This window comes from Promicromonospora sp. AC04, assembly GCF_003058225.1.
In the GTDB taxonomy this organism is placed as follows: domain Bacteria; phylum Actinomycetota; class Actinomycetes; order Actinomycetales; family Cellulomonadaceae; genus Promicromonospora.
Genome location: NZ_QBUG01000007.1, coordinates 57,672 through 162,954, shown reverse-complemented (window position 1 = coordinate 162,954; position 105,283 = coordinate 57,672). Strand labels below are relative to the sequence as shown.

83 protein-coding genes, 1 tRNA gene and 2 pseudogenes (1 of these 86 running past the window's edge) are annotated in these 105,283 nt (G+C 71.7%); 62 read left to right on the top strand and 24 right to left on the bottom strand.

Annotated elements, in window-relative coordinates; genetic code table 11:
- From C8K30_RS19010 to C8K30_RS19000, 3 genes are all read right to left on the bottom strand, one after another.
- Positions 1 to 967: cache domain-containing protein (locus C8K30_RS19010; protein WP_158281055.1), on the bottom strand; the 967-nt coding region annotated here is incomplete at its 3' end.
- Between the two features lie 280 nt (positions 968 to 1,247).
- On the bottom strand, positions 1,248 to 2,027 hold the full coding sequence (locus C8K30_RS19005) for an EAL domain-containing protein (protein ID WP_146197527.1): 780 nt from the start codon (positions 2,025 to 2,027) through the stop codon (positions 1,248 to 1,250).
- Positions 2,028 to 2,041: 14 nt separating this feature from the next.
- On the bottom strand, positions 2,042 to 4,114 hold the full coding sequence (locus C8K30_RS19000; protein ID WP_233257304.1) for a glycosyltransferase: 2,073 nt from the start codon (positions 4,112 to 4,114) through the stop codon (positions 2,042 to 2,044).
- A 356-nt stretch (positions 4,115 to 4,470) separates the two neighbouring features.
- Between C8K30_RS19000 and C8K30_RS18995 the strand changes: the two genes are divergently transcribed.
- Both C8K30_RS18995 and C8K30_RS18990 read left to right on the top strand, forming a co-directional pair.
- Positions 4,471 to 6,579: a M3 family metallopeptidase gene (locus C8K30_RS18995; RefSeq protein WP_108494482.1), complete on the top strand. Its 2,109-nt coding sequence runs from the start codon at positions 4,471 to 4,473 to the stop codon at positions 6,577 to 6,579.
- Positions 6,580 to 6,871: 292 nt separating this feature from the next.
- On the top strand, positions 6,872 to 8,209 hold the full coding sequence (locus tag C8K30_RS18990; protein WP_233257283.1) for a M20/M25/M40 family metallo-hydrolase: 1,338 nt from the start codon (positions 6,872 to 6,874) through the stop codon (positions 8,207 to 8,209).
- Between the two features lie 69 nt (positions 8,210 to 8,278).
- Here C8K30_RS18990 and C8K30_RS18985 read toward each other — a convergent pair whose 3' ends face one another.
- On the bottom strand, positions 8,279 to 8,506 hold the full coding sequence (locus tag C8K30_RS18985; RefSeq protein WP_108494480.1) for a DUF5703 family protein: 228 nt from the start codon (positions 8,504 to 8,506) through the stop codon (positions 8,279 to 8,281).
- Between the two features lie 117 nt (positions 8,507 to 8,623).
- Between C8K30_RS18985 and C8K30_RS30740 the strand changes: the two genes are divergently transcribed.
- A complete protein-coding gene (locus C8K30_RS30740) occupies positions 8,624 to 8,947 on the top strand; it encodes a primosomal protein (RefSeq protein WP_132234139.1) in 324 nt (107 codons plus the stop codon).
- A 37-nt stretch (positions 8,948 to 8,984) separates the two neighbouring features.
- Here C8K30_RS30740 and C8K30_RS18975 read toward each other — a convergent pair whose 3' ends face one another.
- Entirely contained in the window at positions 8,985 to 9,959 is a 975-nt protein-coding gene (locus tag C8K30_RS18975; protein ID WP_108494478.1) for an aldo/keto reductase, read from the bottom strand.
- A 68-nt stretch (positions 9,960 to 10,027) separates the two neighbouring features.
- On the opposite strand from C8K30_RS18975, the gene C8K30_RS18970 reads away from it, so the two are divergent.
- The 5 genes from C8K30_RS18970 to C8K30_RS18950 all read left to right on the top strand — a co-directional run bounded on the left by C8K30_RS18970 (position 10,028) and on the right by C8K30_RS18950 (position 15,994).
- A complete protein-coding gene (locus tag C8K30_RS18970; protein ID WP_108494477.1) occupies positions 10,028 to 10,948 on the top strand; it encodes an undecaprenyl-diphosphate phosphatase in 921 nt (306 codons plus the stop codon).
- Positions 10,949 to 11,011: 63 nt separating this feature from the next.
- Entirely contained in the window at positions 11,012 to 12,319 is a 1,308-nt protein-coding gene (gene mshC / locus C8K30_RS18965) for a cysteine--1-D-myo-inosityl 2-amino-2-deoxy-alpha-D-glucopyranoside ligase (RefSeq protein ID WP_108494476.1), read from the top strand.
- A 111-nt stretch (positions 12,320 to 12,430) separates the two neighbouring features.
- A complete protein-coding gene (locus C8K30_RS18960) occupies positions 12,431 to 12,646 on the top strand; it encodes a hypothetical protein (protein ID WP_108494475.1) in 216 nt (71 codons plus the stop codon).
- A gap of 138 nt (positions 12,647 to 12,784) precedes the next feature.
- The gene (locus tag C8K30_RS18955) at positions 12,785 to 14,362 is read left to right on the top strand and encodes a serine/threonine-protein kinase (RefSeq protein WP_199230571.1); all 1,578 of its coding nucleotides are present in this window, start codon (positions 12,785 to 12,787) and stop codon (positions 14,360 to 14,362) included.
- Positions 14,363 to 14,446: 84 nt separating this feature from the next.
- Positions 14,447 to 15,994 (top strand): serine/threonine-protein kinase, encoded by a 1,548-nt coding sequence (locus C8K30_RS18950; RefSeq protein ID WP_108494474.1) that lies wholly within the window; start codon positions 14,447 to 14,449, stop codon positions 15,992 to 15,994.
- A 25-nt stretch (positions 15,995 to 16,019) separates the two neighbouring features.
- Here C8K30_RS18950 and C8K30_RS18945 read toward each other — a convergent pair whose 3' ends face one another.
- The gene (locus C8K30_RS18945; protein ID WP_108494473.1) at positions 16,020 to 16,898 is read right to left on the bottom strand and encodes a PAC2 family protein; all 879 of its coding nucleotides are present in this window, start codon (positions 16,896 to 16,898) and stop codon (positions 16,020 to 16,022) included.
- Between the two features lie 105 nt (positions 16,899 to 17,003).
- Positions 17,004 to 17,291, bottom strand: a complete 288-nt coding sequence (locus tag C8K30_RS18940) for a hypothetical protein (RefSeq protein WP_108494472.1) — start codon at positions 17,289 to 17,291, stop codon at positions 17,004 to 17,006.
- 131 nt (positions 17,292 to 17,422) lie between these two features.
- On the opposite strand from C8K30_RS18940, the gene C8K30_RS18935 reads away from it, so the two are divergent.
- A complete protein-coding gene (locus C8K30_RS18935) occupies positions 17,423 to 18,184 on the top strand; it encodes a helix-turn-helix domain-containing protein (protein ID WP_146197526.1) in 762 nt (253 codons plus the stop codon).
- The gene (locus tag C8K30_RS18930; RefSeq protein WP_108494682.1) at positions 18,184 to 18,657 is read left to right on the top strand and encodes an NUDIX hydrolase; all 474 of its coding nucleotides are present in this window, start codon (positions 18,184 to 18,186) and stop codon (positions 18,655 to 18,657) included. Before C8K30_RS18935 ends, C8K30_RS18930 begins: the two co-directional genes overlap by 1 nt.
- A gap of 15 nt (positions 18,658 to 18,672) precedes the next feature.
- Here the strand turns inward: C8K30_RS18930 and C8K30_RS18925 are convergent, their stop codons facing one another.
- A complete protein-coding gene (locus tag C8K30_RS18925; RefSeq protein ID WP_108494470.1) occupies positions 18,673 to 19,230 on the bottom strand; it encodes an HD domain-containing protein in 558 nt (185 codons plus the stop codon).
- Positions 19,231 to 19,330: 100 nt separating this feature from the next.
- Positions 19,331 to 19,732 carry a hypothetical protein gene (locus C8K30_RS18920; protein WP_108494469.1) on the bottom strand — a complete coding sequence of 134 codons (402 nt, stop codon included), beginning with the start codon at positions 19,730 to 19,732 and terminating at the stop codon, positions 19,331 to 19,333.
- Between the two features lie 190 nt (positions 19,733 to 19,922).
- Between C8K30_RS18920 and C8K30_RS18915 the strand changes: the two genes are divergently transcribed.
- Together C8K30_RS18915 and C8K30_RS18910 are read left to right on the top strand one after the other, a co-directional pair.
- A complete protein-coding gene (locus tag C8K30_RS18915; protein ID WP_108494468.1) occupies positions 19,923 to 22,187 on the top strand; it encodes a hypothetical protein in 2,265 nt (754 codons plus the stop codon).
- Positions 22,188 to 22,337: 150 nt separating this feature from the next.
- On the top strand, positions 22,338 to 22,880 hold the full coding sequence (locus C8K30_RS18910; protein WP_108494467.1) for a hypothetical protein: 543 nt from the start codon (positions 22,338 to 22,340) through the stop codon (positions 22,878 to 22,880).
- Between the two features lie 71 nt (positions 22,881 to 22,951).
- Here C8K30_RS18910 and C8K30_RS18905 read toward each other — a convergent pair whose 3' ends face one another.
- The 4 genes from C8K30_RS18905 to C8K30_RS18890 are packed head-to-tail and all read right to left on the bottom strand — an operon-like array spanning position 22,952 to position 26,446.
- Entirely contained in the window at positions 22,952 to 23,146 is a 195-nt protein-coding gene (locus C8K30_RS18905) for a ferredoxin (protein ID WP_108494466.1), read from the bottom strand.
- A gap of 29 nt (positions 23,147 to 23,175) precedes the next feature.
- Entirely contained in the window at positions 23,176 to 24,420 is a 1,245-nt protein-coding gene (locus C8K30_RS18900) for a cytochrome P450 (RefSeq protein ID WP_108494465.1), read from the bottom strand.
- Positions 24,417 to 25,610, bottom strand: a complete 1,194-nt coding sequence (locus C8K30_RS18895; protein ID WP_233257282.1) for an NAD(P)/FAD-dependent oxidoreductase — start codon at positions 25,608 to 25,610, stop codon at positions 24,417 to 24,419. Before C8K30_RS18895 ends, C8K30_RS18900 begins: the two co-directional genes overlap by 4 nt.
- On the bottom strand, positions 25,607 to 26,446 hold the full coding sequence (locus C8K30_RS18890; protein WP_108494463.1) for an SDR family oxidoreductase: 840 nt from the start codon (positions 26,444 to 26,446) through the stop codon (positions 25,607 to 25,609). Before C8K30_RS18890 ends, C8K30_RS18895 begins: the two co-directional genes overlap by 4 nt.
- 92 nt (positions 26,447 to 26,538) lie before the next feature.
- Here C8K30_RS18890 and C8K30_RS18885 point away from each other — a divergent pair, with 92 nt between their 5' ends.
- Positions 26,539 to 27,165 (top strand): TetR/AcrR family transcriptional regulator, encoded by a 627-nt coding sequence (locus C8K30_RS18885; protein ID WP_108494462.1) that lies wholly within the window; start codon positions 26,539 to 26,541, stop codon positions 27,163 to 27,165.
- A gap of 133 nt (positions 27,166 to 27,298) precedes the next feature.
- Complete coding sequence (locus tag C8K30_RS18880) at positions 27,299 to 28,075, top strand: HAD family hydrolase (protein ID WP_369940460.1); 777 nt, start codon at positions 27,299 to 27,301, stop codon at positions 28,073 to 28,075.
- 59 nt (positions 28,076 to 28,134) lie between these two features.
- Here C8K30_RS18880 and C8K30_RS18875 read toward each other — a convergent pair whose 3' ends face one another.
- Together C8K30_RS18875 and C8K30_RS18870 are read right to left on the bottom strand one after the other, a co-directional pair.
- Positions 28,135 to 28,935, bottom strand: coding sequence for a hypothetical protein (locus tag C8K30_RS18875; RefSeq protein ID WP_108494461.1), 801 nt, complete (start codon positions 28,933 to 28,935; stop codon positions 28,135 to 28,137).
- A gap of 223 nt (positions 28,936 to 29,158) precedes the next feature.
- The gene (locus C8K30_RS18870; protein ID WP_108494460.1) at positions 29,159 to 30,088 is read right to left on the bottom strand and encodes a PD-(D/E)XK nuclease family protein; all 930 of its coding nucleotides are present in this window, start codon (positions 30,086 to 30,088) and stop codon (positions 29,159 to 29,161) included.
- 93 nt (positions 30,089 to 30,181) lie between these two features.
- Here C8K30_RS18870 and C8K30_RS18865 point away from each other — a divergent pair, with 93 nt between their 5' ends.
- The 27 genes and pseudogenes from C8K30_RS18865 to C8K30_RS18730 all read left to right on the top strand — a co-directional run bounded on the left by C8K30_RS18865 (position 30,182) and on the right by C8K30_RS18730 (position 63,640).
- Positions 30,182 to 31,366, top strand: coding sequence for a site-2 protease family protein (locus tag C8K30_RS18865; RefSeq protein ID WP_108494459.1), 1,185 nt, complete (start codon positions 30,182 to 30,184; stop codon positions 31,364 to 31,366).
- A gap of 58 nt (positions 31,367 to 31,424) precedes the next feature.
- Entirely contained in the window at positions 31,425 to 32,438 is a 1,014-nt protein-coding gene (locus C8K30_RS18860) for a tRNA (adenine-N1)-methyltransferase (RefSeq protein ID WP_108494458.1), read from the top strand.
- Between the two features lie 141 nt (positions 32,439 to 32,579).
- Positions 32,580 to 34,241: a proteasome ATPase gene (gene arc, locus C8K30_RS18855; RefSeq protein WP_108494457.1), complete on the top strand. Its 1,662-nt coding sequence runs from the start codon at positions 32,580 to 32,582 to the stop codon at positions 34,239 to 34,241.
- A gap of 97 nt (positions 34,242 to 34,338) precedes the next feature.
- Positions 34,339 to 35,997, top strand: coding sequence for a depupylase/deamidase Dop (gene dop, locus C8K30_RS18850; RefSeq protein WP_108494456.1), 1,659 nt, complete (start codon positions 34,339 to 34,341; stop codon positions 35,995 to 35,997).
- A gap of 97 nt (positions 35,998 to 36,094) precedes the next feature.
- Entirely contained in the window at positions 36,095 to 36,292 is a 198-nt protein-coding gene (locus C8K30_RS18845) for a ubiquitin-like protein Pup (RefSeq protein WP_108494455.1), read from the top strand.
- Positions 36,282 to 37,127, top strand: coding sequence for a proteasome subunit beta (gene prcB, locus C8K30_RS18840; protein ID WP_369940455.1), 846 nt, complete (start codon positions 36,282 to 36,284; stop codon positions 37,125 to 37,127). The genes C8K30_RS18845 and prcB overlap by 11 nt, the downstream gene beginning before the upstream one ends.
- Positions 37,124 to 37,816, top strand: a pseudogene (gene prcA / locus C8K30_RS18835) (proteasome subunit alpha); the annotation flags it as partial. The gene prcB and the pseudogene prcA, both read left to right, overlap by 4 nt.
- A gap of 284 nt (positions 37,817 to 38,100) precedes the next feature.
- The gene (gene pafA / locus C8K30_RS18830) at positions 38,101 to 39,462 is read left to right on the top strand and encodes a Pup--protein ligase (protein ID WP_108494453.1); all 1,362 of its coding nucleotides are present in this window, start codon (positions 38,101 to 38,103) and stop codon (positions 39,460 to 39,462) included.
- 90 nt (positions 39,463 to 39,552) lie between these two features.
- Positions 39,553 to 40,491 (top strand): FKBP-type peptidyl-prolyl cis-trans isomerase, encoded by a 939-nt coding sequence (locus C8K30_RS18825; protein ID WP_233257281.1) that lies wholly within the window; start codon positions 39,553 to 39,555, stop codon positions 40,489 to 40,491.
- Positions 40,491 to 41,261 carry an imidazole glycerol phosphate synthase subunit HisF gene (gene hisF, locus C8K30_RS18820; protein ID WP_108494452.1) on the top strand — a complete coding sequence of 257 codons (771 nt, stop codon included), beginning with the start codon at positions 40,491 to 40,493 and terminating at the stop codon, positions 41,259 to 41,261. Before C8K30_RS18825 ends, hisF begins: the two co-directional genes overlap by 1 nt.
- A gap of 211 nt (positions 41,262 to 41,472) precedes the next feature.
- A complete protein-coding gene (locus C8K30_RS18815) occupies positions 41,473 to 43,398 on the top strand; it encodes an ABC transporter ATP-binding protein (RefSeq protein ID WP_369940569.1) in 1,926 nt (641 codons plus the stop codon).
- On the top strand, positions 43,395 to 45,380 hold the full coding sequence (locus tag C8K30_RS18810) for an ABC transporter ATP-binding protein (RefSeq protein WP_108494451.1): 1,986 nt from the start codon (positions 43,395 to 43,397) through the stop codon (positions 45,378 to 45,380). Before C8K30_RS18815 ends, C8K30_RS18810 begins: the two co-directional genes overlap by 4 nt.
- A 117-nt stretch (positions 45,381 to 45,497) precedes the next feature.
- Positions 45,498 to 45,854: pseudogene (gene hisI, locus C8K30_RS18805) on the top strand (phosphoribosyl-AMP cyclohydrolase); the annotation flags it as partial.
- Between the two features lie 143 nt (positions 45,855 to 45,997).
- Positions 45,998 to 47,617 carry an anthranilate synthase component I gene (locus C8K30_RS18795; protein ID WP_199230570.1) on the top strand — a complete coding sequence of 540 codons (1,620 nt, stop codon included), beginning with the start codon at positions 45,998 to 46,000 and terminating at the stop codon, positions 47,615 to 47,617.
- Positions 47,614 to 48,288, top strand: coding sequence for a Trp biosynthesis-associated membrane protein (locus C8K30_RS18790; RefSeq protein WP_108494450.1), 675 nt, complete (start codon positions 47,614 to 47,616; stop codon positions 48,286 to 48,288). Before C8K30_RS18795 ends, C8K30_RS18790 begins: the two co-directional genes overlap by 4 nt.
- Before the next feature lie 60 nt (positions 48,289 to 48,348).
- Complete coding sequence (locus C8K30_RS18785; RefSeq protein ID WP_108494449.1) at positions 48,349 to 48,609, top strand: HGxxPAAW family protein; 261 nt, start codon at positions 48,349 to 48,351, stop codon at positions 48,607 to 48,609.
- A gap of 7 nt (positions 48,610 to 48,616) precedes the next feature.
- Positions 48,617 to 48,907, top strand: coding sequence for a DUF4190 domain-containing protein (locus tag C8K30_RS18780; protein ID WP_108494448.1), 291 nt, complete (start codon positions 48,617 to 48,619; stop codon positions 48,905 to 48,907).
- A 1-nt stretch (position 48,908) separates the two neighbouring features.
- Complete coding sequence (locus C8K30_RS18775; protein ID WP_233257280.1) at positions 48,909 to 49,325, top strand: DUF2752 domain-containing protein; 417 nt, start codon at positions 48,909 to 48,911, stop codon at positions 49,323 to 49,325.
- Between the two features lie 212 nt (positions 49,326 to 49,537).
- Positions 49,538 to 50,353 carry an indole-3-glycerol phosphate synthase TrpC gene (gene trpC, locus C8K30_RS18770; RefSeq protein WP_108494446.1) on the top strand — a complete coding sequence of 272 codons (816 nt, stop codon included), beginning with the start codon at positions 49,538 to 49,540 and terminating at the stop codon, positions 50,351 to 50,353.
- Positions 50,354 to 50,364: 11 nt separating this feature from the next.
- Positions 50,365 to 51,639, top strand: a complete 1,275-nt coding sequence (gene trpB / locus C8K30_RS18765; protein ID WP_108494445.1) for a tryptophan synthase subunit beta — start codon at positions 50,365 to 50,367, stop codon at positions 51,637 to 51,639.
- Positions 51,636 to 52,544: a tryptophan synthase subunit alpha gene (gene trpA / locus C8K30_RS18760; RefSeq protein WP_108494444.1), complete on the top strand. Its 909-nt coding sequence runs from the start codon at positions 51,636 to 51,638 to the stop codon at positions 52,542 to 52,544. Before trpB ends, trpA begins: the two co-directional genes overlap by 4 nt.
- The gene (lgt, locus tag C8K30_RS18755) at positions 52,541 to 53,590 is read left to right on the top strand and encodes a prolipoprotein diacylglyceryl transferase (protein ID WP_108494443.1); all 1,050 of its coding nucleotides are present in this window, start codon (positions 52,541 to 52,543) and stop codon (positions 53,588 to 53,590) included. The genes trpA and lgt overlap by 4 nt, the downstream gene beginning before the upstream one ends.
- A 115-nt stretch (positions 53,591 to 53,705) precedes the next feature.
- On the top strand, positions 53,706 to 58,277 hold the full coding sequence (gene gltB, locus C8K30_RS18750; RefSeq protein ID WP_108494442.1) for a glutamate synthase large subunit: 4,572 nt from the start codon (positions 53,706 to 53,708) through the stop codon (positions 58,275 to 58,277).
- Positions 58,270 to 59,748, top strand: coding sequence for a glutamate synthase subunit beta (locus C8K30_RS18745; RefSeq protein ID WP_108494441.1), 1,479 nt, complete (start codon positions 58,270 to 58,272; stop codon positions 59,746 to 59,748). The genes gltB and C8K30_RS18745 overlap by 8 nt, the downstream gene beginning before the upstream one ends.
- Positions 59,749 to 59,819: 71 nt before the next feature.
- The gene (gene pyk, locus C8K30_RS18740) at positions 59,820 to 61,250 is read left to right on the top strand and encodes a pyruvate kinase (RefSeq protein ID WP_108494440.1); all 1,431 of its coding nucleotides are present in this window, start codon (positions 59,820 to 59,822) and stop codon (positions 61,248 to 61,250) included.
- Between the two features lie 139 nt (positions 61,251 to 61,389).
- Complete coding sequence (locus C8K30_RS18735; protein ID WP_146197525.1) at positions 61,390 to 63,075, top strand: RyR domain-containing protein; 1,686 nt, start codon at positions 61,390 to 61,392, stop codon at positions 63,073 to 63,075.
- A 97-nt stretch (positions 63,076 to 63,172) separates the two neighbouring features.
- The gene (locus C8K30_RS18730; RefSeq protein ID WP_199230569.1) at positions 63,173 to 63,640 is read left to right on the top strand and encodes an SDR family NAD(P)-dependent oxidoreductase; all 468 of its coding nucleotides are present in this window, start codon (positions 63,173 to 63,175) and stop codon (positions 63,638 to 63,640) included.
- 6 nt (positions 63,641 to 63,646) lie between these two features.
- Here C8K30_RS18730 and C8K30_RS18725 read toward each other — a convergent pair.
- A tRNA-Leu gene (locus tag C8K30_RS18725) sits at positions 63,647 to 63,730 on the bottom strand.
- Positions 63,731 to 63,811: 81 nt separating this feature from the next.
- On the opposite strand from C8K30_RS18725, the gene C8K30_RS18720 reads away from it, so the two are divergent.
- On the top strand, positions 63,812 to 64,474 hold the full coding sequence (locus C8K30_RS18720) for a response regulator (protein WP_108494437.1): 663 nt from the start codon (positions 63,812 to 63,814) through the stop codon (positions 64,472 to 64,474).
- A 145-nt stretch (positions 64,475 to 64,619) separates the two neighbouring features.
- Positions 64,620 to 65,267 carry a GNAT family N-acetyltransferase gene (locus C8K30_RS18715; RefSeq protein ID WP_108494436.1) on the top strand — a complete coding sequence of 216 codons (648 nt, stop codon included), beginning with the start codon at positions 64,620 to 64,622 and terminating at the stop codon, positions 65,265 to 65,267.
- Positions 65,268 to 65,276: 9 nt separating this feature from the next.
- Here C8K30_RS18715 and C8K30_RS18710 read toward each other — a convergent pair whose 3' ends face one another.
- Positions 65,277 to 65,660, bottom strand: coding sequence for a PaaI family thioesterase (locus C8K30_RS18710; RefSeq protein ID WP_199230591.1), 384 nt, complete (start codon positions 65,658 to 65,660; stop codon positions 65,277 to 65,279).
- 100 nt (positions 65,661 to 65,760) lie between these two features.
- Here C8K30_RS18710 and polA point away from each other — a divergent pair, with 100 nt between their 5' ends.
- Positions 65,761 to 68,490, top strand: coding sequence for a DNA polymerase I (gene polA / locus C8K30_RS18705; RefSeq protein ID WP_108494434.1), 2,730 nt, complete (start codon positions 65,761 to 65,763; stop codon positions 68,488 to 68,490).
- Between the two features lie 87 nt (positions 68,491 to 68,577).
- Here polA and C8K30_RS18700 read toward each other — a convergent pair whose 3' ends face one another.
- Both C8K30_RS18700 and C8K30_RS18695 read right to left on the bottom strand, forming a co-directional pair.
- The gene (locus C8K30_RS18700; RefSeq protein ID WP_108494433.1) at positions 68,578 to 69,507 is read right to left on the bottom strand and encodes a hypothetical protein; all 930 of its coding nucleotides are present in this window, start codon (positions 69,505 to 69,507) and stop codon (positions 68,578 to 68,580) included.
- Between the two features lie 184 nt (positions 69,508 to 69,691).
- On the bottom strand, positions 69,692 to 70,495 hold the full coding sequence (locus C8K30_RS18695) for a class I SAM-dependent methyltransferase (protein WP_108494432.1): 804 nt from the start codon (positions 70,493 to 70,495) through the stop codon (positions 69,692 to 69,694).
- Between the two features lie 215 nt (positions 70,496 to 70,710).
- Here C8K30_RS18695 and C8K30_RS18690 point away from each other — a divergent pair, with 215 nt between their 5' ends.
- From C8K30_RS18690 to C8K30_RS18665, 6 genes are all read left to right on the top strand, one after another.
- The gene (locus C8K30_RS18690; RefSeq protein WP_108494431.1) at positions 70,711 to 72,354 is read left to right on the top strand and encodes an ABC transporter substrate-binding protein; all 1,644 of its coding nucleotides are present in this window, start codon (positions 70,711 to 70,713) and stop codon (positions 72,352 to 72,354) included.
- A gap of 121 nt (positions 72,355 to 72,475) precedes the next feature.
- A complete protein-coding gene (locus C8K30_RS18685) occupies positions 72,476 to 73,483 on the top strand; it encodes an ABC transporter permease (protein ID WP_108494430.1) in 1,008 nt (335 codons plus the stop codon).
- The gene (locus tag C8K30_RS18680) at positions 73,480 to 74,442 is read left to right on the top strand and encodes an ABC transporter permease (protein WP_233257279.1); all 963 of its coding nucleotides are present in this window, start codon (positions 73,480 to 73,482) and stop codon (positions 74,440 to 74,442) included. Before C8K30_RS18685 ends, C8K30_RS18680 begins: the two co-directional genes overlap by 4 nt.
- Positions 74,439 to 76,280 (top strand): ABC transporter ATP-binding protein, encoded by a 1,842-nt coding sequence (locus C8K30_RS18675; protein ID WP_233257278.1) that lies wholly within the window; start codon positions 74,439 to 74,441, stop codon positions 76,278 to 76,280. The genes C8K30_RS18680 and C8K30_RS18675 overlap by 4 nt, the downstream gene beginning before the upstream one ends.
- 156 nt (positions 76,281 to 76,436) lie before the next feature.
- On the top strand, positions 76,437 to 77,921 hold the full coding sequence (rpsA, locus tag C8K30_RS18670) for a 30S ribosomal protein S1 (RefSeq protein WP_108494429.1): 1,485 nt from the start codon (positions 76,437 to 76,439) through the stop codon (positions 77,919 to 77,921).
- Between the two features lie 206 nt (positions 77,922 to 78,127).
- Positions 78,128 to 80,926: a tetratricopeptide repeat protein gene (locus C8K30_RS18665; RefSeq protein ID WP_108494428.1), complete on the top strand. Its 2,799-nt coding sequence runs from the start codon at positions 78,128 to 78,130 to the stop codon at positions 80,924 to 80,926.
- A 91-nt stretch (positions 80,927 to 81,017) separates the two neighbouring features.
- On the opposite strand, the gene C8K30_RS18660 is transcribed toward C8K30_RS18665, so the two are convergent.
- Together C8K30_RS18660 and C8K30_RS18655 are read right to left on the bottom strand one after the other, a co-directional pair.
- Positions 81,018 to 81,929: a cation diffusion facilitator family transporter gene (locus tag C8K30_RS18660; RefSeq protein ID WP_108494427.1), complete on the bottom strand. Its 912-nt coding sequence runs from the start codon at positions 81,927 to 81,929 to the stop codon at positions 81,018 to 81,020.
- Positions 81,930 to 82,106: 177 nt separating this feature from the next.
- Positions 82,107 to 83,996 (bottom strand): ABC transporter ATP-binding protein, encoded by a 1,890-nt coding sequence (locus C8K30_RS18655; RefSeq protein ID WP_233257299.1) that lies wholly within the window; start codon positions 83,994 to 83,996, stop codon positions 82,107 to 82,109.
- 220 nt (positions 83,997 to 84,216) lie between these two features.
- Between C8K30_RS18655 and C8K30_RS18650 the strand changes: the two genes are divergently transcribed.
- The 6 genes from C8K30_RS18650 to C8K30_RS18625 all read left to right on the top strand — a co-directional run bounded on the left by C8K30_RS18650 (position 84,217) and on the right by C8K30_RS18625 (position 93,118).
- Positions 84,217 to 85,449 carry a cytochrome P450 gene (locus C8K30_RS18650; RefSeq protein WP_108494425.1) on the top strand — a complete coding sequence of 411 codons (1,233 nt, stop codon included), beginning with the start codon at positions 84,217 to 84,219 and terminating at the stop codon, positions 85,447 to 85,449.
- 82 nt (positions 85,450 to 85,531) lie between these two features.
- Positions 85,532 to 86,161 carry a dephospho-CoA kinase gene (gene coaE, locus C8K30_RS18645; protein WP_108494424.1) on the top strand — a complete coding sequence of 210 codons (630 nt, stop codon included), beginning with the start codon at positions 85,532 to 85,534 and terminating at the stop codon, positions 86,159 to 86,161.
- 158 nt (positions 86,162 to 86,319) lie between these two features.
- Positions 86,320 to 88,434 carry an excinuclease ABC subunit UvrB gene (uvrB, locus tag C8K30_RS18640; RefSeq protein WP_108494423.1) on the top strand — a complete coding sequence of 705 codons (2,115 nt, stop codon included), beginning with the start codon at positions 86,320 to 86,322 and terminating at the stop codon, positions 88,432 to 88,434.
- 133 nt (positions 88,435 to 88,567) lie between these two features.
- Positions 88,568 to 89,539, top strand: coding sequence for an NAD(P)-dependent alcohol dehydrogenase (locus C8K30_RS18635; RefSeq protein WP_108494422.1), 972 nt, complete (start codon positions 88,568 to 88,570; stop codon positions 89,537 to 89,539).
- Between the two features lie 271 nt (positions 89,540 to 89,810).
- Positions 89,811 to 90,857, top strand: a complete 1,047-nt coding sequence (locus C8K30_RS18630; RefSeq protein ID WP_108494421.1) for a TerC family protein — start codon at positions 89,811 to 89,813, stop codon at positions 90,855 to 90,857.
- Positions 90,858 to 91,102: 245 nt separating this feature from the next.
- Complete coding sequence (locus C8K30_RS18625; RefSeq protein WP_108494420.1) at positions 91,103 to 93,118, top strand: NPCBM/NEW2 domain-containing protein; 2,016 nt, start codon at positions 91,103 to 91,105, stop codon at positions 93,116 to 93,118.
- Between the two features lie 75 nt (positions 93,119 to 93,193).
- On the opposite strand, the gene C8K30_RS18620 is transcribed toward C8K30_RS18625, so the two are convergent.
- Positions 93,194 to 93,475, bottom strand: a complete 282-nt coding sequence (locus tag C8K30_RS18620; RefSeq protein WP_108494419.1) for a YciI family protein — start codon at positions 93,473 to 93,475, stop codon at positions 93,194 to 93,196.
- Positions 93,476 to 93,565: 90 nt separating this feature from the next.
- Between C8K30_RS18620 and sthA the strand changes: the two genes are divergently transcribed.
- Positions 93,566 to 94,984, top strand: a complete 1,419-nt coding sequence (gene sthA / locus C8K30_RS18615; protein ID WP_108494418.1) for a Si-specific NAD(P)(+) transhydrogenase — start codon at positions 93,566 to 93,568, stop codon at positions 94,982 to 94,984.
- Positions 94,985 to 95,155: 171 nt separating this feature from the next.
- Here the strand turns inward: sthA and C8K30_RS18610 are convergent, their stop codons facing one another.
- The gene (locus C8K30_RS18610; RefSeq protein ID WP_108494417.1) at positions 95,156 to 95,392 is read right to left on the bottom strand and encodes a hypothetical protein; all 237 of its coding nucleotides are present in this window, start codon (positions 95,390 to 95,392) and stop codon (positions 95,156 to 95,158) included.
- A 176-nt stretch (positions 95,393 to 95,568) separates the two neighbouring features.
- Here C8K30_RS18610 and C8K30_RS31690 point away from each other — a divergent pair, with 176 nt between their 5' ends.
- Both C8K30_RS31690 and uvrA read left to right on the top strand, forming a co-directional pair.
- Complete coding sequence (locus C8K30_RS31690) at positions 95,569 to 98,394, top strand: tetratricopeptide repeat protein (RefSeq protein WP_146197524.1); 2,826 nt, start codon at positions 95,569 to 95,571, stop codon at positions 98,392 to 98,394.
- 81 nt (positions 98,395 to 98,475) lie between these two features.
- On the top strand, positions 98,476 to 101,421 hold the full coding sequence (gene uvrA, locus C8K30_RS18600) for an excinuclease ABC subunit UvrA (RefSeq protein ID WP_108494415.1): 2,946 nt from the start codon (positions 98,476 to 98,478) through the stop codon (positions 101,419 to 101,421).
- Positions 101,422 to 101,487: 66 nt separating this feature from the next.
- On the opposite strand, the gene C8K30_RS18595 is transcribed toward uvrA, so the two are convergent.
- A complete protein-coding gene (locus C8K30_RS18595) occupies positions 101,488 to 102,174 on the bottom strand; it encodes a hypothetical protein (protein ID WP_146197523.1) in 687 nt (228 codons plus the stop codon).
- 114 nt (positions 102,175 to 102,288) lie between these two features.
- Between C8K30_RS18595 and C8K30_RS18590 the strand changes: the two genes are divergently transcribed.
- From C8K30_RS18590 to rapZ, 3 genes are all read left to right on the top strand, one after another.
- A complete protein-coding gene (locus C8K30_RS18590; RefSeq protein ID WP_108494413.1) occupies positions 102,289 to 102,774 on the top strand; it encodes an OsmC family protein in 486 nt (161 codons plus the stop codon).
- 140 nt (positions 102,775 to 102,914) lie between these two features.
- Entirely contained in the window at positions 102,915 to 104,906 is a 1,992-nt protein-coding gene (gene uvrC / locus C8K30_RS18585) for an excinuclease ABC subunit UvrC (RefSeq protein ID WP_108494412.1), read from the top strand.
- 19 nt (positions 104,907 to 104,925) lie between these two features.
- Positions 104,926 to 105,283, top strand: the 5' end (the start) of a protein-coding gene (rapZ, locus tag C8K30_RS18580; protein WP_108494411.1) for an RNase adapter RapZ. Its footprint extends 581 nt past the window's final position; only the first 358 of its 939 coding nucleotides appear in the window; its start codon is at positions 104,926 to 104,928; its stop codon lies beyond the right edge, outside the window.

Genomic DNA, 105,283 nt, shown 5'->3' with positions numbered 1-105,283 from the left:
CTCCGGCGCTCTGCTCGGTGGTGGTCGCCGCCAGCTCGTCCGAGGATGCCGACAGCTCCGTGGCCGCCGAGTTCACCTCCACCCCCGCAGCCGTGGTCCTGGCGGCCAGTCCCCTGAGGTTCCGCGCCTCGCGGACGCCGAAGAGGAGTGCGGCTCCGACCGCGAGGAGAGTTCCGACGGCCAGCAGGGCGATGGCGTACTGGCGCTGGGTGGTGACGGGGGCGAGCAGGGCGTCGGCGTGGACCTCGGCGACGATGGTCCAGCTAAGGTCCTCGACCAGGTCGTATCCGGCGATGACGTCGTGGCCCTCGAGATCGGTGAAACGCGCGACGCCGGGCCGGCCGGTGCTGGCCGCTTCCTGGGTGGCGGCGTTCTCGACGGTGGTGCTCAGGGCGCCGGCGGCCAGCATCGCGGCCTCGTCGGTATCCTGACCCATGTCCTCGCTGCTGTAGACCAGACGATTCTGGGAGTCCACAGCGATGACCTCTGCCAGCTCCAGCTCGAGCAGGTCGGCCAGGCGCGCCGGATCGAGGGTGCCGATCACGATGGCCTGCGGGTTGCCGTCCGGGCCGAGCACGGGTTGCGCCATGACCCACTCGATGTGATCGCCCCGCCGGACCGGCGAGGTCAGGACCGGCTGACCCTCGGCGGCGCGGGCGAACCACTCCTGCTCGGCAGGATCGGTGACACCGCCGGTTCCGCTGGTCGACAGCACCTGGCCGTCCAGGTCGGTGACCTGGATCAGGGTGAAGTTGCCGCCGGTCTCGGCGACCTGCGCCATCACGGACCGGGCCTCTTCGCCGGTCGGGTCGTCGGCGTTGGCGTCGGCGGCGGTCGCGGCGAGCACGGTCAGGCTCTGGCGCCGTTCGGACAGCCAGTCCTGCACCTTCAGCGAGACCTCACGTGCGACGCTCTGCCCAGTCTGCTCGGCCGCGACGGTCAGGCTGTGCGTTGCCGAGGTGGTCAACAACACCGCCATCCCGAACATCACCGGCAACGAGACCAACAACATCGCCACCATCAAGCGGTAGCGATACGGCAGTCGTCGACGCCGTGAAAGTCGGGTAGTCATTATGTTGCCCGCCCCCCTGCTGCAGCGATTGACTCGGGCAATTACGACTGTCCGGACCTTTCGTTGGTCATCACAGAATGGCTGCCCCTCAACAGCATGGCACAGCGTCGAAGAAAGCGTCAGATATGGGGGCGGCGCCGCTCATTCGGCAGATAGTCGGCATTTCTCTGGACGCTCACGGTGGTGGCAGCCTTGGGGCGGGCCATTGGCCTTCGAGCTCGGCCGAGGTCATCGGCCGGCCCAGGGCAAAGCCCTGAGCGAACTCGACCCCGAGCACTCGGAGCAGCTCGAGCTGCTCCAGGTGCTCGACTCCTTCCGCCACCACGGAGAAGCCGCAGGCATGGATGGTCTCCACCATCGACCGAAAGAGCTCGCGCGTCGTGACGGTGCTGACGTCGAGGTAGCTCTGGTCGATCTTCACGATGTCTATCGGGAGCCGGGTCAGCTGCTCGACCGTGCTGTACTTCGTACCGAAGTCGTCCAGGGCGAGCGCGATCCCCAGGCGCCGCAGCTCGCGGAGGTGCGCCACGGCGGGCCCGTCGCCGACCGGCACGCTCTCGGTGATCTCGAGGACGAGCCGGCCCGGATCGACACCGCTGCGGCGCAGGGCGGTCGCCACGTCGTCCAGGACGCGTGAGGAGTTGATGTGCCTGCCGGAGAGGTTGACCGCGAAAGTCAGGTCGTGATCACCGACCGCGTGGCCCCAGGCGGCAATCTGTTCCGTCGCCCTGTTCAGCACCCACGCGTCGAGGTCGCAGATCAGGTCGGACGTCTCGGCTGCGGGGACGAACTCTCCCGGAGGGACCAGCCCCGTTCCCGGTCGTTCCCACCGCACGAGCGCTTCGAACCCTTCGAGGGTCCCCGTCCGCACCCGGATGACCGGCTGGTAGTGCAGCACGAGCTCGTTGTGGTCGACAGCGTGTGCGATCGCAGCCTCAAGGTCCGAGATGTCCATGAACACCCCGTGGGTCAGCGACCGTCGCCGACAGGGTCGGCGGGACTGTGCTCGGCGATGAGGATGCCGAGCGCACGCGAGACCCGGCGCCGCTCCGTGACAGCGACGGCGGGCACCCCCGGAGGAACGCTGTCGAGCGCCCCCGGTGGCGTGTGGAAGAGCCACATCGACATGATGCGGAACGCGGCCCAGTCGCCGTCCGCCACCCGCATCGAGATGATCTCGTCGCCGTCGTCCGTTCGGGTGCTGCGGACCGCGGTGAGCTGCACGGGCGCGGCTCCAGGAAGGTGCAGCGTGACCGCGGGGCCGGACGGCGCCGACCCCCGGGGAAACCGTACGGCGGCCCCGCCGACGGAGATGTCCACGAGATCACCGTAGCCGCCGTCGGTCAGCACTCTTGCGCGCACCGCTATCCGGTGCGCGTCGCGGCGTGAGGTCGCGTAGGCGGGCGCCATGACCCGGACGGTGCCGTAGACCAGGCCGATCCCGGCCAGCAGGAGCCAGATCCCCGATGCCAGCGTCGCGCCGGCGGTCGCACGCCAGGGAACCCAGCCCAGTACGCCGGCCAGCGCGTAGAACAGCACCGTGAAGACGACCACGATCAGCACGATCACGACGCGCGGTGGGCGACCTCGTCGTCGCTGGTCGGCTCCCGCCTTGGGGGTCACCGCGAACTGGAGGTTCCGTCGCGTCGTCAGCCACCACAGGCACGAGAAGCCCACGGGGATGCGGAAGATCCGCAGTGCGAATGCCGTCGGAAGGTGCATGTGGTGCCGGAACAGCTGTCGCACCCCCCAGATCCGCAGCACGAACATCGTCAGGAAGACGGCGGCGAAGACTCCTGGACCAGCGGTCGACGTCTGGGCACCGCTGAGCAGGATCACGGCGGGGAGCAGGAACACCGCGACCGTGATGACCCCTTCCAGCCACCACACGGTCCCGCTGAGGTACTCGAAGTAGTTGCGCCACGACAGCCATCTCTTGGCGGCCCACAGCCGCTCCTTGGCGAGCACCTGCATGGAGCCCAGGCCCCACCGGGTCCGCTGCAGGAGGTACTGCTCCGGGGTCGCGGGCGCCAGTCCCACGGCCAGGGTCTGACCGTGGTAGACGGTCTTCCATCCGGCGCGGATGAGGCCGAGGGTCGTGTGCATGTCCTCGACGATCGTGTCGGTGGCGATCCCGCCGACCTCACGAAGTGCGCGCACGCGGAGCAGGGACGTGGAACCGCACCAGAACGGGCCGGCGTTGTCGTGGTTCCGGGCCGCCATCAGGACGTGGAAGAAGACGCCCTGTTCACCGGTGACCCCGTCGTCGTCGAACGCCCCGGAGTTGTAGAACGTCTGGGGTCCCTGGACGAGCGCGATGGCGGGATCGTCGAACCACCCAAGCGTGGCGGTCAGGAACGTCGGCAGCGGCACGTGGTCGCAGTCCAGTACGGCGATGATGTCGACGTCGGGGCTTCCGGCCGCGGCTTCCCGCGCCATGAGGTCGAGCGTGTGGTTGAGGTTGCCGGCCTTGGCGTGGTCATGGACCGGCCGGCGGACGTACCGGGCACCGAGCTCCCAGCACATCTCCTCGACCCAGTCGCGGTCACCGTCGTCGAGCACCCAGGTCTCGTGCGCGGGTTCGAGTGCGCAGGCCGCCGCGATCGTGGGCGCGATGACTTCCACGGGCTCGTCGTAGGTGGGTATCAGGACCGCCACCCTCATCCCGGGAGGAAGCTCGCTCACGGGCTCCGGGGCGTGGCAGTCGATGTTCCACAGCGTCACGATACGGATCGTCAGCCACAGGACGGGAACTGCCTCGAAGCAGACCAGTATCCACGCCGCCGCCTCGTCCCATCCTCCGGTGGGCATCGTGAAGGTGACCCGCCACCACAGGTACGCCAGGAGGGCCCCTACCGAGACGAGGCCCCCGACCCTGGCAAGCCTGCGGCGAAGCGGCGACTCGGGCCGAGGGGCTCCGAGCAGGAATGCCCAGCCGGCCAGATTGCTCCCAGGAGCAGTCGAGACCGCGGGTCTCTGCGCCCCGTTGACACGCGCTTCCGGGAAGGAGCGGGCGCCGGGTGATTCACCGGATGAGTTCATCACGCGCGTCTCCTCAAGAAAGGCAATTGCTTCCACGGTAGACGAGAAGTGACCGGAAGGTCGGCGCGACCATGTTCCGCAGAATTCAGCACTTGAACCAGCGTGAGCCATTTCCGCACGTTTTAAGGTGTTGCGTTCGGCTGGCCGTCTCGCGGCATCGGACCGGCGCAATACAGGAAACAACCGGGGCTCGATCGCGACGGGCGGCTCGGCCCACCAGTCATCTCGTCAGCCCTCTCGGCGGCGGCGGGCTCCGGGGCGACCGGCACGTCCAGCATCAACCGGACGTGCTGCTCGACGCACCTTGGTGCGTCGATACCCCAGAAGCTCACCGATCTATGAGTGAAGATATCCGGATGACCTCCGTGAGCGACACCACCACCGAGGGCGGGCGCGCCGTCCTCGACCCGGCCAACCCCTTCGCCGCCCCGTCCGGCCTCCCGTACGGGCTGCCCGACTTCTCCGCGATCCGTGAGGAGCACTACGAGCCCGCGATCGTCGCGGGCATGGCGGCGCACCGCGCCGAGGTCGAGGCGATCGCCACCGACCCGCGGCCCGCGACTGTCGAGAACACCCTGGAGGCGCTGGAACGCGCCGGCCAGCTCCTGGACCGGGCGGCGACGGCGTTCTACAACCAGCTGCCCTCGGACTCCACGCCCGGCCTCGAGGACATCCAGGAGCGCCTCGCCCCGCTGTTCGCCGCCCACCAGGACGCGATCCTGATGGACGCGCGCCTCCACGCGCGCGTGAAGTCCCTGGCCGACGCCGCCGCGGCACGCACCCTCGACCTCGAGCCCGACACCGCGTACCTGCTCGAGCGGCTCATGACGCAGTTCAAGCGGTCCGGAATCGCGCTGCCCGAGGCGGACCAGGCCACGCTGCGCGACCTCAACGCGCGGATCACCTCGCTGGAGGCGAGCTTCGGGCGCAAGCTCCTGGCCGGGGCCAACGAGGCGAGCGTGCTCGTGACCGAAGAGGCCGAGCTCGCCGGGCTCTCCCGGGACGCAAAGGCCGGCGCCCGGGCCGCCGCCGAGGCGCGCGGCCAGGAGGGCTGGCTCCTGGAGATGCAGCTCTTCACCCACCAGAACGTGCTGGCCTCCCTGGAGAACCCCGCCACCCGCGAACGCGTGCAGCAGGCATCGATGGCCCGCGGTGCCACCGGCGGTGAGACGGACACCCGCGAGGTGCTCCTCGAGCTGGCCCGGGTGCGGGCGGAGCAGGCGCAGCTGCTCGGCTACGAGCACCACGCCGCGTACATCGCGGCGGACGCGACGGCAGGCACCACGGCCGCCGTCAACCAGATGCTCGGGCGCCTGGCGCCCGCCGCCGTCGCCAACGCGAAGCGGGAGGCGAGCGAGCTCGCGAAGGTGAGCGGGACGCCGTCGGGCAGCGTGGCCGCCGCCGACTGGTCCTACCTCAACGAGGCGGTGCGCAAGGAGCGGTTCAACCTGGACGACGCCGCCCTGCGCCCCTACCTCGAGCTCGAGCGCGTGGTGCGCGACGGGGTGTTCCGGGCGGCCGGCCTGCTGTTCGGGCTCTCCTTCGTGGAGCGCCGCGACCTGCCGGGATACCACCCGGACGTGCGGGTCTTCGAGGTGTTCGACGCGCCCGAGCCGGGGGAGCCGGACACCGGGCTCGGCCTGTTCCTCGCCGACTGGTACACCCGCGAGTCGAAGCGCGGCGGGGCCTGGATGGACAGCCTCGTGACCCAGAGCAGCCTGCTGGGCCAGCGGCCCGTGGTGGTCAACAACCTGAACATCGTCAAGCCGCCGGCGGGCGAGCCGACACTGCTCGTGTGGGACGAGGTAACCACCCTCTTCCACGAGTTCGGGCACGCGCTGCACGGGCTGCTCAGCGACGTGCGCTACCCCTCGCAGGCGGGCACGTCCGTGCCGCGCGACTTCGTGGAGTACCCGTCGCAGGTCAACGAGATGTGGTCGTGGGAGCCGGAGATCCTGAGGTCGTTCGCGGTGCACCACGCCACCGGTGAGCCGATGCCGTCCGAGTGGGTCGACACCATGGTCGCCTCCCGCATCTGGGGCGAAGGCTTCGCGACGACGGAGTACCTCGCCGCCGCGCTGCTCGACCAGGCGTGGCACCAGCTCGCGCCGTCGGATGTGCCGACGTCGGTCGAGGACGTGCTGCCCTTCGAGGCGGCGGCGCTCGCCGCAGCCGGGGTCGACTTCGAGTCCGTGCCGCCGCGCTACCGCACCACCTACTTCAACCACGCCTTCGGCGGCGGGTACTCGGCCGGGTACTACTCGTACATCTGGTCCGAGGTGCTCGACGCCGAGACCGTCGAGTGGTACGCCGAGAACGGCGGGCTGACCCGGGAGAACGGCGAGGCGTTCCGCCGCAAGCTGCTCGCCCGCGGCGGGTCGCAGGACCCGCTGGCGTCGTTCGAGGACCTGCGGGGCCGGCCCGCGGAGATCACGCCGCTCCTGACCCGCCGCGGCCTGGCCTAGCCACCACCCCGGGCGGCTTTGCCGAACCGCACGTTACGCGCGTGTCGTGAGGTGCGAGGCGGCGCCGAACCGCCCCTTACGTGTCATCGACGGCCCCGAACCGAAGGCCGCGGGTCCTCCGACGCCGGTGTGGACTCGCAGCCTTCGGTTCGGGGCCGTCGATGGTATGAAAGTTGCGGTTGGGTGCCGGAGGGCCGGCGCCTGGACACGTCAGTTGCGGTTCGGTGTTCGACCAGCGAGATAGTGTCCGGCGGGGGCCGGGCGCGTTACGCGGGCCGGATACCGTGGGGCCGTGACTGAGACTGTTCCGACCCCCACGCCCGTGCCCACTGCCGCTGACGAGGTCATCCGGATCTGTCAGGAGCTGATCCGGATCGACACGTCGAACTACGGCGACAACGAGGGCCCGGGGGAGCGCGCCGCCGCCGAGTACGTGATGGAGCTGCTGCACGAGGTCGGGCTGGAGCCCGAGCTGTTCGAGTCCAGCCCGGGGCGCGCGTCCGTAGTCGTGCGGCTGGAGGGGCAGGACTCGAGCCGGCCCGCGCTCGTGCTGCACGGGCACCTCGACGTGGTGCCGGCGGCGAAGGACGACTGGAGCGTGGACCCGTTCGGCGCCGAGCTGACGGACGGGCTGCTGTGGGGCCGCGGCGCCGTCGACATGAAGGACATGGACGCCATGATCCTGGCCGTCGTGCGGCAGATGGTGCGGGAGGGGCGCAAGCCCGCGCGCGACGTCGTGGTCGCGTTCTTCGCCGACGAGGAGGCGGGCGGCGTGTACGGCGCCCAGTGGGCCGTGAACAACCGGCCCGAGCTGTTCGAGGGCGCCACCGAGGCGATCTCCGAGGTGGGCGGCTACTCGGTCGAGATCGGCGGCAAGCGTGCCTACCTCCTGCAGACGGCGGAGAAGGGAATCGCCTGGCTGCGCCTGATCGCCGACGGACGCGCCGGCCACGGCTCGCAGGTCAACGAGGACAACGCGGTGACCGAGATCGCCGCGGCCGTCGCCCGGATCGGGCAGCACGCCTGGCCGTACACGATCACGCCCACCGTGGACGCGCTGCTCCGCGGCGTCGGCGACCTCACGGGGCTGCCCGTGGACCACGACGACCCCGCCACCATCGACGAGCTGGTGGCAGCGCTCGGCCCGGCGGCGAAGTTCGTGGGCGCCACCGTCCGCAACACGTCCAACCCGACCCAGCTCGAGGCCGGCTACAAGGCGAACGTGATCCCCGGCCGCGCCGAGGCGACGCTGGACGTGCGGCTCCTGCCCGGCCAGGAGGAGGCGGGCATGGCGACGCTGCGCGAGCTGGCCGGCCCCCGCGTGCGGATCGAGCCGATCCACCTGGACACGGCGCTCGAGGTGCCGTTCAGCGGCTCCCTGGTCGACGCAATGGTCGCCGCGCTCGACGCGGAGGACCCGGGGGCGACCGTGCTGCCCTACACACTGTCGGGCGGCACGGACAACAAGTCGCTGCACCGGCTCGGGATCACGGGGTACGGCTTCGCGCCGCTGCAGCTGACAAACGACCTCGACTTCGCCGGGATGTTCCACGGCGTGGACGAGCGGGTGCCGACCGAGGCCCTGAAGTTCGGCACCCGGGTGCTGGACCGCCTGCTGGCAACCTGCTGACCGGTTAGCCGTTGAGCGTGGGATCCTCGCCCGGGGCGCAGACGGGGCGAGGATCCCGCCCTCAACGGCTCAGAGCGGCTCAGAGAGCGTCGAGGAGACCTTGATGATCTTTCGGCGGAGCCAGACCTTGCGTCTGCCGCCGATATAGAGGAGGGTCCTTGCCAGTTCCCAACGGCCGTACTCGGCCTCGTCGGTGAGCACCTTGCGGGCATCCGGCACGGTGGTGTCCGGGTCGAACGTCAGTACGCGGTACTCGTACTGACTGTGCTTGCGGAACAAGGAGCCGTCTCTCGCCATCTGATGCACCGTCCTCGGGTCGCGGGTGAGGTCAGTTTATGCCGGTTTCATTGCAGACCGGTGACAGCAACAAATTTCGTCTGCCCATTGTGGCTCATGGGGCGCTACCTTCAACCTATGACCGTTGAACCGCGTGCCGCGCTCGATCGCCTCGTAGCCGCACTCGAGGCCCACCATCACGCGGTCGCCACTCGCCGGAGTGACGACGACCCCGCAGTCGACGACGCCTACGACGTGCTCGCCGACGCTTACGAGGTGTACGAGGACTCCTTGGCAACGGTGTTCGGCGAGGTGACGCCGTTCTACCTCGCCGACGAGATCGATGAGGACGACGACGAGGACGACGAGGACGAGGACCTCGAAGACATCGACTTCGACGACGACCTGGGCGACGTCGAAGAGGTGGAGGAGGACCAGCCGCAGCCTGCGCAGCAGCGCTGACCAGGCACGGTCAGGGGAACGGTCACCAGCGTCACGGTCACCAGCGTTCCGGGTAGCCGATCTCGGGGGCGGAGACGTCGTCGAGCGCGGCGTGCACCTCGTACGGCAGCTCCAGGGTCACGGCTTCCAGAGACGAGCGGAGCTGGGCGGGCGTCCGCGCGCCCACGATCGCCGACGCGACGCCCTCGCGCTCCAGGAGCCACGCGATCGCAACCTCCCCGGCGCTGCGGCCCAGCCCCTCGGCCGCGGTCGCCACAGCCTCGACGACGGCGGACGCCGGACCCTCCAGGTACGGCTGGACAAAACCGGCCAGCGCGCCCGCTGCCCGCGAGTCCGCGGGGATGGCGCGCCGGTACTTCCCCGTGAGCACGCCGCGCCCCAGCGGGGACCAGGCGAGCAGCCCGGCACCGAGGGCATCGGCGGCGGGGACGACGTCGCGCTCCACGCCGCGCTGCAGCAGGGAGTACTCAAGCTCGACGGCGGCCAGGCCGACGTCGGGCTCCAGGAGCGTCGCCACGCGTGCCGTGGCCCAGCCCGGGTGGTTGCTCAGCCCCACGTACCGGGCGCGGCCGCTGGTCACGGCGATGCGCAGCGCGTTGCAGGTCTCCTCGAGCGACGTGTTCGGGTCGGGGCAGGCCACCAGGAACAGGTCCACATGGTCGGTGCCCATGCGCACCAGCGACTCGTCGAGGCTGTCGAGCAGGGCGCCGCGGGAGGCGTCCACCACCCGGCCCGCCCCGCCGTCGGGCCGCGACTCGGAACGGATGCCCGCCTTGGTGGCGAGGACCACCTCGCTGCGCGACACCTTGCCCGACAGGAGGGTGCCGATGACCCGCTCGGCGTCGCCGTCGGCGTAGCTGGCGGCGGTGTCGACCAGGGTGCCGCCCGCGTCGAGGAAGTCCCGTACCTGCTCGGCCGCGTCGATCTCGTCGGTGTCGCGGCCCCATGTCATGGTTCCGAGCCCGAGTTCGGAGACCCGCAGGCCCGACCTGCCCACCCGGCGTCGTTCCATGTGCGGCAGGCTACCTGCGGCTGCTGCGGGTGCGTCAGGAGGCGCGCCGTGGGGTAGTGTCACCGCCCGTGACTGCGTGGGAAGCGATCCTTCTGGGCTTGGTTCAGGGCCTGACCGAGTTCCTGCCGATCTCGTCGTCGGCGCACCTGCGGATCGTCGGTGAGCTGATCGGGTCGAGCGACCCTGGCGCGGCCTTCACCGCCATCACGCAGATCGGCACCGAGGCCGCGGTGATCATCTACTACCGCAAGAAGATCGGGACGATCCTCGTCGCCTGGTTCAAGGCGCTGACCGGAGCGAACGGCAAGGGCTGGCGGGCCCGCGCCGGCCTGGGGCCGCGGCCCGGCTCCGTCGACGTGCGGCACAGCCGCCCCGGCGTCACCGCGAACCACGACGCCGCGATGGGCTGGTACATCATCCTCGGCTCGATCCCGATCGTGGCGCTCGGGCTCCTGTTCGAGGACTACATCGAGACGACGCTCCGCAACCTCTGGCTCACGGTCTTCACGCTCACGTTCTTCGGGATCCTCCTCCTCCTGGCCGACATCTTCGGCCGCCAGGAGCGTGAGCTGACGACGCTGACCGGGCGCAGCGCCATCACCTTCGGCCTGGCCCAGGCGCTGGCCCTCGTGCCGGGCGTCTCGCGCTCCGGCGGCACCATCACGGCCGGCCTGGCCATGGGCTTCACCCGGAAGGCCGCCGCGGACTACTCGTTCCTCCTGGCGCTGCCCGCGGTGCTCGGCTCGGGCTTCTACCAGCTGTTCAAGACGCTGGGCGAGCCGCTGCCCGCAGGGTCACCCGGCTGGGGCGCCACGATCATCGCGACGATCGTCGCGTTCGGCGTCGGCTACGCGGTGATCATCGGCTTCCTCAAGATCATCGGGAACTACTCCTACAAGCCCTTCGTGTACTACCGGTTCGTGCTCGCGGCAGTTGTCGTGTGGCTGCTGATGTCGGGCACCATCAACGCGACGGGCGGCGTCGCGTAGAACACATGCTTGAGGCCCTGACGTGGTCGGGGAGTGTCATTGGTGGCGGTTATCGTTGGTCGCGTGCACGCCTGGCCCACACCTCAAGTCCCGCAGCTCCCCGGCTTTCCCGCGCCCGCCCCGGTGCGGGTCCACGACTCGTCCACGGGTGAGCTCGTCGAGGCGGCGCCGGGGCCGCAGGCCCGGCTGTACGCGTGCGGCATCACCCCGTACGACGCCACCCACATCGGGCACGCGAACACCTACGTAGCGTTCGACCTGCTGGTGCGCGCCTGGCGCGACGCGGGCAAGGACGTCGTCTACGCCTCGAACGTGACCGACGTCGACGACCCGCTGCTGGAGCGCGCGGCCGCGACCGGCGTGGACTGGCGCGAGCTCGCGGCGTCCCAGACGGCGCTGTTCTGCGAGGACATGACGGCGCTCGGCGTCGTGCCGCCGGCGACGTGGACCGGTGCCGTGGAGTCGGTCCCCGACGTCGCGCGGGCCGTGGCGGACCTGGTCGAGTCCGGTGCGGCCTACCGCGTACCGCTCGAGCCGGGCGCCGGCGGCTCGACGCCGGAGCTGGGCGACGTCTATGCGGACCTCACCGCGGACCCGCGCTTCGGCACGGTCGCGCACCTCGACCGCGAGGAGGCGCTGGCCACCTTCGCCGAGCGCGGCGGAGACCCCGGCCGCGAGGGCAAGAAGGACCCGCTGGACCCGCTGCTCTGGCGCCGCGAGCGTCCGGGCGAGCCCGCGTGGGACGGCGGCAAGCTCGGCAGCGGCCGCCCGGGCTGGCACATCGAGTGCGCGGTGATCGCGCGCGATGGGCTCGGCCTGGCGGCCGGGGAGCGGTTCGACGTGCAGGGTGGCGGCTCGGACCTGCTGTTCCCGCACCACGAGATGTCGACGTCGCACCTGCGGGTGCTGTGTCCGGGGCCCGAGGGTGAGCCAGCCGGCGCCCGCACGCACGTGCACGCGGGCCTGGTCGCCTACCAGGGCGAGAAGATGAGCAAGTCGCTCGGCAACCTGGTGCTGGTGTCGCGCCTGCGCGATGCCGGGCACGACCCGATGGCGATCCGGCTGGCCCTGCTGGCCCACCACTACCGCACCGAGTGGGAGTGGGACGAGACCTCGCTGCCGGCGGGCGAGGCGCGGCTCGTGCGATGGCGCGACGCGGTGTCCGGGAACGGCGGCCCGTCCGCCGACGCGACCCTGGCCGCGGTCCGCGCGGCGCTGGCCGACGACCTCGACGCACCGGCCGCGCTGGCCGCCGTCGACGCCTGGGCGGACCTGTCCCTGGCGCCGTCGCGGGATACGTCCGCCGACGAGGAGGGCGCCCCCGGGATCATGGCCCGCACGGTGAATGCCCTGCTCGGAGTGCGTCTCTGACCTCTTGACGGCCCGGTTTCCGTCAGGTAGGCGAGAGCCATGGCATGCGCTTGCCAGGTTAGTTTTGACCCCTGCTTCCGTTTGCATTTAACCCGGTGCAGGATGGGGAGCATGACGGAGTACGAGGAAGACTTCACGGGCGAGACCCGGGTCACCGTCACGACGACGCCCCGGTGCAGCACGCGATATCGCGTCGTACGCAACGGACCGGGATACGCGCCGGTCTACGACCGCGTCGAGGACGCCGCACGGTGCCTCGAGACTTGGGTGGGCTTCCACGGGCCGGACGCCGGAGTGCGGATCGAGCCCATCTCGAACAGCGCGTGAACGTCACGCCGAACCGGATCGCAGAGGCCTGAGCCCACGAGGGCTCGGGCCTCTGTGCTGAGCACGAAGTTGCGGTAGCCTCCCTACTCTCTGAGGGCGATTTGGCCCAAATGTACAGTCGCTGGGGGGCGGGGCATCGTGGTGGAGTCGGCTGCCGAGGGCGTGCGCACGGTCGGTCCCTACCGGCTGGAGACCCGCCTCGGCGGCGGCGGCATGGGCGAGGTCTTCCTGTCCCGCACCCGCGCCGGCCGTCCGGTGGCGGTCAAGGTGGCGTGGCCCAACGTGGCCGAGGACCCGGAGTTCCGGGCGCGGTTCGTGAGCGAGGTCGAGGCCGCCCGCCGCGTCGGCGGGTATCACACGGCTCCGGTCATCGACGCGAACCCGCACGCAGACCGGCCCTGGATGGCCACGGAGTACGTGCCGGGCCCGTCCCTCCACGAAGCGGTCGACGCGCACGGGCCGCTGTCCATGGAGCTGGTCCGGCTGCTGGGCGCGGGCCTGGCCGAGGGGCTGGCGGCGATCCACGAGGCCGGCCTCGTGCACCGCGACCTCAAGCCGGCGAACGTCCTCCTGGCGGAGGACGGGCCACGGGTGATCGACTTCGGGATCAGCCGGGCGCTCGACGCGACGACTGCCGTCACCCGGGCTGGGACCACGATGGGCACCCCGGCGTACATGTCGCCCGAGCAGGCGCGCGGGCAGCAGACGACGCCGGCGTCGGACGTCTTCGCCCTGGGCTGCGTGCTCGGCTTCGCCGCGACCGGTCGCACGCTCTTCGGGACGGGCCGCACCCAGGCCGTCCTGTACCGGGTCATGCACGAGGACGTGGACCTGGACGACGTCCCGGCAGGCCTCGCGCCGCTGATCGCGGCGTGCCTGGCCAAGGAGGCCGGAGAACGCCCGACCATCCCGGACGTCCTGGCGCAGCTCGCGAGCCGGAGCGGCCAGGGCGCGCGCTGGCTGCTCCCGCCCGACATCGCGGCCATGGCGCGGCAGCGGAGCGAGGCGGCCCGCATACCGGTGGTCACCGTGGACGTCCCGGACGCGACTCAGCCTGACCCGGACCCGACACGCTCGCACGACACCGTGCTGTCCGCGGCCCCGGCCCCGGTCCCGGCGCCTGATCCGGCTCCGGTGCCCGCGACCGTGCCGCGTGGCCGGGTGCTCGCCTGGGTGGGTGTCGGGGCTGCGGTAGTGGTGCTCGCGGTGTCGGGGGTGCTCGTCTTCCGCGCGCTCACCGACTGGTACGCGGCGGTCCTGGCCGGCCCGACGGTCTCGGAGCCGGAGACCAGTGCGTGGCCGACGCCGACGCCGTCGGCCACTCCTGAGAGCAGCGCTACCCCGTTCGACTCCGCGAGCCAGCTCGCCCGGCATGTGATCGAGGTCGAGGTGTCCGGCGCCAGCCCGGACGAGCCGGTGCGCCTCATCTACACGGGACTGCTCGACGTCGGACCGACGGACAAGATCGAGACCGAGGTGTTCGGCCGCGAGGACGACGACTGGATCGACGCCACATCCGACTGGGAGGAGCGGCTGCTGGTGGACGGCGCACTCATCGAGCTGCACCTCTTCGCCGAGGGCACGTCCGACGACCTCACCTGCCGGATCACCTTCGACGGCGACGTCGTGTCCGAGGAGACCAGGTCGCTCGACGACGGGACCCGCTGCTCCGTGACCGACCAGAACTACCAGGACCTGCTGGACGAGGACACGTAACCGGCGACGCCCGGAACCACGGGCCCGCCCGGAACCTGCGGTGGCCTACAGCGACCAGGAAGACCAGAGAGAGGAACAGGACAAGTGCTGAGCGAGCTGCGTGCTGACGACCCGACCGAGGTGGGCCCGTTTCGCCTGGAGGCCCGGCTCGGCAGCGGCGAGATGGGCGACGTCTTCCTGGGCCGGTCCGCCGGCGGGCGGCCCGTTGCGGTCAAGGTGGTCTCGGCCCCGCTCGCCGCGGATGCCCCGTTCCGCCGGCAGTTCGCCCGCGAGGTCGCGGCGGCCCGGCGCGTCGACGGTCTCTACACCGCCCGGGTGGTGGATGCCCGGACCGACGGCGAGCACCCGTGGGTCGCCACCGCCTACATCCCTGGGCCCACGCTGCGGGAGGCGGTCGCGGAGGGTCCGCTCCCGGCCGCCGCCGTCGGCCGGCTCGCCACGGGTCTGCTCGAAGGCCTGGCGTCGATCCACGGAGCGCAGGTGGTGCACCGCAACCTCACGCCGGACAACGTGATCCTCGCGGCCGACGGGCCCCGGGTGATCGACTTCGGCCTCGCCCGCGCGCTGGAGCACACCTCGACCGCGACCATCGTCTCCGACCCCGGCACGGACACCGTCGCCTTCATGTCCCCCGAGCAGGTGCTGGGCGGGGCGGTGACACCGGCGAGCGACGTCTTCTCCCTGGGCTGCGTGCTCCACTTCGCCGCCGTCGGGAGCAGCCCGTTCGGCGGGGGCACGCCCGAGGACACCATGTCCCAGATCCTGCACGGGGAGCCCGACCTGAGCAGGCTGCCCAGCGCGCTGGCCCGGCCCGTCGCAAGCTGCCTCGAGCGGGACCCCGGCGCGCGCCCGTCGGTCTCCACCCTGCTCAACCGGTTCACGTCGGACGATCCGGCGTCGGACCAGTGGCTTCCGGAAGCGGTGTCGGAGATGGTCACGGAGCTCGCCGCGGCGACGGAGCCGCAGGAGGCCGCCGCCACTCCGGCCGCCGCCCCGGCCCCGCAGCCCGTGCCGACGGCGGAGCGTTGGCGCCCGTCGCGCCGCCTGGTGCTGGGCGCTGTCGCGGCGGTCGCCGCGATCGGGCTCGTCATCGGCGGGGTGGCCACCCTGACGGCCCTGACCGGGGACGACGCGCCGCCGGAGTACGCGCAGGGCGGCGACGGCGGTGGCGGCGGAGCTTCCGGCGACGACGGTGGGTCCGCCGAGCTGCACACGATCGTGCTGGAGGCGTTCTACGAGAACTCTGACGCCGAGGGCCTGCCGCTCGGCGTGACCTACACCGGGTTCCACGACTCGAACACGTATGCCTTCAGCAACCAGGACCCCGACGCTTCGGAGGTCGAGCTTGTCGAGGTCCAGCCGCCGTGGTCCGAGACCATCGAGTTCGAGGGCCCGCTGGACTCGTTCACGCTGGGCGTCATGTCCGGTCAGCCGATCACCAGCGAGCTCGGCTTCACGTGCAGGGTCACGCTCGACGGCGAGGTTCTCGTCGAGGCCACGGACTCCATCAGCATGGCGACCTGCGACGCGCACTATCTGCGCGACGACGATGACCTGCCGACGATGCTGCTGTCCAGCGGGGACACCTGCAAGGGGGCCCTGATCCGCAACCCGCCCAGCTGCGACGACTAGGGAGTTGGCCAGGGATGGCGAGGGATCAGAGCTTCTCCGGCCCGCTGTCCTTGCCGCCACTGTCCCGACGGCGCAGGTACCGCTCGAACTCTCGCGCGATCGCGTCGCCGGACGCCTCGGGGAGCTCGGCGGTGTCCTTCGCCTCCTCGAGCTGGGCCACGTACTCGGAGATCTCCGAGTCCTCGGACGCCAGCTCGTCCACGCCGTGCTGCCACGCGGCGGCGTCGTCGGGCAGCTCGCCCATCGGGACCGACTCGCCGAGGATCTCCTCCACGCGCGTGAGGATCGCGAGCGTCGCCTTGGGCGACGGCGGGTTGGCCACATAATGGGGCACGGCCGCCCACAGGCTCACCGACTGCAGGTTGCGCTGGGCGGCCTCGTGCTGCAGCACGCCCACGATCCCGGTCGGGCCCTGGTAGGTGTTGGCGTCGATGTCGAGCACGGACTGCAGGCCCACGCTGTCCGACGTCGCGGTCATCGGGATAGGTCGCGTGTGCGGCACGTCGGCCAGGAGCGCGCCAAGCGTGATCACGGTCCGCACCCCCAGCTCGTCCGCGACCTGGAGCAGCTCCTCGCAGTACTTGCGCCAGCGCATCGACGGCTCGACGCCGTGCACCAGCACCACCTTGCGCTCGCCCACCTGGGCCACCGACACGGTCGTCGTGGGCCAGGTGATGGACCGTTTGCCGTCGTCGTCCAGCGAGATGTACGGCCGGTTGACCTGGAAGTCGTGGAACTCCTCGGGGTCGAGCTCGGTCACTTTCTCGGCGCCCCACACCTCGGCCAGGTGCGTGAGCGCCGTCGTTGCGGCACTCCCCGCGTCGTTCCAACCTTCGAAGGCAGCGAGGAGCACGGTCTGGCGAGGCGAGGCCTGCTCCTGCTGCTCGTGATGCGCGTCGGTCATCCCCCCACCCTAGGGTGTGAGGCGCTCCGTGTGGCCAGGGGCACCGGCGCGTTCGCGGACGGGCGAATCGGCTGGTCAGTGTCGGTGCGGAAGCGCCCGCCGAGGTCAGAGCGCCGGCACGCCGGCCCGCAGCGCACCGCGGACCTGCACCTCGACGCCTCGCCAGGTGCCGGTCCACAGCGTGTAGCCGGGGTCCAGCATGCGCTGGTCGATGGCGTGGTCGAGGCCCAGCGCACGAGCGATCGTCTCGCCGTCGTCGAGGTGCCAGGGCTGCAGGCACACCCGTTCGGGCGTGACGGTGAGGACCTCGATCCAGTCCGTGCGAACGTGGCGCAGCAGATCGATGACATCGCCAAGACGTTCGGTGACCGACTGCGACGCGATGGGATTCACGAGACTCTCCAGAACACGGGTCGGGCAGGGGCACTGGCTCGATACCACTGTGCGCCGAGGACATGGGACGTGCCATCGGCAGCGGCCGGGACGTTTCGGTGATAGATACGTCCCTAGGGGGTGAATGACACGTGAGGAATCAACGACTGGTCGCAGCGATGAGCCAGGCCGGCCTGAGCCAGGTACGGCTCGCGGCCGCCGTCGGCGTGGACCCGAAGACCGTGGAGCGGTGGGTGGCCCAGGGCCGCACGCCGCACCCGCGTCATCGTGTCGCGGTGTCCGACGCGCTGGGCTGCGACGTCGCCGCGCTTTGGGGCGACGTCGACCGGGCCGAGGCCGCCGCGCAGGAGATCGTGGGCGTCTACCCGGCGCGGCGCGCCGTGCCGTCCGGGACCTGGCGCGCCTTCCTGGCGGGCGTGGAGCAGCGGTTCGAGCTGCACGCGTTCGCGGCGACGTTCCTGCCCGACCAGACCCTCGACCTGACGACCGAGATCGTCAACATGGCGGCTCGCGGCGTGCAGGTGCGGCTGCTGCTGGGTGACCCGGAGAGCGACGCGGTGACGGTCCGCACCCAGGAGGAGGGCGGCACGGGCCTCGCGGGGCGGATCGCGCTGGTGCTCGCCTACCTGGCGCCCGCGCTCGGCACCCCGGGCATCGAGGTGCGGCTGCACGACCGCACCCTGTACGCCACGACCTTCCGGTTCGACGACGACCTGCTGGTCAACACCCACGTGTGGGGCTCGCCCGCCGGGGCCAACCCGCTGCTGCACCTCAAGGACGGCCCGGAGGCCTCGATGGCGCCCGCCTACCAGGCGGGGTTCGAGCGGGTGTGGAGCGCCGCGGCGCCGTTGTCGGCCTGGCCCCGGACGGAGGACCCGGGAAGGGTGGCGTGATGGTTCGGATCGACTACTTCGACGACCCGACCGCGCCGCCCGTGAACTCCGTGGTTCCTTCGGTCACGGTTGCCGTGCGCGACGACGTCGGACGTCTGCTGCTCATCCATCGGACCGACAACGACCTCTGGGCCCTGCCCGGCGGGGGCATAGACCCGGGGGAGACCGTGCGCCAGGCGGGCGTCCGGGAGACCGAGGAGGAGACCGGGTACCGCGTGCGGATCACGGGCCTGATCGGGATCTACACCGACCCCCGGCACGTGATCGTCTACTCGGACGGCGAGGTCCGGGCCCAGTTCTCCATCTGCATGCGCGGCACGGTCACCGGCGGGACCGCTCGGACCTCGGGGGAGTCCAGCGAGGTGGTGTGGCAGCAGGTCGACCGGCTCGGCGAGCTGGAGATCCACCCCTCGATGCGGCTGCGTATCGATCACGCGGTGGACTCGTCGCGGACGGAGCCGTTCCTCACGTGAGCTTGTCCAGCCGGTCTACCCGAGCCGGTCCTCGACGGCGGACACGATCCGCCGCAGGTACGGCTCCGCGTGGCGCATGCTGCGCGAGACCAGGTGGCCGGGCGGGTAGCGGTCGTAGATGCGGCCGAACCGCTCGTCCACGGTGACGGTCCCGCCCTGGGCCGAGGTGGTCATGTCGCAGTAGGTGAGCAGGTCCAGCAGCTCGCTGTCCGACGGCGCGGGGAACTCGTCCCGCAGCGTCGTGTCGAAGCCCCTCGCGGCCGCCTCGACGACGGCCGCCGTGTGGTGCGCGACGAGGCTCGTCAGGTCGTCCGGAGCGCCGAGGCGGCGCAGGTAGCGAGCGCCGTCGAGCTGGTGCAGCCCGGTGTCGCAGGCGGCCGCGGCGTAGCCGACGTCGTGCAGGTACGCCGCCGAGACGAGCAGGTCCGGCTGGCCCAGCGCCCCCGCGACCTGCTCCGCGCGCCGGCCGACGCCGACCGAGTGGGCGAGGCGGTCGGCGCCGGGCTCGAAGAGCCCGCCCAGCAGTGCCTGAGCGCCCGCCGGACCCAGCTCCCGCGGGGTGGTTCCATGCATCGGTTCACCGTAGAGCGCACGGCCGTGCGCTGCGCGGCGTGTCGTGAAAGCTGCGGTCAGAGAGGGTGTGCTGGTCTGCATCCTTGCTCTCCCGTCGTCGTCAGAGCTCGGGGCGGCCCTTCGCTATCCACTCGCGAACTATCGCCGTCGCGCGGTGGTGGCCGGCGAGCGCGGCCTCCCGTGTCGGGTGCATCTCCGCGTGCTGCTCGGTGCAGTCCAGGAGCTCGTCCTCGGAGAGCACGCCGTCCGGGTCGAGCCGTTCGACGAAGACCATCGTCTCGTAGATCAGCGGAGTGTGGTCGTCGTCGTCGTCGAGTGCGGCGGCGGAGTCGATCCCGGTCCAGACCGTCGACACGTGGTAGATCCCGATGTGGTCGCGTGCGACGTGGGCGCCCCCGGCCCCGAGGCGCAGCACCGACCACTGATCCTGGGTGATCGGGTTGCCGTCGAGGTCGTAGTACATCCGCTGCGAGAGTCGCTCGAAGAAATCGGGTCCGAACACGGTCTGTTTCCTCCTCGTCGGGTGCTGCGGGGGGCCGGCGGAGACCGCCGGCCGAGAGCCAGCATCACTCAGGACGTCGTGACGCGCGCGGCAGGGATGTGGGTTGCGCCAGTTTGTTGGACCGGCGCGTTTTCCCAGCGTGCCGGACCAAGCCTCCGTTATCGTCACAGACCGTGACCTGGGGGATGCCGTGAGAGCGACGCTCGAGCAACTCACCGCCGTCGTGAGCGAGCTGGCCGGTCGCGGTGCCGCCGGGGCCCGCCCCGCCGGCCTGAATGCCTGGCGGACCCAGGACTGGCACGCCGTCCTGCGCGACATCCCGCTCGACGAGCGCGCCTACGCCGACCGGTTCCAGGTCTCGCGGCAGCGGGAGATCGAGGAGCTGTGGCGCTGGTGGTCCGAGCCCGCCGACGCGCGCTCCCTGGAGCCGCGGACCGTGGGGTTTCTCGGGTTCTACCTGCTCACCCTGGTCGCCATGCACTGCTCGGACCGGATGCGGTTCCACGGTGACGCGCCGTGGGACGTCGCGGTGGCGGGGGCGACGGCGGAGGACCTGAGCAAGGCCCTCGTGGCCGACCCGGACGTGCAGCGCTCCATCGCCGCCCTCCACGACCCGGACGCGTCCCGGGGCTCAGCGGCGTCGGCCGAGACCAGGGCGGAGTGGGCAGCGCTCGACATCACGAGCCTCGAGTTCTACCGGCACGGCACGACGTCGATCATCCTCACCGGTCGGGTCGCCGCGCCGTCCCGGGGCCAGACCGCGACCTTCGCCCTGAAGTGCCTCATCCACCCCTACCTCACGATCCCCGCGATCGTGGGCGCGACCCGGGGCTACCTCGCCGAGCACGGGCGGCTCGACGCCGAGGTGAGCTCCCCGGCGGTGCCCGTCTGGGCGAGCCACGACAGCTGGATCCTCATGGACCTCGTCCGCGGCCGGACGCTCGGCGAGCACCTGGCGTACCGCGCCGCCGGGCGGCCGGCCCCGCCCGCACGGGAGATCCTCCGCCCGGTCGACACGGCGGCCCTGCGGGAGCTGGGCGGCGCGCTGCTCACCGCGCTGGCCGACCTCGAGCGGGACGGGCGGCGGCACGACGACCTCACGCCGTCCAACATCATCGTGGAGGTCGAGGAGCTCGGCCGGCTCCGGCTGCGGTTCGTCGACCTGGGCGTCAACCATCTGCACACCCGGTCCATCACCGGGCAGGTCCAGGGCGACGGGGCGTACGTGGCGCCCGAGGTGCGCCGCGACGGCGTCGGGCATCCGCGGGCCGACCTCTACTCCCTGGGCGCCCTGCTCATCACCATCGCCGGGATCCCGCACAGCGCCGACGGCACCGTCCCCGACCAGTTCTACGTGGCGTCGGTCGGGCTCGCCCGGCTCCTGGAGGACCTGACGGACGCCGATCCGCGGCGGCGCCTCCTGGTGGTCCCGGTCGATCCCGCCGCCGCCAGGTTCGAGCAGATCGGGCGCGTGTTCGGGGACGAGGTGGCGATCCTCGAGCAGGACGGCCGGGAGCGCCCGCGGGGCCGGCTGCAGGGGCTGCGCGACCTTTCGCCCGGTGCCGGGACGGTGGCCCGCCAGCGGCGCATGCTGCAGGTGCGCAGCGGCCAGGCGCGGGATGCCACGGGCGTCGCGCACCTGCTGCAGGCGCGCCGGCTCCGCCGGTGGGCGTGGCTCTGCGCGGTGCTCCTGTGGTGCGGTACCGCGCTGGTCGTGACCTGGTGGTCGCGCGACTTCGGGCTGTCCTGGCAGGCGAAGTGGTTCGAGGTGGCGGACGAGGTGTTCGACCGGTCCGGGTCGGGCCTGGGTTTCCTCGACGACATCCGGGCCGACGACTACCCCATACCGGACCCGCTGGGGAACCTTCCGGTGCGCCTCGTGACGCTGACGTTCGCGCTGGTCAGCGCCCGGCTCTACCTCAACGTCTTCGCGGACCTGAGCACCACATGGGCGACGCCGCCGGGCGGGACGCCGCGCGTGCGGGCGGTGGTCGCGGAGGTCGGGCTGCGCTCCCTCGCGGTCCTGCCGGCGGTCTACGTGGTGCTGCCGACGCTCGTACAGCGGGACTGGTGGCCCCTGTTCACGCTGATCGGGATCGTCACGGTGGCCGGGGTGGTCCAGGCCTGCCTCTGGTTCGCGCGCGACGCGAACGCCCGTGCCCGCGCGGTGGGGCTGTCCTCGGTGCCGCGGGGCGAGATCGCGACCCTGGAGCGGCTGGCGGCGTGGCAGCCGACCGTTGCCGTCTACCTGATCCCGATCGTTGTGATCGGCACGCTGCTGTCCCTGGGGCTGCTGCAGGACGTGCTGGTCTACGCGTGCTTCGTCAGCCTGATCAACGTGGGCATCTTCTACCTGAAGAGCGCGGGGACGGACGCGCCCTACATCCGGGCGGGGCTGAGCCGGGCCGTCCTGGCGGCGGAGCGGCTGGAGCACCTGGGGCGCACGAGGGTCTGACAGGCGGCGCGAGATCCGGGACTTTTTCCTGTCCGTGCAGGTCCATCAGCCCGTCCCCCTGCCCGAGATAAGGGCATATGACCGCTTTCTCCGTCACGGATCACACCGATCAGCGCGCGGAGCACCCCAGACTCGGGTGACGATGAACTAATGCTCAACCTGCGAAATCACCGGGTCCTGCTGTCCGCGGTCGGCGCGTTCCTCGTTGCCGGCGCCGGTAGCGGCATCGCCTGGTCCCAGGCCGAGCGCACCAGCGAGCCCGCTGACGTGCTGCTCGACGCCGTGGAGCACAGCGAGTCGACGATGCGCGACTACATCGACGAGATCAGCGGCCGCTTCGACGAGATCGAGGCCACGTCCGACGTCGAGCAGAAGGAAGAGCTCGCCGCCGCCCTCATGACCGACGTGCCGGACCTCGCCGAGGAGGCGCGCGCCGGAGTACTGACCGCCAAGGAGGACGCCAAGGCGGTGCCACTGCCGGACGGCGGCAAGCTCGACCGGGCGCGCGACGCCTACGTGGCGCACATCGACGCGTGGATCGCGGAGTACGACCAGGCGATCCTCTCCCCGGCGGGCGTCGTCGAGGTCGAGCCGCGGGTGAACCGGACGTTCGACCAGGCGGTGGCCGCGTTCGGCCGGCTTGACCTGGACGCCGACCAGGAGGGCCGTGCGGCGGAGCTCCTCGCCGACTGAGCAGCCCGAGCTGTCGCCTGGTGCATCTCGTGTCCTTAGATGCACCAGGCGACAGCTCGTCGACGGGCTGCTTACTCCTCGATGATGATGGCCAGCGCCGGGCACACTGCCGCGGCTTGGCGGACGTCGTCGGCCAGGTGGGCCGGCGGGTTGGCGTCGAGCAGGACCACGATGCCGTCCTCGTCGCGCTGGTCGAACACGTCCAGGGCTGCCGTGACGCACTGCCCTGAGGCGACGCACTTGTCCTGGTCGATGGTTACCTTCATGAGAGCCTCGCTAGTGGTTGTCGGAGTGCTTACCAGGTGACGGGCAGCTTGTGGACGCCGTATACGATGCCGTCGTACTTGAACGGGAGCTCGTCGCTGGCCACGGCGAGCCGGAGCGTCGGGATGCGCTTGAAGAGGGTGCTGAAGACGACCTGGAGCTCCATGCGGGCCAGGGGCTGGCCGAGGCACTGGTGCACGCCGAAGCCGAAGGCCATGTGCTGGCGTGCGTCGCGGGAGAGGTCGAGCTTGTCCGGGTCGGCGAAGACTCGAGGGTCGCGGTTGGCGCTGTCGCTGGCCATGATCACGCCCTCGCCGGCGCGGATGATCGCACCGTCGTGCTCGATGTCCTCCAGCGCCACCTGGCGCCGGCCGTTGTGCGCGATGGTCAGGTAGCGCAGCAGCTCCTCCACCGCTGCGGAGACGGCCTTCGGGTCGTCGGTCTCGCGGAGCGCCTGGAGCTGGTCGGGGTTCTCCAGCAGGGCGACCGTGCTCAGGGCGATCATGTTCGCGGTGGTCTCGTGCCCTGCGATCAGCAGGAGGACGGCCATCTGGATCGCCTCGGGGACGGACAGCTCACCGGCTGCGACGCGCTCGTGCGCGATCTGGGAGAGCAGGTCGTCGCCGGGGTCCTTCATCTTCTCGACGATCAGGCCACCCAGGTAGGTCGCCAGCTCCGTCACCGCGCCCATCCGTTCCTCGTCGGTCGAGGTCCGGCTGATGAACGTCTTGCTGTGGTCCTGGAAGAACTCGTGCCGGTCGTAGGGGACTCCGAGCAGCTCGCTGATGACCAGTGAGGGCAGCGGCAGCGCGAACGCGTCGACCAGGTCCGCGGGCTTCGGCCCGGCCAGCAGGTCGTCGATCAGCTCGTCGGTGATGCGCTGGACCGCGGGCCGCATCGCCTCGATCCGCTTGATGGTGAACGGCGCGGTGACCATGCGTCGCAGGCGGGCGTGCTCGGGGTCGTCGATCGTTGCGAAGCTGAGGGTGCCGCCCTCCGCCGCGTCCTTCGACTGCACCGACTCGTGCGGGTAGCCGGGCTTGGAGATGTCGACGCTGAGCCTGTCGTCGGACAGCAGCGTTCGCTGGTCGGCGTAGCGGGTCACCAGCCAGTGCGTGCTGTCGTCGAACAGCCGGATCTTGGCGAGCGGGCTGTCCTGGTCCAACATGGCCTGCTGGACCGGCGGCGGGTCGAACGGGCACTTCGACGCCCGCTCCATCGGGTAGACGGGGGCCTCGGCCGAGTCGTTCTCGGCCGGGTTGACGGTGGTGGTCATGATGTTCCTCCTGTTGGGGTCGCAATCGCGTTCGTGTCGAGCTCGCTTCGGCGCAGGCGCGTCTGCTTGGGCATGTTCCAGCCGAGTACGCCGACGGTCCTGCCGGCTTGGCGGTAGAGGGCGACGAAGCGCCGGTCCGCGGTGGCGCCGTCCACGATGTCCACCTCGGCGTTGGTGGGCAGGACGCCGTGGACCTGGATCTTGGCGTCGAACTGATCGGTCCAGAAGTACGGGACGGGCACGTAGGGACGGTCTTCGCCGAGGATGTTGGCGGCGACCGCGGCCGCCTGCTCGGTGGCGTTGGTCCGGTTCTCCAGCCGCAGCATGGTGCCGAGCCCATCGTGGTGCCAGCGCGCTACGTCACCGACCGCCCAGATCCCGTCCGCCGCGCGGCAGCATGCATCGCACACGACGCCGTTCTCGAGCCGCAGGCCGCTGCCGTCGAGCCAGTCCGTGACCGGGGCGGCTCCGAAGGCGACCACGACGACCTCGGCCGGGAGCACCTCGCCGGTCTCCAGGCGCACCCCGGTGGTTCGCCCGCCAGCCGTCTCAAGGGCGGCGACCGAGGCGCCAAGACGTAGGCGGACACCGTTCTCGGCGTGCAGGTCGCTGAGCAGCTCGGCGGCGAACGGGCCGAGCTGCATCGCCATCGGCGCGTGCTGTGGGCCGGCGAGCGTGACGTCCAGGCCCATGCTCCGGGCGGTGGCGGCGATCTCGGAGCCGAGCACGCCGTCGCCGACCACGACGGCCCGCGAGGCGGCCAACAGGTCCTTTCGCAGAGACTGCGCGTCGTCGAGACCCCGCAGCGTGTGGACGCCGGCGAGGCCGTCCTGTCCGGGGAGCGTGCGGGCCCGCAGCCCGGTGGCGATGACGACGGCGTCGGCTCGCAGGGAGCGTCCCGACGCGGTGCGTACGGTACGCGCGGCGACGTCCAGGCCCACGGCGGGGTCGCCAAGGATGAGCTCCGCGTCCAGGGCGTCGAGCGCAGCCCTCGGCCGAAGCTGGGCCTGCTGGGGTTCCCAGACGCCTGACAGGACCTGCTTGGAGAGCGGCGGACGGTCGTAGGGAAGGTGCTCCTCGGCGCCCAGGATCGTCAGGCGACCGCGATATCCCTGGCGCCGGAGAGCCTCCGCGGTGGACAGGCCCGCTGCCGAGGCCCCGACCACCAGGACGCTGTCGGGTGTGCTCACGACGACCATCCCAGGTCGAGGTGGCCGCTCCGGATCGCGGCGAAGGCGCCGCCGTCCACGAGCAGGTCGGTTCCTGAGATGAAGGCGGCGGACGGGCCGAGCAGGAACTCGGTCGCGGCGGCGATCTCGGCGGCGGTACCCATGCGCCCCGCGTTGGACCCGTCGATAGTCGCCTGCATCCCCTTGTTGTGGTCGCTGCCCAGCTCGGCCTGGCCCATGGGGGTGGCGATGGCGCCGGGGCTGATCGTGTTGATCCTGGCGCCCCGCCGGCCCCAGGTCGTGCTCGCGGCCTGGACGCGCAGGAGATTGGCGTGCTTGGCGAACGCGTAGGCCGCGGTGCCTGCCGGGAAGTTCCCCGGATCTGCGATCGGCAGGGAGAGCAGCTGATCGGCCGGGGTGCGGGCCAGCTCCAGGCTCTGCTCCCGCGTGAGGGTCGGGTAGACGTGGCCGGCCATGCTGGCGACGACGACGCCGGCGCCGCCGGCCGCGACCACCTCACCAAACTGCTCGACCACCAGCGCGACCCCCAGCAGGTCCACCGCCAGGATGGCGGCCACCGGGGCCTGCACCGGCGAGAGGCCGGCGGTGTGGACCACGGACCTGACCTCGCCCAGCGAGGCGGCCTTCTGGGCGAGGTCTGTCACCGCTGCGCGCGAGGAGACGTCGGTGACCACCGGGGTCACCTCGTAGCCCTCACCACGCAGCTGATCTGCCACGCCGACCAGCGACTCCTCGTTGAAGTCGGCCAGGACCAGGTGAGCCCCTGGGCCGAGGCGCCGGGCAACGGCCTGCCCCATCCCTCCCGCGCCGGTAACCACCACGACATTCGTTGACATGCACGCTTCCTTTCATGGCAGGGCCGGAGGAGAAGACCTTCTCCAACACCTGTTGGTTATCCATCACGTGTTGGAGACCTTACACTAGGACGATGCCAGCGCAAGCCATAGATCCTCGAAGCCTTCGCTCCCGGTCCGCCCTGGAAGCCGCGCTGTGGGAGCTCATCGCCGATCGCGACCTGCATCAGGTCTCGGTCTCCGACATCACCAAGCGCGCCGGCGTCAACCGGTCGACGTTCTACGAGCACTACGACGACGTCGACGACCTGGCGGCTGCGGCTTGTACTGTCGTGTTCGACGAGCTGGTCGCGGCCACGCCGATGTTCGGCCCGGACGTCCTGCCCCACGGGGAGATCGTGCAGAACCCTCTGACGCAGCTGTTCGGCCACGTCGCCGAGCACGCCGACCTCTACCGGACGCTGCTCGGCCCCGACGGCAGTGCCAAGGTGATCAACCACCTGCTCCAGCGCATCGCGATCGCCGCCCACGCGAACCGTGAGCTCAGCCAGGCGGGCCCGCCCACGCACGCGTACGACCCAGCTGACATCCCGCTCGATCCCGAGGCCGCCTTCATCGCCGGCGCCATGCTCGGCACCGTCGGTGACTGGCTGCGCCACGGCTGCCCTGGCACCCCCGAGCAGATGGCCGCCGTCGTCTGGCCGCGGCTCCTCGGCGCCGCAATGGTCACCGGTCTGCCGTCATCGCCCGGGGCGAGCTGACGCATTCATGGCCTGATCGCGGCCGGCCCCGGCCGGCGCTCCACGGGTGTGACGTTCATCCCACCGAGCGGGCAGAGACGCACTGGACGCCTGCACGTCGCTTGGATGTAACCAGATGCCTCGGGACTCGTGATTGGGTGTCCTCGGTACATCGTCCTCGGTACACCAAAAGGTCCTGGAGGTCATTCTGAGCACCGTCCCGAGCAGCGAAGGGGCAGGCAAGCGCCATCCGTCCGACGTCTCTCTGCCCGCCGCCGTCCTGTTCGACATGGACGGGACTCTCGTCGACTCCGAGCCCTACTGGATGCGCGCCGAGCGCGAGATCGTCGCGGCGCACGGGGCGACGTGGACGCACGAGGACGCGCTCGGCGCGGTGGGGCAGGCGCTCCTCACGACCGGCGCCATGCTGTACGACGCCGGCGTCCCGCTGGAGCCCGCCGAGATCGTGGCCTGGCTCGTGGCCCGGGTGAACGAGCAGCTGCGCGAGGCCGTGCCGTGGCGCCCCGGCGTGCTGGAGCTCCTCGACGACCTGCGGGCCGCGGGCGTCCCGTGCGCCATCGTCACGATGTCCTACCGCAGCCAGGCCGAGGTCGTGGCCGACGGCGCCCCCGCGGGCACCTTCGCCCACCTCGTCACCGGCGACGAGGTGACGCACGGCAAGCCGCACCCGGAGCCGTACCTGGTGGCCGCCGGCCTGTTCGACGTGCGGCCCCAGGACTGCGTGGCGATCGAGGACTCCGGTCCCGGCATCACGTCCGCGCTCGCGTCGGGCGCCCGCACGCTCGGCGTGCCCAACGAGGTGCCGGTGCCGCAGCGTCCAGGCCTCAGCCGGGCGGCATCACTCAAGCAGATCGACCTCGAGGTGCTCGGGCGGATCGGATCGGGCGAGGTCGTGGACCTGCTCGGCTGAGGGCCTGAGACGCCGCGCGGGGCCGGACACTGCCCAGTGCGCCTCAGCGGTCGCGTGCGTCAGTCCACGGCCGGGGCCACCCACTCGACCGTGACCGGGTCACTGACCACGAGCCGGCTCTCACCGTCGACCATCGCCAGGATCGCCGCACGGACCTCGTACGCGCCGTCGGGGCGGGGGTCGTCGTACCTTGTCATGCCGCTGTCCTCGTCCACGCCGCTCGGCCAGCAGGTGGTCATGTTCGCGACTCCGGTAAGACCGCTCGTCCGGCGCAGCGCGGGGTCGGCCGCGTCCTCCTCCCAGGCGGAGTAGTCGCTCGTCGGGAGGCCCTGGGCGTCGGCGGCCTGGAGGATCGGGCCGCCTCCTTCGTGCCAGCCCAGGCCCAGGTCGACCACCACACCGCCCTGCGACCATACGAGCTGGACGCCGTCACCGAAGTCCGGCGTCGCGTCGTCGCCGAGCTCGTGCTCCAGGAGGACCGGCTGGTACTGGGCGCGGTCCGCACCAGTGACCATCGGGCCGGTCAGTTCCAGACGGAACCGGTCGTCCTGCGTCACGAGGTCAGTCGCGCTCATCCCGCACGCGACGCCGTCCAGCTGGGACCAGCCGTCCGGGACGTGCCCGGCCTCGAACGGGATCGTGGTCGGCGCCGGAGCGTCGCTGGGGGTGGGTGTCGCGGCCGGGGCGACCTCGGCCGACGGTTCGGCCGTCTCAGGCACGCTGGTCCCGGCCGTGCCGGATTCGCCGGCCGTACCGCATCCGGCCATGACCGCCGCAAGGCAGACCGTCGTGCCGAGCACCAGGCCGGCACGGAGGGTACGGGCTGCGCGAACGCTGCCCTTCGTGCTGTCGATCGTCATGCCGTCATTTTCGCAGCATCGGGTGAATTTGTGGCAAATCAGACATGCTGTGTCGAATGGGGAGAACTCCCCGTGGAAACGGGTCGCATGTCGGCTGTCGGGCTGATCCTGGTCCTCGCAATGGCAGGCGAGCCGAGCTGTCAGCGGCGCCGACGAGGTTGTCGGCGTCGTGGGCGAACGTGTGCGGGCACGGGATCGTCGAGCGCCTTTGGTGGATCAGGGCTCAGACCGCGATGCCCAGCCGCAGCGCGACCGCGCCGTCCGGGATCTCCGGCGGCGTGCCGCCGAACTCCGGGCACATCGCCTGGTGCGCGCACCAGCCGCACAGCTTGGACTTGCGGGGCTTCCACTCGCCGGTCCGCGCCGCTTCCTCGATGGCCGACCAGATGGCGCGGACCTTCTGCTCCGTGTGCTCCAGCTGTTCGATCGTCGGCTCGCCCCGCAGGACCTGGCCGTCACCCAGGTACACGAGCTGCAGCATCTTGGGCAGCACCCCGCGCTCGCGCCACAGCACCAGCCCGTAGAACCGCATCTGGAACACGGCCGAGCTCTCGTAGCCCGGACGGGGCGACTTGCCCGTCTTGTAGTCGACCACCCGCACGGCGCCCGTCGGTGCGACGTCCAGCCGGTCCACGATCCCGCGCAACAGCGGACCGCCGTCGAGCTGCGACTCCACCAGCAGCTCCCGCTCGGCCGGCTCCAGCCGGTTCGGGTCCTCCAGCGTGAAGTACGTGCCCAGCAGCGAACCCGCACCCGCGAGCCAGCCCGCGCGGTCCTGCCCGTCCGGGCCGACCCCGTCGGTGAACAGCGACGTGTACCGGTCGTCCGCCTCCAGCAGCCGGTCCCACTCACCGGGCAGCAGATCGTGCGCGGCGGCCAGGGTCCGCTCGCCCAGCGGGGCGTCGTACAGCCGCTCCAGCACCGCGTGCACCAGCGTGCCGCGCGCCGCGGCGGCCGACGGCGGCTCCGGCAGCCGGTCCACCGTGCGGAAGCGGAACAGCAGGGGGCACTGCATGAAGTCGTTCGCCCGCGACGGCGACAGGGCGGGCGGGCGCGAGGGCGCGCGCACGGCCGATGCGGTGTCGGCCGGCTCCGCCGCCACGTCCTGCACCGGGCCCTGCGTCAACACCTGGGGCAGCTCCGTCGTCGTCATGCCCCCAACCCTAGGGGCGGGCACTGACATCCCCCGGGAGCTGTCCACAGCGCGCCGCCACCCACATGCGGATCGGCCGGATAGGTTTGTCCGGTGACCACCTCGGAGCCCGCCTCCACGCCCGCACCGCCCGCCCCGCCACGTTCGAAGGGGTTCGTGGTCGGCCGCGTCGCCGGCGCACCCGTCATCATCACGCGGTCCTGGTTCCTCGCCGCCGTCGTCCTGACCATCCTGTTCGTGCCCAACGTCCAGGCGATCGCGCCGCAGCTCGGCGCGGGCGCCTACCTCGTCGCGTTCGTGTTCGTGCTGCTCCTGTTCGGGTCCGTGTTCCTGCACGAGGCCGCGCACGCCCTCGTCGCCAGGGCCCGCGGGCAGCACGTGACCGAGCTCGCCGTCACGCTCTGGGGCGGGCACACCGCGTACACCGGCGGCCTGGGGCGACCGCTGGACGGGTTCCTGGTCGCCGTCGTCGGACCGCTGACGAACCTGGCGCTCGCGGCCGCGTTCTGGTTCGCGTGGGACCCCGCGGCCGTGCAGAACGTGCCGATGATGCTGTTGTACGCGGGCGCGGTCTCCAACGCGTTCGTCGGCGTGTTCAACCTGCTCCCCGGCCTCCCGCTCGACGGCGGCCAGATCCTCGAGTCCCTCGTCTGGGCGGTCACGGGCAAGCGCACCACGGGCACCGTAGTGGCCGGCTGGGTGGGCCGCGTCGTCGCCGTGGGCGTGCTGCTCTGGGCGCTGGTGGTGCCGTTCCTGCAGGGCACCACGCCGAGCCTCACCACCGTTCTGTGGTCGGCCCTGATCGGCGCGTTCCTCTGGGCGGGCGCCGGGGCCGCGATCACCAACGGCCGGCGTCGCGAGGCGATCGCCGGGCTGTCCGCGCGGGGGCTCGCGACGCCCGCGCTCCTGGTCCCGTTCGGGTCCACCGTGGCCGAGGCGCTGAGCGCCAGGGTGACGGCGGTCGCCGACGGCGCGTCGCCGTCGACGTCGTACCGCCTGGTCGTGGTGGGGCACGACCAGGTCCCGATCGCGGTGCTCGACGACGACGCCGTCGCCGCGGTGCCCACCTCCGCCCACCACCTGACCAAGGTCGACGCGGTGGCCGTGCCGTTCGTGCCGGGGTCCGCGGTCAGCCCGGGCATGTCGGGCACGGACCTCCTGAACCACCTGGCCGGGTCGTCACGCGGCGCCCGGCTGGTCCCGGTGGTCGACGCCGGCCGGGTCACCGGCGTGCTCGACCTGGCCGACGTGGCGCGGGCGATCCGCGCCACGGGGTGACCTCCGGCACCTCGCCGGCGCACGCGGGCCACCGGGCCTGCACCTAGACTGGTCGGTCGTGACCACACCCACCGATACCCCTACCGCCACCGGCGCCGAGCTGCGCCGCGGCCCGTTCCGCGTGGGCGACAAGGTCCAGCTGACCGACCCCAAGGGTCGTCTGCACACGATCACGCTGCAGCCCGGCGGGACCTTCCACACGCACAAGGGCTACTTCAAGCACGAGCAGATCATCGGGCAGCCCGAGGGCTCGGTGGTCCGCAACACCGCCGAGATCGAGTACCTGGCGCTGCGCCCCCTGCTGGCCGACTACGTCCTGTCGATGCCGCGGGGCGCCGCCGTCGTCTACCCGAAGGACGCCGCACAGATCGTCGCCATGGCCGACATCTACCCGGGCGCCCGGGTCGTCGAGGCCGGCGTCGGCTCCGGCGCGCTGACGATGTCCCTGCTGCGCGCCGTCGGCGACGCCGGGCACGTGCACTCGATCGAGCGGCGCGAGGACTTCGCGGCGATCGCGCAGGGCAACGTCGAGACCTTTTTCGGCGGGCCGCACCCGGCGTGGGACCTGTCGGTGGGCGACCTCGCCGACGTGCTGCCCGTGGTCATGGAGCCGGGCTCGGTCGACCGGGTGGTCCTGGACATGCTCGCGCCGTGGGAGAACGTCGACGCCGTCGCGTACGCGCTCGCTCCGGGCGGGGTCGTCGTCTGCTATGTGGCCACCACCACCCAACTTTCGCGCACAGCAGAAGACCTCCGTGCCGATGGTCGGTTCACCGAGCCGGCGGCCTTCGAGACCATGATGCGCGGGTGGCACCTCGAGGGTCTGGCCGTGCGTCCCGAGCACCGGATGATCGGGCACACGGGCTTCCTCATCATCGCGCGCCGGATGGCCGACGGCGTCACCGCACCCGAGCGGAAACGGCGTCCTGCCAAGGGTGCGTACCCCGTGACGGCCGAGGCGGAGTGGTCGCCGGAGGAGCTCGGGGAGCGGGCCGTGTCCGACAAGAAGATCCGCAAGGTGCGACGTGACCTTGGCGTTGCGCCGGAGGACGCCAACACCCCGCCTGCGTGAACGGGCTGTAACGATCGAGTACCCCGCACGTCTCAAACGGGTGTTCTTACTTCTGGTGTGTCGGTGACTGTGCTTAGAGTGCTGTTCTCGGAGGCGTTTGCATCGTATGGTCGCCTCCCGGGCCCTACGAGAGGGGATGTCATGACCGAGAACACGTCAGGATACAACCATCCCGAGCATGAGTCTTTGCCGAACCGCGACTACGAGCGCCAGATTGCCCTCCTCTCAGCAAAGAACGAGCGTCTCGCGGAAGCACTCCGCGCGGCGCGCGATCAGATCGTCGAGCTGAAGAAACAGCTCGACGATCTCGCCAAGCCGCCGGGCACGTACGCCGTGTTCCTGGGGGCGCACGCCGACGGATCCGTGGACATCTCGTCCGCCGGCCGCAAGATGCATGTGTCCGCGAGCCCCAGCCTGGACGTCACCCGGCTGAGCCCCGGCCAGGAGGTCAAGCTCAACGAGGCCATGACGGTGGTCGGCGCGGGCGAGTACGAGCGCACGGGTGAGCTGGTGACCGTCAAGGAGATGCTCGGCGGTGACCGTGTGCTCGTGGTCGGCCGGGCGGACGAGGAGCGCGTCGTGCGCCTCGCCGGCTCGGTGATGGACGTCCCGCTGCGGGTGGGGGACTCCCTCACTGTCGACACGCGCAGCGGCTTCGTGTTCGAGATCGTGCCCAAGTCCGAGGTCGAGGAGCTGGTCCTCGAAGAGGTCCCGGACATCGAGTACGAGGACATCGGTGGGCTCGGGCCGCAGATCGAGGCGATCCGGGACGCGGTCGAGCTGCCGTTCGCGCACCCCGACCTGTTCCGCGAGCACGGGCTGCGCCCGCCCAAGGGCGTGCTCCTGTACGGCCCGCCCGGCTGCGGCAAGACGCTCATCGCCAAGGCGGTGGCACACTCCCTGGCCGGGATGGTTGCCCGCGCCAACGGGGGCGACCCCGGGATGAAGAGCTTCTTCCTCAACGTCAAGGGCCCGGAGCTGCTCAACAAGTACGTCGGTGAGACCGAGCGGCACATCCGCCTGATCTTCGCCCGTGCCCGGGAGAAGGCCAGCCAGGGCATGCCCGTCGTCGTCTTCTTCGACGAGATGGAGTCGCTGTTCCGCACCCGCGGCACGGGCCTCTCCTCCGACGTGGAGACCACCATCGTCCCGCAGCTCCTCGCCGAGATCGACGGCGTGGAGCGGCTCGACAACGTCATAGTCATCGGTGCCTCCAACCGCGAGGACATGATCGACCCGGCGATCCTGCGCCCGGGACGCCTCGACGTGAAGATCAAGATCGAGCGGCCCGACGCGGAGGGAGCCAAGGAGATCTTCGGCAAGTACCTCACCAAGGACCTGCCGATCCACTCGGACGACCTGGACGAGTACGGGAACAACATGGCCGAGGCCCTCGACGGCATGATCACCTCGGTGGTGGAGCGCATGTACTCCGAGGACGAGGAGAACCAGTTCCTCGAGGTCACGTACGCGTCCGGGGACAAGGAGACCTTGTTCTTCAAGGACTTCAACTCGGGCGCCATGATCCAGAACGTGGTCGACCGGGCCAAGAAGAACGCGATCAAGGACTTCCTGGCCTCGGGGCAGAAGGGCATCCGCGTGGAGCACCTGCTGACCGCGTGCGTCGACGAGTTCAAGGAGAACGAGGACCTGCCGAACACGACCAACCCCGACGACTGGGCGCGCATCAGCGGCAAGAAGGGCGAGCGCATCGTCTTCATCCGCACCATCGTCCAGAAGAAGGGCGAGGGCGCCACGCCCCGCACCATCGACACCGTCCAGAACACCGGCCAGTACCTCTGATCGCACACCCGGGCAGGTCCGCGTGCATGGGCGCGGACCTGCCCGACCAACGGGACTACTCCGGCATAGGGTGGTGAACGTGAGCGCGCGTCGTGTGATGGGCATAGAGACCGAGTACGGAGTACTGCAGCCTGGCCGGCCCCTGGCCAACCCCATGCTGCTGTCGAGCCAGGTGGTGACGACCTACCGGGCCATCTCCACGCGCGCCGAGGGTGCGGGTGGCAAAGCGCGCTGGGACTACGACGACGAGGACCCGCTGCAGGACGCACGCGGGTTCCACCTCGACCGCGCCTCCGCGCAGCCGTCGATGCTGACCGACGACCCGGCGCTGCCCGCGCCGTCCGGCCCCGTCACCGGGCAGGTGCCCGTGGTGGAGCCCGGCCTGCCGGGCCGCAGGCGTCGTCCGGGGTCGACGCAGGAGGTGGAGCGGCCGGCCACCGAGGAGTACGACGACCCGAGCGCCGCGAACGTGATCCTCACGAACGGCGCCCGCCTCTACGTGGACCACGCCCACCCCGAGTACTCCTCGCCCGAGGTGATGACCCCGGAGGACCTCGTGCGCTGGGACGTCGCGGGGGAGCGGGTGATGCTCGCCGCCCTGCGGGAGCTGGCGAGCTTCCCCGGCAGCGAGGTCGTGCTCTACAAGAACAACGTGGACGGGAAGGGCGCCAGCTACGGCACCCACGAGAACTACCTCGTGGACCGGGCGCTGCCGTTCACCACGCTCGCTGAGCTCATCACGTCGTTCCTCGTCACGCGGCAGGTGTTCACCGGCTCCGGCCGCGTCGGCCTCGGCGCGACGAGCGGCACTGCCGGCTTCCAGATCTCGCAGCGCGCCGACTACATCGAGGCCGAGATCGGCCTGGAGACCACGCTGCGCCGCCCCATCGTCAACACGCGCGACGAGCCGCACGCCGACCGGCAGCGGTGGCGCCGCCTGCACCTGATCCTCGGGGACGCCAACCTGATGGAGGTGCCCACCTACCTCAAGACGGGCACGACGTCGCTGGTCCTGTGGGTGCTGGAGCACCTGGACGACCTGGCCGAGGCCGGGGTGGACGCGCGCACCGAGCTCGGTGCCCTCCGGCTGGCGGCCCCGGTGAGCGACGTGCAGAAGGTCTCGCGCGACCTCGACCTGACCGCGCCCCTCGATCTCGCGGACGGCCGGACCATGACCGCGCTGGAGGTCCAGGGCGAGGTCGTCGACGTCGTGCGCCGGTCTCTCAAGGTGCTCGGCACGGACCCGGAGTCGGACGCCGTGCTGGACCGCTGGGCGTCCGTCGTCGAGCGGCTCGGCACCGACCCGGCCGGCTGCGCGCGCGAGGTGGAGTGGATCGCCAAGCTGCGCCTGCTGGACCGCCTGCGCTCGCGCGACAACCTGGACTGGGACCACCCGCGGCTGCACGCCATGGACCTGCAGTGGTCGGACGTGCGCCCCGAGCGCGGCATCTACCACCGGCTGCTCGCCAAGGGTGCCGTGGACCGCATCGTCGACGAGGAGAGCGTCGCGCGGGCGGTACAGCACCCGCCGACCGACACGCGCGCCTACTTCCGGGGCGAGGTGATGGCGCGCTACGGGAGCCAGATCTCGGCGGCGAGCTGGGACTCCGTGATCTTCGACGTCGACGGCGCCCAGGCCCTGCAGCGCGTGCCGATGCTCGACCCGACCAGGGGCACGCGGCGCCACATCGGCGCGCTGCTCGACGCGAGCCCCGACGCCGCGGCCCTGCTCGCGGGACTCTCCGGAAGGAGGTGACAGTCGATGTCAGTGTCACCGCCTAGGGTCACTATCTAAGGGTCAGGGCCTAGGCTTCGAGACCAGCACTACGTCAGAGAAACACCAGGAGGCGATCATGGCCGGTCAGGATCAAATCAACCCGTCACACGAGGACCGCACTCCCGACGACGACGCCGAGACTCCGGCGCCCGCCGCTGCGGCAGCGCAGAAGGACGACGACGAGGTCGACGCCCTGCTCGAGGAGATCGACGAGGTGCTCGAGAGCAACGCCGAGTCGTTCGTTCGTGGATTCGTCCAGAAGGGTGGGCAGTGACCTGAGCGCAGACCGCACCACAGGACGACTCCCGGACGCCTTCCTGCGTCCGGGATCGTCGTCCTTCGTGGACTTCCTGGCCGAGCACGCCCCCGACCGGCTGCCCGGGAACCGGACCATGCCCGCGGGCGTGACCGACCCGGCGACCCTGTCCCCGCACGCAACCACGATCGTGGCCCTGACCTTCGACGGCGGCGTCCTACTGGCGGGTGACCGTCGCGCGACCGCCGGGCCCATGATCGCCAGCCGCAGCATCGAGAAGGTGTTCCCGGCGGACGAGTACTCGGCGGTCGGCATCGCCGGCTCCGCGGGCATCGGGCTGGAGCTGGTGCGGCTCTTCCAGCTCGAGCTCGAGCACTACGAGAAGATCGAGGGTTCGCTGCTGTCGCTCACGGGCAAGGCGAACCGCCTGGCCACGATGCTGCGTGGCAACCTGGCCATGGCGATGCAGGGGCTGGCGGTCGTGCCGCTGTTCGCGGGCTACGACCTGGACAAGGACACCGGCCGGATCTTCAGCTACGACGCCACCGGCGGCCGGTACGAGGAGCACGAGCACCACGGCGTGGGCTCGGGCTCGATCTTCGCGCGGGGCGCCCTGAAGAAGCTTTGGCGCCGGGGGATGGACGCGGAGGCCGCGGTCCAGGTCGCGGTCGAGGCGCTGTACGACGCCGCGGACGATGACTCGGCCACGGGCGGCCCAGACACGGTGCGCGGCATCTACCCGGTGGTCGCGACCGTGTCGGTGGACGGCTACCAGCGCATCGAGGACGCGGAGATCGCCCGCGCGGCGGAGCAGATCGTGGCGCAGCGTCGTGAGAGGGGGTCGATAGCATGAACATGCCGTTCTACGTCTCGCCCGAGCAGCTGATGAAGGACCGGGCGGACTTCGCCCGCAAGGGCATCGCCCGCGGCCGGTCCGTGGTGGTGCTGGCCTACGACGGCGGGATCGCCTTCGCCACGGAGAACCCCTCGCGGGCGCTGCACAAGATCTCGGAGATCTACGACCGCATCGCGTTTGCGGCCGTCGGCAAGTACAACGAGTTCGAGAATCTGCGGGTGGCCGGCGTGCGGTACGCCGACATGCGCGGGTACTCCTACGACCGCTCCGACGTGACGGCGCGGGGCCTGGCGAACGCGTACGCGCAGACGCTCGGCACCGTGTTCATCACCGAGTCCAAGCCGCTCGAGGTGGAGATCGTCGTCGCCGAGGTGGGTGCCGACGCCGCGGACGACCAGATCTACCGGCTCACCTACGACGGCACCGTGGCCGACGAGCACGGCTTCGTCGTCATGGGCGGCCAGGCCGAGCAGCTCGGCCGGCGCGTCAAGGAGGGCTGGCGCGCGGACCTGACGCTGGGGGAGGCGCTGCGGCTCGCCGTGGCGGCGCTCGGGTCGGGCGACGGCTCGTCGTCGCGCACCATCGAGGCAGCCCAGCTCGAGGTGGCGGTGCTGGAGCGCGACCGGCCGCGGCGCGCGTTCCGGCGGCTGACCCGGCAGGTCCTTGCCGACCTGCTGGCCGACGGCGCGGAGGCGCCGTCGGACGACGCGAAGCCGGACCCTGAGGCGGCCGGCGAGGGTGAGACCGCACCTGGGGCCGCCCTCGACGAGGCGGCTGTCGACGAGATCATCGACGAGACCACCACGGACGTGACCGCCACCGACGAGACCACCGAAGAGACCGCTACCGACGAATCCCCGACCGAGGAGTCCCCGACCGAGGAGAAGCCTGACGAAGGACCGGAGGCTTCCGGCCCGACGTCCGGCACCGACCACTAGCAGCACATTCCGCGAACGGGGAGGGGAAGTCCATGGACCGCAGGATCTTCGGTCTCGAGACCGAGTACGGGGTCACGTGCGCTGCCGACGACGGGCGTGGCCTGTCGGCAGACGAGGTCGCCCGCTACCTGTTCCGGAAGGTGGTGGCGTGGGGCCGTTCCTCGAACGTGTTCCTGAGAAACGGCTCCCGCCTCTACCTCGACGTGGGCTCGCACCCGGAGTACGCGACGGCGGAGTGCGACGACGTGCGCCAGCTCGTCTCGTACGACCGGGGCGGGGAACGCATCCTGGAGGGCCTCGTGGCCGACGCGCAGCAGCGCCTCGAGCACGAGGACCTGCCGGGCCGCATCCACCTGTTCAAGAACAACACCGACTCGGCGGGCAACTCCTACGGGTGTCACGAGAACTACCTGGTGCGGCGGTCGGGTGACTTCTCGCGGCTGTCCGACGTGCTCGTGCCGTTCCTGATCACCCGCCAGATCCTGGTCGGAGCGGGCAAGGTGCTCTCGACGCCGCGGGGTGCGGTGTTCTGCCTCTCGCAGCGTGCGGACCACATCTGGGAGGCGGTCTCCAGCGCCACTACGCGGTCGCGGCCGATCATCAACACGCGCGACGAGCCGCACGCGGACGCCGAGCTGTACCGCCGGCTGCACGTCATCGTGGGCGACTCGTCGATGGCGGAGCCCACCACCATGCTGAAGGTGGGCACCACCGACCTGGTGCTGCGCCTCGTCGAGGCGGGCGTCCCGATGCGGGACCTCTCGCTGGAGAACCCGATCCGCGCCATCCGGGAGATCAGCCACGACCGCACCGGCAAGCACGCAGTGACGCTGGCCAACGGCCGGACCATGACGGCGATCGAGATCCAGTCGGAGTACTACGAGCGCGCACGCGAGCTCGTGGAGGCCAACCTCGAGGTCACGCCCGTGGTCAAGCAGGTGCTCGACCTGTGGGAGCGCGGGCTGCGAGCCCTGGAGGCGGAGAACCTGTCGCTCGTGGACCGCGAGCTGGACTGGGTCATCAAGCTGAAGCTCATCAAGCGGTACCAGGAGAAGCACGACCTGGGGCTCGACGACCCGCGCATCGCCCGGCTCGACCTCGCCTACCACGACATCTCCCGCACGGAGGGGCTGTACAACCTGCTCGCGGCGCGCGGGATGGTGGAGCGGGTCACGACGGACCTGGAGGTCTTCGAGTCGACGGCCCTGCCGCCGCAGACCACCCGGGCCAAGCTGCGCGGCGACTTCGTGCGGGCGGCGCAGGAGGCGCGGCGCGACTACACGGTGGACTGGGTGCACCTCAAGCTGAACGACCAGGCGCAGCGCACGGTGCTGTGCAAGGACCCGTTCAAGAGCGTGGACGACCGGGTGGAGCGCCTCATCGAGAGCATGTGACACCTGGATGGTGCCCCGGAACCGGCCGCCCGGTCGATTCCGGGGCACCGTCGTTCCGGGGGCACTGCCGCGTCATGGGAGACTCTTCCGGTGAGTTCCTGGGTACGCGTCATCGCCGGTGCGCTGGCAGCGGCGGCGGTGATCGTGACGGCGGCGTGCTCGCCGGCGTCGTTGCCGGTGGACGTGGGCCCGGCACCGACGTCGTCGGCGTCGCAGGCGCCGTTGCAGGTCACGGGCACGAGCGGGACCCCGCCGACGCTCGAGTACAAGAAGCCGTTCGCCGTGGTGCAGCCCGGCTCGCGCATGGTCTGGCCCGGCACGGGCGACGTGCTGGAGCGCGACGACCCGGTGCTGCTGAACCTCTACGCGCAGGACGGCCGCGACGGCACCGAGCTGCAGAACACGTTCCGTACCGCGCCCGCGGCGTTCACGATGACCGAGCGGTCGCTCGGCAACCACCTCTTCGAGGCGCTCGAGGGCAGGCGCGTCGGCACGCGCCTGTCGCTCATGGAGGAGCAGGACGGCGTCCCCGTGCTGCTGGTGGTGGACGTGCTGCCCGCGCGCGCGGCCGGCGCGGAGGAGGCGCCCCCGGGCAAGGAGCTGCCGCAGGTGCGCCTCGACGACCTCGGCGCCCCGGCCGTCGACGTCCCGCGGGGCGCCGAGCCGCCGCCGGACCTGGTGGTGCAGCCGCTGATCCGGGGGACCGGACCGCAGGTGCAGGCCGGTCAGATCCTCACCGTGGAGTTCACCGCCGTGCGCTGGAGCGACGGGTCGGTGGTCGACACGACGTGGACGGAGGGCACGCCGCCGCAGTCCGCCGAGATCGGGATCGGCAGGCTCGTCGAGGGCTGGGACCAGGGCCTCCTGGAGCAGACGGTCGGGTCCCAGGTGATGCTCGTGGTACCGCCGCAGAACGGCTACGCCAACACCAAGAGCCGGCTGGCCGGCGAGACAATGGTGTACGTGGTCGACATCCTCGACGCGCACAAGGCGGTCGCCGAGGAAGAGCCGAAGAAGAAGGAGGGCTGATGTCCGTCGCGATCCGCGTGATCCCGTGCCTGGACGTCGACGCCGGCCGAGTGGTCAAGGGCGTCAACTTCGCCGACCTGCGTGACGCCGGGGACCCGGTTGAGCTCGCCGGCCGGTACGACGCCGAGGGCGCCGACGAGCTCACGTTCCTGGACGTGTCTGCGTCGTCGGGCGACCGCGAGACCATGGTGGACGTGGTGCGGCGCACCGCCGAGCAGGTGTTCGTGCCGCTCACCGTGGGCGGCGGCGTGCGCTCGACGGACGACGTCGACCGGCTGCTGCGGGCCGGCGCCGACAAGGTGGGCGTGAACACGGCGGCCATCGCGCGCCCGGAGCTGATCTCCGAGATCGCCCGCCGGTTCGGCTCGCAGGTGCTGACCCTGAGCGTCGACGCGCGCCGCGTCACCGGCGAGGTCACCACGCCGTCGGGCTACGAGGTCACCACGCACGGCGGGCGGCGCGGAACCGGGATCGACGCCGTGGAGTGGGCCGAGAAGGCCGCCGCCCTGGGGGCGGGGGAGATCCTGCTCAACTCGATGGACGCGGACGGCACCACAGCGGGTTTCGACCTGGAGATGCTGCACGCCGTGCGCGAGCGTGTGCACGTGCCGCTCGTCGCGTCCGGCGGGGCGGGTAAGCCCGAGCACTTCGTCGAGGCGGCCAAGGCAGGCGCCGACGCCGTCCTCGCGGCCTCGGTGTTCCACTTCGGCGTGCTGACGGTGGGCCAGGTCAAGGACGCGATGCGCGCGGCGGGCATCGAGGTCCGCTGACGTCTGGCCCGCAGGGTCTCGACCGGCCCGACCACCGATGGTCGGGCCCGTCGAGGCCTTGCCCTTGACCTCAACTTAAGTCGAGGTCCTAACGTCGTCGACGCCCAGGGCGAAAATCTGTCGAATCGATTCCCGGGCCGTGAGAAAATTCTGTGGTCCCCCTAGGAAGCGAGGTCTTGCCGTGCCCTCAGATGCCCCGCGATCCACCCCGATGGCACTGACCGGCTCCCGCGTACGCCGGTCGATCGCCCTGATGTGGCGCGGCATGCGCTCGCACCCCGGCATCTACGTCCTGGCCGTTGGCGCGTCAGGACTCTTCGGCGCCCTGACCGTCGGCGTGAGCCGGGCGGTCGGCTGGGCCACGGACTCCGTCGTCGTCCCGGCGATCGCGGGCGACGAGGCGGCGCGCGACCGGGTCTGGCTCGGCGGCCTCGTGCTCGCCGCCGTCGCCGTGTCGCTCGCGCTGGCCGTCGCCGCCCGCCGGATCTGGGCGGGCTACGGCGTCGTCCGGATCCAGGCCGACCACCGCACGGCACTGACCCGCCAGTACCTGCGCCTGCCCGCCTCGTGGCACCGCGGGCACCCGGCCGGGCAGCTCCTGAACCACACCACCTCGGACACCGAGGCGGCCACCGGCGTGTTCAACCCGCTGCCGTTCGCGCTCGGCGTCGTGGTCATGATCGGCGTCTCCGTGGCGCTGCTCCTGACGATCGACCCCTGGCTGACGCTCGCGGCGCTGGCCGTCATCCCGGTCACGGTGGCCGTGAACGCCGTCTACCAGCGCCACATGTCGCCCGCCGTGACCAGGGCGCAGCGGCTGCGTGGCGACGTCGCCGACGTCGCGCACGAGAGCTTCGAGGCCGCCCTGCTGGTCAAGGCGCTCGGGACCGAGGACCGCGAGGAGAGCCGGTTCGGCGGACGCACCCAGGAGCTGCGCGCCGCGAACGTGCGCGTCGGCATCGTCCGCTCGCTGTTCGACCCCGTGATCCAGACCCTGCCGTCGATCGGCACCCTGCTGGTGCTCGGCGTCGGTACTTGGCGCATCTCCACCGGCGACGTCGCCCCGGGCGACCTCGTCACCGCCGCCTACCTGCTCACGATGATGACGGTGCCCGTGCAGGCGTTCGGCTGGGTGCTCGGCGAGCTGCCGCGCGCCCTGGTCGGCTACGAGCGCATAGCGCAGGTCGCCGACGCGACCGGCGCCCTCGCCCACGGCGACGCCCGCCTGCCGCAGACCCCCGGCCAGGCGGGCATGTCCGTACGTCTGGCGGACGTCGGCGTCGACTTGCCGGCGATCAGCGGGGCACGCGGCCGTTCGATCACCCTGCTCGACGGCGTGGACGTCGAGATCGAGCCGGGCGCCACGGTCGCCGTCGTCGGCACGACCGGGGCAGGCAAGACCACCCTGGTGAGCCTCCTGGCGCGGCTGTCCGACCCGACGCGCGGGCAGGTCCTGCTCGACGGCGTGGACGCGCGCACCCTGGCCGACGGCGAGATCCCGGCCCAGGTCGCGCTGGTCACGCAGTCCACCTTCATCTTCGAGGACACGGTGCGCGGCAACGTGACGTTGGCCGACCCGGGCGCGCCCGGCGCGCCGTCCGACTCCGAGGTGTGGGACGCCCTGCGGCTCGCACGCCTCGACGAGACCGTGCGCGACCTGGCAGGCGGGCTCGACGCGCCCCTGGGCGAGCGCGGCGCCAACCTCTCCGGCGGGCAGCGGCAGCGCCTCGCCATCGCGCGCGCCCTCGTGCGCGCCCCGCGCCTGCTCGTGCTCGACGACGCGACCAGCGCCGTCGACCCCCGCGTCGAGCAGGAGATCCTGCGCGGCCTGGCCGACCGGGCCGACGACGGCGCGGGCGCCGAGCCCGACACCGACCCCCGGCCCGGCACCACCGTGCTCATGGTCGCCTACCGCATGTCGTCGGTGGCGCTCGCGGACCGCGTCATCCACGTCGAGGGCGGCCGTGTGGCCGACACCGGGACGCACGACGAGCTCATGGCGCGCGACCCCGGCTACCGCGCGCTCGCCACGGCCTACGAGGTCGAGACCGAGCGCCGGGAGAAGGAACGGGCCGACGAGGCCGCTGCCGGTGCGCTGGACGACGAGCTGGACGAGCTGGAAGAGGTGGCCCGATGACCGCGGTGACGGACGAGGCAGAGGTGCCCGAGGACCTGCTCGACGCCGACGGCGCCCGCATCGAGTCGACCAGCAGCCTGGGCGTGTTCGCGACGCTGCGTCGCGGGATCGAGATCAGCCCCGAGATCACGCGGGGGATGTGGATCACGCTCGGCCTGGCGCTGCTCGCGGCCGCCGGCCGGGTGGTGGTCCCGCTCGCCGTGCAGCAGACCATCGACGTCGGCATCCTGGCCGACGCCGGGCCCGACCTCGGGCGGGTGGCGCTCCTGGCGTCCCTGGCGACGGGGGCGCTCGTCCTGGCCGCGCTCTGCGCCGCGCTGGTGAACGTGCGGCTGTTCCGCTCGGCCGAGGCCGGGCTGGCGACGCTGCGGACCAAGGCGTTCCGGCACGTGCACAACCTCTCGACACTCACGCAGAACACCGAGCGCCGCGGCGCCCTGGTCTCGCGCGTGACCAACGACGTCGACACGGTGTCCCTGTTCGTGCAGTGGGGCGGCATCATGCTGCTCGTCAGCGCGCTGCAGATACTCGTGGCGACCGGCCTGATGCTCGTCTACTCGCCGATCCTGACGGCCGTGGTGTGGATCAGCTTCGTGCCGATGTTCCTCGTGATCCGGTACGGGCAGAAGTACGTGAACCGCGCCTACACCCTGGTGCGTGAGCGCGTCGGGGCGATGCTCGGCGCCATCTCCGAGTCCGTGGTGGGGGCCGAGACGGTGCGCGCGTACGGCGTCGCCGAGCGCACGGGGCGGCGCATCGACGGGGCCATTGAGGACGCCCGGAGCGCGCAGGCCCGGTCGCAGGTCCTGGTCGCGGGGACGTTCTCGTCCGGCGTGCTGATCTCCAACCTGGTGCTGGCCGTCGTGGTCGTCGTGGGAACGCTGCTCGGCGTGGGCGGCGGCCTGACGGCAGGCCAGCTCGTGGCGTTCCTGTTCCTGGTGCAGCTGTTCACCGGGCCGGTGCAGATGGCGACCGAGATCCTCAACGAGCTGCAGAACGCCGTGGCCGGCTGGCGGCGCGTGATCGCCGTCATCGACACTCCGGTGCAGGTGGCCGAGAAGCCCGGGGCGGTGACGCAGCAGCGCGGCCCGGCGCACGTGACCCTGCGCGACGTCCGGTTCTCCTACCCGAACGGGCCCGAGGTGCTGCACGGCGTGACCCTGGACCTGCCGCCGCGCACCAAGGTGGCGGTGGTGGGGCAGACCGGCTCCGGCAAGACGACCATCGCCAAGCTGGTCACGCGCCTCATGGACCCGACGGCGGGGGCCGTGGAGCTGGACGGCGTGAACCTGCGGGACCTGGCGTTCGCCTCGCTGCGCGAGCGCGTGGTGCTGGTGCCGCAGGAGGGCTTCCTCTTCGACGGCACCGTGCTGGAGAACGCGGCGTACGGTCTCCGTGCTCCGCTCCCCGTGCCGGTGGGTGCGGGATCTTCGCCCGCTCGGGATGTCGGCGAGGGGCAGGCGTCCAGGACTGAGTCGTCGGATGCCGAGCCGTCGGGTACCGAGCCGTCGGGTGGCGAGCGGTTGGCGGTTGAGCCGTCGGGTGGTGAGCAGGCGGGTGCCGAGCGGGCGGCGGTCGAGCAGGCGTTCGCCGAGCTCGGCCTGTCCGACTGGGTGGCCGACCTGCCCGACGGGCTCGAGACGGCAGTGGGCCAGCGGGGCGAGGCACTGTCTGCGGGGGAGCGGCAGCTCGTCGCGATCGCGCGCGCCTACCTCGCCCAGCCGGACCTGCTGGTGCTCGACGAGGCGACGTCGGCGGTGGACCCCGCGACCGAGGTCCGCATCGCGCGGGCACTGGACTCCCTGACGGCCGGCCGGTCCACGATCACCATCGCGCACCGGCTCTCGACCGCGGAGGCATCCGACCTCGTGGTCGTGGTGGACCAGGGCCACGTGGCCGAGGTCGGCCCGCACGCGGAGCTGGCGGCGGCGGACGGCATCTACGCCCAGATGCACGCAAGCTGGGTAGCCCAGACCCGCTAGCCCGGCCGGGACGTGGTGGTCGCCCAGCTGTGGTTCGGCGGGGGGATGGGCGGGGAATCTGCGGGTCGGCGGCGGACGTCACATCGCCGTCGGCCCGTGACGTGGCAGGATTCTCAGGTGCCCGAAGTTCTCGATCCCACGATCTCTGCCCGACTCAAGCGGGACGACGCCGGCCTGGTGGCCGCCGTCGTGCAGCAGCACGACACGGGCGAGGTGCTCATGGTCGGCTGGATGGACGACGAGGCCCTGCGCCGCACCCTTACCGAGGGGCGCGTGACGTTCTGGTCCCGCAGCCGCAAGGAGTACTGGCGCAAGGGCGACACGTCCGGGCACGCCCAGTACGTCAAGGCCGCGAGCATCGACTGCGACGGCGACGCCCTGCTGGTCCAGGTGGACCAGGTCGGCGCCGCGTGCCACACCGGCACACGCACGTGCTTCGAGGCCGGGGGCGACCTGGGCGCGGTGGTCGGAGACCGCGCCCAGCAGGATGGCGCCGGGCCGGACAGCGCCGGGCCGGACCGCGCCCAGCAGGACCGCGCCCAGCAGGACCGCGCCGGGCAGGACCGCGCCCAGCAGGACCGCAACGAGCACGGCAACCAGCAGAACGAGGAGAACCGGTGACCCAGCTCGACAGCCAGCCCGGCACCCACGAGGCTCGCACGGCGACCGCACCCGCCGACCTGCCCTGGGGTCGCACCTGGCCGAGCCTGCCGGAGTTCCGGGAGATGGCCGCCGACCGCCGCGTGATCCCGGTCGTCCGCCCCCTCCTGGCCGACGACGCCACACCCGTCGGCCTCTACCGGACCCTGGCCCAGGGCAAGCCCGGGACGTTCATCCTGGAGTCGGCGGAGTCCGGCGTCTGGGCGCGCTGGTCGTTCGTCGGCGTCGCGTCCCGCGCGACCCTGACCAGCGACGGCGGCCAGGCCGTGTGGACCGGCGACGTGCCGGTCGGCATCCCGACGCAGGGCGACGTCGTCGACGTGGTCGAGGCGGCGCTCACCGCGCTCCGGACGCCCGGCGTGGCGAACCTGCCGCCGCTGACCGGGGGCCTGGCCGGCGTGCTGGGCTGGGACATCGTGCGCCACTGGGAGCCCACGCTCCCGGCGACCGCCCCGGACGAGACCGGCGCGCCCGAGCTCGCCCTGTGCCTCGCCACCGACCTCGCGGTGGTGGACCACCGCGAGGGCACCGTGTGGCTGGTCGCCAACGCGATCAACGCCGACGCGACGAACGAGCGCGTCGACGAGGCCTATGCGGACGCCGTCGCCCGGCTCGACGCCATGGCCGCTCGGCTCGCGGAGGGCGCGCCGCGCGTCACGTCCGTCCTCGTCGAGGACGCGCCCGAGCCGCAGCTCGAGTTCCGGTCCACCCGCCAGGAGTTCGAGGACGCGGTGCTCGCGGGCAAGGAGGCGATCCGCGACGGCGAGGTGTTCCAGGTGGTGCTCTCCCAGCGCCTGGACCTGGACTGCGCGGCAGACCCGCTGGACGTGTACCGGGCGCTGCGGACCATCAACCCGAGCCCGTACATGTACTACTTCCACCTCGCCAAGCCGGACGGCGCCGAGTTCGCGGTGGTCGGCTCCAGCCCGGAGACCCTGGTGAAGGTGGACGACGGCCACGTCACCACCTACCCGATCGCCGGGTCCCGGCCGCGCGGCGCGCACCCGGAGGAGGACGCCGAGCTGGGCGAGGAGCTCCTGGCCGACCCCAAGGAGCGGGCCGAGCACATCATGCTCGTCGACCTGTCCCGAAACGACATGGTCAAGGTCTGCGAGCCCACCAGCGTCGAGGTGGTCGAGTTCATGAAGGTGCGCCGGTTCAGCCACATCATGCACATGTGCTCCACCGTGGTGGGCCGCCTGCGCGCCGGCTACAGCGCCCTGGACGCACTGAAGGCGACGTTCCCGGCCGGAACCCTGTCGGGCGCGCCCAAACCCCGGGCGATCGCCCTGATCGACGAGCTGGAGCCAGCCTCCCGCGGCATCTACGGCGGGGTGTGCGGGTACTTCGACTTCGGCGGCAACATGGACATGGCCATCGCCATCCGCACCGCGTACATCGCCGACGGCCGCGCGAGCGTCCAGGCGGGCGGCGGCATCGTTGCCGACTCGGTGCCCGCCCTGGAGTACGCGGAGTCGCGCAACAAGGCAGCGGCCGCGGTACGGGCCATCCAGCTCGCGTCGCGCCTGGCTCCGCTGCGGGCGGCGCCGCTCGGGACGACGGGGAGCGGCAAGTGACCCGCACCCGCACGGTCCTCGCGCTGCTCGTGCTGGGCGCGCTGACGTTCGGCACGGGCTCGCCCACCTGGGTGACCACCACGGTGGCCACCGCGCTGGAGCCCGAGGTGGCGGTCGCCGCGGCGGGCACCTCGGCCGCGCCTGGCGTCGGGGCCGGGGCCCTCGTGCTCCTGGCCGCCGGGATCGCGTGCGCGCTGACCGGGCGCGTGGCCCGGTACGTGGCGCTCGTGGTCGCGGCGGCGGCCGGTGTGCTGGTGGTGGTGAGCACGCTCGTCGTCGTCGGCGACCCCGTGCCTGCCGCCACCGCCGCGGCGTCCGCCTCGAGCGGCGTCACCGAGCTGACCTCGCCCGTCGTGCTCACCGCGTGGCCGTGGGCCGCAGTCGCCACGGGCGTGCTCGCCGTCGTCGTCGCGGTCTGGGGCGCCGTCGCGGCGCGGGGCTGGGCGGCGACGTCGGGCCGCCACGAGCGCGCGGACCAGAAAGCAGCGCCCGGGGCCGGCACGGCGGAGGGCACGACGGCGGCCGGTACAGGATCGGCCGCGGCCGCCGGGCCCGCGGGGCCCGCCAGGTCGGACGACGCCGGGTCCGCCGACGACGAGGACGACGACGAGATCGACCCCCACGACGCCTGGGACGCCCTGTCCCGCGGCGACGACCCGACGGGCCGCTGACCCGACCCGAACCGGTTAGGCTGAGCGCGTACCGCACGACACGAAAGGCACCAACCTGCGATGACCGAGAACAAGCCCGAGATCGCCTACCTCCCGCCGGGCGTCCCGCCGACCAACCACGGCCACACGGTCGCCGCGTGGGTGACGATGGCAGGCATCACGCTCGGCACGCTGATCTCCGCGGTGGGCCTGGTGCTGGCCGCTGGGTCGTCGGCGGGGCTGGTCATGTTCGTGGTCGGCCTGGTGGTGGTCGGTGCCTCGCTGATCGTCGGCCTGGTGCTGCGCAACCTGGGCCTCGGCCAGAAGACGGTCCGGCGGTAGTCCCGCGATGACAGAGCTCGCGATGGCCGCGCCGCCCGCCGCCCACCCCCGGAACAGCCTGGGGGTCTGGTCGCTCGTGCTGGGCATCGCGTCGATCGTGCTGGCTCTGGGCATCGTCACCGGCATCCCCGCCATCATCATCGGCAACCAGGGCCGCAGGGCCGTGCGCGCCGGCGAGGCGAACAACGAGGGGATGGCGCTGACCGGCGTCGTGCTGGGCTGGCTCTCGCTCGCGATCCTGGTCTTCGTGATCGTGCTCCTCGTCGTCCGGTTCCTGACCGGTGGCGCCGGTTCCTGAGATGGCCGCCCGGCCCGCCGTGAGGCCCGCGCTGCGGGCGCCGCTGCTGGCGGGCGCGGCGGTCGGGGTGGCGACGCTCCTGGTCGCGCTCCGGGACCCGCACGTGCGCGGCTCCTACGGGTTCTGCCCGCTGCTGGAGCTGACGGGCCTGGCCTGCCCGCTGTGCGGGGGGCTGCGGGCGACGCACGACCTGGCGCACCTCGACCTGGCGGGCGCCTGGTCGGCCAACGCGCTCTGGACGGTCACCGCCCCGGTGGTCGTGGTCCTGTGGCTGACCTGGCTGGTGGCCGCCGCGCGCGGCCGGCCGTTCCGGGGCCTGTCGAGCGCCGCAGGGTGGGTCACGCTCGGCGTCGCGATCGTGTTCTTCGTGGCGCGAAACCTCCCTGGCCTGCAGCCTTATCTGACGCCGTGGATCTGACGCCGTGGCTCTGATCAGGTGATCTCCAGGGAGCATTCGTACGACTCCCGGCGAGGGATCTGACGGGGCGTCGTCTCACGGTCCGGGAGTGGTCAGGACCACACCCCCGATCCGCCTACGATGGCCATGGGGCGAACGCTCCCAGCAGCACACGAGGCGTGGTCAGGCGCAGTGCAACGAGGGCAGAGCAAGGGCACGGGGAGGCTCATTACATGTCGGTCCTGGAGGACATCGTCGCGGGGGTTCGTGAGGACCTCGCGGAGCGTGAGGCACGCGTGCCTCTCGACGCGCTCAAGGAGCGCGCCACCGCGGTGCCCGGGGCCCTCGAGTGCCTCGGCCGCCTCAAGCAGGCGGACGCCGTGTCGGTGATCGCCGAGGTGAAGCGCTCGAGCCCGAGCAAGGGGTCGCTCGCGCAGATCGACGACCCGGCTGCGCTCGCCGTCGAGTACGAGACCGGCGGCGCGTCCGCGATCTCGGTGCTCACCGAGCAGCGCCGGTTCAACGGCTCGCTGGCCGACCTGGACGCGGTGCGCGGCCGGGTGGACGTCCCCGTGCTGCGCAAGGACTTCGTGGTGACGCCGTACCAGGTGTGGGAGGCGCGTGCGCACGGGGCCGACCTGGTGCTGATCATCGTGGCCGCCCTGGAGCAGACGGTGCTCGAGTCGCTCGTGGAGCGCGTGCACTCGCTCGGCATGACCGCCCTGGTGGAGGCGCACAACCTGGAGGAGGTCCGCCGGGCGGTCGACGCTGGGGCGCGCGTCGTGGGCGTCAACGCCCGCAACCTCAAGACCCTCGAGCTGGACCGCGGCCTGTTCCGCAGCCTCGCCGAGTACATCCCGGACGACGTGATCAAGATCGCCGAGTCCGGCATCCGCGGCCCGCACGACGTGATGGAGATGGCCCGCGCCGGGGCGGACGGCGTCCTGGTGGGCGAGGCGCTCGTGACCGACGGCGCCCCGCGCGCCTCGGTGGCCGACCTCGTCGCCGCGGGCTCGCACCCGTCGCTGCGGTCCGTCCGTCCGGCCTGAAGGGATCCGAGGTGACCGATGTGAAGCTTGCCGACGTCTCCGGCCCGTACTTCGGCCAGTACGGCGGGCGCTTCGTGCCCGAGGCGCTCATCGCCGCGCTCGAGGAGCTCGACACCGAGTTCCGCAAGGCGGCCGACGACCCCGAGTTCGCGGCGGAGCTGCAGCGCCTGCACCGGGAGTACACCGGCCGGCCGAGCCCGCTGACCGAGGTGCCGCGGTTCGCCGTGCACGCGGGCGACGCGCGCGTGTTCCTCAAGCGCGAGGACCTCAACCACACCGGCTCGCACAAGATCAACAACGTGCTCGGGCAGGCCCTGCTGGTCAAGCGCATGGGCAAGAAGCGCCTCATCGCGGAGACGGGGGCGGGCCAGCACGGCGTCGCCACCGCCACCGCGGCAGCCCTGATGGACCTCGAGTGCGTGGTCTACATGGGCGAGGAGGACACCCGGCGGCAGGCGCTGAACGTGGCGCGGATGCGCCTGCTCGGCGCCGAGGTCGTGCCGGTGAAGATCGGCTCGCGCACCCTCAAGGACGCGATCAACGAGGCGCTGCGCGACTGGGTCGCGAACGTCGAGACCACGCACTACCTGCTGGGCACCGTGACGGGCCCGCACCCGTTCCCCGAGATGGTGCGCCAGTTCCACCGCATCATCGGCGAGGAGGCGCGCGGGCAGCTCCTGGAGCGCACCGGCCGCCTGCCCGACGTCGTCGCGGCCTGCGTGGGCGGCGGTTCCAACGCGCTGGGCATCTTCAACGCGTTCCTCGACGACAAGGACGTCGAGCTGCGCGGCTTCGAGGCCGGCGGCGAGGGCATCGAGTCGGGCCGGCACGCGGCCCGGTTCAGCGGCGGCGCGCTGGGCGTGCTGCACGGCGCCAAGTCCTACCTGCTCCAGGACGACGACGGCCAGACCCTGCCCAGCCACTCGGTGTCGGCGGGCCTGGACTACCCGAGCGTCGGCCCCGCGCACGCCTGGCTGCACGACCTGGGCCGGGCCACTTACGAGCCCGTCACCGACGACGAGGCCATGGAGGCGTTCCGCCTGCTGTGCCGCACCGAGGGCATCATCCCGGCCATCGAGTCGGCGCACGCCCTCGCGGGCGCGATGCGCATCGGCAAGGCCGCGGCGGCCCAGGGGCGCACGGGACCCGACGGCGAGCCGCTCCTGATCCTCGTGAACCTCTCCGGCCGCGGCGACAAGGACGTGGCGACGGCGGCCCGCTGGTTCGGCCTGCTCGACGAGGGTGTGGCGTCGGAAGAGCTCGAGCGGCAGGAGGGCCGGGGATGAGCACAGTGGCGGAGCCGGCGACCGGCCGGCACTCGGGCGACCTGATCGCCCGCCTGCGCGAGCAGGAGAACCGGCCTGCGCTGGTGGGCTACCTGCCCGTCGGCTTCCCGACGGTGGACCGGTCGATCGAGGCGCTGAAGACGCTCGTCGACCACGGTGCGGACATCATCGAGCTCGGCATCCCGTACACCGACCCCGTCCTGGACGGCCCGGTGATCCAGGCCGCGGCGCAGGGCGCGCTGGACGCAGGCGCCCGTGTGCGGGACGTGTTCCGCGTGCTGCGGGAGCTGACCAACTACGCGCCGCACGTCCCCGTCCTGGTCATGACCTACTGGAACCCGGTGCTCAAGTACGGGCCGGACGCGTTCGCGCGCGACCTGGCCGCCGCGGGCGGTGCCGGGCTGATCACGCCTGACCTCATCCCGGACGAGGGCGCCGACTGGATAGCGGCGAGCGAGGCCCACGGGCTGGACCGCGTGTTCCTCGTGGCCCCGAGCTCGACCGTGGACCGGCTGCGGCTCACCGTGCGGCAGACGCGCGGGTTCGTGTACGCGGCGTCGCTCATGGGCGTGACGGGGGAGCGGACCCAGGTGGGCTCGCGCGCCGAGCAGCTCGTCGCCGACACGCGCGCCGCCGGCGCGACGAACGTCTGCGTGGGCCTTGGCGTCTCCACCGGCGCGCAGGCCGCCGAGGTAGGGCGCTTCGCCGACGGCGTCATCGTCGGCTCGGCGCTGGTGCGGCCGCTCCTCTCGGACGGCCCGCTCAGCGATGCCGAGTGGGCGGTCCGTCTCACGAATCTGGCCGAGGTGACGGAGGACCTCGCCGCCGGGGTACGGTCGGCGCGCGCTACCGCGCCCGCCGACACACCCGTCGGCGCGACCGACGCACCCGGAGAGGCCCCGTGACGCTGCTGACCGCACTGCCGGCATCTCTGCCTGCGTTGCTGCCTGCTGCCCTGGCCACCGAGATCCCCAGCCCGTCCCAGCACACCTGGTACCTCGGGATCTTCCCGCTGCGCGCCTACGCGCTGGCGATCCTCGCGGGCATCGTGATCGCCGTCTGGATGACCGCCAGGCGGTGGAAGGCGCGCGGCGGCGACCCCGACGACGTCCTCGAGATCACGTTCTGGGCGGTGCCGTTCGGCATCGTCGGCGGCCGGATCTATCACGTGCTCTCGTCGCCCGACCGGTACTTCGGCGACAACTTCTCGGGCGGGGGCGACCCCGTCTCGGCGCTCTACGTCTGGGAGGGCGGCCTGGGCATCTGGGGCGCGGTGGCGTTCGGCGCCGTCGGCGCCTGGATCGGCTGCCGCAGGCAGGGCGTCAGGCTCTCTTCCTTCGCCGACGCCGTGGCGCCCGGCCTCCTCGTCGCGCAGGCCGTCGGCCGGCTCGGCAACTGGTTCAACCAGGAGCTGTACGGGGGCCCCACGGAGCTGCCCTGGGGCCTGCACATCGACGCCGAGTACCTGGTGGCGAACCCGGCCACCGGTGTGGCGTACCCGGAGGGCACCCTCTTCCACCCGACCTTCCTGTACGAGCTCCTGTGGAACCTCGTGATGGCCGGAGTTCTGCTGTTTCTCGACCGCCGGTTCAAGTTGGGTCATGGGCGGGTATTCTGGGCGTACGTCCTGCTCTACACTCTCGGACGGGTCTGGATCGAGATGCTCCGCATCGACGATGCAGAGCTGGTGCTGGGGCTTCGCCTCAACGTCTGGACCTCGATCCTCCTGGGCCTGGCGGCCCTGGTGGTCTCGATCGTGCTTGCTCGAAGGTTCCCCACCAGGGAAGAGTCGGTACGGCTGCGGCCGGAGGACGACGAACCGGCGGCCCCTGCGGCCGAACCGGAGCCTGACCCAGGAATCGAAGGGACCGGCAAGGCAGCAGCCGAGCCGGAGGAAGTGAAGACAGCAGCAGCGGAGGAGTCCGACTCGGACACCTCCGCGCGCACCTGAGGGGCAAGCCCGCCGGGACCACCGGACGACGAGCCCCCTGACCGACCGGGCCGCCGTCGTCCCGGACCACCGCAAGGAACTGCGCTCGGCTACGGCCGAGTGCCTGTGAGGACCCATGACCAAGCCGTTGCCGACACAACAGGTGGGGATGCCCGCACAGGGCCTGTACGACCCGGCGGCCGAGCACGACGCGTGCGGCGTCGCCTTCGTGGCGACCCTGCGCGGCACGCCCGGGCGCGACATCGTCGATGCCGGACTCACCGCCCTGCTGAACCTCGACCACCGCGGCGCGGTGGGGGCTGAGGAGGACAGCGGCGACGGCGCCGGCATCCTCACCCAGATCCCCGACGCGTTCATCCGCGACGTGGTGGGCGTCGACCTGCCGCCCGCCGGGATGTACGCGATCGGTACGGCGTTCCTGCCGACCGACGACGCCGAGCGCGAGGCCATGATCCGCCGCGTGGAGGCGCTGGCCGTCGAGGAGAAGCTCGACGTGCTGGCGTGGCGCGACGTCCCGGTGGACGCCGGGATCGTCGGCCCGACGGCGCGCGCCTCCATGCCGGTGTTCCGCCAGATCGTCCTGGCCGACCCGTCGCGCGGGCTGTCCGGGATCGACCTGGACCGCCGCACCTACCGCCTGCGCAAGCGCGCGGAGAACGAGATCGGCCTGTACTTCGCGTCGCTCAGCGCCCGCACCCTGACGTACAAGGGCATGCTGACCACCGCGCAGCTCGAGCCGTTCTTCCCCGACCTGTCCGACCCGCGGTACGCCACGGAGCTGGCGCTGGTCCACTCGCGGTTCTCCACCAACACGTTCCCGTCGTGGCCCCTGGCCCAGCCGTTCCGGCTGCTGGCCCACAACGGCGAGATCAACACCGTGCGCGGCAACCGCAACTGGGTAGCGGCGCGCGAGGGCACCATGGAGTCCGAGCTGCTCGGCGACCTCAAGGCGCTGCAGCCCGTGTGCTCGCCCGGGGCGAGCGACTCGGCGAGCTTCGACGAGGTGCTGGAGCTGCTGCACCTGAGCGGCCGGTCCCTGCCGCACTCGGTGCTGATGATGGTTCCGGAGGCCTGGGAGAACAACCCGGGCATGGACCCCGCGCTGCGGTCGTTCTACCAGTACAACGCCAACCTCATCGAGCCGTGGGACGGCCCCGCCTCCCTCACGTTCACCGACGGCACCCTGATCGGCGCCGTGCTGGACCGCAACGGCCTGCGCCCCGGGCGCTGGTGGGTCACCGAGGACGGGCTCGTCGTGCTGGCCTCCGAGGCCGGCGTGCTCGACATCGACCCCGCCACCGTGGTCCGCAAGGGCCGCCTGGAGCCCGGCAAGATGTTCCTCGTGGACACCGGCTCGGGCCGGATCGTCGAGGACGAGGAGATCAAGTCCGGTCTCGCCGCGATGCACCCCTACGGGGACTGGATCCGCGAGCACTCGGTGCGCCTCGAGGACCTGCCGGACCGGGAGCACGTGGCGCACAGCCCGGCGTCGGTCCGCCGGCGCCAGCGCGCGTTCGGGTACACCGAGGAAGAGCTCAAGATCATCCTGTCGCCGATGGCGACCACCGGCGGCGAGCCGCTCGGCGCCATGGGCTCCGACACGCCCGTCGCGGTGCTCTCGCAGCGCCCCCGGCTCCTGTTCGACTACTTCACGCAGATGTTCGCGCAGGTGACCAACCCGCCGCTGGACGCGATCCGCGAGGAGCTGGTCACGGCCATCGGCAGCGCCATCGGGCCGGAGCCGAACCTGCTCGCCGACCTGCCGGAGCACGCGCGCAAGCTCGTGCTCGGCTTCCCGGTGCTGGACAACGACCAGCTCGCCAAGGTCGTGCACGTCGAGCGCGACCGCGAGCTCGAGGGCCTCTTCCAGGCCGAGACCATCCATGGCCTGTACGACGTCTCGGGCGGCGGCGTCGCGCTGCTGGCCCGGCTGGAGGCGATCTTCGCCGACGTCGACCGGTACGTCCAGGAGGGCGCGAGCTTCCTCGTGCTCTCGGACCGCGACGCCAACTCCGAGCTCGCCCCGATCCCGTCGCTGCTCCTGACCAGCGCCGTGCACCACCACCTGGTGCGCAACCACACCCGTAACCGGGTGTCGCTGGTGGTCGAGGCCGGCGACGTGCGCGAGGTGCACCACGTCGCGCTGCTCATCGGCTACGGCGCGGCCGCCGTGAACCCGTACCTCGCGATGGAGACGGTCGAGGACCTCGCCCGCCGCGGGTACCTGGACGTCACGCCGGAGCAGGCGGTCGCCAACCTCATCAAGGCCCTCGGCAAGGGCGTGCTCAAGGTGATGTCCAAGATGGGCATCTCCACGATCATGTCCTACCGCGGCGCCCAGATCTTCGAGGCCGTGGGTCTGTCCCACGACCTGGTCGAGGACTACTTCACCGGTACCACCTCGCGGCTCGGCGGCATCGGCCTGGACGTCATCGCGGCCGAGGTCGCGGCGCGGCACGCCGAGGCGTACCCGCCGTCGGGCAACAAGAAGCCGGGCGAGCGCCTCACCACGGGTGGCGAGTACCAGTGGCGTCGCGACGGCGAGGACCACCTGTTCGACCCCGAGACCGTGTTCCGCCTGCAGCACGCCACGCGGTCCGGCCGGATGGACGTCTTCCGGCAGTACACGCGGCGCGTCGACGAGCAGTCGAACCGCCTCATGACGCTGCGCGGCCTGCTGCGCTTCAGCCCCGACCGCGAGCCGGTGCCGATCGACGAGGTCCAGCCGGTCTCCGAGATCGTCAAGCTGTTCAACACGGGCGCCATGTCCTACGGCTCCATCTCGGCCGAGGCGCACGAGACCCTCGCGATAGCGATGAACCGCCTCGGCGGCCGCTCCAACACGGGCGAGGGCGGCGAGGACCCCGAGCGCCTGTACGACGACGAGCGCCGCTCCCGCGTCAAGCAGATCGCCTCGGGCCGTTTCGGCGTGACCTCGGAGTACCTGACGCAGGCCACCGACATCCAGCTCAAGCTCGCCCAGGGCGCCAAGCCCGGCGAGGGTGGCCAGCTGCCCGGGAACAAGGTGTACCCGTGGGTCGCCAAGACCCGGCACTCGACCCCCGGCGTCGGCCTCATCTCGCCGCCGCCGCACCACGACATCTACTCGATCGAGGACCTGGCCCAGCTCATCCACGACGCGAAGAACGCGAACCCTGAGGCGCGCGTGCACGTGAAGCTGGTCAGCGAGTTCGGCGTCGGCACGGTGGCGACGGGCGTGTCCAAGGCGCACGCGGACGTCGTCCTCATCTCGGGGCACGACGGCGGTACGGGCGCCTCGCCGCTCACGTCGCTCAAGCACGCCGGCACGCCCTGGGAGATCGGCCTGGCCGAGACCCAGCAGACGCTCGTGCTCAACGACCTGCGCGACCGCATCGTGGTGCAGGTCGACGGCCAGATGAAGACCGGTCGTGACGTGATCGTCGCGGCGCTGCTCGGTGCCGAGGAGTTCGGCTTCGCGACGGCGCCCATGGTGGTCTCGGGCTGCGTCATGATGCGCGTGTGTCACCTGGACACGTGTCCCGTCGGCGTCGCCACGCAGAACCCCGAGCTGCGCAGCCGGTTCACCGGCAAGCCGGAGTTCGTCGTGAACTTCTTCGAGTTCGTCGCCCAGGAGGTGCGCGAGCACCTCGCGGCGCTCGGGTTCCGCAGCCTCGAGGAGGCCGTGGGCCAGGTGCAGGTGCTCGACACCCGCAAGGCCGTCGACCACTGGAAGGCGCAGGGGCTCGACCTCACGCCGGTGCTGGCCCGGCCGCAGCTCAAGGAGGGCTCGTCGCTGCGCCACACCCGGGTGCAGGACCACGGCCTGGCCAGGGCGCTGGACAACCAGCTCATCGCGGCCGCCGCCCCGGCGCTGGAGCGCGGGGAGGCCGTCAAGATCGAGCTGCCGGTGCGCAACGTCAACCGCACGGTCGGCACCATGCTCGGCCACGAGGTGACCAAGCGGTACCGCGGCGCGGGCCTGCCCGACGACACGATCGACGTGACCCTCACCGGCTCGGCCGGCCAGTCGCTCGGCGCGTTCCTGCCGCGCGGCATCACGCTGCGCTTGTTCGGCGACGCCAACGACTACGTCGGCAAGGGCCTGTCGGGCGGCCGCATAGCGGTGCGTCCGGACCGGGCGTCGGTGCTCAACGGCGCCAACGTCATCGCGGGCAACGTGATCGGCTACGGCGCCACGTCCGGCGAGGTCTACCTGCGCGGTCGCGTGGGGGAGCGGTTCGGCGTGCGCAACTCCGGCGCCACCCTGGTCGCGGAGGGCGTGGGCGACCACGCCTGCGAGTACATGACCGGCGGCACCGTGCTGGTGCTCGGCCCCACGGGCCGCAACGTCGGCGCGGGCATGTCCGGCGGCACCGCGTTCTTCCTGGACCTGCGGGTCTCCCGCGTCAACCAGGCGGCGCTGGAGGCGGGCGAGCTCGCGATCGGCGTCCTGGACGACGCCGACTGGGAGACCGTGCAGGGGCTCCTGGAGCGGCACCTGGCCGAGACCGGCTCGACCATCGCGGCCGAGCTGCTGGCGGACCCCGCCGCCGCGCGGGGCCGGTTCAGCCGGCTGCTGCCCCCGGGCTGGGCGCGCGTGCGCCTCGCCCTCGCCGAGGCCGAGGCCGACGGCACCGACATCTCGGGCAAGACCCAGTGGGACCCGTCCGTGTGGAACCAGATCATGGAGGTGGCACGTGGCTGACCCCCGAGGATTTCTGAAAGTCCGGGAGCGGGAGCTCCCGCCGAACCGGCCCGTCGAGGTGCGGCTGCGTGACTGGAAGGACACGCACGCGCACCGCGAGGAGGGTCAGGCGTTCCTCAAGGAGCAGGCCGGCCGCTGCATGGACTGCGGCGTGCCGTTCTGCCACCAGGGCTGCCCGCTGGGCAACCTGATCCCGGACTGGAACGACCTGGTGTGGCGCGGCCAGTGGGGCGACGCGATCGACCGCCTGCACGCCACGAACAACTTCCCGGAGTTCACCGGGCGCGTGTGCCCGGCGCCGTGCGAGTCGTCCTGCGTGCTGAGCATCAACCAGCCCGCCGTGACGATCAAGAACGTCGAGGTCTCGATCATCGACGAGGCGTTCGCCCGTGGCCTGGTCACGCCGCACGTGCCGGAGCGGCTCACGGGCTCGACGGTCGCCGTCGTCGGCTCGGGCCCGGCGGGTCTCGCCGCCGCGCAGCAGCTCACGCGCGCCGGCCACACTGTCGTCGTCTACGAGCGGGACACCGCCATCGGCGGCCTGCTGCGCTACGGCATCCCGGACTTCAAGCTCGAGAAGCTGCACATCGACCGCCGCCTGGCGCAGATGGAGGCCGAGGGCACCCGCTTCCGCGCGGGCGTCACGATCGGCGAGGACATCAGCTGGGACGCGCTGCGCCGCCGGTTCGACGCCGTGGTGGTCGCCACCGGCGCCACCGTGCCGCGCGACCTGCCCCTGCCCGGGCGGGACCTGGCCGGCATCCACTTCGCGATGGACTACCTCACGCCCGCCAACAAGGCGGTCGAGGCCGGCACGCCGGACGTCCTGCCCGAGGGCGCGCCGACGGCGGCCGGCAAGCACGTGATCATCATCGGCGGCGGCGACACCGGCTCGGACTGCCTCGGCACCGCGCTGCGCCAGGGCGCCGCGAGCGTCACCACGCTCGCGATCGGCAAGAAGCCGCCGGTCGAGCGCGCGGCGAACCAGCCGTGGCCGACCGACCCGATCCTGTACGAGGTCTCGACCTCGCACGAGGAGGGCGGCGAACGCACCTACCTCGCCTCGACGGTGGAGTTCGTGGCGGACGCCGACGGCGCCGTCCGGGCGCTCAAGGTCGCCGAGACCCAGTACCTGCCCGACGGCCGCCGCGCGGCCACCCCGGGTACCGAACGCGAGATCCCCGCGGACCTCGTCCTCGTGGCCATGGGGTTCACCGGCCCCGAGACCGGGGTGCTCGAGGAGCAGACCGGCATCGAGATCACGGAGCGTGGTCTGGTCGCCCGCGGCGAGGACTACGCTGCGAGCCTGCCGGGCGTGTTCGTCGCCGGTGACGCCGGTCGCGGACAGTCCCTCATCGTGTGGGCCATCGCGGAGGGCCGCGCCGCGGCCGCCGCGGCCGACACCTACCTGCAGGGCAGCACCGAGCTGCCCGCCCCGGTGGGTCCGCGCACGCTCGCTCTGCGGTCGTGACCGGAGAACCCGTCCGGGAGTTGTACACCCTCACAGGGCGCCGCGGCGCCCACCATGCCTAGGCTGGAGACATGCGCAGAGCCAAGATCGTGTGCACCATCGGACCCGCCACAGAGAGCCCGGAGAAGCTCCGGGAACTCGTAGACGCCGGCATGAACGTGGCGCGGATCAACCGCAGCCACGGCGAGCAGGAGGCGCATGCGGCGGTCTACCGCAACGTACGAGAGGCCGCCAAGGCGGCCGGAAAGTCGGTCGCCGTACTGGTCGACCTGCAGGGCCCCAAGATCCGGCTCGGTCGGTTCGCAGGGGACGAGAAGCACTTCCTGAACAAGGGCGACACGTTCACCATCACCACCGAGGACATCATCGGTACGCGGGAGATCGTGTCGACCACCCACAAGGGGCTGGCGCACGACGCCCAGGTCGGTGACCCGTTGCTCATCGACGACGGCAAGGTGCGCGTGCGCGTCACCGCCGTCGACGGCCCGCGCGTCGTCACCGAGGTCGAGGTCCCCGGCCCCGTCTCGAACAACAAGGGCATCAACCTGCCCGGCGTCGCGGTGTCCGTGCCGGCCCTGTCCGACAAGGACGAGGCCGACCTGCGCTGGGCGCTCAACCTCGGCACCGACTTCATCGCGCTGTCCTTCGTGCGGTCCGCCAAGGACTACGAGGACGTCCGCCGGGTGATGGAGGAGGAGGGCCGCACGGTCCCCGTCATCGCCAAGATCGAGAAGCCGCAGGCCGTGGAGAACCTCAGCGAGATCATCGCGGCGTTCGACGGCGTCATGGTGGCGCGCGGCGACCTCGCGGTCGAGATGCCGCTGGAGCAGGTGCCGCTCGTGCAGAAGCGCATCGTCGAGATGGCGCGGCGCAACGCCAAGCCGGTCATCGTCGCCACGCAGGTGCTCGAGTCGATGACGACGTCGCCCACGCCGACCCGCGCCGAGGCGTCGGACTGCGCCAACGCGGTGCTCGACGGTGCGGACGCGGTGATGCTGTCCGGTGAGACGTCGGTGGGCGACTACCCGATCATCACGGTGGAGACCATGGCCCGCATCATCGAGGCCACGGAGGAGGCAGGCCGGGAGCGCATCGCGCCGCTCGGCTCCACGCCGCACACCCGCGGTGGCGCCATCACGCGCGCCGCCGCCGAGATCGGCGAGACGCTCGGGGTCAAGTACCTCGTCACGTTCACGCAGTCCGGTGACTCCGCGCGCCGGATGTCCCGCCTGCGCTCGTCGATCCCCCTGCTCGCCTTCACCCCGGAGCAGGACGTCGCCAACACGCTCGCCCTGACCTGGGGCACCACCGAGTACCTGGTGCCGAAGGTCGACAACGTCGACGCGATGGTCGACCAGGTGGACCTGACCCTCCAGGCCGAGGGCCTGGCCGACAAGGGCGACCTGGTCGTAGTGGTCTCGGGTGCGCCGGTCGGCGTGCCGGGCACCACCAACTCGATCCTGGTGCACCGCATCGGCTCGCACACGGACGGTCGCAGCTAGGGCTGACGACCGCTCGCGGCCGGCAGCACGGCCACATCGAACGGGCCCGGACCCCCACCGCGGGAGTCCGGGCCTTCTCGTGTCCGCTTTCCCGCCGGGTGTCCTCCGGCCGGGGGAGATGTCGCTATTGTTCCTTCTCGTGTCCCGCGCCTCCTTCCCCTGGACCCGCCTCGGCTTCGCCGCCCTCGTGGTGGTCTCGCTCGGCCTCGGCTGGTGGGGCCTCATGCTCGACACCACGCACGTACCGGGCCGCACCTGGTACGACGTCGTCTACCACGACCTGCAGCTCTTCGTGATGGGCGCCGACCCGGCCAGCGGAGGCGGGCCGCTGTCCTGGCAGCTCCAGGTCGCGCGGTTCCTCGCGCCGGGCACCGCCGTCTACGCCCTGTTCGAGGCGGCACGTGCCCTGTTCACCGGCGAGATCCGCCGGTTCAGGGACCGGCGCGCCCGAGGGCACGCCATCGTCGTCGGGCAGACCGACGCCGCCGACACCGTCACCGCCGCGCTGGAGGCGGCCGGCCACCGGGTCCTGCGCACCGCCGACGCCGCCGGGCTGGCCGGCGTCGGACTCACCGGCGCGACCGTCCTGTACGCGTGCGGCGACGACACCACCGACGCGACCGCCAACGTGCTGACCGTCGCCGAGGCCGAGAGCGCCGTCCGCCGCGCGGGCCGGGGGCCTGACCGGCTGTACGCCCACGTCAGCGACCCCGACCTCGGCGTGGCGCTCCAGGCGCGGCACCTCAGCTGCGCCGAGCCGGGTGTCGACTTCTTCACGCTCTCCGTCATCGCCGCGCAGGCGCTCGCGGTGCGCGAGGTCCGGCGGATCGTGGGCGGCCCGGCGGCGACTCCCGCGGTGATCCCCGCAGTGACCCACGTGGTGGTGGTCGGCTCGGGCGAGTTCGCCAAGGCGCTCGTGGTGGGGCTGGCTCGGGAGTGGGAGCTCGCCGGGGACGGCGTGCGGCTGGTGGTCGACCTGGCGGCCGACGACGCCGGCCGGGTCGTCGAGGAGCTGCGCGCCCGGTGGTCGCCGGTGGCCGAGAAGATCGAGCTCCGAGCGGCGCCTGCGCTCGGCACGGGGAGCGCCGCCGTGCCCGACACCGTGTACGTGTGTGATGCCGACGAGAGCGTGTCGCTGCGGGTCGCGCTCACGGCCACGAAGCTGTGGCACGGCGGCCCCGGGTCGCTGGTGCTCCTGCTCGACGGCCTGGCGGGCCTGACGGGCGCGTTCGGCACCGAGGCCTCGCGGGTGCTCGACAACCTGGACGGCCGCCTGCGCACCGTGACCATGCGCGACCTGCTCGCCGACGTCGAGCGCGCGGAGGCCCGAGCGCACGCCGACATGTACGAGCGGATAGCCCGGTCCGTGCACCACGTGTACCTGCGCAACCAGCGGGAGCGCGGCGTCGCATGGGGCGAGCTTCCCGCGATGGTCCGCTGGGAGGACCTCGCCGAGGACCTGCGGGCCTCCAACCGCGGCTGGGTCGTCGGGCTGCCCGAGCGCCTGGCGCGGATGGGCGCGACGATCGCGCCCCGGGACGGGGCACCGGAGGTGGTGTTCGAGGGCCCCGAGCTGGACAAGCTCGCCGAGGCGGAGCACGAGCTGTGGGAGTCCGTCCGGGTGGCGCAGGGCTGGCGCGGCGGCCCGGTACGGGACGACGACGCCCGCGTGCACCCGATGATCGGCGTGCCGTGGTCCGAGCTGTCCGAGGAGAACCGCGAGAAGGACCGCGACGTGGTGCGGCTGCTGCCCGAGATCCTCGCGGAGTTCGGGCTGGAGGTCGTGCGCTACGACGAGAGCCCGGCGCTGCTGGCGAGGCGCTGACCGGTGTCCGGTGCCTGGCAGGATGGCGGAAGCCCTCCGCGCGAGGGATCGGACCGTCCACGAAGACATGCGCCTGAAAGGTGTGATCGATGAAGGTATGCCTCGTCACCGGAGCCTCGTCCGGGATCGGGCGTCCTCGATCGCCGGCGAGATCGCGCTGCCGCTCGGCTCCTGGTACGTCGCGGCCAAGCACGCGCTCGAGGCCCTCTCCGACAGGCTCCGGATGGAGGTCGGGCAGTTCGGGATCAACGTCGTGATCATCCAGCCGGGGATCATCAGGACCGAGTTCGGCGCCACCTCCGCCGAGCAGCTTCGGGACTTCTCCGGCGACGGCGCCTACCGGGACATGGCGAACACGATGGCGAACCGCGTCGAGATCGGCAGCGGTCCCGACCAGGAGGGCTCGGGCGGCGAGGTGGTCGCGGAGGCCATCCGGCGGGCCATCGAGGCCGACCTGCCGGACACCCGCTACGCCGTCGGCCCGATGGCGGAGCACATGCTGAGGCTCGGCCGGACGCTTCCGGACCGTGCGTTCGACGAGATGGTCCTGGGCGCTGTCAGGTGAGTGCGGTGCCGGGTGTGGGACTCGAACCCACATGTCCTTTCGGACAGCGCTTTTTGAGAGCGCCGCGTCTGCCTGTTCCGCCAACCCGGCCAGCCGGGACACAAAATGTGTCCCGGCGGACATCGAACCACACCGCTGGCCTGGGTCCCAAGCCCGGGCGCGCAACGTAGGATGTTCCCCGTGACCGACGAGAAGACCGAGAAGCTTCCCCTGGATCTGCCCCCGATGATCGATGCCGAGCCGGAGGCCGCTCCCGCCAACCCCTCGCGCCGCGCCGTCGTGGCGGAGGACGAGGCGCTCATCCGCATGGACGTGGTGGAGACTCTGCGCGAGGCGGGTTTTGACGTGGTGGGTGAGGCCGGCGACGGCGAGACCGCCGTCAACCTGGCGATCGAGCTGAAGCCCGACGTCGTCGTGATGGACGTCAAGATGCCCGAGCTGGACGGCATCTCCGCCGCCGAGCGCATCGGCAAGGCCCACGCGGCCCCCGTGGTGCTGCTCACGGCGTTCTCGCAGACCGAGCTCGTCGAGCGGGCCCGTGACGCCGGCGCCATGGCGTACGTCGTCAAGCCCTTCACCCCGGCCGACCTGCTGCCCGCCGTGGAGATCGCGATCTCGCGGTACTCGCAGATCGGCGCGCTGGAGGCCGAGGTCGCCGACCTGACCGAGCGCTTCGAGACCCGCAAGCGCGTGGACCGCGCCAAGGGCCTGCTGATGACGAAGATGGGCCTGTCGGAGCCGGAGTCGTTCCGCTGGATCCAGAAGACGTCGATGGACCGCCGCCTCACCATGCGCGAGGTCGCGGACGCCGTCATCGAGCAGGTCGGCGCCTGACGTCAGGCCGTCGATCCGGTGCGGGTGAAATCGTGGTCCGCCTGTTCTCCGTCGGCCGGGTCAGGACTATTCTCTGCGCTCAGTCGGCCCCGAAGGCTCGGCCGGACCTGACGTTCGAACCCCAGATCCCCGGGAGGAGATAAGCGTGCGCACCGTGCTCGACATACGTCCCGCGCGCGAGGACGACCTGCCCGCCGTTGCCGCGCTGGCCGTCGAGGCGCGCGACGACTCGCCCACCGGGGCTCAGCTCGGGGCACAGGAGACCGACCGTCTGCTGGAGCACCTCAGCGTGCTGCTCTCGGCGGGCGGCCACGTGCTGGTCGCGACGATGGACGGCCAGGTCGTCGGCGTCGTCCTCGGCCGGGTCGTGGCGGCCTACCTCTTCGCGCGGCACGCGAGCCTGTACCTCGACATGCTGTTCGTCGCGCCGCGGGCGCGCCGCCACGGCGTCGGGCACGCGCTGCTCCGCGCGGCAACGGATCTCGCGGCCGAGCACGAGTGCCAGGACATCTACTCCGCGCCAGTCCCGGGCAACCGCGGGGTCCAGCGCTTCCTCGCCCGGCTCGGGTTCGCCCCGGCCGCCGGACACCGCGTGGCGTCCGTCGCTGCGCTGCAGCGGCGGCTCGCGGCCGAGGCCACCCGCGACGGCGGCCGCCGGTTCGCCCGCGTCGGCATCGAGGACCTCATCGCCCGACGGCGGCGCGCCCGGTCCGTCATGGAGTCCGGGCCCATCGACATGCGCACGGTGGGCGGCGGCGCGCCGTCACGCCGCCGCCCGGCGAAGGCCGGCTGAGGCTCGGCCCTAGCCGAGGATCATGCAGGTAAGGCGCGCCGTGCACACGCGCTTGCCGGCGTCGTCGGTGATGACGATCTCGTAGGACGCCGTCGTGCGGCCCAGGTGGATCGCCGTCGCCGTACCCGTGACGTAGCCCTCGCGGGCGCCGCGGTGGTGCGTGGCGCTCACCTCGATACCGACTGTCTTCTTGCCCGGCCCGGCGTGCGCCTGCGCGGCGAGCGAGCCGAGCGTCTCGGCGAGCACCACCGAGGCGCCACCGTGCAGCAGGCCCGCGGGCTGGGTGTTGCCCTTCACCGGGATGCGCCCGACCGCGCGGTCCGGCGCGAGCTCCAGGAGCTCCATCTCCATCCGCTCGAAGAGGGTGCCCGCCGTGTCGGCGCCGCCGTACATGGCCTTCCAGTCGATGGCGGCCGCGGTGTCGGGCTCGGTGTCGGCCGCTGTGTCGGCCTCTGGGGGCGTCGCGGAAGCGCTCGTGTCAGTCATGCGGGCTATGTTGTCAGGCGTGACCTCCACCGCGCCAAGCCGTACTCCGGGCAAGCCTCTGCCAGGCCGCCCCCGTCTCCTGCTGATCGACGGCCACTCCATGGCCTACCGGGCGTTCTATGCGCTGCCCGACACCCTCGCGACCAGCTCAGGACAGATCACCAACGCCGTCTACGGCTTCACGTCGATGCTGACGAACCTGCTCCGGGACGAGCAGCCCACCCACATGGCGGTGGCGTTCGACGCGGGCCGGGTCACGTTCCGCACCGAACGGTTCCCCGAGTACAAGGGCACACGAGCCGCCACGCCGGACGCGTTCAAGGGGCAGGTGCCGCTCATCAAGGAGGTGCTGGACACCCTGCACATCAACTCGATCGAGCTCGCGGGCATCGAGGCGGACGACATCCTCGCGACCCTGGCCACGCAGGCCACGGCCGCCGACATGGAGGTGCTCGTGTGCTCGGGCGACCGCGACACGCTGCAGCTCGTGAACCAGGACGTCACGGTCCTGTACCCGAAGAAGGGCGTGTCCGAGCTGGCCCGCATGGACCCGGAAGCGGTCGAGGCGAAGTACGGCGTGCCACCCGAGCGCTACCCGGACCTCGCGGCCCTCGTGGGCGAGACCAGCGACAACCTGCCGGGGGTGCCCGGCGTCGGGCCCAAGACCGCCGCCAAGTGGGTCACCGCGCACGGCGGCCTCGCCGCGCTGCTGGACGCCGCCGACGAGATCAAGGGCAAGGCCGGCGAGAACCTGCGCGAGCACCTCGACCAGGTGCGGGTCAACCGTGAGCTCAACGCCCTGCTGACCGACGTCGAGCTGCCGCTCGGCGTGGCCGACCTCGCCCTGGAAGGCTTCGACCGCGAGGCCGTGCACCTCGTCTCCGACACCCTGCAGTTCGGCCAGCTGCGCGACCGCCTGCTCGCCGTGGACCCGTCGGGCGCCGCCGCGGAGGAGACCCCCGCCGGCGCCGACGTCGAGCTCGACCTGGCCGACGTCGCCCCGGGCGCCCTTGGCGCCTGGCTCGCCGCCCGCACGGGACGCATGGGCGTGGAGGTGGCCGGCAAGGCCGTACCCGGCGGCGGGGACGCCTGGGCCGTGGCCGTGGCCCAGCCCGACGGCGAGGCCGCCTACCTCGACCTCACGCAGCTCGGACCCGACGACGAGAAGGCGCTCGCGGCCTGGCTCGCCGACGCGGGCGCGCCCAAGGTCCTGCACGGGGCCAAGGCCGCGGCCCACATGCTCGCCGCGCGCGGCATGGACCTCGAGGGCGTCGTGTTCGACACCGAGCTCGCGGCCTACCTGTGCTACCCCGACCAGCGCGGCTACGACCTGGGCGACCTCGCGATGCGGCACCTGGGCCGGGAGCTCAAGGTCGCGGAGCCCGAGGGCGCCCAGGGCGCGCTGGACCTGTCGCTCGAGGGCGAGACCGAGGGGCAGGCTGAGGCGGTACGCGCCCACGGCGTCGCCGAGCTGGCGACGGCCCTGGAGGGCGAGCTCGCCGACCGCGGCGCCACCCACCTGCTCGACGACGTCGAGCTGCCTCTCTCGGGCGTGCTGGCGCGGATGGAGCGCGTCGGCATCGCCGCCGACACCGAGTACCTGACCGGCCTGGAGAAGGAGTTCGCGCAGGGGGTGGCGGACGCTGCCGCCGACGCGTACGCCGTGATCGGCCGCGAGGTGAACCTCGGCAGCCCCAAGCAGCTGCAGGAGGTGCTTTTCGACCAGCTGGGCATGCCCAAGACCAAGAAGATCAAGACGGGGTACACCACCGACGCGGCGAGCCTGCAGGACCTGTTCGTCAAGACGGAGCACCCGTTCCTCGCGCACCTGCTTGCGCACCGCGACGTGTCGCGTCTGCGGGTCACGGTGGAGGGGCTGCTCAAGTCGGTGGCGCCCGACGGCCGCATCCACACCACGTTCCAGCAGACCATCGCCGCCACGGGCCGCCTGAGCTCGACGGACCCGAACCTGCAGAACATCCCGATCCGCACGGAGGCGGGCCGGCAGATCCGCCGGGCGTTCCAGGTCGGCGCGGGCTACGAGTGCCTGCTGACCGCCGACTACAGCCAGATCGAGATGCGCATCATGGCGCACCTGTCGGGCGACGAGGGGCTGATCGCCGCGTTCAACTCGGGGGAGGACCTGCACCGGTACGTGGGCTCGCGCGTGTTCGAGGTGGAGCCCGCCGACGTGACCCCCGAGATGCGCTCCAAGATCAAGGCCATGTCGTACGGCCTGGCCTACGGCCTGAGCGCGTTCGGCCTGTCGCAGCAGCTGAACATCGCAACGGGCGAGGCGCAGACGCTGATGGACGACTACTTCGAGCGGTTCGGCGGGGTGCGGGACTACCTAGCGGGAGTGGTCGAGGAGGCGCGCGCCACGGGGTACACCGCCACGATCCTCGGCCGGCGCCGCTACCTGCCGGACCTCACGAGCGACAACCGGCAGCGCCGGCAGATGGCCGAGCGCATGGCGCTCAACGCGCCCATCCAGGGCAGCGCCGCCGACATCATCAAGCTCGCGATGCTCCGCGTGCAGCGTGCGCTCGACGAGCGCGGGCTCGCCTCGCGCCTCCTGCTGCAGGTGCACGACGAGCTCGTGATCGAGGTCTCGCCGGGCGAGCGGGCCGCGGCCGAGGAGGTGCTGCGCAGCGAGATGGGCGCGGCCTTCGACCTCAACGTCCCACTGGACGTCTCGGTAGGCGCGGGCAGCACGTGGCACGAGGCGGGCCACTGACCCGTCGCTGCTCCCGTGAGATCTGGTGTGGGCGCCGAGATCTGGTGGCGCACCACCAGATCTCGGCGTTAACACCAGATCTCACGGCTATGGGAGATCGCTTCGGGGGTGGAGTGTCGGGCGGTGGGCAGGTGGGGTCTCACGCAGGACCCAGCTCACGATGTCCGGCACCCGGTCGCGAGCGGTGATACGGAGCAATCTTCGTCCGGCTGCCCGGATCGCGTCCTCGCGTCGTTTCTCGTCGAATCGCGCGGCGTCGGCGTCATACCCGGGGTTCAGGACTCCGTCCTGGTACTTGACGAACCCATCGAACTCCACCAGCGGCCCCCAGTCGTCCCAGCCGATGTCGGCGTGGAAGGTTCCGAGGCGAGTTACGACAGGTACCTGCGTCCGCGGTCGCGGGAAGCCGGCCCGAAGCAGGACGTACCGGGTCCGGGTCTCCCACGGCGACTGCGCTCCGCCGTCGCCCAGCTCCAGGACGAGGCGGGCCCGGCGCCGGTGCCTGCGGTCGGCCCGGACCTCCAGCGCCGCGACCAGGTCCTCACGCTGGATCCCTCGGGAGAGCGCCCAGTCCGCGAGTACCAGTCCATCGAGCGGCGGCAGCGTGCTGACGCAGTCGAGCACGGTGCGAACGAGGGACGTTACGGGTACGCCACCCAGGGTGATCACCTCGTCGTCCGACAGGGCGCTTCGGTGCCGCACGACGTCGGGGGCCGCATCCGCCTTGGCTCCGTAACGCTGGATCAGGTGCACGCTACGGGGCACCTTCCACACGGGTGCTCCGTGGAGCAGAGCGGCGCTCTCGTGGCTGACGACATGGTGTGCCGTGAGCTGGCGGTGTACCGCAACGACCGTGCGCTTGGCTCGACGTCGTGCCTGGTCCGCCTTCTGCAGACCGGTCTCGCCCGAGTCGACGGCGGTGTACGCGCCACGGCGCAGCCGCTCGATCTCCCGCGCGGCGAGGGCGCGGCGCAGGGTTCCATGGTCGTGGTCACGGGCCAGCAGGATCTCGGGCATGGCATCAGCCTGGAGCACCGACGCCGGCGCCTGCCGGGGGAGATCCGTGACCTGTGGACACAACCGGGATCCGACCCCCTGTGGTCGCGCTCACCCGTGACGGCAACGCCCGTCCAGATCTGGTGCTTGCGCCGAGATCTGGCGGTGCGCCAGAAGATCTCGGCGCAAGTACCAGATCTCAGCTTTACTCACAGGGGGTCGTGACGAAGATGGCCGTGCCCGGGAGGTAGCGGCCGCGTTCCGGGCCCCAGCCGCCCCAGGTCTGGGTGTTCCAGTCCGGCCACTCCGGCTCGACCAGGTCCAGCAGGCGCAGGCCGGCGGCGGCCACGTCGCGCACGTGGTCGCCGATCGTGCGGTGGTACTCGGCGTACACGACGCGGCCCGCGGCGTCGGCCTCGACGTACGGGCGGCGGTCGAAGTACGAACGGTTCGCCGTCAGGCCGCGGGTCGTCGGGTCGTCCGGGAACGCCCACCGCAGGGGGTGGGTCACGGAGAACACCCAGCGGCCGCCGGGGCGCAGCACGCGGGCGGCCTCGCGGTGCACGCGGACGGCGTCGGGCACGAAGGGCAGGGCGCCGAACGACGTGAAGACGACGTCGAACGAGCCGTCCGCGAACGGCAGTGCGCGCGCGTCGGCCTGGACGCGCGGCACGACGACGCCCGTGGCGGCGTCGAGGCGGCCGGCGCCGGCCAGCATGCCCGCCGAGAAGTCGGTGGCGACCGCTCGTGCGCCGCGGGACGTGAGCCAGCGCGAGCAGTGCGCCGCCCCGGCCCCGACCTCCAGTACGTCGCGCCCGGCGACGTCGCCCAGCAGGCCGGCCTCCGCCTCGGTCAGGCCCTCCGGACCCCAGCGGAACCCGGCGTCGCCGAGGAATTCGCGGTGCTCGTCGAGGTACTCGCCGGAATTGCTGTCCCACCAGCTCCGGGCGGCGCCGCCGTCGTCCGGTAGGTCTCGGTAGCCGAAGGACACGGGCTCGTCGTTGCTCACGGTGCCATCATCCCCGCCCGATCCCCGCTCGCACGTCATCGTGAAGCGCGGGCCAATTACCACATACACAGCGGTAACAAAAGGGTCACGATTGGATTGCGAGTGCCCGAGTGAAATACGGAAGCAACGAAAGGACTCCTAAGGTCAGGCCAAACGTCTGCGCGCCGTCGTGCCCGAACCCGGACCCGCCGGTGCGCCCGAGGAAGGAGAGTGCCATGCGTCGACGCGCTACGCGCCTCGCGGGCGGCGTCACCTTGGTGACCGTGCTCGCAGCAGCGCTGAGTGGTTGTGTCGCGAGCGAGCGGGACACCGAGAGCGGCGAGGACAGCGGCAAGGACACGTTCGTGTTCGCCGCCTCCGCCGACCCGGGCTCGCTCGACCCGGCGTTCGCCAGTGACGGCGAGTCGTTCCGGGTCGCACGCCAGATGTTCGAAGGTCTTGTCGGGGTCGAGCCCGGCACGGCCGACCCCGCGCCGCTGCTGGCGGAGAGCTGGGACATCAGCGAGGACGGCCTCCAGTACACCTTCCACCTCAAGGAAGGCGTCAAGTTCCACGACGACACGGACTTCGACGGCGAAGCCGTGTGCTTCAACTTCGACCGCTGGGCGAACTGGACCGGGCTGGCCGCATCCGAGTCGCTGTCCTACTACTACACGCACGTGTTCGGTGGTCAGGGCGAGAACGGCAAGTACGACTCCTGCGAGGCCCCCGACGCCACGACCGCCGTCGTGACGCTGAAGAGCCCGCTGCCCGAGCTGGTCCCGGCGCTCTCGCTGCCGTCGTTCTCCATGCAGTCGCCCACGGCGCTGCAGGAGTTCAACGCGGACGAGGTCGGCGGCGCCGAGGACGCCCCGGAGCTGTCCGAGTACGCCACGGCGCACCCGGTGGGCACCGGCCCGTACACGTTCGGTGAGTGGAAGGCCGGCGAGTCGGTCACCCTCAACGCGTTCGACGACTACTGGGGCGAGTTCGGCGACGTCCAGACCATCGTCTTCACGGTCATCGCCGAGGGCACGGCGCGCCGCCAGGCGCTCGAGGCCGGCGACATCGACGGCTACGACCTGGTCGCCCCCGCCGACGTCGACGCGCTCAAGGAGTCCGGTTACCAGATCCTGGACCGCGACCCGTTCAACATCCTGTACCTGGGCATGAACCAGAAGCAGAAGCCGCTCGACGACCCGCTGGTGCGCCAGGCGATCGCCCACGCGATCGACAAGGAGGCGCTGGTCGCGGCCGCGCTGCCCGAGGGCACCGAGGTCGCCACGCAGTTCGTCCCCTCGATCGTGTCGGGCTACAGCGACGACGTCGCCACGTACGACTTCGACCAGGACAAGGCGCGGGAGCTGCTCAAGGAGGCCGGGCAGGAGAACCTCGAGCTCGAGTTCAACTACCCGACCGACGTCTCGCGGCCGTACATGCCGGACGCCGCGGCGATCTACGAGGCCATCTCGGCCGACCTCGAGGAGGTCGGCATCACGGTGACGGCGACGCCCGAGCCGTGGAGCCCCACCTACCTCGACACCATCCAGGGTGGCTCGAACCACGGGCTGCACCTGCTGGGCTGGACGGGTGACTACAACGACACCTACAACTTCATCGGCACGTTCTTCGGTGCCGAGTCGGCCGAGTGGGGCTTCAACGACCCGGACCTCTTCCAGAGCCTGAGCGACGCCCGCTACGCGCCGGTCGACGAGCAGGAGGACCTGTACAAGGCCGCCAACGAGGCAGTCATGGAGTTCCTGCCGGGCGTGCCGCTGGCCAGCCCCGTGCCCTCGCTCGCCTTCACCGAGCAGGTCCAGGGCTACCCGGTCTCGCCGGTGCAGGACGAGGTCTACAACGTCATCACGTTCACCGAGTAAGTGCCGTGATGACATACCTAGGGCGCATCACGCCTTAGGGTGAACTGCTCAGGTCGGGGCGCGGCGCCTGCCGCGCCCCGACCGCTGTCCGTGACATACGAGGAACTTCCCGAGGATAGGTATGCTCCGCCTCATCGTGCAGCGGCTGCTGCTCTTGATACCGCTGCTGCTAGGGCTGTCGGTGCTGTTGTTCGCGTGGGTCCGGGCCCTGCCCGGCGGCCCCGCCACCGCACTGCTGGGCGAGCGGGCCACGCCCGAGGCCATCGCCCGGATCAACACCCTGTACGGGTTCGACCAGCCGATACCCGTCCAGTACCTCAAGTATCTGACCCGCCTGCTGCAGGGAGACTTCGGCGTCTCCACGCGGACCGGCCGCCCGGTGCTGGACGAGTTCATGACGCGGTTCCCGGCGACCATCGAGCTGACCGTGGTGGCCCTGGTCATCGCGATCGGCATCGGCATCCCGCTGGGCTACATCGCGGCCCGCCGAGCCGGCTCGTTCATCGACCACTCGTCGGTGGTCGCGTCGCTGATCGGCGTGACCGTGCCGGTGTTCTTCCTCGCGTTCATCCTGAAGTACATCTTCGCCGTGGAGCTGGGCTGGTTCCCCTCCACGGGCCGGCAGGACCCCACGATGGTCGCGACCCATCCAACGAACTTCTACGTGCTGGACGGCCTGCTCACCGGTGAGTGGGACGCGGCATGGGACGCGCTGGTGCACCTGATCCTGCCGGGCATCGCGCTCGGCTCCATCCCGCTCGCGATCGTGACGCGCATGACGCGCGCCGCCGTGTCCGAGGTGCAGAACGCCGACTACGTCCGCACCGCCCGCGCCAAGGGCATCAAGCCGGCGCGGCTGCGCGGCGAGCACATCCTGCGCAACTCGATGCTCCCGGTGCTGACGACGATCGGCCTGCAGGTCGGCCTGCTGCTGTCGGGTGCGGTCCTCACCGAGACGGTGTTCGCGTTCGCCGGCATCGGCTCGTTCCTCGCCGAAGCCGTGTTCAACGCCGACTACCCGGTGATGCAGGGCTTCGTCCTGATGATCGCGATCGTGTATGCCCTGGTGAATCTGCTCGTCGACGTGTCGTACGGGCTGATCGACCCCCGGCTGAGGAGGCAGCAATGAGCGCCAACGAGCTCCCTTTGACCGACGGCGCGGCCGCCGAGCCGCTCCGCACCAGCATCCACGGCGACGGACCGGGCGGAGAGGACCACGCCGGTGAGGGCGTCTGGGCGCGTGCCTGGCGCACGCTGCGCAAGAACCCCGTCGCGATCACCGGCTTCGTCATCGTCGCGGTCTTCGTGCTGGTGGCGCTGCTCGCACCGTGGCTGGCCCCCTACGGCCCGGACGAGCTGCCGGGCCGCGCCGAGATCCGCCCGACGGAGATCCCCGGGCCGTCGGCCGAGTACCCGCTGGGGCTGGACCGCTACGGCGGTGACGTGTTGAGCAAGCTGATCTGGGGCGCCCGCGCCTCGCTCCTGGTGGGCGTCCTGTCCACGCTGTTCGGCCTGGTCGGCGGCATGGCGCTCGGCCTGCTCGCGGGCTGGTTCGGCAAGTGGGTCGACTTCGGCGCGATGCGCCTCGTGGACCTCATGCTGTCCGTGCCGTCGCTGCTCCTTGCCGTGTCGATCGCCGCCATCGCGGGCCAGACGTCGATGTCGGTGATCGTCGCCATCGCTGTGGTGCAGGTACCGATCTTCGCCCGGCTCCTGCGCGGCTCGATGCTCGCGCAGCGTGGTCAGGACTACGTGCTTGCGGCGTCCGCGCTGGGCCTGAGCCGGCGTTCGGTGACGATGAGCCACGTGCTGCCCAACAGCGTCGGCCCCGTCATCGTGCAGGCGACGCTGACCCTCGCAACGGCGGTCATCGAGGCCGCTGCGCTCTCCTACCTCGGCCTGGGCGGCGGCGAGCCGTCCACCGCTGAGTGGGGCCGCATGCTGGTGGCCGCGCAGCAGGAGCTCGCGGTCGCGCCGCGCCTCGCGATCCTGCCCGGTATCTGCATCGCCGTGACGGCCCTCGGCTTCACCCTCGTGGGCGAGAGCCTGCGCGAGGCCCTCGACCCCCGGAACAGGACCCGACGATGAGCGACACCGCTGACCAGAAGACACCCGGCACGGCGCCCGACGCCGCGCCTGCCACGGCGGCCGCCACCGCGCCTGCCACGGCGCCGGACACTGTGCCGGACTCGGTGCCGGACGCTGTGCCGGACTCGGTGCCGGACGCTGTGCCCGACGACGTCGTCCTGCGCGTCGAGGACCTGTGCGTCGACTTCCGGACGGAGAACGGCGCGGCGCGCGCCGTGTCGAACGCGAGCCTGACCGTCAAGCGCGGCCAGACCGTCGCGATCGTGGGGGAGTCCGGCTCCGGCAAGACCACCCTCGCCATGGCGGTGCTGGGCCTGCTGGCGAGCAACGGGTCCGTGGCCGAGGGCCACATCTGGTTCAAGGACGAGGACCTGGGCCACGTGTCCGCACAGCGCATGGCGCAGCTGCGGGGCACCGAGCTCGGCCTCGTCCCGCAGGACCCGATGACCAACCTCGACCCGATCATGCGGATCGGGCAGCAGATCGACGAGGGCCTGATCGACAACGGCCTGCGGTCCCGCCGGGACGCGCGGACGCGCACGGTCGAGCTGCTCGACGAGGTCGGCCTGCCCGACGCCGGGCGCCGGGCGAGCCAGTACCCGCACGAGTTCTCCGGCGGCATGCGCCAGCGGGCCCTCATCGCCATGGGCCTGTCGGGCCGTCCGGCGCTGCTGGTCGCGGACGAGCCGACGTCGGCCCTGGACGTGACCGTGCAGCGCGGCATCCTGGACCAGCTCGCGGGCCTCACCGAGGACCTCGGCACCGCGGTGCTGCTCATCACGCACGACCTCGGCCTCGCGGCCGAGCGGGCCGACGTCGTCGTGGTCATGTACCACGGCGAGATCGTGGAGCAGGGCCCGGCCCGCCAGGTGCTCACCGCTCCGCAGCACGAGTACACGAAGCGGCTCATGGCGGCGGCCCCGTCGCTCGCCTCGCGCCGTATCGAGATCGCGCGTGAGCGCGGCCTCGAGGACGTGCTGGACGACGCCCTGCTGGCCCCCGGCGAGGACGCGGCCGCCAACGGCGCGCCCGACGCCGACGTCCTCGTCTCCGTCAAGGACGTGAGCAAGGTCTTCTCGATCCGCGGCAGCGGCCTGCTGTCCCGCAGCAGGGACTTCACGGCGGTGGACGGCGTGAGCCTCGACATCCCGCGCGGCTCCACCGTGGCCGTGGTCGGGGAGTCCGGCTCGGGCAAGTCGACCCTGGCGCGGATGATCCTCGACATCGAGAAGCCCACCACTGGCTCCATCACGTTCGACGGCGGCCTCGTGGGCGCCGGCGGGCACAAGGACCAGATCGCCTACCGGCGCCGCGTGCAGCCCGTGTTCCAGGACCCGTACTCGTCGCTGGACCCGCTCTACTCGGTGTTCCGCGCGATCGAGGAGCCCCTGCGCGCGCACAGCTACGGCGACGTCGCGAAGCGCCGGGCCCGCGTGGAGGAGCTCGCCGACCAGGTGGCGCTCAGCAAGAGCCAGCTGCAGCGGTTCCCCGCCGAGCTGTCCGGCGGCCAGCGCCAGCGGGTGGCGATCGCCCGCGCCCTGGCGCTGTCGCCCGAGCTCGTGGTGTGCGACGAGGCGGTCTCGGCGCTCGACGTCGTGGTCCAGGCGCAGATCCTGCAGCTGCTCGCCGGCCTGCAGGAGGAGCTGGGGCTGACCTACCTCTTCATCACCCACGACCTCGCCGTCGTGCGGCAGATCGCGGACCGTGTCCTGGTGATGCAGGAGGGTCGCGTGGTCGAGGAGGGGACCGTCGACACGGTCTTCGACTCGCCGGCCACCGACTACACGCGGGCGCTGCTCGACGCGATCCCGGGCAGGGACCTGGAGCTCGCGCTCTGAGCCCTGCGGCGCCCTGGCTCGCGTTGACCAGGGCGCTGCGACGCCACTAGGATGACTGGCGGTGCCGTGCGCCTTCTGGCGACCATCGGTACCGCAAGCAGAGCCAAACAGACCCTGTCCGTACTACGCCATGTCCGCATCGGAGCATCGAACTCAATGACCATCTCCACCCCTGCGAAGTCCGCACCCCAGGTTGCCGTCAATGACATCGGCACCGAGGAGGACTTCCTTGCTGCCATCGACGCCACCATCAAGTACTTCAACGATGGTGACATCGTCGAAGGCACGATCGTCAAGGTGGACCGCGACGAGGTCCTTCTCGACATCGGCTACAAGACCGAGGGTGTGATCCCGTCCCGGGAGCTCTCGATCAAGCACGACGTCGACCCTGGCGAGGTTGTCGCCGTCGGCGACGCCGTCGAGGCCCTGGTCCTCCAGAAGGAGGACAAGGAAGGCCGTCTGATCCTGTCCAAGAAGCGCGCACAGTACGAGCGCGCCTGGGGCACGATCGAGAAGATCAAGGAGGAGGACGGCGTCGTCACCGGCACCGTCATCGAGGTCGTCAAGGGTGGCCTCATCCTCGACATCGGCCTGCGCGGCTTCCTCCCCGCCTCCCTCGTGGAGATGCGTCGCGTCCGCGACCTCCAGCCGTACGTCGGCAAGGAGATCGAGGCCAAGATCATCGAGCTCGACAAGAACCGGAACAACGTCGTGCTCTCGCGCCGTGCCTGGCTCGAGCAGACGCAGTCCGAGGTTCGCTCCACCTTCCTGCAGACCCTGCAGAAGGGCCAGGTGCGCCCGGGTGTCGTCTCCTCGATCGTCAACTTCGGTGCGTTCGTGGACCTCGGCGGCGTCGACGGTCTGGTGCACGTCTCCGAGCTGTCCTGGAAGCACATCGACCACCCGTCCGAGGTCGTCGAGGTGGGCCAGGAGGTCACCGTCGAGGTGCTCGACGTCGACTTCGACCGCGAGCGTGTCTCCCTGTCGCTGAAGGCGACGCAGGAGGACCCGTGGCAGACCTTCGCCCGTACGCACGCCATCGGTCAGGTCGTGCCGGGTAAGGTCACCAAGCTGGTTCCGTTCGGTGCGTTCGTGCGCGTCGAGGACGGCATCGAGGGCCTGGTCCACATCTCGGAGCTGGCCGTGCGCCACGTCGAGCTGCCGGAGCAGGTCGTCACCGTCGGTGCCGAGGTGTTCGTCAAGGTCATCGACATCGACCTGGAGCGCCGCCGCATCTCGCTGTCGCTCAAGCAGGCCAACGAGGGCGTGGACCCGGAGTCCGAGGACTTCGACCCCGCGCTGTACGGCATGGCCGCCGAGTACGACGACGCCGGGAACTACAAGTACCCGGACGGCTTCGACCCGGAGACCAACGAGTGGCTCGAGGGCTTCGAGGCGCAGCGCGAGGCGTGGGAGGCGGAGTACGCCAAGGCGCACGAGCGCTGGACCGCGCACCGCAAGCAGGTCGCCGAGGCGCTCACCGCGGACACCGAGGCCACGAGCGAGGCCCCGGCCGCCGCTCCGGCCGGTGGTGGCGGCGGCAGCACCACCTACTCCTCGGCTCCGGTCGAGGAGGTCGGCGGCACGCTGGCTTCGGACGAGGCGCTCGCCGCGCTCCGCGAGAAGCTCACGGGCAACTGATCTGAGCTGTACGACGGCCCGTCGCCCCTCCGGGGGCGGCGGGCCGTCGTCGTTTTCAGCCTACGGGTATTTCGGACTGTGGTGGCCGGGCTCGGCCTCGCACCGCGTGCGGCTCGCTGACCAGGCATAACGCTGCCTCACGCGCCCGATGGGGTATCACCGCGCACGCTGGCCAGGACGGTCGGAGTGCTGTTGGATGACTGCCCATGAGCCGACCGGGAGCCGACGAGGCGTGGGGTGTGCGCCCGGCTGCCCTCCTCGCGCCCGAACGGGGGGTCGTGCCGTTCATGGGCCGCGGGCGGGAGCTCGCGGACCTGCGCGCATGGGTGCGGTCGCGGGAACCCGTGGCGCTGCGCCTGCTGTGCGGGCTCGGTGGCGTGGGCAAGACGCGCCTCGCGCTCGAGCTCGGCCGGAGGATGCGGCGCACGGGGTGGACGGTGGTCCACGTGCCGCCCGGCCAGGAGGTGGCCGCGGTGGCCGGCGTCGCCACCGCGCGGCGCGCCTTGCTCGTCGTGGACGACGCCGGGTCGCGGCCCGGCCTGTCCGCGATGCTCGACGCCGTGGGGGAGACCCGGGCGCACGGCAGGCTCCGGGTCCTGTGCATCGCCCGCACCGGCGGGCAGTGGTGGCGGCGCGTGCGGTGGACCAGCACGCTGTGGGCCGGGCGGACGCCGTCGGTCACCCAGATGGCGCTGGAGCCCGCCCTCGACCGGAAGCTGGACGTCGCGTTCGACCCCGCGCTCGGCCTGGAGGTCGACCGCTCGGACGACGACCGCGCGCTGCTGGAGGCCTTTGTCACCCGGTTCGCGAGGGTGCTGGGCCGGCCGGTGCCGGAGGTGCCGTTCGAGCCCGCGCCGGACCAGCGGCTGCGGGTGCTCGACCTGCACGCGGCCGCGCTGGCGGCGGTGCTCGACGGCGGGCGGGGGGCGCCGGGGGCCCGGAGAGCACCGGCGCTCGACGCGGTGGACGCGGTCGGCGCGCTCGACGTCGTGCTCGACCACGAGCGTGCCGCCTGGGCGGGCTCGGCCGCCGCGGCCGGCCTCGTGGCGGGGCCCGGCGGGACCGCCGAGGCCGCCCTGGCCACGGCGACGCTGCTGGGGGACACCTCGGACGACGGTGTGCGGGCCGCCCTGCGCCGCGCGGGCGTGGAACCGGCGCCCGGCCGGACCGCGGAGGCAGTGACCTGGGTGCGCGCACACCTGCTCGGCGTCCCGCGCCTGGCGGAGCTGCTCGTGTCCCGGGTCCTGGGTGCCTCGGCCGAGCTGACCGCCGCGTGCACGCGCGACCTGGAGCCGGGTGAGGCGCTCGGGGTCCTGGCGTTCGCGACGGGGATGAGCCTGGACCGGCCCGCCGCGGGGCCGGACGTCACCGGGGAGCTGATCGCGGCGGCGGCGTCCGCCCTGCCGGACGAGCGGCCCGAGGACCTGGCCGGCCTCATGCGGGTGGCGCGCTGGCTGCCGCGCTCCTCGGGCCCGCTGGTCGTCCCCGTGCTGGACCGTGTCACGCACCGCGTGGCGGAGCTTGCCCGGACCGTGGGCGACGAGGCCGAGCGGGGCGAGGCGCTGAGCGATCTCGGCGTCGTGCTGGTCGCCGAGGGAGACCCGTCCGCTGCCGTACCGGTGCTGCGGGAGGCGGTCGGGCTGTGGCGCGGCCTCGCCTGGGCCGACGAGGACCGCTACCGTCCCCCGCTGTGCACGGCCCTGAACAACCTCGGCCTGGGGTACTGGGGGGTCGGCAGGCACCGCGACGCCCTCGCCGTCCAGGAGGAGGTCATCGCCCTGTGCGGCCGGTTCCCGCCGGGGGACGCGCCCTGGGCCGACGCCGAGCACGCGCGTGCCCTGCAGAACGCCGGGGTGTCCTACACGGAGCTCGGCCGGGTGAGCGAGATCGAGCCGGCGCAGCGTGCGTCGCTCGACATCTACCGCCGCCTCGCGGAGGGCGACCCCGTCCAGTACGAGCCGCGCGTCGCCGCGGTGCTGGGCAACTTCGAGGCCCTCACGGAGAACGGGCGGCCCGACGACGCGCTGCCCGCGAACGCGGAGGCCGTGGCGATCCGGCGCCGGCTGGCCGCGGCCCGCCCCGAGCACCTCGGGGAGCTGGCCTGGTCGCTCGGCCAGCTCGGCACCACGCTGGAGGCCCTCGGGCGGTACGAGGAGGCGGGCACGGTGCTCGTCGAGGCGCTGGAGATCCAGCGCCGCCTCGCGAAGGAGAACGCGCGGGGCACGCGCGCGGACCTGGCCGGCGCGCTCTCCGCGCTCGGCGCCCTGTACTCGACAACGGGCCGCGCCGACGAGTCGATCCGGCTGGAGCGCGAGGCCCTGGAGATCCGGCGCGAGCTCACCCGTGAGCACCCCGAGCGGTACCTGCACTACCTCGCGCACTCCCTGTCGAACCTCGGCGTCACCTACGCCCGGCGGGGCAGGTACGACGAGGCGGTCCTGCTCGAGGAGGAGGCACTGGGCATCCGCCGGGGGCTGGCGAGCCAGAACGCCCGGTCGCTGAAGTACCTCGCGCAGTCCCTGTCCAACCTCGGCGTGCGGTACGCGGACCTGGGCCGGTTCGAGGAGTCGCTGCGCCCCACGCAGGAGGCCGTCGACATGCTGCGGCGCCTCGTGCGGGAGCAGCCGGAGAAGTACCGCACCGGCCTCGCCGAGGCGCTCGCGAACCTGGGGGCGACCCTCCTGGACCTGGACAAGGCCGAGGACGCCCTGCGGCCCATGCGGGAGGCCGTCGCCATGCGGCGGCAGCTCGCCGTCGAGCACCCGGACAAGCACCGGCCGGACCTGGCGCTCGCGATCTCCAACCTCGCCAGCGCGCTGAGCGCGACCGGCGACAACGTCGCGGCACTCGGGCACGCGCGGGAGGCCGTGGAGATGCGCCGCCGGCTCGCCGCCGACCTGCCGGAGCGCTACCGGGCCGAGCTGGAGCGGTCCCGGGCGGTGCTCGCGCGGGTCGAGGCGGCGATCCGGAACCCGCCGCCCGTTCGGTCGCCGGACACGGCGTAGCGGGGCGTGGCTTGGCCGGGCGCGGCGCTGCCGGGCGCGGTCCAGCCAGGTGTGACGCAGCCGGGCAAGGTGTGGCCAGGCAAAGCGGCGGTCAGGCGTGCTGCGGGTGCTCGTGGGCGGGATGCGTGTGCGGCTCGACCTGGAACGTGGAGTGCTCCACGGCGATGTCGAAGTGCTTGGCGACGCACTCCTGCAGCTGGTCCAGGATGCGGGCCGCGTGGCCGTCGGTGAAGCAGTCGGAGCGGACCACCACGTGGGCGCTCAGCACGGGCAGGCCGGTCGCGATCAGGGACGCGTGCATGTCGTGCACTTCCTCGACGTGGTCGAGCTCCAGCAGGTGGGCGCGGACCTCGTCGAGGTCCAGGCCCGGTGGCGACGACTCCAGGAGCACCGAGACGGTCTCGCGCAGCAGCCGGAGCGCCCGCGGGAGGATCAGGGCGCCGATGAACAGCCCCGCGACGACGTCGGCCCGCTGCCAGCCCGTCAGCGTGATGACCACCGCCGCGACCACCACCGCGAGCGACCCGAGCGCATCGTTCGCGACCTCGAGGAACGCGGCGCGCAGGTTCAGGTTCGCCGACCGCCGCCCGGCGAGGACCGCCATCGCGGCCAGGTTCCCGACCAGGCCGACCACCCCGAAGACGACCAGCTCCGGGCCGGGCACGTCGGGCGGCGACGCGAGCCGCGCGATGCCCTCCACCAGGACGTAGACACCGACGGCCAGCAGCACGCCCGCCTGGGCGAGCGCGGCGATGACCTCGGCGCGGCGGTAGCCCCAGGTGCGCCGGGCCGACGGCGGACGCTCCACCAGGTGTGCCGCGAACAGGGCCATCGCGAGACCGGCGGCGTCGGTCAGCAGGTGGACGGTGTCGACCAGGAGCGCGAGGCTGCCCGTGAGCAGCGCGCCGACGACCTGGGCGAGCAGCACCGCCGCCGTGATCGTGAACGCGGCGGTCAGGCGGCCGCTGTGGCCGTCCGGCAGGTGATGGTCGTGGGAGCCCACAAGCCAATCCTTCCAGCCCTGGACCCCGGCCGCCCAGCAGATCTGGTTCGTGCGCCGAACCGCAACCTGCGCGTCCTGGCGGACGTTCAACCGCAGGCTGCACGTCGACAACGGGCAGGGTGGACTCGTTGCTTTCGATTCGACGCCAACAAGGACCACATCCCCAGGCATCACAGGCTAGGCGGTCTCCGCGAACTGGGTTCGGTAGAGGTCGGCGTAGAGGCCGCCCGCGGCCAGGAGCTCGGCGTGCGTGCCGGACTGGGCCACCCGCCCGTCGTCGAGCACCACTATCCGGTCCGCCGCGCGGACCGTCGACAGACGGTGCGCGATGACCAGCGACGTCCGCCCCGTGAGGGCCTGGTCGAGCGCCACCTGCACCGCGGCCTCCGACTCCGAGTCGAGGTGCGCCGTGGCCTCGTCGAGCACGACGACGTCGGGTGCCCTCAGGAGCAGCCGCGCGATCGCGAGGCGCTGCCGCTCGCCGCCGGACAGCCGGTAGCCGCGGTCGCCCACCACCGTCTCCAGCCCGTCGGGCAGCCGGTCGACCAGGTCCCAGATGCGCGCCTGGCGCAGCACCCGCTCCAGGTCGGCGTCCGTCGCCTCCGCCCGGACGAACCGTAGGTTCGCCGCGACCGTGTCGTGGAACAGGTGCGCGTCCTGCGAGACGACGCCGACTGTCGCCCGCAGCGATCCGAACGTCACGTCGCGCAGGTTGATGCCGGCGATGCGCACCACGCCCGACGTCGGGTCGTACATGCGGCTGACGAGCTGCGAGACCGTCGTCTTGCCCGCCCCCGACGGGCCCACCAGCGCCACCATCGAACCGGCGGGCACCTCGAACGAGACGTCGTGCAGCGTGTCCGTCGTCGGGTCCTTGCGCTGCCCGGCCACCGACTCCAGGGATGCGAGCGACACCTCCCCGGCCCGCGGGTACCGGAACGTCACGCCCGCAAGGGACACCGAGGCACCCCGGACGGCGACGGCGGCCCGCAGGTCGACGGCGTCCGGCTTCTCGGCCACCGAAGGTTCCAGGTCCAGCACCTCCAGCACCCGCTCGAACGAGACGAGCGCCGTCATCACGTCGACCTGCACGTTTGCCATCGCCGTCAGCGGCCCGTACAGGCGCGTGAGGTACGTGGCGAGCGCCACGACGGTGCCGACCGTGAGCTCGCCCGCTATCGCCTGCAGGCCGCCCATCCCGTACACGCCCGCGACGGCCAGGGACGCGATGGTGGACAGGCCCACCCGGAACCAGGTCCCGAACAGGGCGGTCCGGACGCCCAGGTCGCGGCGCTCGCGGGCGGGTCCCGCGAACCGCGCGGACTCGGCGGTCGGGTCGCCGAAGACCTTCACGAGGTGGGCGCCGGCGACGTTGAACCGCTCGTTCATGACCTGGCCCAGGTCGGCGTCGACCTCCATGCCTCGACGGGTCAGGACGGCGAGCCGGCGGCCGAACCAGCGCGCGGGGAACACGAACAGCGGGACCAGCACGAGGGCGCCCAGCGTGAGCTCCCACGACATGGTGAACATCGCCGCGAGCGTGAACGCGATGGTCAGCGTGTTGGAGACGACGGTCTGCAGGGTCGAGGTGAACGCGCGCTGCGCCCCGAGCACGTCGCCGTTGAGGCGCTGCACGAGGGCGCCGGTGCGGGCTCGGGCGAAGAACGCGAGCGGCATGCGCTGGACGTGGTCGAAGACGGCGACCCGTAGGTCGAGGATGAGTCCCTCGCCGACCTGGGACGAGACCAGCCGGTCCGCCACGGACAGCCCGGCGGCCACGACGGCGAGCAGCCCCGCGGCGGCCGCGAGCAGGATCACGAGGCGCGTGTCGCCGGCGGTGATCCCGTCGTCGATGATCCGCTGGAACAGCAGCGGCGTGGCCGCGCCCGCCGCGGCCTCCAGGGCCAGGATCAGCACGAACAGGATGAGCCGGCCCCGGTACGGCCGGGCGAAACCGACGATGCGCCGCAGCGTGGACCACCCCAGGCGCTGCTGGGTGACGGAGCCGTCCTGCGTGAACGACCGCATCGCACGGCCGCCGCCCATGCTCCCGCCGCCTCCGTGCATGCTCACCCTCGAATCGTCCCACGCGGCCCGGTCGCCGCCGGACACAGCCCCCCGGATTACATGCGGGCGGATGTAAACAGCGGGTTAACGGTGAGCGGCCTCGACCACAGGGGTGTTTCGTGTTCTCCGCCGCCCGTGATAGAAACCCTTGATCGGGCGTCTACGCAGGTCGCCCCATATTTCGATGGAAGATCTGATGAATATCGACGGCTGGAGGGCCATGCCTGACCTGGAACCGCAGCGGAGCGGGGGCCGGGTGGCCCTGGTGGACCTGACCGGTGCCGAGGACATGACTGCGGCACTGCGCAAGCTGCAAGACCAGTGGGGGCCGGTTGCCCCCGTGGACCTGGAGCCAGGCGTGCCGGGCTGGCTCGTGCTGGGCCACTCCGAGGTCATGGAGGTGATGCGCACCGAGAGCATCTTCGCCCGGAACCCACGGCACTGGAGAGAGCAGCTGCCGCGGGAGTCGAACCTGCACGCCATCCTGTCCCCGACCGGACGGCGGAACCTGTACTTCGAGGACGGCCCGGAGCACCGGCGGCTGCGGCTCCCGGTGGACGAGGCGTTCGCGAGCATGGACGAGGTGCGCACCGCGGCCATCGTGCGTGGCGTCTGCAACGGGCTCATCGACGCGTTCGCCGCCCGGGGCAGCGCGGAGCTGATCGGCGAGTACGCGGCGGCGGTGTCGTTCCTGGCCGTGTCCGGCATGTTCGGCTTCGACCAGCAGCAGGGGATCGCCCTGCTGCAGTGCGCGAGCGAGATCTTCGGGCACGGGGGCGACCCCGTGACGGCCCTGGAGAGGATGGACCGGATCGTGATGGACCACGTCATCGCGACGCGGGCGAATCCCGGGCCGAACCTGACCGCCGAGTTCATCGAGCACCCGAACTTCGAGGACGACATCGAGATCGCGCACACCATGGTGATCGCGATCTGCGCGGCGAACGAGATGCTCATCACCTGGATCGCCGCCACGCTGCGCCGCATGCTCACCGACCCCCGGTACACGGGCCGCGTCACGGGCGTGCGCCGTGGTCTGGACGACGCGATGGACGAGACGCTGTGGAGCGAGCCGCCCGTCGCGAACCTGCCGGCCAGGTACGCCGTCACCGACTGCACGCTCGGCCAGGCACAGATCAAGGCCGGGGACGCGCTGGTGATGGGCGTGGCCGCGGCGAACAACGACCCGCGTGTGCGCACGGCGGACGACCTGTTCGAGGCGGGCAACCAGTCGCACCTGTCGTTCGGCGTCGGGCCGCACGCGTGTCCCGCCAAGCGGCCGGGGCGGCTCCTGGTGAAGATCGCCGTGGAGAGCCTCATGAAGCGGCTGGACCTGCGGCTCACCGACCCGGACGTGACGTGGGCGCCGTCGCCGTGGTCGCGCTACCCCGCCGTGCTGCCGGTGGCCTTCACCCCGGAGCGCACGGCGGCCCGCACGCCTGCCCGCGTCTGACCCGCGTCATGCCCAACCTGCGGTTGATCGGCCCTGTGGCCCGCGTCCGACACGCGCGGGCCACAGGGGGCAGGATGGTCCCATGTTCCGCATCGGACTGACCGGAGGGATCGCGGCCGGCAAGTCGGTCGCGACAGCGCGCCTGGCCGAGCTCGGCGCCGTCGTCATCGACCACGACCTGCTGGCCAGGGAGGCGGTCGCGCCCGGCACGGTCGGCCTGGCCGAGATCGTCGAGGCGTTCGGCGACGGCGTCCTGGCCCAGGACGGCAGCCTCGACCGGCCCGGCCTCGGGGCCCTGGTGTTCGCCGACGCCGCCGCCCGCAGCCGGCTGAACGACATAGTGCATCCCGAGGTGCGCCGGCTGTCGGCGGAACGGGAGGCCAAGGCGGCCGCCGCGGACGGGACCGCCGTCATCGTGCACGACATCCCGCTGCTCGTGGAGACCGGGCAGGCCGGCCACTTCCACCTCGTGGTCGTGGTGCACACGCCCGCCGAGCAGCGGGTGCGACGCCTCGTGGAGGGCCGCGGGCTGGGCGAGGACGCCGCGCGCGCCCGCGTCGCCGCGCAGGCCACGGACGGCGAGCGGCTCGCCGCGGCGGACGTCACGCTCGACGGGTCGGGGAGCGAGGACGACCTTCGCGCCCAGGTCGATACCCTGTGGCAGCGCGTGGCCGGAGAGGTCGCGCAGGAGGCGGAGGCGGACTCCGCGTGATTCCGCGGGCGGCGCTCGCCCGCGCCCCGGAGATCGTGGTGCGCACGGCGCTCGCGGCGGCCCGCGGCGAGGTGGCGGAGCCGGTCGTGACGGCGGGGACGGTGCACTGATCCGGGCCCGCGCTCGGGAGTGTCAGTGGTCCGCCGTACCGTAGTGGCATGCGACCCGTGACCGACCTGCAGCGCACGGTGGCCCCGTTCGAGGTCATCTCCGAGTACCAGCCCGCCGGCGACCAGCCGACGGCGATCGCCGAGCTCACCGAACGCGTCCAGGCGGGCGAGAAAGACGTGGTGCTGCTGGGCGCCACGGGTACGGGCAAGTCGGCGACGACTGCCTGGCTCGTCGAGAAGCTGCAGCGCCCGACCCTCGTCATGGCGCCCAACAAGACGCTCGCCGCGCAGCTCGCCACGGAGTTCCGGGAGCTGCTACCGAACAACGCCGTCGAGTACTTCGTGTCGTACTACGACTACTACCAGCCCGAGGCGTACATCGCGCAGACGGACACCTACATCGAGAAGGACTCGTCGATCAACGACGAGGTGGAGCGGCTGCGGCACTCGGCCACCTCGTCGCTGCTGACGCGGCGCGACGTCATAGTCGTCGCCTCGGTGTCCTGCATCTACGGCCTGGGCACGCCGCAGGAGTACGTGGACCGCATGGTCCGGCTCGACGTCGGCGACGTCGTGGACCGCGACCAGCTCCTGCGCCAGTTCGTGACCATGCAGTACACGCGCAACGACATGTCGTTCACGCGCGGCACGTTCCGGGTGCGCGGCGACACCGTGGAGATCATCCCGGTGTACGAGGAGCTCGCGATCCGGATCGAGATGTTCGGCGACGAGATCGAGTCGATCCAGACGCTGCACCCGCTCACGGGCGACGTGGTCCGCAGCGAGCAGTCGATCTATGTCTTCCCGGCCACGCACTACGTCGCGGGCCCGGAGCGCATGGAGCGCGCCATCGGCGGCATCGAGAAGGAGCTCGAGGAGCGGCTCGCCGAGCTGGAGAAGCAGGGCAAGCTGCTGGAGGCGCAGCGGCTGCGCATGCGCACCACCTACGACATCGAGATGATGCGCTCGATCGGCACCTGCGCCGGCATCGAGAACTACTCGATGCACATCGACGGCCGCGAGCCGGGCACCGCGCCCAACACGCTGCTCGACTACTTCCCCGAGGACTTCCTGCTCGTCATCGACGAGTCCCACCAGACGGTGCCCCAGATCGGCGCGATGTTCGAGGGCGACGCCTCCCGCAAGCGCGCCCTCGTGGACCACGGCTTCCGCCTGCCGAGCGCCATGGACAACCGCCCGCTGAAGTGGGAGGAGTTCACCGAGCGCATCGGGCAGACGGTCTACCTGTCCGCCACCCCCGGCGACTACGAGCGCTCGCTGTCCGACGGCGTCGTCGAGCAGGTCATCCGCCCCACCGGGCTGATCGACCCCGAGGTGGTCGTCAAGCCGACGACCGGGCAGATCGACGACCTGCTGGGCGAGATCCGCGACCGCGTGGAGCGCAACGAGCGCGTCTTGGTCACCACGCTGACCAAGAAGATGGCCGAGGACCTCACCGACTACTTCCTGGAGCGCAACGTGCGGGTGCGCTACCTGCACTCCGACGTGGACACGCTGCGCCGCGTCGAGCTGCTGCGCGAGCTGCGGCTCGGCGAGTACGACGTGCTCGTGGGCATCAACCTGCTGCGCGAGGGCCTGGACCTGCCCGAGGTGTCGCTGGTGGCGATCCTCGACGCGGACAAGGAGGGCTTCCTGCGGTCGGGGCGGTCCCTGATCCAGACCATCGGCCGCGCGGCCCGTAACGTGTCCGGCCAGGTGCACATGTACGCGGACAAGATCACGCCGGCGATGCAGATGGCCCTCGACGAGACGAACCGGCGCCGCGAGAAGCAGATCGCCTACAACACCGAGCGGGGCCTCGACCCCCAGCCGCTGCGCAAGAAGATCGCAGACGTCACGGACATGCTCGCCCGGGAGGACCTCGACACCCAGGAGCTGCTGGCCGGCGGCTACCGGAACAACCGCAAGGCGAAGGGCGAGGGCCGGGGCGCCCGGGTGCCGGGCACGCCGAAGGAGGCAGCGACGTCGGGCAACCGGCTGGCCGGCGCCGCGGCGAGCGAGCTCGCCGAGCTCATCCAGGAGCTGACCGACCAGATGCACGCGGCGGCCGCGGAGCTGCAGTTCGAGGTAGCGGCGCGGCTGCGCGACGAGATCTCGGGGCTCAAGAAGGAGCTGCGGCAGATGCAGGCCGCGACGGCGTAGCCGCGGGCCGAGCCCGCAGCGATTCCCGCGCTGAGCACCGAGTTCATCCTTGACCCGTTCGTGACGGCCGGAGGAGCCTGTTCCCGCAGGGGGCAGCGCACGTCCCGGAGCGTGGTAGGCCAGGAGGCCGTTGATGCGGGCACTGACACAGGACAGGTACGGCTGGGACGCCCTCGAGGTGCGTGAAGTCCCTGATCCCGTCCCTGGTGAGGGGCAGGTGCTGGTCCGCGTGCACGCGGCCGGCGTCAACCCGTACGACTGGCACTTCGCCGCCGGCCAGCCCCTGATCGCCCGCCCGATGACCGGCGGGTTCACCGGCCCGAAGCCGCCGGTCCGGGGCGCCGACCTGTCGGGCGTGGTGCTGGAGGTGGGCCCGGACGTGACGGCGTTCGCACCCGGCGACGAGGTGTTCGGGTTCGGCGCCGGCGGGACGTTCGCGGAGCTGGCGCTCGCCTCCGTCGACAGCATCGCGCGCCGGCCGCTCGAGCTCACCCACATCGAGGCGGCGGCCATGCCGATGGCGGCCGTCACGGCCCTGCAGTTCCTGCGCGCCGCCGAGCTCACGGCCGGGCAGCGGATAGCGATCACGGGCGCGGGCGGCGGGATCGGCCACTTCGCGGTGCAGATCGCCGCGGCGTGGGGAGCGCGGGTGACGGGCGTGTGCGGCCCGCGCAACGCCGCGATGGTGCGCGAGCTCGGCGCCGTCGACGTCGTCGACTACACGCGTGACGACGTCACGGCCGGCGAGCGGCGCTTCGACGTCGTCTTCACGAACGCCGGCCGGTACCCCCTGCGCGCGCTCGGGCGCGTGGTGGTGCCCGGCGGGGTGGTCCTCGCCAACGACGGCAGCAAGGAGGGCCTGCTGGGCCCCATGCCCGACATGCTGGCGGTGCCGCTGCTGTCGCGGTTCAGCCCGCACCGGGTGGTGAACGTGGTCGCGACCGAGAGCGGCGAAGACCTCGTCGCGCTGGGCGGCCTGGTGGCCGACGGCGTGCTGCTGCCCATCGTGAGCGCGACGTACCCCCTCGACCGTGCGGTGGAGGCGATCGAGCAGGTGGCCGGGCACGGGCACGCGCGCGGCAAGCTGGTGGTCACGCTCGTCTGACACCGGCGGTCCGGGCTGTTCGGCAAGTCACGTTCGGGAACAAACGTGGCGTCCCGTATGCTTCCCCCGTTGGAGGGGAGTACCTCGAAACGGCTTGGTCGTCATCACAGCTGCCGATGACGTCAGCTCGGCCTGGCCGGCTCGTCGTGCATCATCATCTGGTTTCGGCCAGGCTGGTGCTCGGGGCGAGCGAGGAAGACCTCCGGTGCCCTGCTGTACACACCGGAGGCTCGATGCTGTCGCGCGTTCCTCCCCGTTCCGGAAGGAAACAATGGTCCACGAACTTCCCGTGACCTTCGAGGTGATCTCGCTAGCGGCGATGCTCGTCCTGCTGATCGCCGACCTCCTCATCGTCGGACGTCGCCCGCACGTCCCGTCGATGAAGGAGAGCGCCATCTGGGTGGGCTTCTACGTGGGCCTGGCGGTGATCTTCGGTGCGATCGTCTGGGGCGTCGGCGGTGTCACCCCGGCCGCAGAGTTCTACGCCGGCTGGCTCATGGAGTACTCCCTGAGCGTCGACAACCTCTTCGTGTTCGTCATCATCATGGCCCGGTTCGCGGTGCCGCGTGAGCAGCAGCAGCGGGTGCTGATGGTCGGCATCATCATGGCGCTGATCTTCCGCGCCGCGTTCATCCTCGCGGGTGCGGCCCTGATCGAGCAGTTCACCTGGCTCTTCTACATCTTCGGCGCGTTCCTCATCTACACGGCGATCCAGCAGGCGATGCCCGAGTCGCCGGAGGAGCACGACGACTACAAGGAGAACGCGCTCATCCGGATGATGCGGCGGGTCCTGCCGCTGCACCACCAGTACAACGGCGCGAAGCTGACCACCACTATCGACGGCCGCCGGCTCTTCACGCCGATGATCATCGTGTTCCTGGCGATCGGCTCCACGGACGTCCTGTTCGCGGTCGACTCGATCCCCGCGATCTTCGGCATCACGAGGGACCCGTTCATCGTGTTCGCCACCAACCTGTTCGCGCTGATGGGCCTGCGCCAGCTCTACTTCCTGCTGGGCGGCCTGCTCGACCGGCTGGTGTACCTGCCCCTCGCGCTCTCGGCCATCCTCGGCTTCATCGGCATCAAGCTGATCCTCGAGGCGCTGCACACCAACTCGCTGCCGTGGATCAACGGCGGTGAGGGCTTCGAGTGGGCGCCCGAGATCCCGATCTGGCTGTCGCTCACGGTGATCGTCGTATCGCTCGTGGTCGGCACCGTGGCGAGCCTCATGAAATCGGCGTACGACGCGCGGATCGAGGCCAAGCAGGAGGCTGCTGAGGAGGCCGCTGAGGAGGCCTCGGAGGACGTGTCGAAGTAACGCCGACCAGGCACCAACAAGCAGTACAGCGGGCCGGCGGCCGCGTCCACGAGAGTGGGCGCGGCCGCCGGCCCGCTGTCCGACGCCGGAGGCGGCCGCCGTCGCCGTCACCGGGTGGGGCCGTCGGTGGTCGCGGGCCGCCGGCGAGCGTTGACACGGCGGCCACCTGCGGGTGAAATTGCCTGTGGCCCGGCAGGGCGACCGGTCGGACCGGCAGCGATCCACTCAGGCAAGGAGGCCTGCACGTGATCCGAACGCGCATCCTGACCCCCCTCATCTCAGCGCTCACATCTATCACCGGAGCAGCCGCACTGGTGCTCGCCGGGCTGCCCGCGACGGCCGCGCCGCCGCCGTCGCCGGACGAGCGGGCGGCCGCGGCCTTCGAGAAGCTGCCGCTGACCCCCACGCCGCCCCTGGGGTGGAACTCGTGGAACAAGTTCGGGTGCGACATCGACGAGGAGCTGATCCGCGAGACCGCCGACGCCATGGTGGCCTCCGGCATGGCGGACGCCGGCTACGAGTACGTCAACATCGACGACTGCTGGATGGCACCCGCGCGCGACGCCGACGGCAACCTCCAGGCAGACCCCGAGCGGTTCCCGAGCGGCATCAAGGCCCTCGCCGACTACGTGCACGCCAAGGGCCTCAAGCTCGGCATCTACTCGTCGGCGGGGACCGCAACGTGCCAGCACCTGCCGGCCAGCCTCGACCACGAGGAGGCGGACGCCGCGAAGTTCGCCGAGTGGGAGGTCGACCTGCTCAAGTACGACAACTGCAACAACGAGGGCCGCCCCGCGCTGGAGCGGTACACCGCGATGGCGGAGGCGCTGCTGGCCACCGGCCGGCCCATAGTGTTCTCGATCTGCGAGTGGGGCGAGAGCGACCCGTGGGCGAGCTTCGGCCCCGAGCTGGGACACCTCTGGCGCACCACCGGCGACATCTCCGACAACTGGGGGAGCGTCACCTCCATCCTCGACCAGCAGGTCGGCCTGGAGGCCTATTCCGGCCCCAACGCCTGGAACGACCCCGACATGCTCGAGGTCGGCAACGGCGGCATGACCACCGACGAGTACCGCTCGCACATGGCCCTGTGGTCGGTCATGAACGCCCCGCTCATCGCGGGCAACGACCTGCGCGACATGGACGCCGAGACCCTGGCCGTGCTCACGGACCCCGAGGTCCTCGCGGTCAACCAGGACTGGGCGGGTGTGCAGGGGCACCGGGTCGCGGACGACGGCGACGTCGAGGTCTGGGCCAAGCCCCTGGCCGACGGCGGCGTCGCTGCCGTGCTGCTCAACCGCTCCGACCAGGCGGGCACGGTCTCGACCACTGCCGAGGTGCTCGGGCTGGACGATGCGCCCGCGTACGCCGTCCGCGACCTGTGGGACGGCGGCGTGACCGAGACGCGCGGCGAGATCCGGGGTTCCGTCCCGGCGCACGGCTCGCTCTACGTCGAGGTGACGCCGGCACGGCCGGGCCACGCCGACCCGCTGGTCTCGGCGGAGGTCACCACGAAGACCGGGTCCGGCACCGGATACCTCGACCCGGGGGCGTCGTTCGAGGCGTCGGTGACCGCGACCAACCACGGCACCACGCCCGCGACCGAGCTGTCGTGGGACCTGGCGGTGCCGGACGGGTGGGTCGCGCAGGAGGTCGATGTGCCGGACGCCGACGCGCTGCCGGGGGGCCGCTCGCTCACCGCGACGTGGCGGGTCACCGCGACCGCCGACGCCGCCACCGGCCTGCACGACCTGACCGGCTCCCTCGGGTACACCACCGAGCTCGGCACGGTCACGGCGGTGGCCGGGCACGGGAACGTGCGGGTGGCGGTGCCGCCGTCGGGCACCGGGTGGCTCAGCGACCTCGACCCGGTGAGCGCACACGTCGGCTGGGGCGAGCTGGGCCTGGACGAGTCCGTGGACGGCAACCCGATCACGGTCGGCGGGGTGGTCTACGACAAGGGCCTGGCCGCGCACGCGGCCTCCGAGGTCGTGTACTACCTCGGCGGACAGTGCACGCGGTTCACCGCCGACGTCGGCGTCGACGACGAGGTGGGCGACCTCGGGTCGGTCACCTTCACCGTGCTGGGCGACGGCGAGGTGCTCGCCGAGTCCGGCGAGCTGACCGGGGCGGACGGCGCCGCGCCGCTCGACGTCGACACCACCGGCGTGACCGAGCTGGTGCTGCGGGCCGGAGACGCGGACGGGTCGATCAACTACGACCACTCGACGTGGGCGGCGCCGGAGCTCACCTGCGCGTGAGCCGGCCGGGCCGGACGACGGCGGGCGCGCGCACCTGGGTGCGCGCGCCCGCCGTCCCTCGCGCGCTGTCCCCGGCTACTCGGCCAGGCCGCCGATCACGACGTCCCACCCGCGCACAGTGCGCTCGGCGATGAGGCCGCGGGTCGCGAACGGGTCGGCGTCGAGCAGGGTCTCGACGGCCTGGACGGACTCCGCCTCCACGATGATCAGCGCCGCTCCACCGTTGTCCACCGGACCCGAGGCGCGGACGATGCCGTCCGCATTGAGGCCGCGCAGGAAGTCACGGTGGCTCGGGCGGGCCTCGTCACGGGTCGCGACGTCGTCGTTGTAGGTGTAGCTCACTGCGAAGATGCTCATGGGCGCCAGCCTGCCATCCGGCGGGCGCGGCCGGTTAATTCCTGATGAAGTCGCTCGTCACGGACGGGCCCCACCCCCCACACTCAGAGCATGGATGCACGCGAGAACCACTTCGACCTCGTCGTGATCGGCTCCGGGCCGGGCGGCCAGAAGGCCGCGATCGGCGCTGCCAAGCTCGGCAAGCGGGTGGCGGTCGTCGAGCGGCGCGACATGGTCGGCGGGGTCAGTCTCCACACGGGCACGATCCCGTCCAAGACGCTGCGCGAGGCGGTCCTGTACCTGACCGGCCTGCAGATGCGGGACGTGTACGGCTCCAGCTACCGGCTCAAGGAGCACATCACCGTCCAGGACCTGCTGGCCCGGCTGCAGCACGTCATCGGCCGCGAGCTCGAGGTGGTGCGCAACCAGCTCGCCCGCAACCACGTCGAGACCGTGGTGGGCAGCGCCCGGTTCGCCGGGCCGCACGACATCGAGGTGACGGACGCCGAGGGCGACGTCGTCCGGCGACTGAGCGCCGACAAGATAGTCATCGCGGTCGGCACCCGGCCCGCGCGCCCCGGGAACATCGCGTTCGACGGCGTCCGCGTGGTCGACTCCGACGGGATCCTCGACATGACCGAGGTGCCCCGGACGATGGTCGTGGTCGGCGCCGGCGTGATCGGCATCGAGTACGCGTCGGTCTTTGCCGCGCTCGGCACGCGGGTCACGGTCGTCGAGGTGCGCGACAAGATCCTCGACTTCTGCGACTCCGAGGTCGTCGAGGCGCTCAAGTTCCAGCTGCGCGACCTGTCCGTCACGTTCCGGCTGGGGGAGGCCGTCGAGTCCGTGACCGCCGGAGAGGGCGGGACCGTCACCGCGCTGGCCTCCGGCAAGCGGATCCCGGCCGACTGTGTCCTCTACTCCGCCGGCCGGCAGGGCTCGACCGACACCCTCGACCTCGCCGCGGCCGGGCTCGAGGCGGACAAGCGCGGGCGGCTCCCGGTCGACAAGCAGTTCCGCACCGACGTCGAGCACATCTACGCCGTCGGCGACGTCATCGGGTTCCCGGCGCTCGCGGCGACCTCGCAGGAGCAGGGGCGGCTCGCGGCGTACCACGCGTTCGGCGAGCCGGTCTCCTCGATCCTGGAGCTGCAGCCCATCGGGATCTACACGATCCCCGAGATCTCCTACTGCGGGGACACCGAGGACCAGCTCACCACGGCCGGCGTGCCGTACGAGGTGGGGGTCGCGCGCTACCGCGAGCTGGCGCGCGGGCAGATCGTCGGCGACTCCTACGGGATGCTCAAGCTGCTGGTCTCCACCGAGGACCGCAAGGTGCTGGGCGTGCACGTGTTCGGGACCGGCGCGACGGAGATCATCCACATCGGGCAGGCGATCATGACCACGGGCGGCACCGTGGACCACCTGGTCGACACCGTGTTCAACTACCCGACGCTCGCCGAGGCGTACAAGGTCGCGGCCCTGGACGCGACCAACAAGATGCGGGACGTGGAGCGGTTCGGGCTCTGAGGACGGCGCCGCGGACGGGCTTTGCGGCCGGGCTCTGCGGACGGGCTCTGCGGTCGGGCTTTGGCCAGGCTCCGCGGGCGGGCTCCGTGGACGGCGAAGGCGCCCGCCCACCGTGAGGTGGACGGGCGCCGTCGCGCGACTGACGGGTCTGGTGCGACCGCCGGGTCGGGCCTACTTGTCGCCGGCGACCGCGGGCACCTCGGCGTCCGCGAGGGTCACGAGCGCCTGCGCGTGGACCGCGTGCTGCCAGTTGCCCAGGTCCTCGATCGTCTTGATCTTGAGCTCGGCGAGCATCTCGTCGTGCTTCGGCGTGAGGCCGAGCAGAGCCGACGGCGGAGCCGCCAGGATCGCGGCGATGCTCTGATCCTTGTAGGCCTTGTCGACGAGCTTGTTCAGGTTCAGGCTCACGTGCCTGCCTTTCGTCCGTGCGGTCGTGGAACGGCCGGGCTTTCACCCGGCCGAGGGGAAGGATGTCGCGATCGAGGGCGGTATGCAACCTTTGCCCGCATTGCCGGACTGGCGGGCAATCTGTCGCGCCGTGCTTTGTTAACGGGGTGAATCACTCTGCTCGTACCTCTTGAGTGTTGGACGTTCGTCCGGTTGACTGGGTCATCGTGGTGGTCTCGGACGTCTCGACCAGGCTGGCTGCCGCGGTCCGAGCCGCCCGTACAGCGGTCAGCCGCGGCCCGCTCTCGGCTGCGGCCGACGCGCCGCCTCCGGACGACATCCGGCGGCCGACGGCGCTGCTCGACCCCGCCCGGGCCGTCGTCCCGTTCCAGGGCCGCCGGCAGGAGCTCGACGAGCTCCACGCATGGGCCGAGAGCGCCGCGCCGATCAGCCTGCGGCTCGTCATCGGCGCCGCCGGATTCGGCAAGACGCGGCTCGCCCAGGAGTTCGGGAACCAGCTGGCCGACTCCGGCTGGACCGTCGTCCCCGTGCCGCGCGGCCGCGAGGCCGCCACCCTCCGCGCCCGGCCGCAGGGCGACGTCCTGTTCGTCGTGGACAACGCCGCGACGCGGCTCGGCCTGGGCGCGATGCTCGACGCCGCTGCCCGCCCCGCGCGTGGCCGGACCCGGGTCCTGCTGCTCGCCCGCGTGGCCGGGGAGTGGCTGCGCCGCCTGCGCTGGGGCTCCACGCTGTGGCCGCAGCTCGAGTACGGCGACGCCACGCAGACCGCGCTGGAGCTGCCGCTGGCGCCCGACCTCTCCGATGCCGACGTGCTGTACGCCGCGATCGCCGCGTTCGCGGAGCGGCTCGGCGTCGACGGCTCCGTGCGGACCGTCCTCCCGGTGCCCACCCAGGAGGGCGCGACCCGCGTGGTCGACCTGCACGCCGCGGCGGCGCTCGCCGTGCTCGCCGCCGACGGAGTGCTCGTCCTCGAGGACGAGTCCGGCCCCGTGCGCGGGCTCCTGAACGTGGCGGCGGACTCCTGGGCCCGGTCGGCGCGGGAGGAAGGGCTGGAGCTGACCCTCGACGAGGTCCAGGACGTCGTCGCGGCCGCGTGCCTGCTCGGCGCGGACGACACCGCGAGCGCGCGCGACGTGCTGCGCCGGGTGGTCCCCGGGGTGCCCTGGCGGGCGGGCGTGCGCTGGCTGCTCGGCCTGCAGGACTCCGTGGTGGAGCTGGGGTCGAGCGCCGCCGGGCACGACCGCGTCGCCGACGTGCTCATCGCCGACCGGCTCGGCCGGTCGGTGGGCCTGGTCGGCTCGTGCACGTGGGGCCTGTCGCGGAAGGTGGCGCTGCGGGTGGTGCGCGTCGCCCGCCGCCTGGAGGTCGAGCTGGCGGAGATACCCGGGGTGGTCGCGCTCGCGAGCGAGCTCCTGCGCCGCGCCGCGGACTCCTGCGGGGACGACCCGCGCGCCATGCGGACGATGTTCCTGCTCAAGCCGCGCAGCTTGAAGGACGCCACCTCGGACGACGTCGACCGGGGCGAGCTGGCCGTCGCCGCGGCGCGCGACGCCGTGGGCCGGGCCGAGGCGCTCGTCGACCTCGGTGTCTCCCTGAAGGACTCCGGGCGCCTGGCGGAGGCGCTCGACACGCTGGAGACGGCGATCGTCGCCTGGCGCCGTATCGCGGCCGGGGATCCTGACCGGTACCGCACCGCGCTGGTCAGCGCGGTCCACGCGCTGGGCACGGCGAACTGGGATGCCGGGCTCGCCCAGGAGGCCCTGGCGCTGCAGCTCGAGGCCGTCGAGCTGTGCCGGGCGGGTCCGGCGCGTGACCGGTCCTGGATCGAGGCGGAGCTGGCCCGGGCACTGATCAACCTGGCGGTCACCCAGTACGAGATGGGCTACGTCAGGGAGTACGAGGCGGCCGTCACCGAGGTCATCCCGATCCTGCGGACGCTCGTGGCTCGCGACCCCCGCCAGTGGGGCGTCTCCCTGGCGCTGACGCTGTCCAACCGGTCGGTGGCCCTCACCGAGAGCCGCCCGGAGGAGGCCCCCGCGATGGCGCAGGAGGCGGTGGACCTCAGCCGCCGCCTCGTGCTGCAGGCGCCCGAGCGGCACCGGTACCAGCTCGCACACGCGCTGACGAACCTCGGCAACGCGTACGCCGCGCTCGGCCGCGACGTCGAGGCGATCGATCCGGTGGTCGAGGCGGTAGCGATCCGGCGCGACCTGGCCCGCGAGAACCCGGCCGCGAACACCTGGCAGCTCTCCTACGCCCTCGCCTCGCTCGGCGCGATGCGCTCCCGGCTCGGCGACCTGGACGAGGCGATCGCCATCGAGCGGGAGGCCGTGCTGCTGCGCCGTCGGCTCGTGCGGGAGAACCCGGCCCGGTTCCGCCGGATGCTGGCTGCCTCGCTGTCGAACCTCTCAGTCACCTACTCGCGGGCGGGCGAGCTCGACGAGGCGCTGCCCCTGGAGCAGGAGGCCGTGGCGATCCGCCGCGGCCTCGCGGAGGACGGCCACCCCGGCGAGCAGTACCTCGCCCGCTCGCTGTCGAACCTCGGGGTGCTCTACTCGGAGCTCGGGCGGGCCGAGGACGCCGTCGCGCCCACCGAGGAGGCCGTCGCCCTGCTGCGGGTGCTCGCCGCGGACGACCCCGGCCGCTTCGAGGCCGACCTTGCCGACGCGCTGCTCAACCTCGGCGCGGCGCTCATCGACGTGGGACGGTCCCAGGACGCCGTCGGGCCGACGGCGGAGGCCGTGCGTGTGCGCCGGGACCTCGCCGGCCGTGGCCCCGACGTGCACCTGCCGGGCCTGGCGGCCGCGCTGTCGAACCTGGTTTCGGTGCACCTCGACCTCGGGCTGCGCGACTCCGCCGCGGAGCACGCGCAGGAGGTGGTGGACGTCCGGCGCCGGCTCGTCGACGGCTCCTACGCCCACGAGCAGGACCTGCTGCGAGCGCTGGACCTGCAGGCGCGCGTGCGCCGATCGGGCGTCGTGGACGGCCGCGCGGTCCGCTGACGCCTGCTGGTGTGACGAGTCAGTCAGATTGATTCATGGAACAGGTGTGCGAATGTCAGCGGGCAGCCCTAGGATGCCTCTGTGAGCAATCGTCTCGTCGTCTCCGGTGCCCGAGAGCACAACCTCAAGAACGTCGATCTGGACCTGCCCAGGGACCGGCTGATCGTGTTCACAGGGCTGTCGGGATCGGGTAAGTCGTCGCTCGCGTTCGACACGATCTTCGCCGAGGGTCAGCGCCGGTACGTCGAGTCCCTGTCCGCGTACGCGCGCCAGTTCCTGGGCCAGATGGACAAGCCCGACGTCGACTTCATCGAGGGCCTGTCGCCCGCGGTGTCGATCGACCAGAAGTCGACCAACCGCAACCCGCGGTCCACTGTCGGCACCATCACCGAGGTGTACGACTACCTGCGCTTGCTCTACGCCCGCGCGGGCACGCAGTACTGCCCGGTGTGCGGCGAGAAGGTGCAGTCGCAGACGCCGCAGCAGATCGTGGACCAGATCCTCGAGCTGCCCGAGAACACGCGGTACCAGGTGCTGGCACCCGTGGTGCGCGGCCGCAAGGGCGAGTACGCGGACCTGTTCAAGGAGCTGCAGGCCAAGGGCTTCTCGCGCGCCCGGGTCGACGGCGAGGTCGTGCAGCTGACCGATCCGCCCACGCTGGAGAAGAAGCTCAAGCACGACATCGAGGTGGTCGTGGACCGGCTCGTGTCGCGCGAGGGCGTGCAGCGCCGCCTCACCGACTCCGTGGAGACCGCGCTCACGCTGGCGAACGGCCTCGTGATGATCGAGCTGGTCGACGCAGACATCGACGACCTGACGCGCACCCGCAAGTTCTCCGAGAAGCGGGCGTGTCCCAACGAGCACACCCTGGCGCTCGACGAGATCGAGCCGCGGACGTTCTCGTTCAACGCCCCGTACGGCGCATGCCCCGAGTGCACCGGCATCGGCTTCCGGCTGGAGGTCGACCCGGACCTCCTCGTGCCGGACGACGAGCAGACGCTGCGCGGGGGCGCCGTCGCCCCGTGGGCGCAGACGTCGTCGGAGTACTTCGAGCGGGTGCTGACCGCGCTCGCCGAGGAGATGAAGTTCTCCATGGACGTTCCGTGGCGGGCCCTGCCCGAGCGGGCCAGGGAGGCGATCCTGCACGGGCGTGACCACAAGGTGCACGTCAAGTACAAGAACCGGTGGGGCCGCGAGCGGCAGTACTCGACCGGGTTCGAGGGCGCGGTGACCTTCCTGGAGCGCCGGCACCGGGAGACCGACTCCGACTGGTCCAAGGAGAAGTACGAGGCCTACATGCGCGAGGTCCCGTGCCCGACGTGCGGGGGCGCGCGGCTCAAGCCGGAGGTCCTGGCGGTCAAGGTGGGCGGCCTGTCCATCGCCGACGTCAGCCGCCTCCCGGTGGGCGAGGCCGCCGAGTTCCTCAAGGGCATCGAGCTCGGTGTGCGCGAGGCGCAGATCGCCACCGAGGTGCTCAAGGAGATCCACGCCCGCCTGGGCTTCCTGCTCGACGTCGGGCTGCACTACCTGACGCTGGAGCGCCCCGCGGGCACGTTGTCCGGCGGCGAGGCCCAGCGCATCCGGCTCGCGACCCAGATCGGCTCGGGCCTGGTCGGCGTCCTGTACGTGCTGGACGAGCCGTCGATCGGTCTGCACCAGCGCGACAACCGCCGCCTCATCGACACGCTCACCCGCCTGCGCGACCTGGGCAACACGCTGATCGTCGTCGAGCACGACGAGGACACGATCCGCGCGGCCGACTGGATCGTCGACATCGGCCCGGGCGCCGGCGAGCACGGCGGCCACGTCATCCACTCGGGCGACTACGCCGGCCTGCTCGAGGCGAAGGACTCGCTGACGGGCGCGTACCTGGCCGGGCGGCGCTCGATCCCGGTCCCGGCCGAGCGCCGGGCGATCGACCTGGACCGGCAGGTCACGGTCGTGGGCGCGCGGGAGAACAACCTGCGGGACGTCGACGTGTCGTTCCCGCTCGGCGTGCTGACCGTGGTGTCCGGCGTCTCCGGCTCGGGCAAGTCCACGCTCGTCAACTCGATCCTGTACACGGTCATGGCGAACCAGCTGAACGGCGCCCGCCGCGTGGCCGGCCGGCACCGGCGCGTGACGGGCCTGGAGCACCTCGACAAGGTGGTGCACGTGGACCAGGGGCCGATCGGCCGCACGCCGCGGTCGAACCCCGCCACCTATACGGGCGTGTGGGACCGGATCCGCAAGATCTTCGCGGAGACCGAGGAGGCCAAGGTCCGTGGTTACGGGCCGGGCCGGTTCTCGTTCAACGTCAAGGGCGGCCGCTGCGAGGCGTGCGCGGGCGACGGCACGATCAAGATCGAGATGAACTTCCTGCCCGACGTCTACGTGCCGTGCGAGGTCTGCCACGGGGCGCGGTACAACCGCGAGACGCTCGAGGTGCACTTCAAGAGCAAGACGGTCGCCGACGTCCTCGACATGCCGATCGAGGAGGCCGCGGAGTTCTTCAAGGCGTTCCCGGCGATCTCGCGGCACCTGTCCACCCTGGTCGACGTCGGCCTGGGGTACGTGCGGCTCGGGCAGCCGGCGCCCACGCTGTCCGGCGGCGAGGCGCAGCGCGTCAAGCTGGCGGCGGAGCTGCAGAAGCGTTCGTCGGGCCGCTCGGCCTACGTGCTGGACGAGCCGACCACGGGCCTGCACTTCGAGGACGTCCGCCGGCTGCTCGGCGTGCTGCAGTCGCTGGCCGACAAGGGCAACACGGTCATCGTGATCGAGCACAACCTCGACGTCATCAAGAACGCCGACTGGGTCATCGACATGGGGCCGGAGGGCGGCAGCGGCGGCGGCAACGTCGTTGCGCAGGGCACGCCCGAGGCCGTGGCGGCGGTCCCGGAGAGCCACACCGGGACGTACCTCGCCGAGATCCTCGACGGGCACGCGCGGGCCGGGGAGGTCCCGGCGCTGCAGCCGACGAACGGCTCGGCGAAGCGCAAGCCCGCGGCCAAGAGGACGAGCAAGGCAAAGGCGGGGGCCACGGCCTGAGGGCGATGCGCCCTGGTGGCGGGGTCGGGCGGGCTGTCCGCCCGACCCCGCACGCCGTTCCGCAGCTCAGACCGGCCGCGATCTGAGCACTCCAGGCACCGGCGAGGCGCCCGAGAACCAGTCACCGAGGACAGGATCGATCGCGCGCAGGAGCCGGACCATGGTGCGGTGATAGGCCTGGACGTCCAGGTCGATGAGCGGCTCGTGGTGAGCTACGCGATTGCGGAACATCAGGTTTGCCACGAGGTCGTCGTGGGTCACCGGTCGCCCGAATCGCGGATGGCGGGGCTCACGCGCATCGCGGCTCTCGGCTGCCCGCTTCGTTGCTCTGGAATGGGTGCTGTGACGTCGACCGTGCCGGACTGTGGTGAGCAGGCCGTAGAGCGGTGCTGCGGGTACTTCGAGCCAGTCATGCGTGTACTCGCGCACACCGTGCTTGGGTGCGGGAGGCTGAGCGGCGTTCCAGGTGCGCAGGCGTACATCCAGTGCATTGCGGAGCGCGACCTCGACGAATCCGAGCACCTCGTGCACGGCGCCGGTGAGACGGCCGTTCCACTGGTAGAGCTCGAACGCGAGATCGGGGTCGCCGTCTGCCTGGTCGAGATAGGGCGCGAACCGTGCGGCGGAGATATGTACCTCGAACGCGTGCGCCGGGCGGAACGCTTGCGACGCCGAATGTGTCACTGGTAATCTCCTCTGCAGAGGCGCGGGCTTGAGACCGCGCAGACGATTGAGCCAACCCCCTGGATCCATGTGATCCAGGGGGCGCTTTCATTTTGAGACCTCTAGCCCGGTTGCGCCACCCGGATCCGACAGAGCGCCAATTACCCCTGGCTGCCCACGACGCCCACCCCTAGGGTGGGCGATATGAGCGGAGCCACGCATGACTACGCCGTGACGGTGCGGTGGACAGGCGCGGGGGAGACGGGTACGTCGTCGTACACCTCGTACTCGCGCGACCACGAGATCGACCTGCCCCACAAGCCGCCCCTGCTGGGGTCGGCCGACCCCGCGTTCCGGGGCGACCCGGCCCGGAACAGCCCCGAGGAGCTGTTCGTCGTGAGCCTGAGCCAGTGCCACATGCTGTGGTTCCTGCACCTGGCGGCGGAGTCGGGCCTGGTCGTGCGGGAGTACACGGACGCGGCGACCGGCACCATGCGGGTCGAGTCGCGCGGCGAGGGCGCGTTCACGGACGTGACGCTGCACCCGCGGGTCGTGGCGGACCCCGGCGAGCTCGCGACGGACGAGCACGTCGCCGCCCTGCACCACAAGGCGCACGCGATGTGCTTCATCTCGAGGTCGGTGAACTTCCCCGTGCAAGTCTCGCCGACGCCGCTCCACGTCCTGGCCTGAGCCGGAGCGGAACCTCAGGCACGGGGCCATGCTCATAGAGCCTGGTCCGGGCAGCGTTCCGGTCACCGCGGACGGCATCGTTCAGCGGTGACCACGGGCACGCCGCCCGCGTTGTCAGTGGCAGCGCATAGGTTTGTGCCATGGCGGATCCAGCTACCTATCGACCCAAGCCGGGAGAGATCCCGACCGCGCCCGGTGTCTACCGGTTCCGCGACGAGCACGGCCGGGTCATCTACGTCGGCAAGGCGAAGAACCTGCGCCAGCGCCTGGCGAACTACTTCCAGGACGTGGCGCACCTGCACGAGCGCACGCAGCGGATGGTGACCACCGCCGCGTCGGTCGAGTGGACCGTGGTGGGCACCGAGGTCGAGGCGCTCGCCCTCGAGTTCACCTGGATCCAGCAGTACGACCCGCGGTTCAACGTGAAGTACCGGGACGACAAGTCGTACCCGTACCTCGCGGTGACCCTCGGCGAGGAGGTGCCGCGCGCCCAGGTGATGCGCGGGGCCAAGCGCAAGGGCACCCGGTACTTCGGGCCGTACGGGCACGCCTGGGCCATCCGGGAGACCCTCGACCTGCTGCTGCGGGTGTTCCCCATCCGCACCTGCTCCGCGGGGGTCTACAAGCGGGCGGGCCAGTCGGGACGTCCGTGCCTGCTCGGGTACATCGACAAGTGCTCGGCGCCGTGCGTGGGCCGCATCAGCGTGGACGACCACCGCGCGCTCGTCCTGGACTTCTGCGACTTCATGGCGGGCGACACCGCCAAGTTCGAGCGCCGGCTCACCAAGCGCATGCAGGAGGCCGCCGCCGAGATGGAGTACGAGCAGGCGGCCCGCCTGCGCGACGACATCGAGGCGCTCCGCCGCGCCACGGAGAAGAACGCGGTGGTGCTCGGCGACGCCACGGACGCCGACGTGTTCGCCCTGGTGGGCGACGAGCTGGAGGCCGCCGTCCAGGTCTTCCACGTGCGCGGCGGCCGCATCCGCGGCCAGCGCGGCTGGGTGGTCGAGAAGGTCGAGGACATCTCCGACGGCGAGCTCGTCGAGCACCTGCTGCAGCAGGTGTACGGGTCCGACCAGGACCTGAGCGGTCCCGAGGCCCGCGACGCCGTGCCCCGCGAGGTCCTTGTCCCCGTGCTGCCGCCCGACCTGGAGCAGGTGGGCACGTGGCTCACCGGCCTGCGCGGCGCCCGCGTGGACGTGCGTGTGCCGCAGCGCGGCGACAAGAAGGAGCTCGCCGAGACGGTCCGCAAGAACGCCGAGCACGCGCTCATGCTGCACCGCACCCGCCGCGCGGGCGACCTCACGACCCGCAGCCAGGCGCTGCGCGAGATCCAGGAGGCGCTCGACCTGGAGTCGGCGCCCCTGCGTATCGAGTGCTACGACATCTCGCACACGCAGGGCACGTACCAGTCCGCGTCCATGGTGGTCTTCGAGGACGGCCTGGCCCGCAAGAGCGAGTACCGCTCGTTCAGCATCCGCGGGTCGGACGGCGACGGCGCCCGCGACGACACGCAGGCCATGCACGAGGTCATCACGCGCCGCTTCAAGCGGTACCTGACCGACCGGCTCAAGGCCAACGACGTCGAGATCTCGACGGGAGAGGACCGCGCGGACGAGGATCCCGCCGGCGCCCTGCCCGGAGCGCTGCCCGGCGGCGAGGTCGCCGCCGACGCTCCGGAGGAGAAGGCGCGGTTCGCCTACCCGCCGAGCCTCGTGGTGGTCGACGGCGGGCCGCCCCAGGTCGCCGCGGCGAAGAAGGCGATGGACGAGCTCGGCATCACCGACGTCGCGCTGTGCGGCCTGGCCAAGCGCCTGGAGGAGGTGTGGCTGCCCGGGGAGGACTACCCGGTCATCCTGCAGCGCTCCAGCGAGGGCCTGTACCTGCTCCAGCGCGTCCGCGACGAGGCCCACCGGTTCGCGATCACGCAGCACCGGCGCCGGCGCAGCAAGGGCATGACCGCCTCAGTGCTCGACGACGTCCCCGGGCTCGGCCCGGCGCGCAAGAAGGTGCTGCTGACCCACTTCGGCTCGCTCAAGCGGCTCAAGGCCGCCAGCGTCGAGGAGATCGCCAGCGTGCGCGGCATGGGGGACAAGACGGCGGAGGCGGTAGTGGCCGCCCTGAAGGCCTGACGCTGGCATGCTTGGAGCCATGAGCAACACCGAGCCGTCGCCCACCACGGCCCCCGAGGGAATCGCCGCGATAGAGGCCGCCACGCACACCCCCGAGCCGAGCGAGCCGCAGGTCCTGGTGATCACCGGGATGTCGGGCGCCGGCCGGTCCCGGGCCGCCGCCGTGCTGGAGGACCTCGACTGGTACGTGGTCGACAACCTGCCGCCCATGATGCTGATCCCCCTGGTCGACCTCATGGCCAAGGGCTCAAGCATCGAGCGTGTGGCCGTCGTCGTGGACGTGCGCGGCCGGCAGTTCTTCTCGGAGCTGGACAAGGTGCTCGTGCACATGACGGAGGCCAAGGTGGCCTACCGGATCCTGTTCCTGGACGCGAGCG

Bases quoted from the DNA above. Each gene is read 5' to 3' on its own strand.
- C8K30_RS19005 (WP_146197527.1), bottom strand. From the start codon at position 2,027: ATGGACATCTCGGACCTTGAGGCTGCGATCGCACACGCTGTCGACCAC.
- C8K30_RS19000 (WP_233257304.1), bottom strand. From the start codon at position 4,114: ATGAACTCATCCGGTGAATCACCCGGCGCCCGCTCCTTCCCGGAAGCG.
- C8K30_RS18995 (WP_108494482.1), top strand. From the start codon at position 4,471: ATGACCTCCGTGAGCGACACCACCACCGAGGGCGGGCGCGCCGTCCTC.
- C8K30_RS18985 (WP_108494480.1), bottom strand. From the start codon at position 8,506: ATGGCGAGAGACGGCTCCTTGTTCCGCAAGCACAGTCAGTACGAGTAC.
- C8K30_RS30740 (WP_132234139.1), top strand. From the start codon at position 8,624: ATGACCGTTGAACCGCGTGCCGCGCTCGATCGCCTCGTAGCCGCACTC.
- C8K30_RS18975 (WP_108494478.1), bottom strand. From the start codon at position 9,959: ATGGAACGACGCCGGGTGGGCAGGTCGGGCCTGCGGGTCTCCGAACTC.
- C8K30_RS18960 (WP_108494475.1), top strand. From the start codon at position 12,431: ATGACGGAGTACGAGGAAGACTTCACGGGCGAGACCCGGGTCACCGTC.
- C8K30_RS18945 (WP_108494473.1), bottom strand. From the start codon at position 16,898: ATGACCGACGCGCATCACGAGCAGCAGGAGCAGGCCTCGCCTCGCCAG.
- C8K30_RS18930 (WP_108494682.1), top strand. From the start codon at position 18,184: ATGGTTCGGATCGACTACTTCGACGACCCGACCGCGCCGCCCGTGAAC.
- C8K30_RS18925 (WP_108494470.1), bottom strand. From the start codon at position 19,230: ATGCATGGAACCACCCCGCGGGAGCTGGGTCCGGCGGGCGCTCAGGCA.
- C8K30_RS18910 (WP_108494467.1), top strand. From the start codon at position 22,338: ATGCTCAACCTGCGAAATCACCGGGTCCTGCTGTCCGCGGTCGGCGCG.
- C8K30_RS18905 (WP_108494466.1), bottom strand. From the start codon at position 23,146: ATGAAGGTAACCATCGACCAGGACAAGTGCGTCGCCTCAGGGCAGTGC.
- C8K30_RS18900 (WP_108494465.1), bottom strand. From the start codon at position 24,420: ATGACCACCACCGTCAACCCGGCCGAGAACGACTCGGCCGAGGCCCCC.
- C8K30_RS18890 (WP_108494463.1), bottom strand. From the start codon at position 26,446: ATGTCAACGAATGTCGTGGTGGTTACCGGCGCGGGAGGGATGGGGCAG.
- C8K30_RS18885 (WP_108494462.1), top strand. From the start codon at position 26,539: ATGCCAGCGCAAGCCATAGATCCTCGAAGCCTTCGCTCCCGGTCCGCC.
- C8K30_RS18875 (WP_108494461.1), bottom strand. From the start codon at position 28,935: ATGACGATCGACAGCACGAAGGGCAGCGTTCGCGCAGCCCGTACCCTC.
- C8K30_RS18870 (WP_108494460.1), bottom strand. From the start codon at position 30,088: ATGACGACGACGGAGCTGCCCCAGGTGTTGACGCAGGGCCCGGTGCAG.
- arc (WP_108494457.1), top strand. From the start codon at position 32,580: ATGACCGAGAACACGTCAGGATACAACCATCCCGAGCATGAGTCTTTG.
- dop (WP_108494456.1), top strand. From the start codon at position 34,339: ATGGGCATAGAGACCGAGTACGGAGTACTGCAGCCTGGCCGGCCCCTG.
- C8K30_RS18845 (WP_108494455.1), top strand. From the start codon at position 36,095: ATGGCCGGTCAGGATCAAATCAACCCGTCACACGAGGACCGCACTCCC.
- pafA (WP_108494453.1), top strand. From the start codon at position 38,101: ATGGACCGCAGGATCTTCGGTCTCGAGACCGAGTACGGGGTCACGTGC.
- hisF (WP_108494452.1), top strand. From the start codon at position 40,491: ATGTCCGTCGCGATCCGCGTGATCCCGTGCCTGGACGTCGACGCCGGC.
- C8K30_RS18815 (WP_369940569.1), top strand. From the start codon at position 41,473: ATGGCACTGACCGGCTCCCGCGTACGCCGGTCGATCGCCCTGATGTGG.
- C8K30_RS18810 (WP_108494451.1), top strand. From the start codon at position 43,395: ATGACCGCGGTGACGGACGAGGCAGAGGTGCCCGAGGACCTGCTCGAC.
- C8K30_RS18785 (WP_108494449.1), top strand. From the start codon at position 48,349: ATGACCGAGAACAAGCCCGAGATCGCCTACCTCCCGCCGGGCGTCCCG.
- C8K30_RS18780 (WP_108494448.1), top strand. From the start codon at position 48,617: ATGACAGAGCTCGCGATGGCCGCGCCGCCCGCCGCCCACCCCCGGAAC.
- C8K30_RS18775 (WP_233257280.1), top strand. From the start codon at position 48,909: ATGGCCGCCCGGCCCGCCGTGAGGCCCGCGCTGCGGGCGCCGCTGCTG.
- trpC (WP_108494446.1), top strand. From the start codon at position 49,538: ATGTCGGTCCTGGAGGACATCGTCGCGGGGGTTCGTGAGGACCTCGCG.
- trpA (WP_108494444.1), top strand. From the start codon at position 51,636: ATGAGCACAGTGGCGGAGCCGGCGACCGGCCGGCACTCGGGCGACCTG.
- gltB (WP_108494442.1), top strand. From the start codon at position 53,706: ATGACCAAGCCGTTGCCGACACAACAGGTGGGGATGCCCGCACAGGGC.
- pyk (WP_108494440.1), top strand. From the start codon at position 59,820: ATGCGCAGAGCCAAGATCGTGTGCACCATCGGACCCGCCACAGAGAGC.
- C8K30_RS18730 (WP_199230569.1), top strand. From the start codon at position 63,173: ATGCCTCGTCACCGGAGCCTCGTCCGGGATCGGGCGTCCTCGATCGCC.
- C8K30_RS18720 (WP_108494437.1), top strand. From the start codon at position 63,812: ATGTTCCCCGTGACCGACGAGAAGACCGAGAAGCTTCCCCTGGATCTG.
- C8K30_RS18710 (WP_199230591.1), bottom strand. From the start codon at position 65,660: ATGTACGGCGGCGCCGACACGGCGGGCACCCTCTTCGAGCGGATGGAG.
- polA (WP_108494434.1), top strand. From the start codon at position 65,761: ATGTTGTCAGGCGTGACCTCCACCGCGCCAAGCCGTACTCCGGGCAAG.
- C8K30_RS18700 (WP_108494433.1), bottom strand. From the start codon at position 69,507: ATGCCCGAGATCCTGCTGGCCCGTGACCACGACCATGGAACCCTGCGC.
- C8K30_RS18690 (WP_108494431.1), top strand. From the start codon at position 70,711: ATGCGTCGACGCGCTACGCGCCTCGCGGGCGGCGTCACCTTGGTGACC.
- C8K30_RS18685 (WP_108494430.1), top strand. From the start codon at position 72,476: ATGCTCCGCCTCATCGTGCAGCGGCTGCTGCTCTTGATACCGCTGCTG.
- C8K30_RS18680 (WP_233257279.1), top strand. From the start codon at position 73,480: ATGAGCGCCAACGAGCTCCCTTTGACCGACGGCGCGGCCGCCGAGCCG.
- C8K30_RS18675 (WP_233257278.1), top strand. From the start codon at position 74,439: ATGAGCGACACCGCTGACCAGAAGACACCCGGCACGGCGCCCGACGCC.
- rpsA (WP_108494429.1), top strand. From the start codon at position 76,437: ATGACCATCTCCACCCCTGCGAAGTCCGCACCCCAGGTTGCCGTCAAT.
- C8K30_RS18665 (WP_108494428.1), top strand. From the start codon at position 78,128: ATGAGCCGACCGGGAGCCGACGAGGCGTGGGGTGTGCGCCCGGCTGCC.
- C8K30_RS18655 (WP_233257299.1), bottom strand. From the start codon at position 83,996: ATGCACGGAGGCGGCGGGAGCATGGGCGGCGGCCGTGCGATGCGGTCG.
- C8K30_RS18650 (WP_108494425.1), top strand. From the start codon at position 84,217: ATGCCTGACCTGGAACCGCAGCGGAGCGGGGGCCGGGTGGCCCTGGTG.
- coaE (WP_108494424.1), top strand. From the start codon at position 85,532: ATGTTCCGCATCGGACTGACCGGAGGGATCGCGGCCGGCAAGTCGGTC.
- uvrB (WP_108494423.1), top strand. From the start codon at position 86,320: ATGCGACCCGTGACCGACCTGCAGCGCACGGTGGCCCCGTTCGAGGTC.
- C8K30_RS18635 (WP_108494422.1), top strand. From the start codon at position 88,568: ATGCGGGCACTGACACAGGACAGGTACGGCTGGGACGCCCTCGAGGTG.
- C8K30_RS18630 (WP_108494421.1), top strand. From the start codon at position 89,811: ATGGTCCACGAACTTCCCGTGACCTTCGAGGTGATCTCGCTAGCGGCG.
- C8K30_RS18620 (WP_108494419.1), bottom strand. From the start codon at position 93,475: ATGAGCATCTTCGCAGTGAGCTACACCTACAACGACGACGTCGCGACC.
- sthA (WP_108494418.1), top strand. From the start codon at position 93,566: ATGGATGCACGCGAGAACCACTTCGACCTCGTCGTGATCGGCTCCGGG.
- C8K30_RS18595 (WP_146197523.1), bottom strand. From the start codon at position 102,174: ATGGATCCAGGGGGTTGGCTCAATCGTCTGCGCGGTCTCAAGCCCGCG.
- C8K30_RS18590 (WP_108494413.1), top strand. From the start codon at position 102,289: ATGAGCGGAGCCACGCATGACTACGCCGTGACGGTGCGGTGGACAGGC.
- uvrC (WP_108494412.1), top strand. From the start codon at position 102,915: ATGGCGGATCCAGCTACCTATCGACCCAAGCCGGGAGAGATCCCGACC.